This window comes from Sphaerimonospora thailandensis (assembly GCF_016863115.1).
GTDB classification, from domain to species: domain Bacteria; phylum Actinomycetota; class Actinomycetes; order Streptosporangiales; family Streptosporangiaceae; genus Sphaerimonospora; species Sphaerimonospora cavernae.
In genome coordinates this window covers 1-115,343 of sequence record NZ_BOOG01000004.1, presented here as the reverse complement: position 1 = coordinate 115,343, position 115,343 = coordinate 1, and the positions used below count along the sequence as shown (strand labels likewise).

The following is a 115,343-nucleotide window of genomic DNA, read 5'->3' as shown; positions in this document are numbered from 1 at the left end:
GTGCGGCGCGGACCACGGCTTTCGTGCCGTCCTCGTCGAGCCGGGAGCCGAAGCTGTTACAACCGAGGCCGACGACGGAGACGCTGGGGCCGTGTTCGCCCAGCCGCCGATATCTCATGCGTTCTCCCCAAATCCGATACAGGCGCCCATGACGCGGGCGCTGTCGACGAGCGCACCGGGCCGGGGGGTTACGGCACTCCTACCCTGGTCCCGGCGAAAGTCTGCAACCAAGCGCTTGCTTGACTATTTGCCGATGCTATCGAGCCCAAGGGTGCGAAACAAGGGGGGCGCCTCGTCGATCGACGGCTGGACCGTGAACCGGACCTGGCCGGATCCGCAGGCCATCACCCAGCGGCGGGCAGGCGTCCGTCCGACGTCATGGAGATTCGCGGAAGATCAAGGGGAGAGGCCCGTCCTCCGCCGGATGAGGATTTCGGCCGCGGCGGCGGGGACGCTGAGATCCGTGAAGGCGGCGGCCGGCGCGTCGCGTTCGTCGTGCCCCCCGTCGCCTTGGAACGCCTCGGTGAGCCCGCGCAGCATCACCGCCTCGCCGAGCCGGTCTCCGGCGCGGCGGCAGGCCGCCAGGGCGTCACGATGGGTCCGCTCGACGTCGGCCCAGTGTGACCGGAGGGCCGCGGCGTTCAGCATCGAGGCGGCCAGCTCCCAGGCCAGTTCGACCAGGCCGAGTGCGGACGCCTGCAGCACGGCGGCGACCAGGCCGTCCCGCTCGGCGGCGAACCACCCGAGCGGGTCGGCGACCACTCTCGCGCGGACCTCGTCGGGGGGCGGCCAGCGCGGTGCCCTGCCGCGAACCGTGGGGTACGGCTGCGCCGGCAGGTGATCGTCGGCCTCCTGGGCCAGCGCGAGCAGGGCGGCGAGCACACGTTTGATCATGACACGGGTGGCGGCGTCGCTCTCGTGGACGGCGGCCTGCTCGCGCGCGTAGCGGCGGACCAGCTCGTGGAATCGGTAGCGGGGCTGCCCCGCGCCGTCCGGTGTCGCCACCTCCAGCAGACGGGCGTCGGCCAGCGTGTCGGCGAGCTCCTCCGCCGACTCCAGCGACGTCTCCAGCATCATCGCGATCGCCCAGGCCGGGAACGAGGGGAGCTCCAGGAGGCCGAGCACGCGGAAGGCATGCTGCGCCGCGGCGCCGACCCGGTGGTAGCCGGCTGCGACGCTGCTCCTGACATCCAGGTCTCCCAGGGCGAGCTCTTCCAGCCCGCCCTCGGTCAGGCGCGTGGCGAGGCGGGCGAGCGTCCAGTGCGGGCGGCCGGCGAGGCGCGTGCCGGCGACGCGCAGCGCCAGCGGCAGGCCGCCGCACAGTCGGACGAGCTCGGCGGCGGTCTCACGTTCCGCTTCGACGCGCTTACGCCCGAGGATCGCCGTCAGCATGTCGTGCGACTCCTCCGGCCTCAGCGTTCGGAGGTCGAACGACGCGGCCCCCGGCCAGCCGGCCAGCCGGGAGCGGCTGGTCGCCAGGACCGAGCAGGTGGACGTGCCAGGCAGAAGGGGCCTGGCCTGTGCGTGGTCGTCGACGTCGTCGAGCACCACCAGGATCCGGCGGCCCGCCAGCTGACTGCGATACAGGTCCACGCGCTCCTCCAGATCCTGGGGGATCGCCGTGCTGTGGACGCCGAGGGCGCGCAGGAACCGGCCGAGCACCCGCGCCGGGTCCGCCGGCCGCCCGTCGGCGCCGGACAGGTCGGCGTAGAGCTGGCCGTCCGGGAACGTGTCGCTCAGTTGGTGTGCCACATGCACGGCCGTCGTGGTCTTGCCCACCCCGCCCGGGCCGGTGACGAGTGCCACGGGTACGGGGCCGGAGACGCGGCAGGTCAGCGCTCCCCGGATCCGTTCGACCAGCTTCTCCCGTCCGGTGAAGTCGGCGATGTCGGCGGGCAGGAGGCACGGCCGAAGCGGGTCCGGCGCGGATGGCGGCCAGAACAGGGAGGACGGCGTCGCGTCCTGCCGCAGCACGCGCAGGTGCGCCTCCCGCAGTTGCGAGCCGGGATCGATGCCGAGCTCGTCGGCCAGCCTCGCGCGGATCGACTCGTACTCGGCGAGCGCCTCGGCCTGCGCTCCGGCCGAGGCGAGGGCGAGCACGAGCCAGGAGTGCACGACCTCGTTCAGCGGCTCGGCGGAGGCGACGGCCCGCAACTGGGGGAGGACCTCGGCCGACCGGCCGAGGTCAATTCCGATCTTGACGCATTGCAGCAGGACGTTGACGCGTTCCTGGTCGATCGCACGTACCCAGGGGTGTCCCTCGAGCAGGTGGCTCAGATCGGACAGGCAGGGCCCCTGCCACATCTGCAGCGCCCGCAGCAGCAGCCCCAGGGACTCCCGGGGCGCGGCGGCCCTCCTGGCCGCGGCGGTCGTCGCCCGGAAGCGGACGAGGTCCGCGTCGCACCGGTCGAGCCGGATCGCGTAGGCCGACCCAAGCCCGGTGAGCAAGGAGGATCGGGAGCGGGCGACATGTCCCGGGTCGAGGCGGCGGCGCAGCCGTCCCACGTAGGTCTGGACCAGATTGACCACGGAATCGGGCGCTCCGTCGTTCCAGACAGTGTCGATGATCTCCTGCCGGGGTACCGGTGCTCCCGCTTTGAGTAGCAGCAGCGCAAGCACGGCCCTTTGCTTTTCGGAGCCGAGCGTGATTTCGGTCTCCTCGCGCCATATCCGTAATGGACCCAGGAGGCTGAACCGTATCTCGGCCATTTCACTCCGAAGAAGATCAGCGGCATGTCAGAAATATGCATATCACAGGAGTTCGGAGATATGAATGGATGCCGTGTTTCCCCTGGTCATGGTGGCCCCTCCGCTCTTTGACGTCCCGGGCCGCCCACTCTTCCATAAATATTCACATGCTATATAACTCTCCGTAATGACCTGTGGTCCGGTGGGTCGCGAACAGCGGCTCGGCCCGCGGCACGCTCGCTGACATTCCGCTGACAGTCGACTGGACGCTCCCCACGCCGCCGGCGGGTCCGGATCCAGCACGGCGCCGATGCCGGTCCAGTTCCGGCAGTCATGGTGGGGGCAGACATCGCGACAGCGGAGGAGGTGCACGATGAAGAAGATCAAGATCCGTAAGGCCGGCCCGGTCCGTCTGACCGCCGCGGCCTGCTCGATTTACAAGAACGCGAACTAACACCGGGTTCCGTACGGTGCGCCGGGCACGGCACACCCGCGCTCGGCGCTCCGTTCACCCGCCGACTCCAGCCCCCGCCGGCCCCCCTCACACCCGCCGGCTCCAGACCCCCGACCGACCCGCGTCCGAGGCCGCAGGAGGCTTGCCCGTGACCGACGTAGAGGCCGTGGACGACGGGCCCGCGATCCGGTACGACCCGGACCGCCCGCTCCCGCTGCACCCGCTCGTCTACCTCGAGGAAGGCGACGAGGTGACGGTGGGCAGGCCCGACATCGACTCCTACGGCATCTTCCCGCCCGATGGAGCCGAAGTGCTGCGCAGGCTGGAGCAGGGGGTGCCGCCCCGTGAGGCGGCGGTCTGGTACGAGGCCCGCTATCGGGAGAGCCTCGACGTCGACGACCTGGTCGCCGCGCTCGGCGAACTCGGCTTCGTCCGCGAGTCGGACGCTCCGGGCCCGGCGGGCGCCTCCGTGCGCTGGAAGCGGCTCGGCGCCGTGCTCTTCTCCGTTCCCGCATGGATCTGCTACGGCCTGCTCGTCGCCTGGGCGCTGATCTCGATGGCGCGACGACCCGATCTGGTGCCCGTCTACCGCAACGTCTTCTTCACCGACTACTACTCGGTGATCCAGGCGACGCTGTTCGTCGCGGCCATCCCCCAACTGCTGCTGCACGAGGGCTTCCACGCGCTCGCCGGACGGCGTCTGGGCCTGCGCTCACGCCTGCGGATCTCCCGCAGGCTCTACTTCGTGGTGCTGGAGACGTCGCTGGACGGCCTGGTCGCGGTGCCCCGCCGCCAGCGGTACCTGCCGATCATGGCCGGGATGCTGGCGGACGTGGTCGTGATGGCGGTCCTCACGATCGCGGCCGATCTCACCCGGGGTCCGGAGGGCGCGCTCTCGCCCTGGGGCCGGTTCTGCCTGGCGTTCGCCTTCGCCGTCATGCTCCGCATCCTGTGGCAGTTCTCCCTGTACCTGCGCACCGACCTGTACGTCCTCGTCTCCACCGCACTCGGCTGCGTCGACCTGCACACGACGGCCATGCGCATGCTGCGCAACCGGGTGAACCGGCTGCTCGGCCGCCGCCACCGGCTCGTCGACGAGTCGGACTGGCACCCCGTGGACCGGCGCGTCGCTCGCTGGTACTCCTGGCTGATCGTGGCCGGATACACCGTCAGCCTCACCACCTTCGCCGTGGCGATCCTCCCGATCGTCTACCGGATGTTCGCCGGCGTCCTCAGCCGGTTCACCGGCCACGGCGCGCCCTGGCCGGAACTGCTGGACTCGCTCGTCTTCTCCGGCTTCATCCTCGGGCAACTCGTCGTGCTCGCGTGGCTGGCGGTGCGCGAGCGGTACCGCGGCCGGACACGGCGACTCGACCACGTCATCGCCTGAAGGGAGCACCATGGGCAACCATTGTTGGATCCGGGCCGGTCGGCGCCGCGACCGCGAGCTGTTCCGGGAAGGGCTCGACCTCCCGCCGGTCCTGGCCGTACTCGATGCCCACCGGCGGCTGCGCGGACCGTACACGGCCGCGGGCGCACTGATGCGGTCGATCGTCCCGGACGCGCTGAAGCGTCGGCCGGAGCTGGGGCCCGCACACAACATCGAGATCCTTACCAGTGCTCCGGAGCTCGCCCACCTGGTGCCCCCGATGTGGACGTCACTGGAGTGGACCGCGAAGAAGGGGGAGCGCACCCGGTTCTACTCCCGGCTGCACACCCTGAACATCGCCAACGGCCTGGCGGAGTTGCTCCGCGAACAGCTGCGGGCCTCGGGCGGCGAACCCCGGACGCTCGTCTTCGAGAACGTGCATCACGCGGACCCGACCGACCAGGAGTTCGTCGCCGTCCTGCTGCGCCGCGGTGACCTCGGCGGGCTGACCGTCGTGGTCGGCACGGGTCCCGAGCCGATCGCCGACCCCCCGGGCGAGATCGCGATCTCCCTGGCCCGGGTCCTGGAACGGCACGCCGTACGCGTGGACGCCCCCGCCGGCTCCGACTCCGATCCGGACGCGGCGAAGGGCGCGCGGGCGTACGTCGACAGCGACGGGACCGCCGACGACCCCCGGCTGCTCGCGGCGTACCGGCGACTGGACGACGCGGAGCGGGCGCGGCTGCACGACGAGCGGGCGGCGGAGCTGGCGGCCCTGGGCGAGTTCTCCCTGTCGCTGGGCGCGATCCCGTACCACGCCCAGCACGGCGGCGACCCCGCCGGCGCCGGCCTGACCGCGCTGCGGGTGGCGATGGACCACTGCCGGGGCATCGGCCTCTACCAGGCCGCGGCGGACCTCGGGCTGCGTGGCAGGGCGATCGTGGACCGGCACGCCCAGGAAGAGCAGTGGTGGCATTTCACCAACGCGACGAGCACGACACTCGCCTCGCTCGGGCGGGCCGACGAGGCGATGGCCATCTACGACGAGGCACGTGCCGTCAGCGTCGACCCCCTCGTTCACATGGAGCTCGCCTACAGCACCGCGATGCTGTACGCCCGGCACTACCCCGAGCCGCGGCGGGACTACCAGCGGGCGCGAGCCTGGATGAATCTGTCGATCTCCATCGCCTCCCTGGCCGAAGACCCCAAGAAACGCGCCTTTCACACCGTCTTCGGGCACAACGGCCTCGCGCTCGTCGAAGTGCGCCAGGGCGGCGCCGAGGAGGCGCTGCGGATGCTGGAGGACGGCATGGTCCGGCTCGACCGGGAGCTCGACCCGGGGGAGCACGCGCTGCATCGCGCGGTGCTGCGCTACAACCGCGCCCAGGTGCTCGGCATGATGGGCCGGCTGGAGGAGTCGCTCAGCGACTACCAGACCGTCGTCGAGCTCGACCCGGACTTCCCCGAGCACCACTTCAACGTGGGCAACATCCTGCGCAGGCTCGGCCGGGACGAGGAGGCGATCGCCGCCTACGAGCGGGCGCTGCGTCTGTCGCCGCCGTTCCCGGAGGCGTACTACAACCTCGGCGACGCCCGGCTCGAACTCGGCGATGTGGAGGGGGCGCTGGCCGACTTCGGCTACACCCTGGAGTTGGACCCGGCCCATCTGGACGCCCGGATCAACCGGGCCGGACTGCTGTGCGAGCTCGGCCGGTCCGACGACGCCTGGGCGGAGGTCACGGCGGGGCTCGAGCTCGCCCCCGCCAACGCCCACCTGCTGTGCCTGAAAGGCCGGCTGCTCGCCGAGCGCGACGACCACGACGGCGCCCGCGAGGCGGTGTCGGCCGCGATCGACGGTGACGGGCGACTCGCCGAGGCATGGGCGCTGCGGGGCGAGCTCGGGTACGCCGCCGGCGACCTCGCCGCGGCCGCATCCGACCTGGATCGGGCGGTCGAACTGGGCGGCACGCCCGAGATGCGGTTCAACCGGGCCGTCGTCCGTCAGGAGGCCGGCCGCTACGCCGACGCCGCGGCCGACTACGAGATCGTGCTGGCCGCCACCGGCGAGGAGGACTGCCGGGAGCGGCTGGACTTCTGCCTGACCGCGCTGCGCGGCCAGGACCGCGCCGACCTGTCGGCCTGACCACGAGCGGAGCGAGTCGCGATGCCGGATCTGTTCGAGACCGTACGGCTGGGACGCCTGTGCCTGCCCAACCGGCTGGTGATGGCGCCGATGACCCGCAGCCGCGCCGACCGGCGCGGAGTGCCCGGCGCCGAGGCGGCCCGCTACTACGCACAGCGGGCGACCGCGGGACTGATCATCACCGAGGGCGTGCAGCCGAGCCTGGCCGGCCAGGGATATCCGGGAACCCCCGGCCTGCACACGGACGAGCAGGTCGAGGGCTGGCGGGCGGTGACGGAGGCGGTGCACGCGGCGGGCGGGCGGATCTTCGCCCAGCTCATGCACGTGGGCCGGATCGGCCACCCGAGCCTCAACGGGCTGCAGCCGGTGGCGCCGTCGCCGGTGCCGGCCGCCGGGCGGATCTTCACCTCGGCGGGCCACCGCGAGCTCCCGGTTCCCCGCGAGCTCGGCGCCGCCGAGGTGCGGGCGACCATCGGCGACTTCGCCCGCGCCGCCAGGCGGGCCGCGGACGCCGGATTCGATGGGGTGGAACTGCACGGCGGGAACGGCTACCTCATCCACCAGTTCCTGTCCTCGGTGACGAACCGGCGTCGCGACCCGTACGGGCGGGACCGCGGCCGCTTCGTGATCGAACTGTGCGAGGCCGTGGCGGAGGCGATCGGCGGTGACCGGATGGGTCTGCGCGTCACACCGGGCAACCCGTGCAACGACATGACGGAGGACGACGTCGAGGAGACCTACCCGGCGCTCGCCGCCGCCCTCGCCCCGCTCGGCCTCGGCTACGTCCATCTCGCCGGCGTCCCGGCGGGCACGCCGCTCGCCCTGCGAGTCCGCGCGGCCTGGCCCGGCACGCTGGTGGCGGCGCCGAGCACGGGGGGCGCGTTCCCCGCCGACGGCGGCAGGGCCGAGGGCGAGCGATGGCTGCGCCACGGCGCCGATCTCGTCGCCTTCGGCCGGGCCTTCCTCGCCAACCCCGACCTGGCGGAGCGGCTGCGCAGCGGTGCGCCGCTGAACCGTCCCGACCCCGCGACCTACTACGGCGGCGGTGAGCGCGGCTACACCGACTACTCCTCCGTCGCCTCCACGATCGGCGCATGACCATCGGCGCCTGACCTGTGGTCTCGCTGACCGAGAAGACCACCCGGCTGACCGGATGCCGGCGTTAGTTTCCCCGAATGTCACACCAACTGAAGGTCTCGACCGCCTTTCGTGCTCTGCGGCCCGTGGTCGCCGCCGAACTGACCGGGCGGCGACGATGAGTGTCGGCCGCACGATCCTGCCCATGGCGTCGGCGGAGCCCGTGAGTGCTCCCACCGTCGACGTACGCGACCTCGAACGTCCCTACCCGGTACGGCGTGCGGTCCGCGCGCCCGAGGGGGCGCCGAACGTGCTGGTGATCCTCGTGGACGACATGGGCTTCGGCGCGTCGTCCGCCTTCGGGGGGCCGTGCCGGATGCCCGCGGCGGACCGGCTCGCCGCGGGCGGGCTGCGGTACACCCGGTTCCACACCACCGCGATCTGCGCACCGACCCGCACCGCGCTGCTCAGCGGCCGCAACCACCACAGCGTGGGGATGGGCACGGTCCCGGAACTCGCCACCTCCGCGCCCGGGTACAACTGCGTCCGGCCGGACTCGATGGCGACCCTGCCCCGGATCCTGTCCGGCAACGGTTACCACACCGGCGCCTTCGGCAAGATGCACCAGACGCCGATGTGGGAGGTCGGGGAGACCGGCCCGTTCGACCGCTGGCCGACCAACGAGGGGTTCGACCGGTTCTACGGGTTCATCGGCGCGGAGACCAACCAGTACTCCCCGGCGCTGATCGACGGGCTGACCCCCGTCGAGCCGCCCCGGACTCCGGAGGAGGGCTACCACCTCTCCGAGGACATCGTGGACCAGGCGGCCGGCTGGATCACGAACGTGACGGCCCTGGAGCCCGAACGACCCTGGTTCGCCTACGTGAGCTTCGGCGCCTGCCACGACCCCATCCACGTGCCCGAGAGCTGGCGGGGACGGTACCGGGGTGAGTTCGACCACGGCTGGAACGCCCAGCGGGAGCGCACGCTGGCGCGGCAGAAGGAGATGGGCCTGGTGCCCGAGGACGCCGGCCTGCCGGCGTTCGACCCCGACGTGCCGGACTGGGCCGACCTCGACGACGACGAACGCACGGTGTGCGCGCGCCTGATGGAGCTCTACGCGGAGTTCGCCGAGCACATGGACGCCCAGGTGGGCCGGCTCGTCGACACCGTCGAGGGGCTGGGGCAGCTCGACAACACGATCGTGCTGTACGTGCTCGGCGACAACGGCGCGGCGGCCGAGGGGGGCCTGTACGGCTCGGCCAACCTGGTCCGCAACCTCAACCAGGTGCCGTACACCGTGCAGGACACCCTCGCCCAGTTGGACGAGCTGGGCGGGCCGATGACCTACCCGCACTACCCGGTGGGCTGGGCGCTGGCGATGAACACGCCGTACCAGCAGTCGAAGAAGTACGCCTCGCACTACGGCGGCACCCGCAACGGGATGATCGTGCACTGGCCCCGGGGCATCGAGTCCCGGGGAGAGCTGCGCCACCAGTGGCACCACTGCATCGACGTGACGCCCACGATTCTGGAGGCCGCCGCAATCCCGCAGCCGAAGATCGTGGACGGCGTCGTGCAGGCGCCGATCGAGGGCACGTCGTTCCGCTACACCTTCGACGGTGCCGAAGCCCCGGACCGGCACACCACCCAGTACTTCGAGATCCACGGCAGCCGGGGCATCTACGACCGGGGGTGGACCGCGGTCGCCCGGCACAACCAGATGCCGTGGGCCCGGCCCCGGCGCCCGGCGACCCCGTTCGCCGACGACGTCTGGGAGCTCTACGACACCAACGCGGACTGGACCCAGGCCGTGAACGTCGCCGACCTTCACCCGGACAAGCTCCAGGAACTGAAGCAGAAGTTCCTCGTCGAAGCGGCCAGGTTCAACGTCCTGCCGCTCGACGACCGCATGCACGAACGCTTCGACCCCAGGCGGGCGCCCCGCCCGGACCTGCTGGGAGAGCGGCGTTCCATCGTGCTGCGGCCGGGCATGCGGGGCATGCGCGAAGGCACCGCCCCGGACTTCAAGAACACCTCGTTCACCCTCGAGGTGCAACTCGAGGTCCCCGAGACGGGGGCCGACGGCGTGCTGATCGCCCAAGGGGGACGCTTCGCGGGCTGGTCGCTGTACGTCAGGGACGGCCGGCCGGTCTACTGCCACAACCGGTGCGGGGAGCGGACCTACGTCAGAGGAACCGAGCCGCTGACTCCGGGCTCGCACGTCGTCCGGCTCCGCTTCGACTACGACGGCGGCGGGGTGGGACGCGGCGGCGGCGTGATCCTGCGCGTCGACGACCGCGAAGTCGCGACCGGCCGGCTGGAGCGCACGATCGGGCTCCAGTTCTCGATGGACGAGACCCTCGATGTGGGCTGTGACCGGGGGACCCCGGTCACGGAAGAGTACGCGGCCCAGCCGGCCGCCAACGCCTACCGGGGGCTCATCGACCACATCGCCGTACGGCTGGACGAACGCCGCGACGCGCCGACCCAGCGGGAACGGGAACGGGTCGTCATGATCACTCATTGAGTGGGAAGAGAGGCGCCGGGCCGGCCCGGAAGGACCGGCCCAGCGGCTTTCCCAGCGGCTTTCGACGGCCCGCGAGTGCCGGGCGTGCTCAGCAGGTCACTTGACCAGGTACGTGTTCCGGAAGTCGGCGACGCCGCCGTTCACCGAGGCGAAGTCGTCCAGGCCGCGCACCTTGCCGTCGGCGACGTAGCCGCCGATGCCCTGCAACAGGGGTGCGTACAGGGCGTTGTCGGTGGCGTAGGAGATCGCCTCGCCGACCTTGGCGGCCCGCTGCTCATCGGTCAGCGACGGGTCGTCGACGCCCTCGATCAGCTTGACCAGCTCCGGGTCGGCGCCCGTGGGCCGGTAGATCGGGTTGACGAACAGCCGCTGCAGCCACGAGTAGGGATCGATCGAGGGCAGGGTCATGTACATCAGCTGGATGGGGTTCGGCGCCTTGGCCCACCCGGTGACCATGGCGTACACGTCCAAGGAGCGCAGCTGGATCTTGATGCCGACGGCCGCCAGGTCGGCCTGCACCGCCTGGGCGACGGCGGGCAGCGCACCCGTCTGGGCGACCAGCATCTCCCCGCCGTCGAAGCCGTCGGGGTGGCCGGCCTCCGCGAGCAGCTGCTTGGCCTTGTCCGGGTCGTAGGCGTAGGCGCTTTCGCGGGCGGCGTCGAAGCCGGGCAGCTGCTCGGGCCACGGCTGCACCCGCGGCGTGGTCACCGGCTGGAGGGCGTCCACGATCGCCTGCCGGTTGATCGCGTGGTTGATCGCCTGGCGGACCTTGACGTCGTCGTACGGCTTGACCGACGGCTTGATGTTCAGCCCCACCATGTTCAGTGCCTGGGAGAGCGGCTGCGTCTGCAGCCGGCCCGAGTCCAGCTGCGCCTGGTAGGGCTGCTTGTGCCCTTCCCAGGTGACGATGTCGGCCTGGCCGCTCTTGACCGCGTTGTCCATCGCCTCCAGGCTGCTGTAGGCGGTGATGGTGACCTCGGCGGGTTTGCCGGTCTTGGGATCCCAGATGCCGCCCTCGTCGGTGCGCCGCTTGTAGACCACGCTCTGGCCGGGCTTGAACGACTCGATGACGTAGGCGCCGGTGCCCACCGGGTGGGTGGCCAGGTCGGGGTTGTTCAGCGCCTTGGGGGAGATCATGATCCCGCCCAGTGTGCTCGCCAGCGCCGACAGCACCGTGGTGCTGGCCTTCTTCAACTGGAGTTCGACGGTGTCGGCGGAGACCACCTTCACGCCGGCCACGTCGGCCAGGTATGCCTGAACGGCCGTCTTGTCGGCCTTCTGGGAGAACTCCAGGTTCGCCTTGACCGCCTCGGCGTCGAACGGCGCGCCGTCGCTGAAGGTGACGCCCTGGCGCAGGGTCAGCGTGAGCGTCGTGCCGTCGGGGGAGAACTCCCATTTGGTGGCGAGCATCGGCTCGTACTGCGCGTTGGGTCCGACCTGGAGCAGCCGGTCGTAGACCGGCCAGGTCCCGATCGTCAGTTGGGTGGGCTCGGGCGCCTGCCGGGGGTCCAGCGACTGGGGCACCGGCATGCCGATGTCGAGGGTCGCGTTGCCGTCGACCGTGTCACCCCCACTACCGGTCGCGGCGGTGCTGCTGCTGCTCGCTCCGCCGCAGCCGGCCAGCAGCGTCGCGGTGGCCAGTGCCGCGCAGAGCGCGATCGCCCCTCGCCTCCGGCGCAATCTACTGTTCCGCTTCATCGTGTTCCTTTCCTCGTTCGACGGCGCGCCGACGAACAGGACCTCAAAACAGGGGTCACCGAACGGCCGTCCTCGAGTCCGAGTTCACGCCGGTTCGGGCTCGCCATGCCGCGACCGCTCACCGACGCGATGATCACAGTCGCGGTGCCTGTCCCGGCGAGCAGGCTGACGAGTTCGCATGATTCGTGTCACAGACGCTAATTCCAGGTCCGCGGGCGCCCGTCCGGCGTCCCGGTGACCGAGATGGGGCGGCAGTTCGTTCTGATCCGGACGCACACTCACTGCCGGTGAGCTCCAGCGGGGGGCTCAGCGGGAACGGCCCGCGAAGCGCGAATCGACGGAGCGTCATGAACCGGTTCGAAGGTAAGAATGTTCTGATCACGGGCGCGTCCGCCGGCATCGGCCAGGCCACCGCCGTCCGGTTCATCGCCGAGGGCGCCACGGTGTTCGGCCTGGCGCGCAGCGCGGAGGGCCTCAAGGAGACCGAGGGCATGGTCGCCGACCCGGGCCGCTTCCGCTCCCACCACGTCGACATGGCCGACGACGCCTCCATCGTCGCGGCGGTGCGGGCGGCGGCCGAGGATCTCGGCGGCCGCATCGACGTGGTCTGCAACATCGCCGGGGTCACGCTGGCCACCCCGATCGACGACCTGGACATCGACCGGGTCCGCACCATCAACCAGGTGAACTTCGTCGGCCCGCTCCGGCTCATCTCCGAGGCGCTGCCGCACATCCCCGCGGGCGGCTCCAGCGCGATCGTCAACGTCGCCTCCACCTCGGGAACCCAGGCGATGCCCACGATGGCCGCCTACGCCGGCTCCAAGGCGGCGCTGGTCTCGGCCTCCTTCACCCTGGCCGTCGAGCTGGCCCCCAAGAGGATCCGGGTCGTCCCGATCTCCCCGTCCGGTGTGCAGACCAAGATGAAGGGGGATTTCGCGAAGCAGCTGCAGGGCTACCGAGGCGGCGACTGGTATTCGCGACTGACCCTTCTGTGGGGCCGGGAGACGATGGGCCAGGCCGACGACCTGGCAGCGTTCATCGCGTTCGCCGCCTCAGAGGAGGCCAAGTACTGGAACGCGTCCGAACTGCGCGTCGACGGCGGCACCCGCGCCTCGTTCTGAAGGCACGTGCCCGCACGTCCCGCCCGCGTCTCCTCGCGATCCTCCGACCTCGGCGGGCCGGGGCGCCCTTCGGGAGCGGACGATCGCCGCCGCTCTTGCCGGACGCCCCAGCCATTTACGCGGATCGCTACCAGCAGGCGGGCTACCTGCTCAGGACGAATCCCTCGTAGCCGGCCTCGACCTGCTCGTTACACCGTTGGACGTATCGGTCGAAGCCGCCGACGTAGACCATGAACACGCGGGGCTTGCCGGCGATATTGGCTCCCAGATACCAGGAGTCCGCCTTCTTGTAGAGCGTGTAGTCGGCGACCACGTTCACCTCGGCGCTCCAGTTGTCCTCCCATTCGGAGGTCGTGTCGACGCGCTCGTAGCCGTTCTCCTCCATGTGTTCGATGAACTCGACGACCCAGTCGACCTGCGCTTCACCACTGGTGATCATCTGGGCGAGGACCGATGGACTTCCAGGGCCGTGGATCATGAAAAGGTTGGGGAATCCGGCGACGAAGTAGCCGAGATAGCTGGTCGGGCCGTCCCTCCACTTGTCGCGGAGATCCATGCCGTCGACGCCGGTCACGTTCATCCTGGTCATCGCCCCGGTCATCGCGTCGAAACCGGTCGCGAAGATGATGATGTCCAGGTCATAGGCCGCGGCGGTCGTCTTCAGACCGGTTGGAGTGATCTCGGTGATCGGGTCGCTGCGCACGTCGACGAGGGTGACGTTCTCGCGGTTGAACGTCTCGTAATATCCGGTGTCGAGACAGAGCCGCTTGGTGCCGAACGGATACGTCTTCGGGCACAGCAGTTCTGCGACAGTCTGGTCCTTGACCGTCTGCCGGATCTTGTTCCGCACGAACTCGGCGACGATTTCGTTGGCCTCCAGATTCACCATCGTTTCGCGGAAACAGCGGATGAACTCGAAGCCGCCCTTGGACCCCCACGCCTTGTTCAGGATCTGCTCGCGCTCCTCGGGGGTGAATTCGAAGATGGAGCGGTCCGCCGGATTCGCCCAGTAGACCGCGCCGGGGTCCTGGGAGATGGCGGCGCGCCGTTCGGTGTAGTTCTCCTTCCATTCGCGTTCGTACTCGGGTTCGAGCGGCCGGTTCTTCGACGGCAGGCTGAAGTTCGGGGTGCGCTGGAAGACGTGGAGGTGACCGGCCGTCTCGGCGACTACGGGAGCGACCTGGATCCCGGTCGATCCGGTCCCGATGAGCCCCACCCGCTTGCCGGTGAAGTCGACCTCCTCCCTGGGCCAGTTCGCGGTGTGGTACCACTGGCCCTGGAAGGAGTCCAGGCCCGGGAACTGTGGAATGTTCTCGGCGTTCAGGCTGCCGGCGGCGGCTAGGACGTACTTGGCGACGACCTGGTCGCCCCGATCGGTCCGGACGTGCCAGCGGTTCGCCGCCTCGTCGAACCGGAGCCGGTTCACCCGGGCGCCGAACCGAATCCGCTCACGGAGGTCGAACCGATCGGCGACATGGTTGGCGTACGCCTCGAGATCGGGCTGGGGGGAGTAGTGCTCGGGCCACCTCCACTCCTGCTGGAGGTCCTCGTCGAACGAGTACGAGTACTGCATGCTCTCGATGTCGACCCGGGCCCCGGGGTATCGGTTCCAATACCACGTGCCGCCCACTCCGTCGCCCGCTTCGAAGCAGATGACCTTCGCGTTCAGGTCACGAAGCCGGTACAGCGCGTACAGCCCGCTGAAGCCCGCTCCGATGACGACGACGTCGTATTCGGCTCCCGTGATCGGTCTCGCGGATTCCATCGATGCTTCTTCTGCCGTCGACATCGGGATGTTCCTTTCCACTCTGGGTGCTCCGGTTTCGGCCAAGGCGGCCCTACGCCCCGGCGGGGCGGGGCGCCAGTCCCCGGCGGGTGGCGTCGATCAGTTCCGCGCGCATCCGCTGCGAGACCCCGGCCATCGGCAGGGCGCCGCCGGAGCCGTGGAACGTCCCCGGGAACAGGTGCAGCTCGGTGGGCACTCCGTGCTGGACGAGCCGCTGCGCGTACGCGATGCCCTCATCGCGCAGCGGGTCGAACTCGCAGACCGAGACGTACGCCGGGGGGAGCCCGGACAGGTCGGTCGCGCGGGCGGGTGCGGCATAGGGCGAGACCGGGTCGTCCTCCTGCCGCGGGCCGAGGTAGTGCCGCCAGCTGTGGATCGCGTTGGGGAGGTTCCACAGCGGCGTGTCGGTGAACTCCCGCATCGACGGGGTGTCGAGCCGGTCGTCGAGCACGGGGATGTCGAGCAGCTGGAAGCACAGCTCGGGCCCGCCGCGGTCACGCGCGAGCAGGGCCGTCGCGGCCGCGAGGCCGGCGCCGGCGCTGACCCCGCCCACCGCGATCCGAGCCGGGTCGACGCCCAGGGCGGCGGCGTTCTTCGCGGTCCACCGCAGCACCGCGTAGTAGTCCTCGACGGGGGCGGGGAAGGGGTGCTCCGGCGCCAGCCGGTAGTCGACCGAGATGACGACGGCGCCGACCTCGGCGGCGATCTGCGCGGGAAGGGCCTTTTCGCCCTCGGCGTCGCCCAGGACGAACCCTCCGCCGTGGCCGTACACCAAGGCCGGCCGCTCCCCGTTGTGCTCGGTGGGCGCGAACACCAGGATCGGGACGTCGGGAGCCCCGTCCGGGCCGGGCACCGTCCGCCGCTCGAGGGTCAGCCCGGCGGGGAGCTCGAACGGCGGCAACTGCTCGATCATGGCCGCGGTGAAGGCGCGGGCGGCCGCGAGATCGGTGACGTCGAGCGTGGGGAGCATCGAGATCCACGGCTGGATCTCGGGATCGTAGGCGTAGGTCACGGCAGTTCCTCCTGGAGCGACGGGGGAGTCAAAATTTGTAGCGGAATGTGAGCTTTGTCATTAGCCATGGCAACAGCCGGCTTATCTGCCGTTCTCTGGCTTCGCGGGCGCGATGCGGCGCTGGAGCAGGATGAGCGGGTCGTGCTCGTCGCGCCGTCCCGTGGGGCCGTCGCCTTCCTTGGCCACGAACCGGCCCGCCTCCGAGCGGGTCCATTCGCGTACGGCCCAGCGCTCGGAGATCGCCCAGCGGCCGTCCCGACAGGTCATGTGGTCGACATAGCGCGCGCCGCTGGTGAAGTTGACCCGGGGGTCGTCGGCCGGCTCACCCCAGTGGACGAAGGTTCCGTACGTCTCCGCGATCGCCACGTCGCCGTACAGCTCGACGAGGTGGTTCCCCACGATGTGCATGGTGCCGCCGAGACGGGCCCGGAGCTTGGGCTCGACCCAGGCGAGGAACTCCTCGACGGTCCCCTCGAATCCGGTGTGATGGTCGATCGCGCCGGGATGGTAGGCCGAGCGGACCAGGTCGAAGTCGAGCCGGTCGATGCCCCTGCAGTAGCGCAGGACGACATCGTGGATCTCCTGGCGGTCCGACCACTCCGAACGCTGTCGCGCCACGGTCATCCCTCCTCATCTCAGCAGGCAGTGGCGGGCGAGGGCGCCCATTGGGCGTACAGCGGGCTCGCCCCGGGTCCGCAGAGAACTCGTGGCTGCGTCGAGTCTCCGCGGACCCGGGGCACGGCGAGGCGCCGCCTGAGTGGCGTACGGCCTAGAACGAGGCGCGGGCGCCGCCGTCGATGCGCAGTTCGGACGCGTTCCAGTACTTGGCCTCCTCCGAGGCGGCGAACGCGATGAACGCGGCCAGCTCGTGGGCCTGACCCGACTCCTGCTGACCCCACAGGTGGATCATGCGGGAGTACCAGTCGCCCTCGTAGTCCTTCACCTGCTCCCAGATCTCCCACATCATCTTGGTCTGCACGCCGGACGGGGAGATCGGCACGACCCGGATCCGCTTGGGGGCCAGCTCGACGGCCAGGGTGAGGGAGGCGGAGACCAGGGCCGCCTTGGAGCCGGCGTAGGCGGCCATCGTGGGCACCGCCTGGGTCGCCGCGTTGGAGGCGACGTTGACGATCGCGCTGGAGCCGCCCGCGGGGATGTGCGGCAGCGCCTCGGAGATGAGCCGGAGCGGGCCGACGAAGTTCACCTGGTTGATGGTGCGGACCCGGTCGATGTCCAGGTCGTCGATCGGGGTGGCCAGCGTGACCCCGGCGATGTTGCAGACCACGTCGATGCGGCCGCCGAGATCCTCGGCCGCCGCCCGCACCGCCGTGACGATGGAGGCGTCGTCGGCCATGTCGACGTGGTGGGAGCGGAACCGGCTCGGGTCGGCGACCATGCCCTCGGTCTCCTTGAGGCCCTCGGCGTTGCGGCCCAGGCCGAACACCGTGGCGCCCTCGGCGATGAACCGGACCGCGGTGGCCTGGCCGATGCCGGCGGACGCGCCCGTGATCAGAACATTCTTACCTTCGAATCGGTTCATGACGCTCCGTAGTGCTAGTTCAGTGGTTCTGTCGGTGCTGGCTGAGCGGCAGCGCTGTGAGGCGTGTCTCCCTCGGGCTGCGAGTGTGCGTCCCGATACGTGTGATCTCTGCCTTTGTCCCAGTCATTGGGACGGCACACGGGCATCCGCCCGCCCGGAATTAGCGTCTGTGGCACGGACCAGGTTGGACCCGTTAGCCGGCCAGGACAGGCGCCACGACAGCCACCCCGTAATCGTCGTTATCGCGGCCATCGGGCGCTGTGAAGATGCGATGCGGCATATGGACGTCGTGGGCCACGCCCGCCGGGCCTGTGACGAGAGAGGCCGCAGCAGATGACGACCATGCAAATGGAGTATCGCCTGAGCCAGTTGGATCAGCTGGAGGCGGAGTCGATTCACATTTTCCGCGAGGTTGCCGCGGAGTTCGAGAAGCCGGTGCTGATGTGTTCGGGTGGCAAGGACTCGATCGTGATGCTCCGGCTGGCGGAGAAGGCTTTCTACCCGGCGAAACTGCCGTTTCCGATCCTTCAGGTCGACACCGGGTTCGACTTCCCGGAGGTGCTTGAGGCGCGGGACAGATGGGTGGCGCGTCTCGGCGCCCGTCTCGTGGTGGCCTCGGTGGATGAGGCGATCAGGCGGGGGATCGTGGTCGACGACGGCAGGACGAGCCGGAACCGACTGCAGATCGGGACGCTGCTGAACGCGATTGAGGAGAACGGGTTCACCGCGGCGTTCGGCGGTGGCCGCCGCGACGAGGAGAAGGCACGCGCCAAGGAGCGGATCTACTCCCACCGCGACGAGTTCGGCCAGTGGGACCCGAAGAACCAGCGCCCGGAGTTGTGGAACCTCTACAACGGACGGATCCGCCCGGGTGAGCACATGCGGATCTTCCCGCTGTCGAACTGGACCGAGTTGGACGTCTGGCACTACATCGCCCGCGAGCGGATCGACATCCCCACGATCTACTACGCGCACGACCGCAACGTGATCGCCAGGGACGGGATGCTGCTGTCGGCGTCGCACGCCGTGCAGCCGAGGGACGGGGAGAAGATCGAGAGGCGCCGGGTGCGCTTCCGCACGGTCGGCGACATGACGCTGACCGGCTGCGTCGAGTCGGACGCGGACAACGTAGAGAAGATCATCGAGGAGATCTCGGTGGCCCGGGTGACCGAGCGGGGCGCGACCCGCGGCGACGACCGGTTCAGCGAAGCCGCGATGGAGGACCGGAAGAAGGAGGGCTACTTCTGATGACCACCCCGAACACCGCTCCCGAGGCGGTGGGCACCGGAATGGACCTGCTGCGGTTCGCCACCGCCGGGAGCGTGGACGACGGCAAGTCGACGCTGATCGGCCGGCTGCTCTACGACTCCAAGGCGATCTTCGAGGACCAGTTGGAGGCCGTGGAGGCCGTCAGCGAGGGGCGCGGCTACGAGTACACCGACCTCGCCCTGCTGACCGACGGGCTGCGCTCGGAGCGTGAGCAGGGGATCACGATCGACGTGGCGTACCGCTACTTCGCCACGCCGAAGCGGAAGTTCATCATCGCCGACACCCCCGGGCATGTGCAGTACACCCGCAACATGGTCACCGGCGCGTCCACCGCCGACCTCGGCCTGGTGCTGGTCGACGCCCGCAAGGGCCTTTCCGAGCAGTCCCGCCGGCACGCCGTGCTGCTGTCGCTGCTGCGGGTGCCGCACCTCGTGCTGGCCGTCAACAAGATGGACCTGGTCGACTACGACGAGGCCACCTTCACGCGGATCCACGCCGAGTTCACCGCGTTCGCCACCAAGCTGAACATCCCTGATCTGACGATGATCCCGATCTCGGCGCTCAAGGGTGACAACGTGGTGTCGCGCAGCGAGAACATGCCCTGGTACGAGGGCCCCTCGCTGATGCATCACCTCGAGAACGTGCACGTGGCCTCCGACCGCGACCTGGTCTCCGCCCGGCTGCCGGTGCAGTACGTCATCCGCCCCAAGTCCGACGACTTCCACGACTTCCGCGGCTACGCCGGCCAGATCGCCGGCGGCGTGATGAAGCCGGGCGACGAGGTGATAGTCCTCCCGAGCGGGTTCACCTCGAAGATCTCCTCGATCGAGCTGTTCGACCGCGAGATCGCCGAGGCGTTCCCCCCGATGAGCGTGACGGTCCGGTTGACCGACGACATCGACGTGTCCCGCGGGGACATGATCGCCCGGGTCAACAACGCGCCGAAGCCGAGCCAGGACATCGACGCCATGGTCTGCTGGATGACCAACAAGCCGCTGCGGCAGGGTCAGAAGCTCGCCGTCAAGCACACCACCCGGACGGCCCGGGCACTGGTCAAGGACATCCAATATCGTCTCGACATCAACACCCTGCACCGCGACTCCGACGTCGGAGAGCTCGCACTGAACGAGATCGGCCGGGTCCGGCTGCGCACCACCGCGCCCCTGCTCTGCGACCCGTACGCGAGGAACCGGACCACGGGGTCCTTCATCCTCGTCGACGAGGTCACCGGCGTCACGGTCGGCGCAGGCATGATCAACGACGTCGCGTGAGGGCCGCGTGACGGTCGCGTGAGGACAGTGAGGAGAATCGATGGGCAGGCTTGACGGAAAGGTCGCGTTGATCACCGGGGGCGCCCGCGGCATGGGCGCCTCCCACGTGCGCGCCTTCGTGGCGGAAGGCGCCAAGGTGGTCTTCGGGGACATCCTGGAGGACGAGGGCCGGGCGCTGGAGAAGGAGCTCGGCGACGGCTGCCGGTTCGTCCCGCACGACGCCACCTCGGTGGAAGGCTGGGAGGCCGTCGTCGGCGTGGCCACCACCACCTTCGGCGGACTGCACGTGCTGGTCAACAACGCCGGAATCCTGGGCTTCGGGTCGCTCGAGGAGATGACCGTCGAGGACTACCGCCGGATCCTGGACGTCAACCTCGTCTCACAGTGGCTGGGGCTGAAGTACGGCAGCGCGGCGATGAGCGAGGGAGGCTCGATCGTCAACATCTCCTCGGTCAACGGAATCGTCGGCGGGGACCGGCTGACCGGCTACTCCTCCAGCAAGTTCGGGGTGACGGGCCTGACCAAGTCCGCAGCCATCGAGCTGGCGCCGAAGAAGATCCGGGTCAACTCGGTGCACCCGGGGGGCGTGGCGACCCCGATGCTGGGCATGGGCGAAGGCGACGTGCAGGACGTCACGGCCGGCCCGATGGCACGCATCCCGATTCCCCGCTTCGCGCGGGCGTCGGAGGTCAGCAACCTGGTGCTCTTCCTCGCCTGCGACGAGTCGAGCTACTGCACCGGGGCGGAGTTCCTGATCGACGGCGGCATGACCGCGGGCGCGGGCTTCTGAACCCCAGCGACAGGGCCCAGGTCGGTTTCCCGACCTGGGCCCTGCCGTTTGTCAGCCGACGGTCAGCCCGCGCTGTATCTCTTCACGAAGTCCAGGATCCGCGCGGCCAGTTCCGGCCGGCACACCAGCAGGTCGGGAAGGAGCACATCGTCCTGGTTGTAGCGGAGCTCGGAGCCGTCCACCCGGCTCGTGTGCAGACCGGCGGCCCGGGCGACGGCGACGGGGGCCGCCGAGTCCCATTCGTACTGCCCGCCCGCGTGGACGTACGCGTCGGTGACGCCGCGGACGACCGAGATGACCTTCGCGCCCGCCGATCCCATCGGCACCAGGGTGGCGCCGATCTCCTCCGCCAACGCGTTCACGAACTGGGGCGGCCTCGTCCGGCTCACCGCGAGCCGCGGGGGCCCGTCGACCGGCGCCGCGACCACCGGCGGTGTGTCGGCGCCGAACGTCTCGCCGAGCCCCGGCAGCGCGACGGCGCCCGTGACCAGCTCGCCGTCGGCCCACAGCGCCACGTGGACCGCCCAGTCGGTGCGCGGCGGCTCGCTGAACTCCCTCGTCCCGTCGACCGGGTCGACGATCCAGACGCGTTTCGCCGTCAGCCGCGCCTTGTCGTCCCTGCCCTCCTCGCTCAGGATCGCGTCACCGGGGCGGTACTCGCTGATGGCCCGCATCAGGAACTCGTGCGACGCGCGGTCACCCTGCTCCTTGAGCTTGTCGCTCGCCAGGTCCTGCTCGCGCACGCGCAGCAGGAGCTCTCCCGCCTTGGTCGCGACCCAGCGGGCGAACGCCCCGTCGTCGGGGGTCGCCTCCTCGTAGACGGGAAGGGCGTCGTCGGAATTCATGACCGTCCAAACTTGTGATCGTCGTGTCGATTGTCGTGGGCGGAAGCCGGGTCGTACGGCCCGGCTCCCAGTGAACCTCGAATCCTCAGTGAACCTCGAATTCGACGCGGTCCAGGCCGCCCTCGAACGGATACACGTGCGGGTAGTTCCCGACCGGCGATCCCGAGGTCGCGCCGACGTCGAAGGTCTCGTCGATCGAGAAGAAACCACGAGGTGTGCGCGGGGTCCGGTCGCTGCCCAGCTCGGCGCCGTCGAGACGCAGCGTGATCTGTGCCCCCCTGCCGGGGCCACCGCCGTCGTAGGCCAGGTCGACCTCCAGGACGTGGCGGCCGGTGGGGACGGCCGCCGGACCGGCCAGGTGGACCCGACCGGCCTCGAACGCCCGGTAGACGAACTCGGGCCGGCCGTCCTGCGTCAGGTACAGCGCCCAGCCCGCGTTGTCGCCTCCCATGGAGGCCAGCACGCCGCGGGCGCCGCCGCCGGGCACGTCGATGTGCGCGCGCATGGTCCACGACCGGGCGCGCAGCGGCGGCGCGTTGGTCTCCGGGGTGCCCACGGCCCCCCGGTGGTAGGCGAAGCGGGTACGGCCGGTGGCCAGGTTCGGCATCGGCGTACGACGCGCCCGCGCGTCGCGCAGCGGCTGGATGTCCACCCGGGCCGCCTCCTTGGCGAACAGCTCCTGAAGCTCGGCGAGCCGCTCCGGCTCCGAACCCGCCAGATCGCGCGCCTGGCTGAAGTCCCGACGGGTGTCGTACAGCTCCCAGACGTCGGCCTCGAAGGGCGCGTCGACGGGCGGCAGCCCGACCGTCCAGGGCATGCCCGCGCGGTGGAACGCCGACGCGATCCAGCCGTCGTGGTAGATCGAGCGGTGCCCGAACACCTCGAAGTACTGCGTGGTGTGCCGCTCCGGGGCGTCGGCGTCGTCGAAGCTGTAGACCAGGCTGGTGCCGTCCATCGGCGCCTGCTCCACCCCGTCGACCACCGCGGGCGGTTCGATCCCCGCCACGTCGAGGATGGTGGGCACGATGTCGTTGACGTGGGAGAACTGGCTGCGCAGGCCACCGGCGTCCCTGATCCCGGCAGGCCAGGAGACCACCATCGGGTTGCGGGTGCCGCCGAAGTGCGAGGCCACCTGCTTGACCCACTGGAACGGCGCCGTCATCGCCCAGGCCCAGCCCGCCGGGTACTGCGGGTAGGACTTCTTGCCGCCGATCTCGTCGAGCCGTTCGATCTGGACCTCGATCGGCTCCTGCATGCCCTGCAGGGCGCCGAAGTAGTTGATGCTTCCCTTCATCCCGGCCTCGGCGCTGCTGCCGTTGTCGCCGACGACGTAGACGAACAGCGTGTTGTCGAACTGCCCGCTCTCCTTCAGCGCGGCGATCAGCCGGGCGATCTGGACGTCGGTGTGCTCCAGGAAACCCGCGTACACCTCCATCAACCGCTCGGCGACCCGCTTCTCGTCGTCGCGGAGCGTGTCCCAGGCCGGCAGCTCGTCGGGACGGGGGGTCAGCTCGGTGTCCTCGGGTACGACGCCGAGCGCCTTCTGACGGTCCAGGATCTCCTGCCGTACGGCGTCCCAGCCCTGGGCGAACCGCCCGCGGTACTTCTCGCTCCACATACCGGGGACGTGCAGCGGCGCGTGGGTGGCGCCGGGCGCCAGGTAGAGCAGGAACGGGCGGTCGGGAGCCAGCGAGTTCTGCATCCGGATCCACTCGATCGAGCGGTCCACCAGGTCCTCGGTGAGGTGGTAGTCGTCGCCGTCGGGCCGGGCGACCGGCGTGGTGCCCTGGTACAGCGTCGGCTCGTACTGATGGGTCTCACCGCCGAGGAACCCGTAGAACGTGTCGAAGCCGCGGCCGGTGGGCCAGCGATCGAACGGTCCGATCTGCGAGGTCTCCCACGGGGGAGCCAGGTGCCACTTGCCGAAGCAGGCGGTGCTGTACCCGTTCTTCCGCAGCACCGTGGCGATGGTCGCCGTGCTGTCACGCAGGATGCCCTGGTAGCCCGGGTATTTGTTGGCGGAGTTCATGACCGTGCCGACGCCGGCCACGTGCGCGTCCCGCCCGGTCAGCAGCGAGGCCCGGGTGGGCGAACAGATCGCCGTGGTGTGGAAGCGGTTGTAACGCAACCCCTCCCTTGCCAGCTCTTCGATGGCCGGTGTCTCCACCGGCCCCCCGAACGGGGCGGAGGCGCCGAAACCGACGTCGTCGAGGAGCACGAGCACGACGTTGGGGGCCCCCTCCGGGGCATGAGGCATCGACAGGTCTGGGCTGTCGGGCTCCGGGGAGCGATGGGGCATGTGCACTCCTTACACTCTTCGGCTCGATGGCCGCCAGGGCGGCAGCAGGGGGAGGTCACGCTCGGCTGGGTACATACATCGCTCAGTACGCGGCGATGACCTCGTCGGCGAACCGGCGCAGCGAGGCCAGCCTTCCCCCGGGGGTCGGCTTCTCGTCGTACATCCGCCAGGGCACCACCCGGCAGACGGTGACCCCGGCCTCTTCGAGCGCGCGGTAGTCGTCGATGCCGCGGACGTTGGTGGGCGAGACGTCGATCTCGAACGGAACGTCGGCGCGGCCGTACTCGGCGCGCAGCTCGGTGAGCCGCCCGATGGCCTCGCGGAGTTGTTCCGCGGTGGTGTTCACCGAGATCCAGCCGTCGCCGATGCGGGCCGCCCGCCGCAGCCCCGGCTCGCTGTGACCGCCGATGTGGACCGGCACCGGACGGTCCGGAGCCGGGCTGATCATCAGCCGGTCGAAGTCGTAGTGCTTGCCGTGGTATTCCACCCACTCGGGGCCGTTCCCGGCGCAGACCGCCTTGATGATCTCGACCGCCTCGTCGGTGCGCGCGCCGCGGGTGCGCATGTCGGTGCGGGTGAAGGTGAACTCCTCGGGGATCCACGACAGCCCGACCCCGAGCGCCACGCGATCACGTGACAGCACCGCGAGCGTGGCGACCTGCTTGGCCGTCAGCAAGGGGTCACGCAGCGGCAGCTTGAGCACGTTGGTGGAGAAGTGCAGCCGTTCGGTGACCGCCGCCATCGCGGCCATCGCGATGAACGGGTCCGGCATCGGCGTCTCGGCCTTCCACATCCGTTTGCCGTCGGACGTGTAGGGATAGTCCGCCGAGACGTGTTCGGGGAAGAACACCGAGTCCGGCATCCCGATGCTGTGGTAGCCGGCCTCCTCGGCCGCCGGCGCCAGTTCCAGCAGTTCCTCGGCGGGGAGCATCGCCCCCGACAGCGCCCACTTCATGTGTCAGTCAGCTCCAAGGTTCGGGTGGCCTCAACGTAGGCAGTGGGGCGTCCGCCGGGCGCGGGCATCCCGTTGAGCGAGACGGCGGTGACCGGCCTGGCCGGTCTCGGAGGCTGGGATGGTCATCTGCGATCGTGTCCGGCCGCCCTACGCTCGCCCAAACCGCGCGAGAGGTGGAGGTGCCGAGTGGGCACGAACGACGCGAACCACACGTGGGATGAGTTCTGCGACCGGCTGCGGGAGGCCGGCCGGACGCTGATCGACCAGGCCGCCCCGCAGGACCCGTTCAACCAGGCGGAAGGCGTACGCTACCTGATCCGGCTGCTGCGGTACGCCTCGATCAACTCGATCGAGTACTCCGACCCGCTCTACCCCCAGTTCACCAACGCGCTGGACCCGCACATGAAATGCAAGATCGGCGCGGACAACCCCGACAACATCTATATGCGCGCCAACGTGTCCGGAAAGTACCGGTACCGGGTCAGCGGGACGCGGGGTACGGTCCCGTTGCTGACCTTCGGGTCGAAGGCCAACCGCTATCACATCGACGGGACCATGGCCTCGACCGGTGAACTACACGGCGACGACATCCCGGTCGACGCCGACGGCCGCTTCAGCTTCATCGCGAGCAAGGACCGGCCCGAAAGCGGCGCCTGGCTGCCGCTGGCCGACGACACCACCAACATCACCGGACGCCAGTCCTTCCAGGACCGCTCCACAGAGATTCCCGCCGAGGTCACCATCGAGCTCATCGATGAGGAGCCGCGTCCGGCGCCGCTGGATCCCGACCGCTTCGCCCGGCAGTTGGACCTGGTCACCGCGTTCGTGGGGGGTACGGCTCAGACGTTCTCGACCTGGACGAAGATGTTCATGGAGCGGCCCAACGAGCTGCCCGACTGGGGTCAGGACTTCTTCCAGCAGGCCGGCGGCGACCCGACCATCTTCTACATCCACGGCTACTGGGACCTGGCCGAGGACGAGGCGTGGGTGATCGAGACCGAGGTGCCCGACTGCGAGTACTGGAACTTCGTCCTGCAGAACTGGTGGATGGAGTCACTCGACCACGACCGGATGAACACCTACATCAACAACCACACCGGAAAGCTCAACCCCGACGGGACCCTGACGATCGTGGTCTCGGCCAAGGACCCGGGCTTCGGGAACTGGATCTCCACCGGCTTCCACCGGCAGGGCACCGCGCTGCTGCGCTGGGTCAAAGCCGACCACCACCCCCTCCCGACCTGCAAAGTCATCAAGATCTGAGGAAATGGATGAAGCGCAACAGTAGATCGTCTCGGGGGCGAGTGGTAATCGCGGTATGCGCGGCCCTGGCCACCGGGACGCTGCTGGCCGGCTGCGGCGGAGCGAGCAGTAGCAGTAGCAGTAGCAGCAGCAGTGCCGCGACCGGTGGCGGTGACACGGTCGACGGCACCGCGACCCTCGACATCGCCATGCCGGTGGCCCAGTCGCTGGACCCCCGGCAGGCGCCGGAGCCCGGCCAGCTGCTGATCTCGGCCTGGCCGGTCTACGACCGGTTGATCCAGGTCGGGCCGGACGCGCGATATCAGCCGATGCTCGCCACCAAGTGGGAGTTCTCCTCCGACGGCACGACGCTGACGCTGACGCTGCGCCAGGGCGTCACGTTCAGCGACGGCACGCCGTTCGACGCCGAGGCGGTCAAGGCGAACCTGGACGCCTACCAGAAGGCCGACAAGACGGCCGTGCAGGCGAGCCTGGCCGACGTTGCCGGCGTGACGGTGCTCTCCGGCGACACCGTCGAGCTCCAGTTGAAGAAGGCCAGCACCACGGTGCTGTCGGCGCTGTCGAGCACGCTGAGCGGGATCATGGTCTCGCCGAAGGCGCTGAACAGCCCGGACCTGGCCGGCCACCCGGTCGGCACCGGCGCCTATGTGATCGAGTCGTTCAAGCCCGGCCAGAGCGTGGTCTACAAGCGGCGGACCGACGAGGGCGGCATCTGGGATCCCAAGACCGGCAAGCCCGCCGAGGTCGCCATCACCAGCTACAGCAGCTCGGAGGCGATGGAGAACGCGGTCAAGAGCGGCCAGGCCGACGTCATCACCTGGTCGGCCGGAGACAAGAAGCCGTTCCAGTCGCAGCTCGACTCGGGCCAGTTGCAGGCGCACGTGCTCACCCAGTCCACGAACACGGTGGGGCTGAACATCAAGCCGTCGGTCAAGCCGTACGACGACGTCAAGGTCCGCCAGGCGATCAACCACGCGATCAACCGGCAGGCCATCGTGGAGGCGTTGCAGCCGGCCAACAGGCCCCGGGTGCAGCCGTGGCCCGAGCAACTGCCCGGCTTCGACTCCGCCCGCGAAGGCGCCTACCCCTATGACCCGGCCAAGGCCAAGGAACTGCTCGCGCAGGCCGGCCACCCGGACGGCTTCGACGGCGGGGAGATGCTGGTCGCCCAGGTGCCCGGGTTTTCTGCCGTCGCGGAGGCGGTGCAGGCCGACCTCGCGGCGGTCGGCATCAAGATCCAGGTCCGTGTCATGGACATTTACTCCCTGGTGACCGAGTGGGCCAAGGCACCGAACCCGCTCGAGCTGATGTACATGAACACGTCGTCGATCGATGCCTACTCCTGGCTGCAGCGGCTGTTCGTCAACCCTCTGTGGCGGCCGGCGGGCGCCGACCCGGAGCTGGTCAAGCTGACCGAGGGCGTCGACGATCCGGCGCTGACCGATGAGCAGCGGGCCGAGAAGGTCGGCCGGGCGGTCGCCTACGCCACCGACAACGCCCTGTACGCGCCGCTGTGGCAGGGTTCCGGTGGCTACGTGGCCACCGGCAAGGTGCGCGGCCTGGACGATGTGGCCTCGGTGCACGGCGGCGTCGCCGACCTCCGGAACACGTACCTGGCCCAGTGACCCGCTGAGCAGACGTCACGGCGCCGAAGGGTGCCGGGCAGTCGAACCACTGCCCGCCACCCGGAGGCGCTCTCCCACCAGGAGATGCGTGATGGCCTGCTCGGTGAGTCGCTGCGCCGTCTCTCACCGATTGAGAGGGAGCACTATGCGCTTCGGAGTGTCCATTCCAGCGGATGGAAGATTCGCCGATCCCGCCGCGATCCGCGCCGTGGTCGAGGCCGCGGAGGACCTGGGCTACGACTCCGCCTGGTTCAGCGACCATATCGCCGTGCCGGCCTATGCCACCGAGGGCACATCGCCATGTTGGTATGACGCCCTGGCGTGCTGCCTCGTCGGTGCCGGATGGACCAGGCGCCTGCGCTTCGGGACCGACGTTCTCGTACTGCCGTATCGGCATCCGCTCGTCGTGGCGAAACTTGTCGCGACAGCCGACCAACTCAGCGGTGGCAGGCTGACCATCGGCGCCGGCGTGGGTTACATCCGAGGCGAGTTCGAGGCGCTCGGCACACCGGCATACGAGCAACGAGGCGCGGTCACCACCGAGTACCTCGACGTCCTGCGAACCGCATGGGAAAGCTCGGGAAGTTTGTCATTCCAGGGTAATTACCTTCAATTCACGGATGTGCACCTCGAGCCCAATCCACGTCAGCGTCCATTCCCATTATGGGCGGGAGGCAATGGAGCCGCAGCACGTCGACGGGCGGCGCTGCACGCCAACGGATGGCACCCGCTGTTCCCCTCGCCTTCTCGCTACAAGGACGGCCGAGAAGAAATTCTGCGGCTACGGGCGGCCGCCGGGCTCAGTGATACCTTCACGTTCTCATTGAGCACCGCGCTGGCTCGGATCCGGCTGTCAGACCGGGATGGAGAACGCGCCGCATCGGTCAGGCGAGATCTGCCGGACGAGTACGACTACCGGCCTGATGTGCCGACCACGGAGACGGGCCGCCCGTACTTCGTCGGAACACCGGACGAGCTGGCGAGCGATGTCCGGACCTACGCGTCTGCCGGTGTGGACCACGTGGTCTTACGGTTCTGGACGCCCGCACAGCCGATTCCGGTCACCGAGTTCGTCAGTCAGATGGAACGCTGGATGCGACACGTCGCCCCCACGACGAGGGGAACCTGAGTCGTTCCCGCTGGTCGTGACCGGTCCCGGAGGCTGGGACTGTGAGCTTGCGGTCGCGTCCGGCCGTCCTACGCTCGCGCGGGACGGCCTCCACCGGCAGGGGACCGCGCTGCCGCGCTGGGTCAGGGCCGACCGCCACCCGCTCCCGACATGCGAAGTGATCGAATGAGATTCATGGCCTGATCCTTTTCCTTCTCCCTCTTTTCGGATAGGAATTGCGAGATTGGCCGTACCGCCGCCCGCCGCTGATCATTTCTGGGACATCCCGGCTCTGCGGTCGCCGGCGAAGGGTCTCAGATTCCTATCGAAGGCATTTTGCGGGGTAGTAATTCGGCCAAGCGTTTGTTAGGTTGTTCCCCGTCCGCGCCGCCCTTGAAGCACGTGGTCGCGAGGGAGCCGTTATGTCACCGACCTCGGCCGACCCGACCAGCCCAGGGTGTGCGATCCGCGTGATGGCAGGGGCGTCGGACGGTGACCTGTGCGAGCGCTGGCCGGTGCCGGGAGTCCCGGCCTGTCGGCGGTTTCGAGAGGAACGCGGCCGCCGGGCGGAACGAACGCATCGGGAGGACGGGAGGAATCAATGACCATGCTCTCCATCGTGTCGGAATCGGGGCAAAAAGTACCGTCGTCGATGTTGGACCGGATGACCCTGATCATGGAGTGCTTCGCCGGGCACTCGTCCCGGCTCACGCTGGAGGACGTGGTCATGAGGACGCATCTGCCGAGGTCGACGACCCACCGCATCCTGGTGGACCTGGTGCGTCTGGGCTGGCTGCGGCAGTTTCCGAGCCACGGGTACGGCCTGGGCAGCAGGCTGCTGTCCTTCGGCGAGGACGCGGGCCACGGCCGGCTCCGGGAGGCGACCGCGGAGTCGCTGCACAACCTGGCCCTGCGCACCGGAATGGTGGTGCACCTCGCCGTCCTGGTCGACTCCAAGGTCCTCTATCTGGACAAGGTCGGCGGGCCCTTCGCCATGAAGGTGCCGTCCCGGGTGGGTGGCGGCGCCCCCGCCCACTCCACCGCGTTGGGCAAGTCCATGCTCGCCTGGCTCGAGCCGGAGCAGGTCGACGTCCAGGTCGGCGGCGCGATCGAACGGATGACCAGCAGGACGATTCACCGGCTCTCCGCACTGCATCAGGAACTGGGCCGGATCAGGGTGCGCGGGGGGCTGGCCTTCGAGCGCGGTGAGTGTTTCCCGGAAATCGCCTGCGTCGCCTCCGCCATCCGCTCACCCGAGGGGCCGGTGGCCAGCATCTCGCTGTGCGGCGAAGCGGATGCGCCACTCGAACGCGTCGCTCCCCTGGTGGCCCATGCCGCCCAGCGGGCCGCCATGGCGTTGACCCCCGGTGGGGAACTGCCGCGGTCGGGCCGACGGCAGGCGGAGCGGGCCGAACCTCGCGGCCGGGCCGTACTCCCAATCAGTGAGACGGCGTGATGGCGGACACACCCCGCGCCCTACGTTCGGGCTGGGGTCGCCGAGAGGGCGCCGCACGACTGACGAAAGCAGGGACGGGGCGACCCGGTCTCCCGTGGCAATGATGGTGGGAGCTCATGATCCGCTTCATCGGTAAGCGACTGCTGCTGGCAGTGCCGACGGTCGTGCTGGTGACGTTCCTCGTCTTCGTGCTGATGGAACTGTCACCCACCGACCCGGCGGTCGCGCTGGCAGGTGACAATCCGACCCCCGAGCGGCTCGCCGAACTGCGTCACATGCTGGGGCTGGACCGGCCTTTCCTGGAACGTTACTTCGACTGGGGACTGCACGCCCTGCAGGGGGATCTCGGCACCTCGCCGGTCACGCACCAGTCGGTCATCTCCGACCTGATGGCGCGGCTGCCGATCACCGCCTCCCTCGTACTCCTGTCGATGATCTTCACGCTGGTCATCGGAGTCGGCCTGGGCACGATCGCGGCACTCAAGAAGGGCGGGATCGTGGACTGGATCACCAACTCCATCGCGAACCTGCTGATGGCCATCCCGCCGTTCGTCGCCGCCATGCTGCTCGTGCTGTTCCTCGCGATCAGCAACCCGATCTTCCCGGCCACCGGTTACGCGACTCTCGGTGCGGGGCCGGGGCTGTGGCTGCAGTTCATGACGCTGCCGGCGCTCTCCCTGGCCATCATTCCCGCGGCGCTGCTGACACGTCAGGTGCGCGGCGCCCTGATCGACGCGCTGGAGGAGGACTACGTCCGCACCGCGCGAGCCAAGGGCCTGCGGCGCACGATGGTGGTGGGCAAGCACACGGCGAAGAACGCCGCCATTCCGGTGGTCACCGTGCTCGGCCTGGTGGTCACCCAGATGGTCGGCGGCGCGGTGGTCGTGGAGAGCATCTTCGCCATCCCCGGGCTGGGCTCGGTCAGCGTCGACTCCGTGCTCAAGGGCGACCTGGTGACGCTCCAGGGGTTGGTTCTTCTCGTGGCCGTCGCGGTGACGGTCGTCAACCTCCTCGTTGATGCCTCCTACGGCTACTTCAACCCGAGATTGAGGACAAGATGACAGCTCACGAGTCCGTGGGGACGAAGGAACGGCGCCGCCGCCGGAGCCGCGTGCTCAGGCGCCTGCTGCGGAACAGGGCCGCGGTCGTCTCGATGGCGGTGCTGGCGGTGCTCGGACTGGTCGCGATCTTCGCGGATCTGCTCGCGCCCGACGACCCCAACAAGGTCGCCCTCGTGCTGCGGCTGACCCCTCCCTCCGCGGAGCACTGGCTGGGCACCGACGCCCTCGGCCGCGACGTCCTCAGCCGGGTGCTCGTGGCGACCCGGGTCGACCTGCTCGCCTCACTGCAGGCGGTGGGCATCGCGCTGGTGGTCGGGGTGCCGCTGGGGATCGTCGCGGGCTACTGGGGCGGGATCGGCGACAGCCTGCTCAGCCGGGTCATCGACGCCCTGATGATGCTCCCGCCGCTGATCCTCGCCGTGGTCGTGGTCGCCATCCTGGGCCCGGGGCTGAGCAACGCGATGCTCGCCATCGCCATCGTGATCATCCCGAGCTTCTACCGCGTGGTGCGTGCCTCGACGCAGACCGCGTCCAGCGAGCTCTACATCGAAAGCGCCCGGGCGAGCGGATGCACCAGTTGGCGGATCCTGTGGCGGCACATCCTTCCCGCCGTCGCGCCGCCCCTGCTGGTTCAGGCGTCGTTCTCCGCCTCCGTGGTGATCGTCGCCGAGGCGAGCCTGTCCTTCCTGGGGCTCGGCGCCCGTGCGCCTCAGGCGACCTGGGGCCTGATGCTCAAGGAGGCCTCGTCGAACCTCACCACCAGCAGCTATCTGATCTATCCGCCGGCCATCATGGTGGCGATCACGATCCTCGCCCTCTCCCTGCTGGGTGACGGGCTCCGCGACGCCCTCGGGCGCCAGACGACGGACGGGAGGTGACCATGACCGCGCTGATCGCGGACACGGCGGGCACCGACGACGCAGTGATGCGAGCCAGGGACCTGACCGTCGAGGTGAGCACCGAGCACGGCTGGGTGACCATCGTGGACGGAGTGAACCTGACGGTCCGGCGCAACGAGATCGTCGGACTCGTGGGGGAGTCGGGCTCGGGCAAGACCGTCACGTCGTTGTCGGTCATGGGACTGCTGCCGCGCAACGCCCGCATCACCCGCGGGAGCGTCGAGGTGATGGGACGCACCATCTCCACGCTGACCGAGCGTCAGCTCACCGAAGTACGTGGTGTGCAGGCGGCGATGATTTTCCAGGAGCCGCGGCGCTGTCTCAATCCGGCCTTCACGGTCGGCGACCAGGTGGCGGAGTCGCTGCGCAGGCATCGGGGCTGGTCCCGCAAGCGGGCGCTGCAACGCACCGTGGAGCTGTTCGAGCTCGTCGAGATCCCCCAGGCGGCCCGCCGGGTGAAGCAGTATCCGCACGAGTTCAGCGGCGGCATGTGCCAGCGGGTGATGCTGGCGATGGCGCTGGCGTGCGATCCGATGCTGCTGATCGCGGACGAGCCGACCACGGCGCTGGACGTGACCGTGCAGCGCCAGGTCCTGGAACTGATCCGCCGGTTGCAGGCCCAGCTGGGGATCGGCGTGCTGCTGATCACCCACGACCTGGGGGTGGTGGCCGAGATGTGCGACCGCGTGTCGGTGATGTACGCCGGGCAGGTGGTCGAGGAGGCCGACGCGGACACGCTGTTCCACGAGCCGAAGCATCCCTACACCAGCGGGCTGTTGCAGTCGATGCTGGAACCGACCCAGCGTGGCCGGCCGCTCGGCTACATCTCCGGACTGGTGCCGCCGCCCCACCTGTTCCCGGCCACGTGCCGGTTCCAGGAGCGGTGCTCGTACGCGGTGGACTCGGCGTGCCGTACGACGGTCGAACTGCATCAGGTCTCACCGGCCCACTCCAGCCGCTGCGCCCGCATCGACGATCTCAAGCTCCCGGGAGTGACCGATTGAACAGCCGAACGAGCAACGGCCCCACCCCTGAGCCGCGGGAGGCCGCGCCGACCCTGTCGGTCCGGGGACTGACCAAGGTGTACGGGCCCAGGGCGACGATGCTCCGTCGCAACGCGCACCGCCTGACCGCGGTCGACGCGGTCGACCTGGACATCGCACCGGGCACGACCCTCGGGCTGGTGGGGGAGAGCGGCGCCGGGAAGTCGACCGTGGGCCGGCTGGTGCTACGGCTGATCGAGCCCGACGCCGGCAAGATCGACCTGCTCGGCACCGACATCGCCGGCCTCTCCCGCGGAGAGCTGCGCAGGATGCGGGCGAAGGCCACCATGATCTTCCAGGATCCCTACACGTCGCTCGACCCGCGTATGCCGATCAAGGACTCCGTCGTGGAGCCCCTGCTGGTCCACGGCGGCCACTCCCGATCAGAACGGTATGAGAAGGCGCTGGCGATGGTGCGCCGGGTCGGCCTGGGGGACGCCCACATGGAGCGGTTCCCCTACGAGATGTCGGGCGGGCAGCTGCAACGGGTGGCGATCGCCCGTGCTCTGATCACCGACCCGTCGTTCATCGTCTGCGACGAACCGGTGGCGGCGCTCGACGTGTCCACCCAGGCGCAGGTGATCAACCTGCTCAACGACCTGCAGCAGGAGCGGGGGATCTCCTATCTGTTCATCTCCCACGACCTGCGGCTGGTACGGCTCATCGCCGACGAGGTCGCGGTGATGCGTCACGGGAAGCTGCTGGAGAAGGGGGACGCGGTCCGGGTGTTCGAAGAGCCCGAGCACGAGTACACCCGCGAACTGCTCGCCGCGATCCCCGGCCGGAGCCCCAGAAGCCGCCGCTTCGGCGGCCTCGCCGGGTGCGACGGGGAAACCGGCACCGCCGACCTGCGCCAGGAAGTCGCCTGAAACTCGCGTGATGGCCCGGAACCCTGAGGTTCCGGGCCATCCGCTCTTTTCTGGACGTTGTCCGGGTGATTTCCGGGGCGTACGGGCTCAGGAGCGGCCGAACTCGGCGAGATATCCCGCGAAGCGCTCGGCGACCTGTTCATCGGTGAGTCCGTAGTCGGACAGCTGGTAGCGGTGCACGGGGCGTCGCTCGCTGACCTTGCTCTCCGCGTGGCTCGCCTCGATCGCGGCGTGCACCTCGCCGGTCAGCTCGATCCCGAACTTTTCGTAGATCGACTCCACCACGCCGACGGCGTCGGCGACGAAGTCGGCGTAGTGGACGTCGATGAACTGGGCCGGGTCGTAGCGCTTCCTGGCGGCGGCGAAGGCATCCGCGCCGCGTGCCCACAGCTCCAGCATGTCCGCGCCCACCACCTCGCCGCGGAAGACGGTGGAGCTCCCGGCACTGGCCCGCTCGTTGAGGCTGCTGACCGAGGCGATGATCGTACGCGGGTCGCGGTGGGTCTGGATCACCAGCGCGTCCGGGTAGGTCCGCATCAGGTCGTCGAGCCCGAACAGGTGGCCGGGGTTCTTGAGCACCCACCGGCGGTCCCGATCGTTGAGCCCGATCAGCTGCAGCATGCGCCGGTGCATCCGATAGGCCGGTTCCATGCCCTGCTCGGCCAGCCACCGGGAGTACGACGGCAGGTGCGCGGTGTTCTCGAACGCGACCGACCGCATCGACTGCCGTTCCACCCGCCAGCACTCCTCCACCATGTCCGGCGCCATGAAGTGCATCCCCTTGAACCCCGGGTCGGCGGCGTGGCGGGCCTCGATCCACTTCTGCATCCGCCGGTAGCCGGGGTTGTCCGGCCAGGCGGCACGGGGCGGCCGCGGCTGCGGCGTCTCGGTCAGCCAGTGTTCCAGGCCCTGGCCGGCGGGGTCCACGCACAGCAGCCGGTGCAGCGCGGTGGTGCCGGTGCGCGGCAGCCCGGTCACGAAGATCGGACGCCGCACCTCGACGTCGGCGTGCTCGGGATGCCGCTCGCAGGACTCCTGCGCGTACAGCCGCGACTCCAGCACCGTACGCAGCATGGATCGGATCCAGCCGACGCCCTGCTCGGTGAGCTCCGCGTCGGAGGCATAGCTGTCCAGCAGGACCGCCAGGCCGTCCAGATATTCGTCCTCCCCGAAGTCGGTGAGGCCGGTGGCGGAGCCGGCCGCCTCGTGGAGCTGCTCGATCGTCCCGATGGCCGGGCGCGTCGTGCTCATCACGTTCCCTCCTTGCCGGTTCGGCTGCTCAGTGATGGGTCTCGCCGCAGGTCACGTCGAGGCACTGTCCGGTGATCCCGCTGGCCATGTCCGAGGCCAGGAAGACCGCCGCGTCGGCGATCTCGTCGGGCGTGGGCAGCCGGCGCAGGTCCACCTTGGCGGTGATCTCGTCGTAGACCTGCTGTTCGCTCACACCGCGCCGGTCCGCCAGACGCCGGAAGTGACCCCGCACTTTCTCCGCCCAGATGTAACCGGGAGCCACCGAATTGACCCGGACCCCGAGGGGGCCGAGCTCCACCGACAGACTGCGGGCGGCGGCGAGCAGGGCGGCCTTGTTCATCCGGTAGGCGCCGAAGCCGGGGAGCCGGTTGCGGATCACCATCGAGTTGATCAGCACCACCGCCCCGCTCACCTCGGTCAACGCCGGGGCCAGCTTCTGGATCAGCCCCACCGAGGCCAGCACGTTGATGTCGTTCCAGCGGCGGATCGCGTCCAGGTCCGTGTCGAGCAGCCGCTCCTGCGGCGGCTGGACGAACGCGCTGTTGAGCAGGGCGTCCACCCGCCCGAACGTCTCCGTGGCCCGCTCGACCAGGTTGCTCACGGACGACTCGTCGGTGACGTCCGTCGGTACGGCCAGGGCGCTGCGCCCCAGCGCGACGACCTCGTCGGCGACCTCACGCAGACGTGGCTCCGTACGCGCGGCGAGCACGACGTCGGCGCCGGCCTGTGCCGACCGCACGGCCAGCGAGCGCCCCAGACCGGGACCGATCCCGCAGACCAGCACCACCTTGCCCGTGAGCAGACCGGCCGCCGCCGGCCTGCTCGTGCCTCCGATGCCGCTCACTTGACCTCGATCGGCACCGGGTGACGCTCGAGGTACGCCGCGAACGGCTCGCGGACCTCCTCCGGCTCGACCCCGAAGTGGCCGCGCAGGTCGTAGACGACCCTGCCGTCGCGGCCCTGCTTGTTGTTCTCGATGAAGGTGCCGATCTCGGCCCTGGCCTGGTCGGTGAGCTCGATCCCGGCCTTGTCGTAGACCGCCTGGACCGCGGTCCAGTTGTCGGCGACGAGACGGTCGTAGTACACGTCGACGACCTGGTCCTCGATCAGCTTCCGGTCCCGCATGCCGGCGTTGAGCAGCCGCAGGCTCAGGTCCCGCCAGTAGTCCAGGTGGAAGCGGTAGTCGATCTCCTTCTGCCAGGTCCGGGCCATGTACGAGTGCATCGTGGCATTGGAGATGACGGCTCCCACCGGGTCGCGGTGGGTCTCCACCAGGATCGCGTCCGGGAAGACGTTGAGCAGTGCCGGGATGCACTCGACATGCGCGGGATACTTGGTCACCCACCGCTCACGCGGCCGGAACCAGGTCATCACCTGCATGCACAGCTTCTGGAACTCGTAGTGCGGGGTCTGGTCGTGCGCCAGGTAGTAGTCCCGCCACTGGGCGGCGTGCTGACAGAGGTGCTCGGGGTAGTAGCCGGAGAAGTCGGCGGCGTGGATCTCGATGTCCTCCTCGATCCGCCAGGGGTCCATCGGGTGCCAGGCCTTGATGTACGGGTTGGCCGCCTGGGCCATCTCGTAGGCCTCCGCCGTGGCCTTGAACCGCGGGTCGACGCCGTCGGGGCCGGGGCCCTCACCCTGTGCGGGCACCATCTGGTTGAGCTCCCACAGGGGGGCGGCGCGGAAGCGCGAGTCGGCGGCGAGCAGGTTCACCAGGTGCGAGGTGCCGCTGCGCGGCAGCCCCATGACCATCACCGGGGCCTTGATCTCGATGTCGCGGACTTCGGGGTGGCGCTTGACGAAGTCGTAGATCCGCATCCGGTTGGCCAGGAACTTCGCCGAAAGGCCGAACATCGCCATCCGGGCCAGGTCGGTCCGGTTCGGCTCGTTGAGCACGTCGATCCAGACCTGGAGGCGCTCCTGCCAGCCCTCCGGCCCGGGGTCCTCAATGCCGGTCTGGTGCCTCGCAGCGGCCAGCACGTTGTCGACCGTGTAGTCGACCGGGTTGGCGTTCGCAAAGTCCACCATCTGCTGCTGCGCCGGGTTCAGCACGGGGTTCAGCAGGTCGTCGAATCGCAGTTCCTTGGCGGGCACGGTCAGCTCCTTATCTGGCTTTCTCCCTTGTCGAGGAAATTAGGGCCGCTCGTCCCGGATGCGGCTCGACGTCCCGGTGTCCGGGACCTGGAGGCCGACCATCGATGGTCGTCCATCACCCGCCGACGTGGAAAGGCCGATGGGCGCCGGGCAGCGGTCGGGCTGCCCGGCGCCCATCGGCGCGATGACTGTCTGCTCAGCCGGTCACTTGACCAGGTAGGTGTTCCGGAGGTCGGCGACGCCGCCGTTCACCGAGGCGACGTCGTCCAGGCCGCGCACCTTGCCGGTGCCGACGTAGCCGCCGACGCCCTGCCACAGCGGCGCGTACAGGGCGTTGTCGGTGGCGTGGGCGATCGCCTCGCCGACCTTGGCGGCCCGCTGCTCATCGGTCAGCGACGGCTCGTCGACGCCCTCGGCCAGCTTGACCATCTGCGGGTCGGCGCCCGCCGGGGTCCAGACGGGGTTGATGAACAGCCGCTGCAGCCACGAATAGGCATCGATCGAGGGCAGGGTCATGTACATCAGCTCGAGCGGGTTCTTCGCCTTGGCCCACTCGGTGACCAGGGTGAGCACGTCGACGGTACGCAACTGGATCTTGATGCCGACCGCAGCCAGGTCGGCCTGCACCGCCTCGGCGGCAGCGGGCATCGTGCCCGCCCGGGCGACCAGCATCTCCCCGCCGTCGAAGCCGTCGGGGTGACCGGCCTCCGCCAGCAACTGCTTCGCCTTGGCCGGGTCGTAGGCGTAGGCGCCTTCGCGGGCGGCGTCGAAGCCGGGCATCTGCTCGGGCCACGGCTGCACCCTGGGGTGGTTGGCGGGCTGGAAGGCCTCCACGATCGCCTGCCGGTTGATCGCGTGGTTGATCGCCTGGCGGACCTTGACGTCGTCGTATGGCTTGACCGACTGCTTGATATTCACGCCGACCATGTTCAGCACGCCGGGGAGCACGTGTGCCTGCAGTTGGCCCGAGTCCAGCTGCGCCTGGTAGGGCTTCTTGTCTCCGGTCGACCAGGTGATGACGTCGACCTGGCTGCTCTTGATGGCGTTCTCCATCGCCTCCGGGCTGTAGGTGCTGATGGTGACCCCGGCGGGCTTGCCGGTCTTGGGGTCCCAGATGCCGCCCTCGTCGGTGCGCCGCTTGTAGACCACGTTCTGGCCGGGCTTGAACGACTCGATGACGTAGGCGCCGGTGCCCACCGGGTGGGTGGCCAGGTCGGGGTTGTTCAGCGCCTTGGGGGAGATCATGATCCCGCCCAGTGTGCTCGCCAGCGCCGACAGCACCGTGGTGCTGGCCTTCTTCAACTGGAGTTCGACGGTGTCGGCGGAGACCACCGTCACGCCGGCCACGTCGGCCAGGTTCGCCTGGACGCCGGTCTTGTCGGCCTTCTGGTAGGCGTCCAGGTTCGCCTTGACCGCCTCGGCGTCGAATGGCGTGCCGTCGCTGAAGGTGACGCCCTGGCGCAGGGTCAGCGTGAGCTTCTTGCCGTCGGGGGAGAACTCCCACTTGGTGGCGAGCATCGGCAGGTACTGCGCGTTGGGCCCGACCTGGAGCAGCCGGTCGTAGACCGGCCAGGTCGCGATCGTCAGCTGGGCGGGCTCGGGCGCCTGCCGGGGGTCCAGCGACTGGGCCACCGGAATCGCGATGTCGAGGGTCGCGTTGCCGTCGACCGTGTTACCACCACCGGTCGCGGCGCTGGTACTGCTGCTGCTGCTCGCCCCGCCGCAACCGGCCAGCAGGGTCCCGGCGGCCAGGGCAGCGCAGAGCCCGATCGCCGCTCGCCCCAATCTACTGTTGCGCTTCATCGCATTCCCTTTCCCTGGTCGGCTCGGCGGGCCGACGGACACCAGGTCAAGGTAGAAAGCGCCGCGCGGAGCCGAACGGACCGTCCCGGTGACTGAGAGTCGGCCCGCCCAGTCCTCGACCGTGAGCCCCCTGCGGCCGTGCCGGTGGCTACCGGAAGCACCCTTGACATCGCGAGGCCCGCAACGCTTTGCTTCAACCAAGCGATTGCTTGGATATTGGGAGAAGAGAAGTGATCGATAGACGTACCGTGCGATCTTCGGGTCTGAAGGCCTTGCTGGGTTCGATGCTGGCCGTGGGCGCGTTGGTGCTGAGCGCCTGCGGCGGGGGTTCGTCGTCCTCCGAGACCGGGGGGATCGACCTCGACGCCACGCTCCGCACCACCTACGCCGGTGTCCAGACCCTCGACCCGGCGAAGAACACCGGGTCGACGGCGATGATGTCCAACACCTGGCCCGTCTACGATCGGCTGCTGCAGATCTCCGAGGACGGCGAGTACCTGCCCATGCTCGCGACCGAGTGGACGTTCTCTCCCGACGGCAAGACGCTGACGTTGAAGCTGCGCAAAGGGGTGACGTTCTCGGACGGGACGCCCTTCGACGCCGAGACGGTGAAGGTCAATGTCGAGCGCTACAAGAAGGAGCCGATGAGCGCCGACGCCTCCGCCATCATCGACAACGTCGAAGTGGTGGACAACCACACGGTGAAACTGCACCTCACCGAGGCGAGCCAGCAGGTGCTCACCGCCATCTCGTCCGCGGCCCCCGGCATCATGATCAGCCCCAAGGCGCTGGCCTCCGTGGATCTGGGCACGAATGCCGTGGGCACCGGGGCCTGGGTCGTCGAGAGCTTCCGGCCAGGGCAGCAGGTGACGTACAAGCGGCGCACCGATGAGGGGGGCATCTGGGACCCGGACACGGGCAAGGTGGCCCGGATCGAGATCGAGTCCCGCACCACCGACGCCGCCTACGCGGCCGTCAGGAGCGGTCAGATCGACATCGCGTTGTCCAACGGCAACCTCGCACCCCTGCAGCCGCAGATCGACTCAGGTCAGCTCATCGTCCGGGCGTTGAAGAGCGCGACGACGACGGCGGCCGTCTACATGAACCAGACGGTGAAACCGTTCGACGACGTCCGTGTACGTCAGGCCGTGAACTACGCCATCGACCGTGAAGCCATCGTCAAGGCGCTCGTGCCCACGACGTCGGCGCGGGTGCAGCCGATGGCCTCGTCCGTCAACGGCTTCGACGAGTCGCTCGAGAAGATGTACCCGCACGACCCGGCCAAGGCGAAGCAGTTGCTGGCCGAGGCAGGCCATGCCGACGGTCTCGAGGCCGGGACGTTCTACGTGGCGAACTACGCGGCGTTCCCCGACGCCGCCCAAGTCGTCCAGGCGAACCTGGCGGAGGTGGGCATCAAGATCGACCTGGAGCTGTACGACATTCGCCAACTGGTGACCCAGTACAGCAAGAGCAAGAAGCCGGGAAGCTTCCACTTCCTCTCCTTCCCCGGCATCGAGCCGGGTGCGGATCTGGCGTTCTTCCTCGACAACCCGCTCACCCTGCCGGGTGGGGTGCCGGACAAGACGGCCCAGCTCATCGAGCGCATCGACGACCCGACGGTGTCGGCCGAAGAGCGCGCTTCGCGGGCCGCGGAGGTCATCAGGTACGCGACGGAGCAGGCCTACTTCGCGCCGCTGTGGCAGGGCGTCCCGGGGTGGGTCCAGAGCAACAAGGTGCACGGCGTCGAGGAGGGCAAGGCGTTCCTCGGCGTGTTGGGCGGCCAGGACCTCCGGCACGTCTGGATCAGCAAATGACCGCTGATCTGATCATCCGCAACGGCACCGTCATCGACGGCTCCGGCGAACCCTCACGACAGGCTGATGTCGCGATCCGCGACGGCGTCATCGTCGGGGTGGGCGAAGTCACCGGCACCGGCCGCGAGGAGATCGATGCTCGCGGCCGGCTGGTCACTCCAGGCTTCGTCGATGTCCACACCCACTACGACGGTCAGGCCACCTGGGAGAACCGCCTGGTGCCCTCGACCAACCACGGGGTGACGACCGTCGTCATGGGCAACTGCGGCGTGGGGTTCGCCCCTTGCAAGCCCGAGGACCGCGACATCCTGATCAAGCTCATGGAGGGTGTCGAGGACATCCCCAACGTCGTACTCAGTGAGGGCGTGAACTGGCAGTGGACCAGCTACCCCGACTACCTCGACTTCCTGGGCGGGCGCCAGTTCGACGCTGACGTCTGCAGCTACGTCCCGCACGCCGCCCTGCGCACCTACGTGATGGGCGACCGGGCATACTCCCGCGAGCCGGCCACTCCCGACGAGATCCAGCAGATGGCTGCCCTCCTGGAGGAGTCGATCCACGCCGGCGCCTTCGGTTTCGGCACCTCGCAGACGATGTTCCACCGCTCCAGCGACGGCCGGCTCACTCCGACCCTGGCCGCGACCGAGGAGGAGTACGCCGGGCTGGCCGCTGCCCTCGACCGGGCCGGGGCGGGCCTGATCCAGTTCGTCATCGAGTACAACGACGACTGGGAGCAGGTCCTGGACATGGGCCTGCGCCAGGCCACGGCGTTCAACCGGCCCTTCAGCATGTCGCTGGTCCAAAGTCACGGGAAACCCAGGATCTGGCGGAGGATCCTGGACAAGTTCGACGCGGTCAACACCGCCGGCGGCGAGGCCACGCTGCAGGTCCTGCCGCGGCCACTGGGGGTCCTGCTGGGACTGGAGCTGACCCTCAACCCGTTCTACTCGACGCCGACCTACCTGGCGATGGCCGACCTGCCGCTGGCCGACCGGGTCCGCGAGCTGCGCCGACCGGAGACCAAGGAACGCATTCTCGCCGAGGGCAACGACCCCGACCCCACGATGGAGATCGGGATGCGGGTGCGCGACTTCGGGCAGCTCTACGAGATGGACGAGGGCTTCGACTACGAGCCCGCCAGGGACAGCAGCATCGGCGCACAGGCCGAGCGCCTGGGCGTCTCGCCCGAAAGCCTCGTCTACGACAAGCTGCTGGAGAAGGACGGCCGCAACATCCTCTACCTGGCCTTCTCGAACTACGCCGACTTCTCCCTCGAGCCCTGCCGCCAGATGCTGCTCAACGACCACGCCGTCCCGGGCCTGGGCGACGGCGGGGCCCACCTCGGGGTCATCTGCGACGGCAGCATCTACACCCACCTGCTCACGCACTGGGGCCGGGACCGCGTCCAGGGCGAGCGGTTCTCCCTGCCGTACCTGATCCACCTGATGACCAGGCGGTGCGCGGAGATGGTCGGCCTGCGGGACCGTGGCCTGGTAGCACCCGGCTATCGCGCCGACCTGAACGTCATCGACCTGGACAACCTCGGCCTGGAGCTGCCACGCGTCGTCCGCGACCTGCCTGCCGGGGGCCGCCGCCTGATGCAGGACGCGCGCGGCTACACCGCCACCATCGTCGGCGGCACTGTCGTGACCCGCGACGGGCAGCACACCGGCGCCCTGCCGGGCAAGCTGGTCCGGGGCCCGCAGCCCGCGCCGTCCCTTCCCGCCGCCTGACACCTCACCACAGCCCGTTTCCTCGGAGGTTTCTGATGAACGACACACTCACCCCCGTCGGTGGCCGCCCCGCTTGGCTGGGCAGCACCCTGGACTACCGCCAGGACGGTCTGTGGCAGCTGTCACCGGCAGAGCTCGCCGAGATCGACGCGGCGCTCGCCACGCTGAAGGAGCACGGTGAGCTGGACCTGACCGAGATCACCCCGGCCACCTTCCCGCTGCACACCGTCGGGGACTTCCTGTCCCGGCTGCGTGACGAGCTGTGGGCAGGCCGCGGCTTCGTACTGATCCGTGGGCTGTCACGCGAGCGGTACGGCGACGACGACCTGGCGCGGATCTACTGCGGCCTCGGCGCCCACCTGGGTGACATCGTTCCGCAGTCGGGCAACGGCGAGATCTTGGGACATGTGCTGAACGTGGCCGACCTGGTCGACGAGCAGGTCCGCGGTTACCGGTCGGCGCAGTCGATGAACATGCACAGCGACGGCCACGACGTGGTCTCGCTGCTCTGCCTCCGCGGTGCGAAGGCCGGCGGCGCCAGTCGGATCGCCAGCGCGGCGGCCGTCCACGACCGCATGGTCGAGACGAGGCCCGACCTGGCCCGGGTGCTGTACGACGGCATGCCGGTGATGCGTGGGCAGATGGACGCCGAACGCGGCGACGGCAAGATCGTGACGTCGGACAATGTCGCCCTGTTCGCCAAGACCGACGGGGTGTTCAGCTCGTGCGTCCACGTCGCCCAGACCCGGGACGCCGCCCGCGCCGGCCACTTCGAAATCACCCCGGAGCAGGAAGCCGCGCTCGACCTCTTCTGCGAGCTCGCGGCATCGCCGGAGTTCTACCTCGACATGAGCTTCGCGCCCGGAGACATCCAGTTCCTCAACAACCGACTGATCGTCCACGGCCGCACGCCGTACCAGGACCATGAGGATGTCAGCCTGCGCCGCCACCTGATGCGGCTCTGGGTGAACATCCCTTCGTGGCCGCGGCGTCCCGCCAATCAGCAGGACATTTACTCGATGGCCGACCTGCCGCTGTGGGCGCGGTTCCGCACGCCGTTCATGGAGATGCCGGAGCGTTACATCGCCGAGGCCACGATGAAGCAGCACGCGAGGGCCGGCGCCTAGCAGTCAAGGGTGAGCTTGGGCATCAGACAGCCACGGCGGTGGGTGCGCCGAGCAGCACGCCCACCGCCTCCACCAGCGCCGCGACGGTCAGTTCGGCGGCGTCGGGATCGGCCTGACCGGTCTCCAGCCGGTGCTCGAGGTCGGCCAGCGTCCGGATCGTGAGGACCTGCATCATCCGCAGGCGCTCCTCGCGGACCTCGGGGTTCAGGCCCGACATCAGCGCCGACATCTGTCGCACCACCTCGCGTGAGCCGCTTCCGTGCCGGTCGTCGAACGACTCGAAGTCGCGGCCTCGACCCAGGTACCGGTCGAGGAAGCGGGCATAGCATGAGCGCCCGTTCGAGGCGATCACGGATCTCGCCAGGGGAAGGACGTAGGCGCCGGCCAGGTCCGCCATGCCCGGGTGGTCCAGTTCCGCGAGCATCCGGTGCCGCTCGGCGTTCAGCGGGAGGAGGCGCAGGTCGTACAGCGCCTGGATCAGGCCGCTCTTGTCTCGGAAGTGGTACTGCACGGCCGAGTTGTTCTTCTGACCGGCCTGCTCGCCGATCTGCCGGAGGGAGACGTGTTCGACGCCGCGTTCGGCGAAGAGCCGTTCGGCGGCGAGCAGGATCTTCCGGCGGGCCTCATCACTCACTCGCGCAATTATGCCGGGCCGGCCGGATGTGAATCTCCTGAGCTGCGGGTTGACGAGCCGGCGACGGCATTCTAGTCTCTCATTAAGATACATTGTCTTAACGAGGAGATGGCGATGACTCAATCGGCTTTGACGGTGAAGCGGCTGACCTATGCGATCGGAGCGGAAGTCAGCGGCGTCGACCTGTCCCGCCCCCTGGACCCCGAAGTGGTGAAGGAGGTGAAGGACCTGTTCCACGAACACCAGGTCCTCTTCTTCCGGGACCAGCACATCGACGACGCCGCGCAGCGGGACTTCGCCGCGCACTTCGGCCCACTGCAGCGCTTCGCCTTCCTGCCCCCGGTGTCGGAGGACCTGCCCGAGGTGCATGCGATCGAGATCGACCCGTCGAAGCCCAAGACCGCCAACTCCGACATCTGGCACTCCGACGCGACGTTCCTGGCCCGCCCGCCGCTTGGTTCCCTGCTGCGGGCCGTCCAACTCCCCGCCGTGGGCGGGGACACGCTGTGGGCGTCCATGTACGCCGCCTACGAGGCGCTCTCCTCCAAGGTCCAGCGACTGATCGACGACATGACTGCGGTCCACGACTCGTCGAACTCGGCCTCGCACGCGCGCAAGGCCGCCAACGCCGACTTCCAGCCGATCACCCACCCGGTGGTCCGTACGCACCCGGTGACCGGCCGCAAGGCGCTGTTCGTCAACAAGATCTTCACCACGCGCCTGGTGGGCCTCACCGACCGGGAGAACGAGACGCTGCTGCCGATGCTGACCGACCACGTCCGCTCTCCGGACTTCCAGGTGCGCTTCCGGTGGGAGCCGGGCTCGATGGCGTTGTGGGACAACCGGTGCACCCAGCACTACGCGGTGGCGGACTACGCCGAGCGCCGCCGGATGCACCGCGTGGTCATCGACGGCGACGCACCGGCGTGACCATGCCGGTGACGCTGCCGGCCTGACGGGACCCGGGCTCAGATTTTGATGACTTTGCAGGTCGGGAGGAGGTGGTGGTCGGCTTTGACCCAGCGCAGCAGCGCGGTGCCCTGACGGTGGAAGCCGGTGGAGATCCAGTTCCCGAAGCCCGGGTCCTTGGCCGAGACCACGATCGTCAGGGTCCCGTCGGGGTTGAGCTTTCCGGTGTGGTTGTTGATGTAGGTGTTCATCCGGTCGTGGTCGAGTGACTCCATCCACCAGTTCTGCAGGACGAAGTTCCAGTACTCGCAGTCGGGCACCTCGGTCTCGATCACCCACGCCTCGTCCTCGGCCAGGTCCCAGTAGCCGTGGATGTAGAAGATGGTCGGGTCGCCGCCGGCCTGCTGGAAGTAGTCCTGACCCCAGTCGGGCAGCTCGTTGGGCCGCTCCATGAACATCTTCGTCCACTTGGAGAACGTCTGCGCCGTACCCCGCACGAACGCGGTGACCAGGTCCAACTGCCGGGCGAAGCGATCGGAATCCAGCGGCGCCGGACGCGGCTCCTCGCCGATAACCTCGATGGCGACCTCGGCAGGGATCTCACGCGAACGGTCCTGGAACGACTGCCGCCCCACGATGCTCGTGGTGTCGTCGGCCAGCGGCAGCCAGGCGCCGCTTTCGGGCCTGTCCTTGCTCGCGATGAAGCCGAACCTTCCGTCGGCGTCGACCGGGATGTCGTCGCAGTGCAGCTCACCGGTCGAGGCCATGGTCCCGTCGATGTGATAGCGATTGGCCTTCGACCCGAAGGTCAGCAACGGGACCGTGCCCCGCGTCCCGCTGACCCGGTACCGGTACTTCCCGGACACCTTGGTGCTCATATAGATGTTGTCGGGATTGTCCGCACCGATCTTGCATTTCAGGTGCGGGTCCAGCACGTTGATGAACTGGGGATACAGCGGGTCGGAATACTCGATCGTATTGATCGAGGCGGACCGCAGCAGCCGGATCAGATAACGTACGCCTTCCGCCTGGTTGAGCGGGTCCTGCGGAGCCGCCTGGTCGATCAGCGCCCGGCCGGCCTCCCGCAGCCGGTCGCAGAACTCATCCCTCATCTGGTTCGTGCCCACTCGGCACCTCCACGTCTCCCGCCGGATTCGCCGAGCGTAAAACGACCGGGGTACGACCGCAGACGCCGATCCCAGCCTCCAGGACCGCCCGGATACGGCGAAGAGCGCACCATCCGTGCCTGCCTTCGGCCGCCGTGCCGGGCGGACGCCCGCCCCCCGCTGACCGGCTGTGATCGCGGCAGCGCGGCGGCGTCCCGCCACCTTGAGTATGTCGCAGGCGACATATAGTGTTGGGCGGGTGGATGCGCTCTTCGCTATCGAGCTTGAGCCCGAGGTGCGAGACTGGCTGGAGACACTGCCGGCCAAGCACTTCCTCAAGATCGACGAATATGTCGGGCTGCTCGCGGAACAGGCCGCCGCGCTTGGCGAGCCGTACGCCCGCCGAGAGGCGGAGAGATGAGCCACAGTCGCTGGAAGACCCTGCGCGAGCGGAAGCTCGCCGAAGGCTTCACCGAGCCGGAGGACGTGGCCGAGGCCCGTCGCGAGATCCGGCTGTCCATGGCCCTGGCGAAAGCCGTGTACGACCGGCGCACCGAGCTTGGGCTCACTCAGGCTGAACTGGCCGGCCGTGCGGGGCTCACCCAGGCGAAGATCTCCCGGATCGAAGGCTCCGACACCGTCCCCACCCTGCCGCTCCTCGCCAAGCTGGCCACAGCTCTGGACGCGACCCTCAATATCGCCCTCGACAACGACGACACCCAGGTGACTTTCACCGCACACCGCACCGACGCAGCCCAAGGTGACTTCAAAGTAGCGTGATCGCCGGGTCGGTTCGGGCGTTTCCGCTGGTAGTGGATGTGCTGTCGCCGAGGGAACCGAGGAGCGCCGTGTTTTCGAGCGTAGTGACTGCGGCCGGATCACCGTGCTGTCTCACCGTCCCGCCCGGTCGAGGCAGTTGAGGAAGCAGAGGTATACGCCCAGCACTGAATGACCGGGTGGCACCGGGCAGCAGCAGTGCGAGGCTGCCCGGCACCCATCGGCACGTGACGTCTGCTCAGCCGTTACTTGACCAGGTACGTGTTCCGAAAGTCGGCGACGCCGCCGTTCACCGAGGCCACGTCGTCGAGGCCGCGCACCTTGCCGCTGGCCATGTGACCGCCGACGCCCTGCCAGAGGGGCGCGTACAGGGCGTTGTCGGTGGCGTAGGCGATCGCCTCGCCGACCTTCTCGGCCCGCTGCTCATCGGTCAGCGCCGGGTCGTCAACGTCCTCGATCAGCTTGACCATCTGCGGGTCGGCGCCTGCCGGGGTCCAGACGGGGTTGACGAACAGCCGCTGCAGCCACGAATAGGCATCGATCGACGACGTGGACATGTAATACAGATCAAGCGGGTGCTGCGCCTTGGCCCACTCGGTCACGAGGGCGTACATGTCCATGGTGCGGATCTGGATCTTGATGCCGATCGCCGCGAGGTCGGCCTGCACCGCCTGGGCGGCAGCGGGCATCACATTCGCCTGGGCGACCAGCATCTCCCCGCCATCGAAGCCGTTCGGGTAGCCGGCCTGTGCGAGCAGCTCCTTGGCCTTGGCCGGATCATAGGTGTAGGCGCTTTCGCGGGCGGAGTCGAAGCCGGGAAGCTGCTCGGGCCACGGCTGGACCCGGGGCGAGTTGGCGGGCTGGAGGGCCTCCACGATCGCCTGCCGGTTGATCGCGTGGTTGATCGCCTGGCGGACCCGGACGTCGTCGTACGGCTTGACCGACTGCTTGATGTTCACGCCGACCATGTTCAGCACGCCGGGGAGCACGTGTGCCTGCAGCTGGCCCGAGTCCAGTTGAGACTGGTAGGGCGTCTTGTCTCCGGAGGACCAGGTGACGATGTCGGCCTGGCCGCTCTTGACCGCGTTCTCCATCGCTTCCGGGCTGCTATAGGTGCTGATGGTGACCTTGACGGGCTTTCCGGTCTTGGGGTCCCAGATGCTCGCGCTGTCGGTCCGCCGCTTGTAGACCACGTTCTGACCCGGCTTGAACGACTCGATCACGTAGGCGCCGGTGCCCACCGGGTGGCTGGCCAGGTCCGGGCTGTTCAGCGCCTTCGGCGAGATCATGATCCCGCCCAGCATGCTAGACAGCGCCGCCAGCACTGTGGTGCTCGGCTTCTTCAGTTGGAGTTCGACGGTGTCGTCGGTGACCACCGTGACGTCGGCCACATTGGCCAGGTTCGCCTGCACGGCCGTCTTGTCGGCCTTCTGATAAAATTCCACGTTCGCCTTGACCGCACCGGCGTCAAAGGGCGTGCCGTCGCTGAACGTGACGCCCTTGCGCAGCGTCAGCGTCAGCGTCTTGCCGTCGGGGGAGAACTTCCACTGGGTGGCCAGCATCGGCTCATACTGACCATTCGCACCGACCTGGATCAACCGGTCGTAGACCGGCCAGCTCGTGATCAACAGCTGGGTGGCCGGCTCCGGCAACTGCCGGGGGTCCATCGTCTGGGCCACCGGAATCCCGATGTCCAGGGTCGCGTCGGTGTCGACGGTGTTGCCATCACTGGCCGCGGCGCTGGTACTACTACTACTGCTCGCCCCGCCGCAACCGGCGAGCAGCGTCCCGGTGACCAGGGCCGCGCAGAGCGCGATCGCCGCCCGTCCCGATCTACTGTTCCGCTTCATCGCATTCCCTTTCGACCCATAGCTCCGCTATGGGTTCCTCCTCGGCGTTGCAACGCATCCATTCGGCCGGTCCTCGCTATGGCAAAAGATCACGGGTCGCTCCCTAGTCGAAGGTGATGATCACCTTGTCGGCGGCGCCGGGCGTCGAAGCGACCTTGAGCGCCTCGAGCGCGTCGTCGAAGCGGAATCGGTCGCTGATGATGCGGGCGTACAGGTCGCGGTTGGCGATGATGGACTCGGTCACCTCGAAGATCTCGGTGGGATAGCCCATCGCCATCACCAACGTGAGCTCGGTCGAGAGGATCTTCCTGAAGTCGATGGGCACCGGCTTCTTGTGCACCGCGACGATCCCGACCGTCGCGTTGTGCTTGGCCGAGCTCATGACCGCATTGATCACCTCTGGGACGCCCGCGGCGTCGAGGTAGATGTCGGTTCCGGCACGAGGCGCGCCGACGGCGTCGGCACCGGTGCCGTGGAGACCGCGGATCCGCGCCACCACGTCTTCCTCGGCCGAGTTGATCACCGCGTCCGCGCCGACGGCGAGTGCCTTCTCCAGCCGGGACTCGATGACGTCCACCACGATCACATGTTCGACCCCCTTGGTCTTGTAGGCGATCGCGGCGCCGAGGCCGATGGGACCGGCGCCGAAGACCACGACCCTGTCACCGGCCTTCGGGCTGGTCCGGTTGACGCCGTGGTGGGCGACCGCCATCGGCTCGTTGAGGGCGGCCACATCGAAGGGAAGGTCATCGGGGATGATCGCGACGCTCCGCCCGACTTCGGCGTCCTGGACGAGCAGGGCATCGGTGAGCGCCCCCGTCGGGCCGCCGTTGCCGATGACGCCCCGGGGGTCGCTCATCGGGTTGATCACGACACGGTCGCCCACCCTGAGGCCGCGTACCTCGTCCCCGACATCGATCACCTCGCCCGCTGCTTCGTGGCCGAGCGGCATCGCACCCTGGCGCGACGGGAGGCCGCCGGTGGAGATGTAGAGGGCGTCCGAGCCGCAGATGCCGCAGGCCTTCACCTTCACAACGATGTCCTTGGGGCCGCAGGACGGCTCCGGCTCCTCCACCATGGCCGTCTGCCCCGGGCCGGTCACCATTACGGTGCGCATCACTGACCTCCTTCCGGGAGCCTCGCTGCTCCCTGTCACGCCGCCCTCCGCCACGCCGTGCCAGGCAGCACTGACCGGCCGGGCGGCGCCGGCGCATTACTTACCGATCCATGCCTGGTCGAACAGAGTGTTCGAGGAGGCTGATGGTGTGGTCTTTGACGATCAGGAGTCGGGTGGCGTCGCGGTCCATGAAGGCGGCCTCGTCGGCGGCGATGGCCTCCCGGACCTCCGGGTTGGCCGCCGACATGGCGAACATGGCCTCCATCGCCGCCTCATCGGCGAAAACGATCTCAGTGACGACATCGAACTCGGGCGCACGCCTGCCGGGGGCGGGTTGCCCGTCCCCGTGGTCGACGTACGACCGGGTGTAGCCGGCGAACAGGTGCCCGAAGAGGGAGACGGCGAAAGGCGCGTGGTGGTTCTCGTAGTAGTCCCGGAACTCCGCGGGGGTGAGGCCGTCCTTCCTGCGGAACAGCCCGATCAGCTTCGGCATCCGCTCACGCTCCCTTCTCGTCCAGCGCCTGGGTGAAACCGTCGATCTGGTGCTCGAGCCAGCCGGAGAGCCAGAAGTTGGCCCCGTTCTCGGGGTCGTCGAGCAGGTTGCGGTGGGACTCGACGAGCAGGCGCAGCGCGTCCCGGTCGCCGGGGCTGTGGGCCAGCACCGCCTCGCCGAGCGTGGTCGCCTCGGCGAAACGCTTCTGCCGCATCCGCTCGCCGGCCAGCCGCAGCACGTTCCCGGCGCCGGCGATCTCCACCAGGTCGGTGAGGACCCGGGACTGGTCGAGCGGGAGCAGCGCCGAGGTCCGGTCGTGGTGGAACCAGCCGAGGTAGCTCTCCCAGATCGTGCGGACACCCCAGCTGACCTTGCCGTACCCCTGGCCGACCCGCAGCTCGGCGGGCAGGGCGATCTCCCGGACCAGCGTCGCCAGGTCCGCCCCCTCGTTGATGCCGCGGAGCGTCTCCCGGTGCACGAAGTCCACGGCGTCGTGCATCCGCTGCAGGCAGGCATCGATCAGTTCGGCGCCGACGATCGGCTCGCCGCGGCCGGTGACGAGCATCTCGGGCTGCAGCTCGCGAATCCGCCGGATGGTGGCGAGGTAGGGCTCGACGAAGCGGTAGCTGTGCCCGCGGAGCGTGTTCAGGTTGGGGAAGTGGCAGAAGAGCGGGCCGAGCATGTTGCTGATCAGGGCGACGCGGTGCCGCGGCAGCCACACGATGGCGCCGTCCGTGGTCTCGCCGGTGCCGTGCCACAGCTCGAAGTCGACGCCGCCCACGGAGAACGAGAGCCGCTCGTCGAAGGTGAGGTCCGGGGTCGGCGCGTCCTGGCGCATGGGCACGTCGGGCCGCTCCCGCGCGAACGTGGCGATCCGCTCGGTCGGGGCGAGGTCGAACCAGGCCGCCGACCACAGCCGCATCCGGCCGCGGATGCGGGCGTCCTGGTGCTGGGCGAACTGGTTGTTCCGCTGTGCGACGTAGACGGTCTCCGGTGCGCGGAACGCGGCCACGCCGCCGACGTGGTCGGTGTGCCCCTGGGTGGTGATGATGTACGGCGTGGGGCCGGCGCAGACCTGGTCGAACAGGTGGCGGTGGTGGGGCGCCTCGTAGCCCAGCCCGGTGTTGACGATGACCCGGCCGGCGTCGGTGACGATCACGTAGGCGTTCGTATGGCCGCCGGAGCTGTAGACGAAGTCGTTCAGGGCGACCGCGGCGTCGTCGTACGCGGGAGTGAGCAGATCTTTGCCCGGGCGGTCGTCGATGAGCTTGTCGACCTGGTCGGAGAGGGTTTCGCTCATGATCATCCTTGGATGAGGAAGCCGCCGTCGACGGCGATCGTCTGGCCGGTGAGGAACGGCGCGGCGCCGCTGGCGAGGAACATCACCACCGGGGCGATGTCCTCGGGGGTGCCGACGCGGCGCATCGGGGTGCGGGCGATGGTGGGCGCGACCGCGGCGTCGTTGGCCACCATCTTCGCGGTCATGCTGGTCTCGATCAGGCCGGGCGCGACCGCGTTGACCCGGATGCCGTCCTTGGCCCAGGCGGTGGCGAGGGTCTTGGTCAGCTGCACCACGCCGGCCTTCGCGGCGCCGTACCCGGGGACGAGGTCGACGGCCAGGAAGCTGGTCATCGAGCCCAGGTTGATCACCGATCCGCCGCCGGGGGATGCCGCGAGCAGGTCGTGGCACGCGGTGGACAGCCGGAAGGCGCCGGAGAGGTTGATCGTCAGGGCCTCCTCGAACACGTCGGGGTCCCATTCGCCCCGGCCGACGAGGTTCTGGCCGGCGTTGTTGACCAGGACGTCGAGCCGGTCGAGCCCGCTCGCCAGGTCGGAGATCATCGCCCGGTCCGTCATCTCGCACCGCACGTAGCGGAAGCCGGAGAGGTCTTCGTCGTACTGCTCGGCGGACTCGCGTCTGCCGGTGATGGTCACCTGGGCTCCTGCCGTGTGGAAGCCGCGTGCCATGGCCAGTCCGAGGCCGTTCGACCCGCCGGTCACCAGTACGTGCCGGTCGTGGAAGTCGAAGGTCACTGTCATCGGGGTTTCCTGCCTTCGTCTGCTGGAGACTCCGGCGAACGTAACAAAGCCTTGAACGTTGTTCAAGAGGCTCCTTGAACAACGTTCAAGAGGTGCGATAGCTTGCCGACGTGGCAGAACAACACGTCGCAGGCGACACAGCGGACGACCGCAGGAGCGAGATCCTGGCGGCGGCCGCCGCCCTGCTCGCCGAGGGTGGCTACGCGGCGCTGTCCATCCGCTCTCTCGCGGCGCGTGCCAAGATCAGCCTGGGGCTGGTCTACTACTACTTCGCCGACAAGCACGCGGTGTTCGAGGCGCTGATGCGGGATCACCAGCGCCGGATGACCGCCTTCCTCGATGAGTGCCCGCGCACCGGGGGAGTGGCCGCGCTGCTGCGTGCCGCGGTTCCGGTGGCGACGCGGCAGTGGCTGCACGTCGGCCGGATGGTGGCCGTGTGGCGGACTGAGCGTACGGACAACTCGGCCGAGCTTCGTGAGCAGCGTGTGGGCGTCGCCGTGGCCCAGTTCGACGCCCTGCGTCGTGCCCTGGATCAGGCCGCCGCCGCGGAGGGCCGTACGGTGCGCCCCGATCCCGAGATCGTGCCGTTCGTGTGGGCCGGGCTGATGGGCCTGGCCGACCTGCACGCGCAGGGCTGGGTCGGCGAGATCGACTTCGACCGCCTCACCGAGCTCACCGTCACCTCACTCGTGAACCAGATCCTCGACACTCCGTGAGAGGAGTTCCGATGCCCACCCGGGACGATATCCGCCGGTTGTGCGACGCCTACATAGCCGCCGTCTCGGCGCACGATCTCGACGCGGTCATCGCGTTGTTCGCCGAGGACGCCGTCCAGCATGAGCCGGTCGGCAGCCCGCCCAACGTCGGGCGTGCGGCGATCCTCGGCTTCTTCCGCGCGAGCAACGACGTTCCGTTCACCCTGACCCGGTTCGGGCCGGTCACCGTGGTCGGCGACCGGGCCGCCTTCCAGGTCCACGTGGCCATGGACACCCCGAACGGGCCGTTCGCGATGACCACGACCGATGTGATCAGGGTGGACGAGAACTGCCGGATCACCGAGATCCTCGCCTTCCCCGACCGCGAGGCGAGCCCGGACGACGCGCCCGGGGCGAGGCTGGTGTTCGCCAAGTGAACGCCAGTCTCCTGAATGCCAGTGCCGCGAAGCTGCGCATCGAGGACCTCCGCGACCCCGTCCTCACCGACGCCCAGCGGACCGCGCTGGCCCATGCCGAGCGGCATCCCGCGGACCTCACCGTCGACGCGGTGCTCGCGCGGGCGCGGACCATCACGGGGCTCGACGACTTCGGCCCCGACGACTTCGTCGAACGGCTGCGGGTCTGGCTGGACGAGATCCGGCTGGACCCGAACCGTACGGCCCTGGCCGGGCGGATCATGTTCGACCTGTGCGTGAAGTACGCCGCGAACCGGCTGCGGATCACGGGGCTCCTGGCTCGCCGTCCCGAGATCCACGACCAGGAGATCGTCGCGCCGCTGTTCATCACCGGGCTGCCGCGCACCGGCACGACGCACCTGGTGAACCTGCTGGCCGCCGACGCCCGGTTCCGTTCGCTGCCGCTGTGGGAGGCCGACCAGCCGGTGCCCGACCGCGGCGAGGGTCCCGGGGCCGAGGGCGTGGATCCCCGCTACGCGCGCTGCGACAGGGCGTGGCAGCGGATGCGGGCCGGCAACCCGTACCTGGCCGCGTGGCACCCGATGAACCCGGACTCGATCCACGAGGACATCGAGCTGTGGGCCAACGACTTCGCGGGCTACAACATCGAGTGGATCTTCCAGATGGCGCCCCGCTGGCGCGAGCACTACCTGGCCCACGACCAGACCTCCCACTACCGCTATCTGAAGACCGTGCTGAAGGTGCTGCAGTGGTACCGGCCGGGGGAGCGGTGGCTGCTCAAGTGCCCGCAGCACCTGGAGAACCTGGGCCCGCTGATGGAGGTGTTCCCCGACGCGACCGTGGTGATGACCCACCGGGACCCGGTCGGCGCCGTCCAGTCGGCCGCGACCATGCGCGCGTACGGCTCCCGCACGGTCTACCGCAGGTTCGACGTCGCCGAGATCCTCGAATACTGGACCGACCTGATGGAACGGCTGCTGCGCGCCGGCGTCGACGACCGGCACCTGGTGCCCGAAGGCGGGATCCTCGACGTGTACTTCGACCGGTTCATGGCCGACACCATGGGCACGGTCGAGCAGGTCTACCGCCATGCCGGGATGGAGCTGACCGAGCGGGCCCGCGCCGAGATCACCGCGTACGTCGACGCGCACCCGCGCGACAAGCACGGGTCGATGACCTACGACCTGCGCGCCGACTTCGGCATCACCCCGGAACGGCTCCGCGACCGGTTCGCCTTCTACCTACGGCGGCACCCTGTCCCCATCGAGGTCCGCTGAGCCGGGTTCGGTGCACCGAGTCGGTCACGCCTGTGGGCCTTTGTGGCCGGGGCGGGGACTGCACGTCGGTCAGGAGGCGGGTTCGTCGACCAGTTCGATTTCGATGGCCAGGACGCCGAGGGCTTCCTTCTCCGGGCCGTAGATGCGGCGGATGTTGGCGAGCTGCTGGTCACGGGGGCTGGTCGGGTTGACCTTCTCGGGGCCCTCGGCGTCCAGCATCTCCTCAAAGCTGCGGTAGCGGGCGACGCGCTTGACTCTGGTGAGGGCGTCGTCACGGCCGCACACGAACCTGATGTGGTCACCGGCAGCGAGGTTGCGCAGGTTGGGGTATTGGACGCGGACCTCGATGGTCTTGCTGCCGTCGGCAACCAGGTCGAAGTAGCGGCGGTAGAGGTTCATCTCGCGGGCGCGCACGCCCGCCTTCGTTGTCGGGCGGGCGGTCATGATCCTATCGAGTTCGGCGGTGGTGTAGGAGCGGTAGAAGTGCTTGGGATCGGCGAGCATCTTGCCGACCAGCCAGACCATGGCATCGACGTAGGAGTCGATGTCACTGGGCCATTCGGAGACGTCCAGCATCCACGGATGGGTGCCGGGCGGCGGCGGGACCTTCCCTTCGCGGATGAGCGACTTGGACAGCTTGGCACCGGTGTCGGTGAGCACCATCGGGGTGAACACCCGTGGCGGTGGCGGCGGCCCGGGAAGCTGGGCGAATGCCTCGTCGACCAGTTGGCAGCCGTAGGCCCAGTCGCCGCCTTTGACCATCACCGACAGTGTGACGTTGTCGCGGACGGCCAGACGCTCCTTGACCAGGTTCCGGTACAACGTCGCCAGGTCGAGGTAGGCGCTGGTATCGGCAGTGATCGCGACCTCGTAGTCGCCGTGGTCGGTGCAGACCGCGGCGAAGTCCGCGCCGCCGGAGCCAGCGCGCAGCAGCCTTGTCCGCTCGGCACGTTTCTCGGCCCAGCCGCAGGCCGGGCAAGGCAGCCGGATATGGACCTGGCCGTGCGAGGGCGCCAGTGGCCAGCGGATCTGGTCGAGCCGCCCGAGGGTGGCGAGGAACTCGTACCGGAATGCCGGGTCGGCCTGCTGGGCCGAGTAGGTCTCGATCTCGTAGTCGACGCCTGTCGCGTCCGCAAGGGAGTCGAACATGGCCCGGTAGTACTTGCCGATCAGGTCGCCGACCGCTTGCTCGCCCAAGGCGTGGAAGTAGGTCTGCTGGTAGGCGTGGTGGGTCTCGGGGTCGAGTTGGATGTCGTACGGCGCGTTGTCCAAGGCGCCGAACCGCACCACGGCGTCCACATTGAAGGTCCGCTTGGTCGCCTTCGCCAGCAGGAATGCCGCCGTCTGCACCAGGGAGGTGCCCAGGTGCGGGGCGCCGTTGATCTGAGTGCCGACGCAGAAGGCAACTCGGTCCGGGTTGGCTGCCTGCAGCCGGGGCCGGACCATGTCGACGCTGCGCAGCATCGCGTTGGCCAGCACGTTGTTCGGGCTGATGATCTCCATACGGTCACTACGGCCGTTCATCACACCTCTCCGGGGTCAGGTGGTCGGCACGGGAAGCTGGGCGAGCATGAAGTCCACGCGACGGCCCGGCTCGTCCGCGGGGATGAAGATGGGCCGGTAACCGGCGTCGTAGTAGCCCTGGATGATCAGCTCATGAACACGGCGGATCTCGCGTTCCTTCGCCCACACCAGGTCATCCTCGGAATCGAAGTCATCCAGCGGATCGAGCACGAACACCGCGTCGTAGCGATAGACGCGGGCGGCCTCTTCCAACTCGGGGTAGGGGCCCAGGCCGAAGAAAGCGTCCCAGCCATATCCGTCCGGGATGCCGCGGTTGTAGAAGCGCAGCCCGAATTTGTGGTCGCAGTACTCGGCGATGAACGCCTCCAGCACATCACGGGAGTAGGCGCGGCGGTCACCGACCTGCAGGTGTCTGCCGAGCCGGTCGCGGTGCTTGCGGTAGATCTCCCGCGCCGGTTCACCCTCGGTGGCCGGAATGCCGTGCGCGTGCAGCTCGGCAAGCACGGCCTCCTTACCAGCGGACGGGCCACCCGTCACGACGTATCGTCGCGGAGGGGTGGTCGGGTTGAGCAGAACATCGAGGCTCATGGCATGTCACCTTCTTTCTCGGGGCCGCCCTGCTGCTTGGGCGGGCGACTGGACAGTGCCCGGCGCCAGGCGCCGGCGAGCTCGGCACCGTCGGCGGCTGCTCCCAGTCGCGCGGAGAAGTCAGCAAGACCCTCGGCCGGGTCGGCGAGCTCGGCCAGGAGGAGTTCCTGGATCGGGGTGAGCGGCGGCGTCCACCCGGCGTAGGTGGCGATCTCCTGCGGTCCAAGATCTGCCGCCGCGTGCAGTAGAGCGGCGCCGTAGGCGGCACGGTAGCGGGCAGCGGCCTCCAAAACCAGGGCATGACGCCACAGCGCCACCATGGCCGCCTGGTCGACCTCGGACTCGGAGGCCTCCATGCTGATCAGCCGAGCGACCGTCAGCAGTTCGGCCCGCAGTAGGTAGACCGCACCCCACAACGCCGCCATGGCGTGCTGGTGTTCAGCCGCCTCCCACGCGAACACGTCCGCCGGAAGCACCAGCGGGCCCGAGGCAGCATGCAGCTCCGGCGCGGTCGCGTGCCGGGTGGTGAACTCCTCGCTGTCCCGGCGCAGCTGCCAGGCCACGAGGTCCAGCACCTTTGGCTCGATCCGCTTCCGGAAGTGATGCTTCTCATAGCCGCAGACCTGAGCGGCTGCCTCCCGGCGTGTCATCAACGTCGCCCCGGACGTCGTAGTCTCCGCCCCGAACAACAGCCGGGCGGCAGGAGCCAGCTCTGCGTTCTCGAACCGATCAAGCTGCTCCCGCAGCAGCCCGTCCAGCGCTCGAGCCCGGCTCTCAGGATCCCCCGGACGCAGGGCCCGAGCCTTCACCCCACGCAACCCCAGCAGAGTCAGCCCGCACAACTCCGGTCGCACTGGCAGCCCGCTGCGTAAGAGCGCGCGGAGCTCCTTCAACAACGCGTCGGCCGTCGCGTCAGCCCCTCCTTCAACCCGCATGAGGCCAGTGTCGCAGAGAAGCCCACTAAATGCCCAGTATCATGCCCAGGAAATACCCACTAATCCTCGCGCTCAGGTGACTGGGCGCGCCGCCGTGATCACAGTGTGGGCCGCCCGGGCGGCGAGCGTGGCGGCCTCGGTGGTCGGCAGTGCGGCCAGTGTGTCGGACCACACCTCCACGCCGACCGGGGCGTCGACGCCGGCGGTCCGCAGCGCCCGCAGCGTGTCGGCGACTCGGGCGTCGCCGTGCCCGGGCAGCAGCCGGTGGTGCAGCGCCTCGTCGAGCAGGTCGCCACCGGGTACGGCGGGGGCGTCGTTGACCTGGACGCCCATGATGCTGCCGGTGACCTCCGGAACGAGTGTGTCGAGCCCGCCGCCGGCGCGGAAGTGGTGCCAGGTGTCGAAGAGCACGCCTCCGTTGGGGCGGCCGGCGAGCCGGGTGATGGCCGCCGCGGTGGCCAGGTCGGGGATCGCCGACCAGGGCAGCGCCTCCAGGCACACCAGCAGCCCGAGGCCGGCGGCGCGGTCGCACAGCGCGGCGAACCCCTCGGCGAGCATCTCCGGCGGCGCCTCCTCCCTGCCCATCTCCACCACGACGATCGCCCTGGCACCGGCATCGGCGGCGAGCACCCACAGCGCCTCCGTGCCTGCCCGTTCGGCCGAGTGGGGCTCCGGCTCGCCATGGTGGGCCGACCAGTGGGTGACCGCTTCGAGCTCGCCGATCTCCAGACCGTGGTCGTCGAGGATCGTCCGCATCCCGGCCGGGGTCCATCCCTCGGCGCGGGCTCGCAGGCAGTCCCGTCGTTGCAGCCCGATGCCCCGGAAGCCGGCCGCCGCGGCGGCCTCGACCCGCTCCCTGAAGCCACTGCCCTGGACCGTCCCGGCGCACAGCACCAGATCGTCTTGAGCCTTCATGACCTGGCCTGGCGTTCCCGCAGTTTCGGCACCACCTGATCGGTGAGCAGGTGCACGCACTTCCACGCCTCGTCGATCGGCATGCCGCCGACCAGCGGGTGCAGGGTGACCGACGAGGCCGGCCCCCGCGCGATCAGTTCGTCGACGAGCTGGTCCGGGGTGAGCACCCGGTAGCGGCCGGAGGCCCTGACATCCTCGATCGTGGTGACGCCCCTGACGTGCATGACCGACCGCATGTCGGCGGCCGCCCAGGCGCCGTACTCCACGGCCTCCCACATCAGGTGCTCGCCGAGCTCGGCCCAGGCCTTGTCGGGGTCCTCGTGCAGGATCACCATGCCGGGGCGGTGCTCGCCCACCATGTCCACGACCGGCTCGATGCCCTCCTCGCGGCACAGCTCCTCGTAGTAGGCCTTCAGCTCCGGCAGGTACTCGGGGATCTGCAGCGGGAGCCGGAACCGCACCGCGCGGCGGGCGGTGGCCTTCGCCGAACCTCCGACAAGGATCATCGGGTGGGGCCGGGTCAGCGGCCGCGGGGTGATCGCGACGGTGGCGCCGTTGTACTCGAAGGGCTCGCCGGTCCAGGCCTTCAGCAGCGTGTCCAGCAGCTCGTCCATGAGCCGGCCGCGCCGGGTGTAGTCCTTGCCCATCGCGGCGTACTCGATCGGCCGGTAACCCAGGCCGAGGGTGACCGTCATGCGGCCGCCGCTCATCTGGTCGACGACCGCGAGGTCCTCGGCCAGCCGGATCGGGTGCCACAGCGGGCCGAGCGCGGCGGCGACGCCGACCCGGATCCGGCTGGTGGCCGCCAGGATCATGCCGCCCTCGAGGATCGGGTTGCAGCTCCAGCCGAAGCCGCTGGCGTGGTGCTCGTCCAGGCTGACCAGATCGACGCCCTTGTCGTCCCCCCAGCGGGCCATCTCCAGGGCGGCGCGGAAGACCTTGGACTGCCGGGAGGGATCGGGATCGGGAAGGGCGAAGGTGAATCGCAGTCGGATGCTGCTCACGGGGCCTCCTGGGGGTGCCGCTCAGGGGAGAGAACCCATTATTGAACGATGTTCAACCCGCCTCCCGGTGATCCCGGTGGATGGGATGATCCCTGTGGTGTTCGACACGCCGCTCTAGGTTCCGGTCATGAGCGAGTGGACGCACCGGTTCTCCCGGATCAACGGGATCGACGTGCACTACGTGGAGCAGGGCAGCGGGCCGCTCGTGGTGCTGCTGCACGGCTTCCCGCACCTGTGGTTCAGCTGGCGCCACCAGATCGGCCCGATCGCCGACGCCGGGTTCCGGGTGGTCGCCCCGGACATGCGCGGGATGGGACGCACCTCGGCGCCGCGCGACTTCCGGCAGTACGACGTGCCGTCGATCACCGGCGATCTCCTCGGCCTGCTGGACCACCTCGGGGCGGAGAAGGCCATCTTCAGCGGGCTGGACTTCGGCATGTTCTCCGCCTACGACCTGGCCCACCTGCACCCCGAGCGGGTGGCGGCCCTCATCGGCCTGCAGAACCCGTTCATCAACTGGACGGAGAAACCGCCGCTCACGCTGGCCGCCGAGGCGGGACGCGAGCACTTCCACCACATCCACTACTTCAGCGAGCCGGGCGTCGCCGACCGCGACCTGGACGCGGCCCCGCGCCGGTTCCTCACCAAGGTCTTCCACACCCTGTCCGGCGCCGGCGACTACCTTCGCACCTGGGACCATCCGCCCGGCGCGACCTACATCGACGCCATGGAGGAGCCGCCGCCCCTGCCGTGGCCGTGGCTCACCGAGACGGAGCTGGAGTTCTACGTCGAGAACTACAGCGCGAGCGGCTTCACCGGCGGGCTGAACTGGTACCGCGTGGGGGACCTGCGCTGGCGGCAGCGCAAGGCGTTCGAGGGACGGAAGATCACGGTGCCGTACTTCTTCATCGGCAGCGAGAACGACATCGACCTCGCCGTCTTCCACGGCCGCGACCCGCTCGAACGCTTCGGCCAGTTCTACGCCGACATCCGCGGCGTGCGCGTTCTCGAAGGAGTCGGCCACATGATGCAGATGGAACGGCCCGGCGCGGTCAACGAGGTCATGCTGGAGTTCCTCGACACCCTCCGCTGAAGATCCCCCACGCTCGGCGGTGTCCGCCGGTGAACGAAAGGTTCCTACGATGCCCCTGAACCGAGACAAGGTCGTCGAGGTCTGCGACGCCTACATCGCGGCGATGTCCTCCCACGACGCGGACCGGATCGTCGCGTTGTTCTCCCCGACGGCCACCCATGAGGAGCCGATCGACACCCCCGTACGGCACGGCCACGACGAGATCCGCGCCTTCGTGGCGAAGCACACCCATATGGGGTTCACGCTGACCAGGATGGGGCCGGTGACCGTGGTGGGCAACCGGGGCGCCTTCCAGGTGCGTGTCGACATTCCCACCCCGGACGGCACCCGCGCCGTGACCGCCACGGACATGATCACGGTCGGTGACGACGGCCTGATCTCGGGCATCGTGGTGCTCCCCGACGCCCAGGCCGTCCCCGAGTAGATCGCTCAGGCCAGGCCGGTGAGGAAGCCCAGCATGATCTGGTTGACCTGATCGGCCGCCTCCATCTGTACGAAGTGCCCGGCGCCCGGGATGACGTGCACCTCGGCGAGGCCGGGCACCGAGGCCCGCATCTCGTTCATCGAGTCCGCCCCGACGATCTGCCGCACCGGGTCGCGGTCGCCGGTCACGAAGCAGACCGGGAGGGTGACCGGCTCGTCGGGCCGCTGCCGCTTCTCCCGCCAGATGTGGTCGGCGGCGCGGTACCAGTTCAGCCCCCCGGTGAAACCGGTCCGCGTGAACACCTCGACGTAGTGGTCGAACTCCGCCTCCGACAGCCACGGCCAGGGCAGCGGGGGCGCCTCGGGCAGCACGTCGAGATAGCCGTTGCCCTCACTGGGGTGGCGGAAGATGTCCAGGTACCGGTACTCGCCGCTGAGCGCCCAGAACACCCGGCGCAGGAAGCCGGCCGGGTCGGCGTCGAGCTCGGCGTCGGCGACGCCGGGCTGCTGGAAGTAGTGCAGGTGGAAGAAGTGCTTCTCGGCCTGCGCCGCGTTCGCCGTGCTCGGCAACACCGGTGAATCGCCCCTGCGCGGCACGCTGAGCTGGATCAACGCCCGGACCCGGCCCGGCGCCCACTGCGGCAGGTCCCAGACCAGGGCGGCGCCGAAATCGTGCCCGACGAACACCGCGTCCTCGATCTCGAGGGCGTCGAGCAGGCCGACCATGTCGGCGACGGTGGCGCCGCGGGCGTAGTCACGGGGGTCGGCCGGCCGGCCGGTGCCGCCGTACCCGCGCATGTCGGGCGCGACGGCGCGGAAGCCGTTCGCGGCCAGCACCGGCATCTGGTGGCGCCAGCTGTAGGCCAGCCCGGGGAACCCGTGGCACATCACGACGGCGGGACCGGTGCCCTGGTCGAGGACGTGCATCCGCAGGCCGCCGACGTCGACGGTGCGCGAGGCGGCGTTCAACGGGTCCACACGGTCTCCTCGATCAGCTGTCTCGATCGCCAGCCCTGTGGGGTACGGACCAGCTCGTGGTGGTAATAGCCGCCGCACTCGAAGAGCCGTTCGCGGCCGTCCTCGGCGCAGGAGACCATGGGGTTGGTGAAGTACGCCGTGACACGTGCCGTGTCGCCGCCGGGGTCGCCCCGGAGGTCGCCCCCGAGGTCGACGGCGAGCTGGCCGATCACGTGCTGGCGACGGGCGAACCTGGGCAGAACGCTCGCCAGCCACGCCTTGATCTCGGGGAAGGTCCCCTTCTCACCGCCGGCCGACGTGTAGTCGATCCACGCGTCGGGAGTGAAGACCGCGTCGAGACGATCCCACTCGCCGGTGTCGATCGCCCGGGTGTAGGCGGTCACCAGGTCGGCGATCTCGATCCGGTCGGAAATCTGCCGCACGTCCAGCACCGGGCCTCCTTAACTGCCGCCGACGCCGCGTCAGCGGTGCCGGCTGGGCCGATCAGCCTGCTGCCCGGTGACCCGCCTCACAAGACCGGGTCCCGGTGAGCGAGATCACTTCGGGTCACCGAGCCGCAGGCTCGAAATGATGATCTTCGGATTCCGCGTAAGTAGGTCAGGGCAGCACGGCGGTCACGTCGAACTCGACCAGCATCTCGTCGTACGCCAGAGCGGCCACCCCGATCATGGTCGAGGCCGGCGGCCGATCCGGCGAGTAGCCGGGGACCTCGTGCAGCGCCCGGGAGAACTGGCGCAGCGACTCCTGGTTCAGACCGACGACGTAGTAGGTCGCCTTCACCACATCGGCGAAGGTCGCTCCGGCCGCCTCCAACGCCGTGACCACGTTGGCGAACGCCTGGGTGCACTGGGCGTAGTAGTCCCCCGGGCCCACCAGCCTGTTCTCCGCGTTGTAGGCCCCCTGCCCCGACAGGTGGAGGGTGCTGCCCCCGGTGGTGCGCACCACGTGGGTGACGCCCCGAGTCGGTTGCAGCCCCGGCGGGTTGAACCGTTCGATCCTCATGGGTGCTCCTTGGTGTCGTCAGATGGAAATCACCGGGTGACCCGACGCCGGTCAGCACAGCCGGGTGACCCGACGCCGGTCAGCACAGCCGGGTGACCCGGCGCCGGGTCAGCACAGTTCGACGGGGTCCCCCTCGGAGATCTCTCCGGGCTCGATGACGCGCAGGTAGACGCCGAAGTTCATGTCGGTGTGCTTCACCAGCGACCTGAGGATCGGCCGGTCATGGGGTAGGTCCGCCTGTGGAAGCACCACCATGACGCAGCGCGAGATCGGCATCACCACCTCGACGAGCACCGTCCCGATGCGCAACCGGCGACCGACCCAGTCGAACTCGGGGAACCCGGCCAGGGCGGGGGCACCCTCGACGATGATGTTCTTGCGGAAGCGCCGCGAGTCGATCACCGCGTCCGGGGTCATCTCACCCAGGCTGCCCATGGACGTCGTGGTCAGCAGCGAGAGCGGCAGCGCGTCGAAGTAGGTGCCCCGCGGCGTGGCGTATCCGCGCAGCTGCGACATCACGCTCGCCGGGAGCTTCGAGTAGTCCGGGATCGGCTCGTCGGGGTCCAGGCCGAGCTGCTCCCGCAACTCCTGCTCATTGAGGCGGGACGCCCGGCGGTAGTGGTCGTGGTCGTCGGCGGGCCGTCTGGGCCACAGGCTCACCTGACGGCCGAGCGCTTCCGACAGCGCCTCGTCGATCCTCTCGTCGTCGCTGGTCATGGTGGTGCCGTCCGGGAACGTGATCTCCACGGGTGGCGTCGAGGCGCCCGCGGGCTCGGTGAGGTAGCGGGCGTGGAACCGCAGCAGCGAGGTGATCTTCTTGGCGCCCCGGATCTCGCCGGCCTTCTCATCCCGGAGTGCCCAGCCACGGTCGCCGGGCACGCCGAAGCCCTCGGTGACCGCCACCTGAGGCAACCGGTCGCCTCGCATGGACTTGACCGGATGTCTCCACAGTTCGGCCACGTGTCCCAGAAACACAGCGCCACCTCCTCAGGTCACGGAGTGAAGTGCTTGCGTCGAGCCGGTCCATTCCGGGGATCAGCGCCCGGCTGCCATGTCCAGGGCGGCGAGGTGGCTGAACACCATGCAGGACCCGATCGGGTTGCCGCCGCCGGGGTAGACGGTGCCGCTGGCCGCGGCCATCGAGTTGCCCGCGGCGTACAGGCCCTTGATCACCTGGCCCGAGGCGTCCAGCACCCGGGCCCGGGTGTCGGTGCGCAGCCCGCCCTTGGTGCCCAGGTCGGAGATCCCGAACGCGACCGCGTGGAAGGGGGCGTTCTCGATCGGGACCAGCGGCGAGCCGCCCTCGGCGAACGCCCGGTCGTACGGCTCGTCGCCGCGCTGGAAGTCGTCGTCCTTGTCGCGCTTGGCGAAGTCGTTGAACCTGGCCACGGTCCGCTCCAGGTTCTCGGCCGGGACGCCGATCTTCTCGGCCAGCTCGGCGAGCGTCGGCGCGCTCACCCACAGCCCGGCCTCCTGGTAGTCGCGGGTCTCGCCGAGGGGGACGCTGGTCGACCGCACCGGCGGCCGCTCGCCGGCGCGGTCGTCGTAGATCATCCAGAACGGGAGGGTCACCCGGCCCTCCTCGATCTTCTCGATGACCACCCGGCCGAGCCGGTCGTAGGCCCACGACTCGTTGACGAAGCGCTCGCCGGAGTCGTCGACGAAGATGCCGCCGGTGAACCACAGGGAGAAGGTGGAGGTGCCGTCCGGGTGGGTGATGCCCGGCGACCACCAGGCCTCCGACATCAGGTCGACGTCGGCGCCGACGTCGATGCCCGCCTGGATGGCCTTGCCGAGGTTGCCGGCCGGCCCCATCGCGTCGCGGGCATCGCCGGGAACGCCGTACTTCGCGCGCATCTCCTGGTTGCGCTCGAAGCCGCCCGAGGCGATCAGCACGCCACGCCGGGCCCGGATGCGGCGCCGCACGCCGTCCTGGGTGACCACCGCCCCGACCACCGCCCCGACCACCGCGCCGTCCACCGCGCCGTCCACCGCGCCGTCCACCGTGTCGCCGTCGCGGACGAGTTCGTCGCAGACCGTGTTGAGCCGTAGGTCGGCCCTGTCCTGCTTCGACAGCGCCAGCAGGAGCCGGCCGATCAGCGCCTGCCCGCCGACGATCAGGTCGGGCAGCGGCTGGCCGCCCCGGTCGGCGGGCAGCGGGGGACGCAGGGTGTCACGCAGCGAGCCGAGCTGTTCCGGCCGCAGCGGCATCATCATGATGTGCCGGCCGGTGGCCTTGGCCTTGGGCGCCGAGCCGAAGTAGTCCGGCCACGGGTAGACCATGAACTCGAAGTCGTCGTCGGACTCCAGGTAGTCGACGAGGGGCGCCCCGTTGTCGAGGAAGGCGTCCTGCAGCTCCCGCGGGGTGCGGTCGCCCACCACCGAGTAGTAGTAGGTCTTGGCGTCATCGAGGGTGTCGTCGTCGCCGGCCTTCCTGAGTGCGGCGTTGCACGGGAACCACATGCCGCCGCCGGAGTAGGCGGTGGTGCCGCCGAACTTGTCGGTCGCCTCCACGAGGATCACCGAGAGACCCTCGCGGGCCGCGGTGTAGGCACCGGTCAGCGCGCCGCCGCCGGAGCCGACCACCAGCACGTCGCACTCGTCGTCCCAGATCTGTTCCGCACTCATTCGAAGGTCGTTCCGATCTCTCGTAGTTTCGCCAGGGTCTCCGGTCCGGCGCCGGGGGCGTGCTCACCGGGGGTCCAGGTCACCGCGTGCAGGGTTCCGACGTACGGGAACGTCCCCTCGGCGTCGAACCGCTGCCACGACACCGGCGATCCGCGGTCGATGCCGATGTCGATGCCCTGGAACATCGCCTGTCCCATGGGCATCGGCAGGCCGTCGAGCCGGCCACGCTCCTCGCCGTCGACCTCGACCCGAACGTCGACATGGAGCCCGCCCCGCAGCGCGGTCGCCTCCAGCACGATCTGCCGCGGCCCGGGTTTGAGCGCGCCACAGGCGAGCTCGCTCATCTCGCCGGAATGGTTGTGGAAGTAGGTCAGCTGGTCGTCGTCGACCGACATCGAGTAGCCGCCGCTCTTGCACCCGTGGGCGAACAGCACGCCGCGGTCTCCGGGGGCGAAGTCGAGTTCGACCAGCACCCGGAACGATCGCCGGTAGACCAGCATCAGCGAGCGGTACCGCTCCAGGGTGGGGGTTCCCGGGACCAGCCGCACCGGCCGGGCGTAGGCGTCCTCCCGTTCGGGCCGCTGCGTCCGCAGCAGCCCGGATCCTTCGTTGAGCGGGAACACCTGGTTCTCCCAGGCGGCCCGCTCCCACCGCGAGGCCAGGTCGGCGACGATCTCCGGATGGTCCGCGGCAAGGTCACGGGTCTGGGTCGGGTCGGTCCGCAGGTCGTAGAGCTGCCATTCGCCGTCGTCGAAACGGGTCCGCGGCGCGTGCCGGGTCACGATCTCCCAGCCGTCGCGGTAGTAGCCGCGGTGGCCCACCATCTCGAAGTACTGCTCCCGGTGGGCCTCGGGCGCCTCGGCGTCGGTCAGCGAACCCAGGAAGCTGTGCCCGGCCAGCGGCTTGAGCGGCACTCCGTGGCGGTGGTCCGCGTCGGCCGCCTCCGTGATCTCGAGGATCGTCGGGTAGAGGTCGGTGGCGTGGACGTACTGGCGCCGGATCTGCCCGGCGACGCCGGTCAGCCCGCGCGGCCAGGAGACGACCGCCGGTACGGTGTGACCGCCGGCATGCGTGTTGATCTTGTAGAGGCGGAACGGCGTGTTCGAGGCCATCGCCCATCCGCGCGGGTAGTGCGGCAGCGAGCGCGGGCCGCCGATCTGGTCGAACGCCGCCAGGTCCCGGTCGAAGGCCCCGTCGAGATCGCCGCCGCCGTGGTAGTGCCGCAGCACGTCGAAGTACTGGCTGGTGCCCTGCGACTCGCCTTCCCGGGAGGCGCCGTTGTCGGAGGTGAACAGCACGAAGGTGTTGTCCCACTCGCCGAGCTCCTCGAGGGTTTCGCGCAGCCGGCCCAGGGAGGTGTCCACGGTCTGCACCATGGCCGCGTAGACCTCCATGTAGCGGGCGAAGACCTTCTTCTGGTCGTCGGTCAGCTCGTCCCAGGCGGGCACGTCGTCGCCGGGCTCGCTGTTGCGCGGGGCGAGCACGGTGCCGGGAGCCACGATGCCGAGCCGCTGCTGCCGCTCGAGACGCTCCTCGCGGATCCGGTCCCACCCCTTCTCGTAGGCGCCGCGGTGCCGTTCGATGTCCTCGGCCGGCGCGTTCAGCGGGGCGTGTACGGCGCCGTGCGCGAAGTAGAGGAAGAACGGCTTGGCGGGGTCGGACGCCTTGGCCGACCGGACCATCCCGATCGCGCGGTCGGTGATGTCGTCGGTGAAGTAGTAGTCCTCGGGGAAGGCGTCCGGGGTGATCCTGGTGTTGTCGCAGTACAGGGCATGCGGGTGGAACATGTCCGTCATCCCGTCCATGATCCCGTAGAAGCGGTCGAACCCGCGCTGCAACGGCCAGGACTTCCGGGAGCCGGTGTCGGTGATGTCGGCGTCCTTGCACAGGTGCCACTTGCCGACCATGAAGGTGGCGTAGCCGTTGTCGCGCAGCACCTCGGCGACCGTGGTGACGTCGTCGGCGAGCTCCATCGCCAGCCCGGGGAATCCCGGGTCGGCGTGGGCGACGTAGCCGATCCCCGCGGCGTGCGAGTTCCGCCCGGTGAGCAGGGCGGCCCGGGTGGGCGAGCACATCGGGGTGACGTGGAAGTTGGTGTAGCGGACGCCCTCGGCCGCGAGCCTGTCGATGTTCGGGGTGGCGATCTCCGACCCGAAGCAGCCGATGTCGGAATATCCCATGTCGTCGCAGAGGATCACCACGACGTTCGGAGCGCCCTCCGCCGCCTGACCTCGCGGGGGCCACCACGGCTGGGAGCCGGCCATGGTCCGGCTGATCCGGCCCTGGAAACCGGCGTACGCCCGTGACGAGGCGGGGAGTTCTTCGGGGATACCGCGAGCATCGAGTGCCATGGGCCCATGTTCGCGGCAACCCGGCCGGCGATCCGATCCGGTCTCACTGTCCAGGATGCGACGACCGCCGGCGGTCCCACTGAGTGACGCGGGCGATCGCATGGCCGGATGGTCCTGTCATGCTGGCCGGACCTGCCGCATTTCATATCGGGGGCTTGTGACATGACAACACAGAGCAGCGCCGGCCTGTCCGAGACGGCCGGTGCCGAGCGACGTACGGTGACGTCCGAGCGACGTACGGCGATGCAGTACTGCCCCTCGGCACGGGTGTTGGACGACCTGGAGTTGCTGAGCAACGGCGCGCTCGCGCCCGGCTTCGAGGGCCCGGAGGGTCTGGTCACGCTGCGGGTGCCCCCGGAGGTCGCCGCCGACGGGATCGCGGCGGGTGAGTTGGAGCTGGTCGACCCCGAGGGCCTGCCCCTGGCGCGTCTCACGGTGCGGTCCACCTACCCGGCCGGGGAACTGACCGGGATCGAAGGAGAGGTGTCCCCGCTCAGCGAGCGCGCATACGGCCCGTTCCGCCGGTTCCATCTCTCGCCCGGGCAGGTCAGGGACCGGTACGGCGAACGCGCGGTCACCGTGCCGGTCGCCGGGCCGCTCACCGTCGGGGACATCGAGCACATAACGGACGTTGCCCGCGGCCGTCCCGTCGTTCTGCTCGCACTCGCGGGCCACGGGACTCCCCGGGGGCTCTCCGCGGTCGGCCTGATCCGGGCCACGTCGGCGGCGGCCGGGGCGATCCCCGACGCGCACGTGGTCGCCGTTCCCCTGGCGTCCCGTGGTGACCCGGCACTCGACCGGGCCCTCCGCGAGCGCGTCGTTGCGGCGTACGCCCCCGGCGAGACCGCGTCCCTCGCCGGAGGGAGCGACGCCTACCCCGATGAGGTCGCCCGCGTCATCGAGTTCGAACGCGCGGGCGGCCTGGTCGTCTTCTTCACCGGGCTGTCGGGGAGCGGCAAGTCCACCTTGGCCCGTGCCCTGCACGACCTGATCCTCGAACGAGGCGAACGCACCGTCACCAGCCTGGACGGCGACGTCGTCCGGCGGAACCTCTCGGCCGGGTTGACGTTCTCCCGGGCCGACCGCGAGACCAACATCCTCAGGATCGGCTGGGTGGCCGCGGAGGTGAGCCGCCACGGCGGCGTCGCGATCTGCAGCCCGATCGCCCCGTTCGAGTCGACCCGGCGGCAGGTCCGCGCCACGGTCGAGCAGGCCGGAGGCACCTTCTTCCTGGTGCACGTCGCCACCCCGCTGGAGGAATGCGAGCGCCGCGACCGCAAGGGACTGTACGCCAAGGCCCGTCGCGGGCAGATCCCCGACTTCACCGGGATCTCCTCCCCGTACGAAGAGCCCGCGGATCCCGACGTACGGGTGGACACCACCGGGCGCAGCGTCGGCGGCGCCCTCGACGACGTGCTCGCGGTGCTTCACGACCGTGGTCTCCTGCGGCGGTGAGACGATGCACGGAGTGGAACGCCGTGACTGAGGCGCCGCACGACGCGACGGGAGTAAGGACGCCGCTCCGAACCGAGCGTTCTGGGCGTTCTGGGCGATGGCATGAGCGGGCGGTGCTCGCGGCGTTGATCATGCTGGCGTCCTCGACCGCGGTCGTGGCAAGCCTGGGCGCGCCTCTCGTGCCCCGCATCGCCGAGGCCGAGGGCGTCTCCCTCGGAAGCGCCCAGTGGGTCCTCACGGTCACCTTCCTGGCCGGCGCGGTCACCGCGCCGCTGATCGGCCGGGCCGGCTCGGGACGGCACCGCCGCCCGGTGATCCTGGCGGGGCTGGCCGTGGTCGTGCTCGGCTCCGTCCTGGCGGCGCTCCCGCTCGGCTTCGGGATCATGCTGCTGGGGCGGGTGATGCAGGGCCTGGGCCTGAGCCTGACCCCGCTCGCGATCGCCATCGCCAGAGACATCCTCCCGGCCGGTCGGCGGGAGGCCGCCATCGCCACGCTCTCGCTGACCACCGTGACGGGCGCCGGACTGGGCTACCCGATCGCCTCCCTGATCGTCAGCCACTTCGGCGTGGCCGCGGCCTACTGGTGCGGAGCGCTGCTGAGCGCGCTCACGCTGCTCGCGTGCGCCCTCATGATCCCGCGTCACGACGAGCGTGAGGACGGCCGGCTGGACCTGCTCGGCGCCGCGCTGCTCGGCGGCGGCGCCGGCACGCTGCTGCTCGTCATCAGCCAGGTGCACGACTGGGGCGTGCGGAGCGCGCTCACGCCGGCCATGACCGCGGCAGCCGTACTGCTGCTGGGCGTCTGGGCCTGGTGGACCCTGAGAGTCGTCGGCCGGCCGCTGGTCGACCTGCGTCTCGCGCTGCGGCCCGGCGTCCTCGGCGCGAACGTCACCGCGCTGCTGGCGGGCTGCGGCATGTACATGATGGTGACCATCGCGGTGCTGCTCGTGCAGGCGCCGACCGGCACCGGGTACGGCCTCGGCTACTCGGTGGTCATGGCCGGCATGATGCTGGTTCCGTACTCCATCGCGAGCGTGCTCGGGTCCAAGGCGAGCCCCTGGCTGTTGCGGTTCATCAGCCCGGACCAGCTGCTGCCCCTCGGGTGCCTGTGGTTCATGCTCGGAGCCCTGTCCATGGCCTGCTTCCGTACACAGCTGTGGCAGCTGCTGCTGAGCATGCTGATCTCCGGGTTCGGCAGCGGATGCTCCTTCGCGGCGATGCCGGGGCTGATCGTCCGCTTCGTACCGCCGAAGGAGACCGGCAGCGCGATGAGCTTCAACATGATCCTGCGCTACCTGGGCTTCTCCACGGGAAGCACGCTGGTGCTGACGATCCTCGAGCTGTTCTCAGCCCCGTCCGGGGCGCTCACCGACGGCGGGTTCACCGCCGCCGCCCTGTCCGCCGCCGGCGTGTCGGGCCTCGCGGCGGTGGTGGCGTTCTGGCTCGGCCGAGCCGTACCGGCGGTGTCTAACGGGTGATCCACTCGACGGAGGTCGTGACCTCGTCCAGGATGTCCGGGACCGGGTCCACGCCGATGCCGGGACCGGTGGGCACGTCCAGGTGGCCGTCGTTCAGCTCGAACGGCGGGGTGATGTCGGTCGCGAAGTAGCGGCGCGAGGCGGAGGTGTCGCCCGGCAGGGTGAAGCCGGGCAGGGCGGCCAGGGCGACGTTGGCGGCGCGGCCGATGCCCGTCTCCAGCATGCCGCCGCACCACAGGGCGACGCCGTGGGCGCGGGCCAGGTCGTGGATGCGGCGGGCCTCCAGGTAGCCGCCGACGCGGCCCGGCTTGACGTTGATGATCGAGCACGCGCCCAGGGTGATGGCGGCGGCCGCGTGCTCGGCCGACTCGATCGACTCGTCCAGGCAGATCGGGGTGGTGATCCGGCGGGCGAGGGCGGCGTGCTGGACGATGTCGTCGTCGGCCAGGGGCTGCTCGATGAGCAGCAGGTCGAAGGCGTCGAGCCTGGCCAGGTGAGGGGCGTCGGCCAGGGTGTAGGCGGCGTTGGCGTCGACCTGGAGCGGCAACTCGGGTCCGAACCGCTCGCGAACGGCGCGGACGGGCGCCACGTCCCAGCCGGGCTGGATCTTCAGTTTGATCCGGATGTAACCCTGGGCCAGGTAGCCCTCGACGGTGTCGAGCAGTTCGGGAATTGAGCCCATGATGCCGATCGACACCCCGCAGGGGACGCGGTCGGCGACGGCGCCGAGATACGCGGCGAGGGACTCGCCGCGGGCACGCAACTGGGCATCCAGGACCGCCGTCTCCAGCGCGGCCTTGGCCATCCGGTGGCCCTTGAACGGCGCCAGCGCGCGGCCGGCGGCCTGGGCGTCGGCCTGGTCGGGCAGCGCCGGGATGAGGAAACGGCGCATGGCCTCGGCGGCGCCGTCGACGTATTCGGGGGAGTAGAGGGGCTCCGACATGGCCACGCACTCGCCCCACCCCTCGGCCTCCGGCGTGACCACCCGTACGAGCAGCACGTCACGCGCGGTCTCGGTGCCGAACGAGGTGCGGAACGGTGCGACCAGCGGCATCGCGATCCGCCGCAGCTCGATTCCAGTGATCTTCATGGTCGTGTGCGGCGCCTCGCCGCTACTCCTTCCGGTAGGACCGCCGCCGCGCGCCGTGGCCGTCCGCCGTGGCCGCGCCCGGGTCGGTGCGGTCCGACAATTCTGCCAACCGCCGAGGAGGCCGCGGCCGCGCGTTCGACGACGCCCACCGGTTCGTGACGTCGGTCGCGACGTTCCTGCGGCGTTGACGCGCTCCCGAACCGGCAACTTTCTGGAGATTTCCGGCATCTCATGAAACATGAGATTCCGTACGACTCTCGCGACGCTCCTCCTGACGCCCCTGATCCTGGCTGGACAGCCTGCGGCCGCCGCCACGCCGGTCACGATCGCGTACGCGCAGCGAACCCAGACCTGGGAACTGGTGCTGACCAACGGAGACGTGGTGGAGGTGCCCGAGGCGCTCACCAAGGCACCCGCCGATGCGGCCAACGCCGGTGCGCAGGCGCCGTTCCTGGTCAGCGGGGACGGACGGCATTTCTTTTATTACCGGAAATCGGATGGGCTGTTCGTCGAGCGGACCCTGAACAGTACGGAAAGGGTGGTGTCACGGCGGATCACGGCGTTCGCGATCAACGAGGAGTGGCCGTTGGTGTCGGACGACGGCAGTTACATCGTCGTGTCGACCTCGGCGCCGGGGCTGGGGGTCTTCGTGGACCTGCGGAAAGGCAAGACGCTGCCGCTTCCGGGAAAGACGGACGCGTGGGGCTTCAACGGATTCAGCCCGGACGGCAAGCGGCTGCTGCTGTCAGGGGATCGACTGACCGTGTTCGATCGAGGGCTGCGCGCCCGGACGCGGCTGAAGACGGGGCTGTATCCGACGGCGCTGGCGAATGACTACCACACGGCCGCCGTGCCTGTCGGAAAGTGGGAGAAGTATCGCAAGCTGCGCCTGCTCAACGTGCGTACCGGCCATGCGAGCCGCACGGTGACCGTACGGCTGCCGCGCGGGCAGTACATCGACGACCTCGACTTCGACCAGACAGGACGCCTGATCGTCCGGTCGAAGACCCGGACCGGCGTGGCGATCTACCGGGTCTCGAAGGCGAGCGGCAAGGTGACGCCGCTCCGGACGATCGCCAGGCCCGATGTGAAGGTCTGGGTCCTCCCGGGAGACAGTTCGTACGAGAAGTGGACCGAAAAGTAAAACCAGGCGCACGCACCCGGCTCCGGGATCTCACGAAGGTTCCCGCTCGGTGCAGATGAACCAGACGGTCTTGCCTTCCGGTGCGGGGTCGACGCCCCACCGGTCGGTGTAGGCCGCGACGATCGCCAGCCCGCGGCCGTGCTCTTCATCGGGGTCAGCCTGGAGAGGAGCGGGCCATACGGTGCTGTGGTCGGTCACCTCGCCCCGTACGCTCCGGCCGTACCGGAACAGGGAGAGGGGTCACCGGCGACTTCGCGTGGACGACCGCGTTGGTCCAGGTGCTTCCGGACGCAGTCGGTACGCACACCTCGATGACCGGTGAGTTCATGATCTCTTCCGCGGCGGCGATCACGGGCGGCCGCGCGATCATCGCCTCCTGGCGGGCGATCGTCACCATCGATCATGACGTTGTTGCTGGAAAAACGCGGAATTCGCAGCAACAACGTCATGATCGATGGCCGAACACGAGCTTGATGCCGATCGAGTTGGCGAGGTGGGTCAGGTCCTCGGGGTTGCTGGTGACCACTGCGGCCTGGTGCTGGACCGCGGTGGCGACGACGATCGCGTCCACGGCGTCGGCCGCCGCCGGGCCAGGCTTGGGTCAAGACAGCTACAGGGACGATCGGGCGGATGCGGGCGGCGGTCAGTTCGTCGTGCAGTGCGAGGAAGTCCGGGTTGTGCCGCTCCGCGGCCAGCGCGGGGCGCCGGTGTCGTAGACGATCACGCGCGCTACCCGGTTACCCGTCACGGCTCGTCGTCGAGCAGCCCGGCCTCCACCAGGAACTCCCGGGCGCGCTGCCGGGACTCCTGGGGCAGCTTGCCGTGCCCGCTCTCATACTCCGCCATCAGCTCCCGAGCGGCGGCGCGGCCCGCAGCCTGAAGCGCGGCGACATGGGCTTTCTCGATGGCGGCCTCGGCCGGCAACGCGGAGACCGGCCTGCCCTCTTCCGTAGCCGCCGCCTTGATCGTCCTCTCGACCTCCGGAGGCACCGAGATCGACAGCTTCCGTGCGGTCATGGCGCCACCGTAGTAGGAAAGTGTTCCTACCGTTTTCGCCATCTCGGAGGTTTCCTCGCCGAGCCCGCCCACCTGTCCTTGACGGTGATTCAGCTGGTCCGGGTGTTCATTCGGGAGATGGTCGCCGAGGTAGCCGACCCAGATCGTGCGCTCGGCGCCGTACAAGTGTCACCCGCCTGGCTCGCCCAGCACCCACGCCAGGCGGCGTCGTAATGCCGAGGCAGACGATTGGCCCGCCATTCGAGCCAGGGGCTTTCGGCTCGCGGTCAGTCGATCAGGTCGCAGAGGCCGGGGCCGAGGTCGTCGTCCACCATCCGGAGCGCGGTCTCGGCTCGGGAGGCGAGGGCGAGGGGTGGCACGCCGGCGACCAGGTGCGCGTGTGCGATACGGTCCAGGGCCGCGCCGACCAGTGGGGCGGTGACGCGGAGCGTGGCGGGAAGGGCGACACCGCCGGTGGAGCCGCCGTGCAGCACGATGTTGCGGCACCGGTACAGCCGTCGCAGCGAAATCTCCAGGTAGCCTCGCACGCGCTCAAGCACCCGTCTGCGGTCCGAGAGCAGCTCACGCATTCGGAAGACCGAGGCGACATCGTTGGCGGTGCGCCAGGATCGGATAAGTGGAAGCCCACCTTGATGTTCGAGTTCGGTGGCGATGAGTGTGGAACGTTCCCGGTTCGAGCCGCAGGCGGCGAGCTTCTCGGTGAGGGAGCCGCCGGGCACTTGACGGATGCGGTAGGACAGGGCGGTGAGCTCGGCGCGTGGCCAGGAGCAGGCCACCAGAGCGGCGGCGCGCGTGGCGGCCACCACCTTCTCCCGCTCGTCGGGGTCGCGGGCCTCGGTGAGCAGGGACTCCAGTGCCGTCCAGCCTCCCGCGATGGCGGGGGCGAGCGGTCCCTGATTGAGCGCTGAGGCGATCTCCAGCGCCTCGTCCACCGTGCTCCTGGTCTGCTCGCCGAAGCGCTGCAGCTCCTGGCCGATCGCGTAGAGCTGGCGCTCTGCGGCGAGTGAGAGGACCTGGGCGCCGCGGGCGGGGACATGCAGGGGGAAGGCCCGCCCTTCGGTCGGGATGTAGGCGTCGCCCAGCGGGGCCACCGCGCCGGAGGCGACGAACCGGGCGCGTGCCTGCAGGCGCTCAACCAGGTCGGACGCGATCTCTACGGCACGTTCGGCGTCTCTTGCCTCGACGTGATATCGCAGTCCGCCCACGAGTTGGCGGTGTGGTTTGACCTCCGCGTTCACGAGCAGGGACCTGATCTGGTCTGCGGGCAACCAGTTAGGGAGGGAGCCGGCCAGTTCCTCGTGCTTGCTCAAGGCGTGGAAGGGAACGACGACCTCCCACTGGCGAGGGGCTTGGGTGAGCAGGGCGGCGGCTTCGCTGATCAGGTCGGTGGCCGCGAGGTTCAGCCGCCCCTCGCGTAGCCACCGTTGCAGCCCGGCGGGGCTGTGCCCGCTGTCGAGCAGGTGCGCGGCGACGGCGCGCGCCACCCGTTCGGGTCGGGGCGGATCTTCGACGGCGACGCAGGAGGCCCATCGGTCCAGGTAGCCGGGGTGGGCGATGTCGATGAGATGCCGAAGCTTGCGGCGGCCGTCGCTGGCCAAGGTCAACGTGGTCTTCAGCACCTCACGCAGCTCCCGCCGGTAGGCAGAGGTGCCCAGTGCGGGGTCGTCGCCCAGCAGGCGCTCCAGGGCGTGGCGCTGCCAGTCCACTGCGGGCTGTGACAGGACCCTGCGGTCGACCCATGTGCCCGCCTCGTGCAGTTCCTCCAAGGCCAGGAAGGAACCGACGTCCCACAGTCGTCGCGGCCACGGAGTGGCGGTGCTGGTGAAGTCGAGCAGACGGGTGGTGATGTGCCGGGAGTAGGGCGACCGGGGGACACGGCCGGCCGGGATAGCACGCATGCTGACGCAACCTCAGAGGTTTGGGGGTGTGAACGAAACTGAGGAAAGGAAGAGGGCGCGGTCCGTGGACCGCGCCCTCGGGGGCTATTGCCCCGGGCTAGCTTGTGTCGCTTGCGCGATGACCTAAGGATACCCAGATCAGCGGCCGCCGCACCGGGATTTCGCGAAGCTGAAGTCGGGGAAACTCGGAGATCGCGGCGGTTCGCGGGCCGTGGGCGGGGCAAACTGTGCTCAATCGGTCGCGAGCTGGAACCAGACCACGCGGCCGATGCCGGTGTCGTGCCAGCCCCAGGTGGTGGCCAGTTCCCGCACCAGCCACAGCCCGCGCCCTCCGTCGCCCGTCTGGTCGACGTCGATGCTCATGCCGATGTCGTCGCCGGGATGGATCTCGGGTTTGTTGACGGCTGAGCCGGCGTCGATGACATCGATGTGGAGCGTTCCATCACGGAGTGCGGCGGCGATGGTGACCCGGCCGCCGGGCCTGGCGGAGTCGGTATGCCTCACGGCGTTGGCGACCAGTTCGGTGGTGAGCAGCAGGGCGTCGTCACAGTGGGGGTGCCCGGTGCCGGCCAGCAGGACGCGCAGGTAGTGCCGCGCCTTGGGCACGGAGGCGGTCTCGCCGGGCAGGTCGATCTGTCCCAGTAGTCCCAGGGCCTTCATCGGGCCCTCCAGAAGACCCGGGCGCCCGGTACGGCCTGAGTGGCGTGGGCGATCTGCACGTCACCGGCGTCCGACAGGGGCTTTGCCGCCCTCGCGACCTGCGCGGCCTCGGTGGTGACGGCGCGCTGGGTGGCGTGAGCGGTCCGGGTGGCGTGGACGGCGGCGGCGATCAGCCGGGCGGCGTCGGGTGTCGTGGCCGGGACGCGCCTGCGGCGGCCGCGGCCCCAGGTGAACATCCAGGTACGGCGTCGCCGCGTGGCCGTGATCCGCATCCGTTCCGTGGCCGGCCCGGTTGCCGTGTCGTCGGCGAGGGGGATCTCCATGCTCGGCTCGTGGTGCGGTGGAAGCCGTACGACCGAGTCCAGCCCGAGATCATGCAACTCCCCGGCCAGCCGGATCAGATGGCCGGCCTCCGCTCCAACGTCACGCATGCGCATCTCCCCTCACCACCTCGCTTCGCCGTGGCCCGGTTCCTTGGGCTCACAGGCAAGCGATGTCACTTTGAATAACTGATCGGTTGCTCCTTGTGCTCAGTGTGTGTGATCGATGGGCCTGTTGCAACAAGAATCGAAATGAACATCGTGCATGTTGATGTGTGGAGATCGCTGCGGCAGACTGGCGCCACCGGATACGCAGAGGAGTGACATGAGCGCGCAGCGCAGCCCGTCGGTTCGTCGACGCCGCCTGGCGGCAGAACTGCAACGCCTGCGCAAGAGCGCTGGACTGACCCGGGATCAGGTGGCCGAGCATGCCGGCTGTTCGCCGGTCACCGTCACGCGCATCGAAGCCGCCACGACCGCCCCTGCGGTCGCCCTGGTGGCCATGATGCTCGACCTGTACGGGATCACCCCCGAACGCCGCGAGGCATTACTCCAGCTCGCACGAGATGCGCGTAAGCGGGGGTGGTGGTACAAGCAGTCCGAGGCGATCCCGGAGTGGTTCCAAAGCTACGTCGGGCTGGAAGAAGAGGCGGCGACCTTCCGGGAGTACCAGCCGGAGTTCGTGCCCGGAGTGCTCCAGACCGAAGGCTACGCACGAGCCGTCCTGACCTCCGCACCGGTGCCCCACGCGGAGGAGGAACTGGAGCGGCGGCTTGCGATCCGCATGGAGCGCCAAGAACGGGTGCTGGCACGGCAGGACCCGCCACGGATGCACTTCGTCCTGAACGAAGCGGTCATCCGACGCCCCGCCGGAGGTCCCGCGCCTATGCGCGAGCAACTGCGCAGGTTGGTCGAGCTGTCGGAGACTGAGCACGTCACACTACAGGTGCTGCCCTTCGCCGCCGGGCTGCATCCGGCGATGGACGGAGGGTTCACCCTCCTGAGATTCCCGAAACCTTCCGATCCCGAGACCGTTTACGTCGAATATTGGCAGGGAAGCGTGTATCTGGAAGATCAATCCGAAGTCGACGCATACGTCCTGCTGTTCGACAGCCTCCAAGCGCGAGCCCTGGGGCCGGACGAGACCCGGAGCTTGATCGCTCAGGTAGCGCGGGAAATGTGAGCGGATGGAGAGGCCTGCCATGCTGGACCTGTCGCAGATGCGCTGGCGCAAGGCCAGCCGGAGTAACGCGCAAGGCGGCCAATGCGTCGAGGTCGGTGTCTGGAGCAAGAGCACCCGTAGCGGCGGAAACGGCGGCAGCTGCGTGGAGGTCACGACCGTTGATGCCGGTCAGGCGGGGATCGGACACAAGGCGGACGCTGAGCGGCTCTTCCTGGTGCGCGACTCCAAGGACCTCGACGGCCCGGTGCTCGCCTTCACCCCTGCTGAGTGGGACGCCTTCATCGGCGGAGTCAAAGACGGGGAGTTCGACGACCTCGGCTGAGCGCCATGCCGTATGGCACCGGTAGACGGAAGTGAGCGAGCAGGCCACGCGTCTATGGCCGCGCCTTGGGGTTCTTCATGAGGCCAATGGCAGCACGGCCAGCGGTCGCTCGCGGTCAGGAGCAGTCGGGTGCTGAGAGGCATGTTCTCTCGTTGGTTGTAATGCCCGAGCCTCCCGACGGCTGGGTGAAGGCGAGGGTCTGCCCGGCCAGACCGGTCACGTGTTCGTCGTCGAAGGCTGCATGCGGCCGCTACCTTCCTTCACGCCGGCTACTCGACTGACGGCGTTTCAGTTGGTCCGGGTGTTGGGGAGGTGGTCGCCGAGGTAGCCGATCCAGATCTTGCCCGTGGCGCCGCCCGCGTCGTCGTGGAAGTACATCCGGGGTGCCGGATAACCCACGGGGCGCAACTTCACGTGCGCCTCCATGAGGAGTCTGCCGCTGGGGTCCACCGTCGTCGGCACGTCGAAAGTCCGTGGATCGCTGAACTTGGGCCGGTTGGTCACGGACTGTGACTCGCGCATGGAGAGCATTCCGACGGGGATGACGTGCCTTCCGGGGGAGCCGTTCGCGCACCATTCGTAGAAGCCCCCGGCGAAACGGCCCGCCGATCGGGCCCCGGCGAAGTCGTCGAGAGCGCGAAGCGCGTCCCAGGCCTTGACGGCCCAGGTGCGGGCCAGCGCCGGATGATGCACATCGAGCCGGGTGGCGGCGGCGTCGGTGTCCAGGATGACGAGGTGGGTCAGCCGCTGCCTGGCCTCGATCAGCGTCTCCGCGAGGCTGGCGGGTTCGAAGCGGTCGTCTTCCACCGCCACGCCGTACATCGGCCGCCCGGCCTCGGCGAGCTTGCGTTCCAGGTGGCGGACGCGTTCCGTGAGCCGGTGCACGTCGATGACCGCCTCCGCGTATTCCTCGAGGAGGAGGTGGTGTTCGTCGCGCAGTGTCTCCATGTCATGGGCGAGGCGGTCGGCGTCGTCCTCGGCCTGGTCGAGTAGTTCGTCGTCGCCGTGCCGCTCGATCACCAGGTCGCGCAGCCCGGCGACGTGGGCGGCGAGCGTGCGGATCTCGCGGGACAGGCCGCGCGACTCCTCACCCGAGTTGCCTGAGGTGAGGGCGAGCGACAGCGCCGACTCCAGTTCCGTGCGCAGCTCCTTGACGACCGTGTCCGCCACGCTCTGCGCGAGCCCCGCAGGGTCGAAGACCATAGAGGGCGCCGAACCCGGCGACGGGCTCGGCAACGGGCTCAGCGGCGGCTGGTCGCTCGGCTTCGAGGTTTCCGTACCTTCGGGCGGGGCGCCGTTCTTGGTCGCCTGTTCCTTCGCCGCGGTCGGAGGCGCGGGCCGCACCGTCTTGGCCATCATCCGGCGGAAAAGCTCGTCCTTGGCCGGATCGCCGGCCGGCCCGCGGGCCGTGACCGCTTCCGCGATCTCGCGCAGCTCCGCCCGGCCGGCCAGCACCCGATTCACCACGCGTAACGTCTTCTGCACGTCCTCCGGAGGGGTGCGCCGTGCGGTCTCGCCGATGATCCCGTCGATCGCCCGGTCCAGCGCCCGCTCACCCTCGCCGCGGATCAGCGCCCCACCCATCGGCAGATGGCGGTACGGATACCGCTCCTCGGCTGGATCGAACGGCGCGACATAGGTGCGGATGCCTCCGCCGAACACACCGAGACCGGCGCCCATGGCCTGGTTGAACCGGTCCTGCGCCCGCAGGTCGGCGAGCAGCGCCACGACCGCGGCGCCCGCCGTCGCCGTGGACAGATAACGCGCACGGGAACGGGCGGCGTCGGTGTCTTTGGCGTCGACCGACACCACCACGACGGGCACCCGCCGCCGGTGCTCGGTCAGCGCGTGTACGAGGCGCTGGACCTCGTGCTCGTCGACCACGGCGGGGCTGTCCTCCAGGTGCACCCCGCCGTCGGTGATCCTCGAGGTCCGCAGGTAGGCCGGTACGAACCCCGGGGCGAAGCCCTGTTCTGGTCCCTGTTCGGATCCCTGGGTCGATCCCTGCGCAGCCCCGTTCATCGTGTTGTCGCCGCCGTGCTGGTCGACGGTGACCAGGACCCAGCCGGTCATGCCCGGCACCGACTCGGTGTAGGTGACCCTGGTGCGGAGCGTGCCGCCGTCGCACGGCTCGTCCAGCACGTACCGCCCGCAGTCGACGCGCCGCTCCATCCGAAGGCGGGCGCCGTTCGCCTCGTGCTCCACCAGAGCGCTTCCGGGGTTGGCGGGCGGAAACCCTTTGCCGACCGTCCACTCGGAGAACGCGCGGCGCAGCCGGATCGAGATCGGGGCGCGTACGTCGCGCAGGACGGCCTGATAGAGCCTGGTCGCATCGGAGGGCATGGCAGAGGTCACTTTCACCTATCGTCACTGGGGCGTCGGTTGGTACGTCCGGGCACGGCGGGCGTCTCGTGCTGGGAGTTAACCGGACGGGGTGCCGTCGCGCGACTTGGTGCAGGGACCCCAATTAGATCAAATTGTGAAGCCGGTGCACAAGTTAAGTTGAAACTGTGGACAGCGTACGGCAAAGTGCCGTAGATTCCAGCGCACAAACTTTGGGGACCGTTCCCGAGCAGCCTGATCTGGATCGGGCCCTTGGCGAGGAGCTGAATGGTGACGAGCGTGACGTCGGAGAAGCCGACCATCGGGGCGCTGGTCGCCGTCCGTGGTCAGCGGTGGGTGGTCAGCGAGGTCGAGGCCGGCGAGAGCAGCAGCCTGGTGAGCCTGCAGAGCGTCGAGGACGGACGTTACGGCCACACTCTCGAGGTCATCTGGGAGGCCGAGCCCGGCAGGCGCATCCTGCCGAGCGGCTCGCTGCCGGAAGTGACGGACTTCGACCCGCCTGCGCGTCTCGCGGCCTTTCTTGACGCGATCCGCTGGTCGGCGGTCACCTCGGCGGACGTCAGGACGCTGCAGGCGCCGTTCCGCTCCGGCGTCGCCATCGAGGACTACCAGCTTGAGCCGGTCGCCCGGGCGGTCGACGCGCCTCGGGTGAACCTCCTGCTCGCCGACGACGTCGGCCTGGGAAAGACCATCGAAGCGGGCCTGGTCGCCCAGGAGCTGCTGCTCAGGCACCGGGCCAGACGCATCATGATCGTGTGTCCGGCGGGGCTCACGCTCAAGTGGAAGGACGAGATGGCCGAGAAGTTCGGCCTCGACTTCACGATCATCGACGCCGAACGCTGCGCGGTCGTCCGCCGCAGCCACGGAAGCGCGGCCAATCCCTTCGAGGTCTACCCGCTGACCATCGTCAGCCTGCCCTGGTTGCGGGGGCAGAAGGCGCAGCGGCTCCTCGACGAGGTGCTCGACCCGTCCGGAGACAGGCGCGAGTTCGACCTGCTCATCCTCGATGAGGCGCACCATGTCGCCCCGGCCGCGCCCAAGCAGGTCTACGCGGTCGACTCCCAGCAGACCAAGCTCATCCGTCGGCTCGCACCGCACTTCACCCACCGGCTCTTCCTGTCGGCCACGCCGCACAACGGCTACCAGGCGTCGTTCACGGCACTGCTGGAGACGCTCGACGACCAGCGGTTCGCCCGGGGTGTCGACCCCGACGCGGCCGCGGTGACGGACACCGTCGTCCGGCGGCTCAAGCGTGACATCGTCAACGGCGACGGCTCCAAGCGGTTCAAGGAACGCGGCGCACGGGCCATCCCGGTGCTCTATCCCCAGGACGAGCGGGAGATCCACGAACTGCTCAAGCAGTTCGCCGCGGCCCGCAAGAAGCGCCTCACCAGGACCAAGGGACGCAGGGCCGCCGACCTCGTCACCCTGCTGCTGAAGAAGCGGCTCTTCTCCAGCCCGGCGGCCTTCCTCCACACCGTCGGCGTCTACCTCGACACGGTCAGCGCCAAAGCGGCGGCCGTGTCCGCCGTGGCCGCCATGGCCGACGAATCAGACGAGGTTCCCGAGTGGGTCGAGGAGTTCGCCGACTACACCGCCACCCTCGACGACGAGTCCCTCGCGGAGGCCGAGGACGACGCGGTCAACCGGGCGCATCCCCTCCAGGAGGGCGCCACGGAGCAGGAGATCGAGCTGCTGGAGAAGATGCGGCGCTGGGCGCAGAAGCACGCCGTGCGGCCGGACGCCAAGGCCCAGGAGCTCATCAACTACCTGAAGGCCGTCTGCCGGCCCGACCGGCACTGGACCAACGAGCGCGTCGTGGTCTTCACCGAATATCGCGACACCCAGACCTGGCTGGCCGACCTCCTCCATCAGGAGGGCCTCGGCGGCGACCGCCTCGCCCTCCTCCACGGGGGCATGGCCGCCGATGATCGCGAGCACGTACGGCAGGCCTTCCAGAAGGACCCCACAGAGTACGAGGTGCGGATCCTGCTCGCCACCGACGCGGCCGGCGAAGGCATCGACCTGCAGAACCACTGCCACCGGCTGATCAACTACGACATCCCGTTCAACCCCAACAAACTTGAGCAGCGCATCGGCCGGGTCGACCGGTACGGCCAGCAGCACACCCCGGACATCCGGCACTTCGTCGGCACCGGCTGGGACACGGCCGTCGACTCCTACGAGGCCGACCTGGAGTTCCTCGCCCGGATCGCCGAGAAGGTCGCCCAGCAGCAGAAGGACCTGGGCCCGGTCAACGTCGTCATCTCCGAGCGCGTCCAGCGCCGGATGCTCGGCGAGGACGTCGGCATCGACGACATCGACCGGGTCGCGCCCAAGGAGGACGTCCCGGTCGAGGCCAACGTCGGTGAGCAGGTCAGGAAGCTGCGGGCCAACCTCGACGAGACGATCAGCGAGCTGAGGATCACCCCGCGGAGCGTCAAGCGGGTCGTGGACACCGCGCTGGATCTCGCCCGCCAGCAGCCGCTGAAGCCGCACCTGGATGAGAGGCACCTCACCGAGGGGCTCTTCGAGGTCCCTCCGCTGACCGGCTCGTGGGAACGGGCGGCCGCCGGGCTCCTCGAGAAGATCTCCAAGGTCGGCGAGCCGCCCCGGCAGCGTCCGATCACGTTCGACCCCGCGGTGGTCGGGGAGCTGCGCGACGACGTCGTGCTGGCCCATCTCAACCACCCGCTGGTCGCCATGTCGACCCGGCTGCTGCGCGCCGCCGTGTCGAACCCGGACATCGGCCTGCACCGGGTGACCGCCGTGGTCAGCGACGACCCCGCACTGGAGACGACGCTCATCGGCGCCTACGCGCGGTACGTCCTCGTCGGCGGCGACGGCGTCCGGCTGCACGAGGAGGTGCTTTACGCCGGGGGCTGGGCGCAGCAGAGCGGCCGGTTCCGCAGGCTCGACACCCTGGGCACGCTCCGCGGCATCCTCGACCGGGCCCTCACCCAGGGGCTGCCCGCCTCCCCGCACCTCCACCGGCACTTGGCCGACAGCTGGCAGAGGATGCGGCCCGGCCTCATCGACGCCATCGACGCCCGGGTGAAGACCCGCCGCGAGTCGCTGGAGAACCTGCTCGCCAAGCGGCAGGAGGCCGAGCAGAGCCGCATCGCCGCCAACCTCGACCGGTTCGCGGCCACGCTGCGCGCCAAGCTCGCCGAGAACGCAGAAGACGACGCGCTGTTCAGCCGCATCGAGGCCACCAAGGACGAGCAGGAGCTCAAGCAGTACCGGCGCGACCGTGAATCCTGGCGGGCGCGCCTCGACCGGCTGTCCGAGGAGCGCCGGCGGGAGCAGGAGGCCATCGCGGCCCGCTACCGCGACCCCCAGGAGCACATCTTCCCCGTAGCCGTGATCTTCGTCGTCCCCAGGCAGGAGGCCTCCCGATGAGCAGCCAGGCGACCGGCCGGCGCAAGCAGCCCGACGCGAACCGCGTGCACCAGGACTGGCTGAGTCTCGTCGAGGTGTCCGGGCCGTTCCTGTCGCTCCCGGTCCTGCGCCGCACCTGGCCGTCGCTCGATCCGCTCGACAGGGAGGCCCGCGAGCGGCTGCGCCTCGAACACGGGACGTGGCAGGCCGGGGGCCTCGTCGACGACTGGATCCTGTACGGCCTGCGCGACCTGCTCGGCTGGCAGGACGCGCTGCACATCCGCGGCCTCGACGCGCTGGCCGTCGACGTGCCGCAGCACGACACCCAGCTCGTCCCCGACTTCGCCCTGGTCGACCCCAGCGAGTCGGGTGAAGAGATCAAGCCGGACAGCGTACGGCTGATCGGCATGATCTGCGAAGGCCGGCCGACGGCCCGGATCAAGGGGGACGCCTGGGCCGCCACCCCGGCCGACCGGCTGGCCCAGCTCTGCCGGCACCACGGCGTCGAGCTCGGCCTGGTCACCGACGGCCGTTGGTGGACCCTCATCTGGGCACCCCGGGGCGGCGTCACCACGACCGCCGTCTTCGACGCCATCTCGTGGCCGGAGGCGGCCGAGCGCGACGTGGTCCGGGCGTTCGTCTCGCTGCTCAAGCGCGCCCGCTTCTTCTCCGTGCCCGAAGAGGAGACGCCGCCCGCGCTGCTGCGGGCCAGCCTGGACAGCCAGGAGGACATCACCGAGGCGCTGGGCGTCCAGGTGCGTCAGGCCGTCGAGCTGCTCGTCGCCGCCATCGGCCGCGCCGACGCCCGTGACCGCGCGGCCGGCGGTGCGGGCATCGGCGACGTCGCCGCGCACGAGGTCTACCGCGGCGCGGTCACCGTCATGATGCGGATCGTGTTCCTGCTCTTCGCCGAGGAACGCGGTCTGCTGCCTGCCGACAACGAGCTCTACGCCGCCGCCTACTCCGCCGGGGGCCTGTGCGCCGAGCTGGAGCAGATGGTCATCGAAGGCAGCGAGAACGACCTGGAGCAGACCCAGGCCGCCTGGCACCGGCTGCTCGCGCTCTTCAACGTGGTCTACGCGGGCGTCGACCACCCCCGCCTGAGGATGCACGCCCACGACGGCTCGATGTTCGACCCCGACGTCCACGCCTGGCTGCCGCTCTCCATCGACGACCGGACCGTGCTGCACATGCTCAAGGCCGTGCAGTACGTCCAGATCGGCTCGGGCAGGGCCCGCGAGCGGCGCAGGCTGAGCTTCCGCGCCCTGGACGTCGAGCAGATCGGGTACGTCTACGAGGGCCTGCTCTCCTTCGACGGACACCGGGCGACCGACACCGTGGTCGGCCTCGTCGGCAAGCCCGGCCTGGAGGAGGAGGTCGAGCTCACCCACCTGGAACGGCTCGCCGCCTCGGCCGGGGCCTCAGCGGGGGCCTCAGCGGGGAACGGCCTCGCGGCGAAGCTGGCCGAGCTGTACAAGCCCTCCGGCATCGGTACGGCCGCCGCCATCGCGAAGCGGCTCGCCCCGATGGCTGAGGCGGGCAGGGCCGAGGCGGACAGCGACGCGGCGCTCCGGAAGCTGCTGGCCGTGACCGGCGGCGACCGCGACCTGGCCGAGCGGCTGCTGCCGTTCTACGGGATCATCCGCTTCGACCTGCGCGAGCTGCCCATGGTCATCCTGCCCGGCGCGCTGTACGTCACGGAGTCGGCGCTGCGCAAGAACACCGGCACCCACTACACCCCGCGGTTCCTCGCCGAGCAGGTCGTGGAGGGAGCGCTGGAGCCGCTGGTCTACCGGGTCGGGCCGCTCCAGACGGCGGACCGCTCCCAGTGGCAGCCGAAGTCGAGCGCGGAGATCCTGCGGCTCAAGGTCGCCGACATCGCCATGGGCTCGGCCGCCTTCCTGGTCGCCGCAGCTCGGTATCTCGCCCGCCATCTCGTCGAGGCCTGGTCACGCGAAGGCGACGAGCGGGCGGCGGCCTACCTGGCCGGCGACGCGGCCGCGGCCCGTACGGCCGACACCGACCAGGACCCGGTGGTCGTCGAGGCGACCCGGCAGATCATCGAGCGCTGTCTCTATGGCGCGGACATCAACCCGATGGCGGTCGAGATGGCCAAGCTGTCGCTCTGGCTCGTCTCGATGGACAACGAACGCCCGTTCACGTTCCTTGACGACCGGCTCGTCTGCGGTGATTCGCTGCTCGGCATCACCTCGCTCGACCAGTTCGAAGTGATGCACATGAACCCCAAGCGGGGCCGCGAGATCCACGAGAAGCGTGCCCTGCGGAACTTCGCCGTGGGCGCCCGTGACCTGGTGCGCGAGGTCGCCACCCAACGCCGTGCGCTCGCCGACATCAAGCTCGGCAAGGACCCGATGGCCGCCCTGGCGGAGAAGCGCAGCGTGCTGGCCGACGCCGAACTGAAGACGTCCCAGGCTCGGCTGTTCGCCGACCTCGCCGTGGGCGCGGCTCTTGCGTGCGCGGGCAGGGGAGACACCGGCCTGCGCGACGGCTCGATCGCCGCCGCCGACTACGTCCGCCGCATCACCGAGGGATTGGCCGGCGCCGAGGTCGAGGCCCGCGAGCAGCGCAAGGAGTGGCTGAACAAAGACCACGTGCCCGGCTCCTTCGACCGCCAGCCCATCCACTGGCCGCTCGTCTTCCCCGAGGTCTTCGAAGACGACAAGCAGAAGCGCCCCCACGGCCCCGGCTTCGACGCGGTTATCGGCAACCCACCCTTTCTTGGCGGGCAGAAGCTCACCGGCACGATGGGCGTGGCCTACCGCGAGTACCTGGTCGAGGCGATCGGGAGAGGGGCACGCGGCAGTGCCGACCTGGTGGCGTACTTCGTGTTGCGCGCGCACAACCTGCTCAATCCAGCGGGTCAGACTGGTCTGATCGCCACCAACACCCTCGCTCAGGGTGACACCCGCGAAGTAGGCCTTGACCAGCTCGTGGCAAGTGGTGTGACGATTCGCCAAGCGGTGAAGAGCAAGCCGTGGCCCTCGAAGAGCGCAGTCTTGGAGTACTGCGCCGTCTGGTCCAGCCGATCCGTGGTCAGTGAAAAGGCCGAGAGAATTGCGGACGGAGTCGCGGTTACAGCCATCACCCCGTCTCTGGATCCGGCGTCTAGGGTTGCCGGTAATCCTTACCGATTAATGGCTAACGGAGGGCGGTCGTTCCAGGGCTCGAACATCCTCGGTCTAGGTTTCACGATGAATCCCGAGGTTGCGAAGGCGATGATCGCGAGCGAATCGCGGAACGAAGAAGTGCTCTATCCATACCTGAACGGACAGGATCTGAACTCCCGGCCGGATTACTCAGGAAGTCGCTGGGTCATCAACTTTTACGATATGGAGGAGTGGCAGGCCAAGACCTATACAGAGCCGTACGATCAGGTACTGCGTCTAGTGAAGCCCGAGCGAGACAGCAACAACCGCAAGGTTCGCCGCGAACGCTGGTGGCAGTTTGCGGAACGAGCGCCGAAGCTCTACGAGGCCATCGCAGGGCTGGAGCGGGTCGTTGTGATCACGCTTGTCAGCAAGGTCGTGATGCCGGTCATGGTGCCGACCGGTCAGGTCTTCTCACACGCGCTTGGAGTGTTCGCGACGGATGACACGGCGGTGCTGGCGCTGCTGTCGAGTGCGCCGCATTACTGGTGGGCGCGTGCGCGGGCGTCTTCGATGAAGGCCGATCTTCGGTACACGCCCTCGGATGTGTTCGAGACGCTTTCGCTGCCGGAGCTGACGCAGGGGATGCGGGAGCTGGGGGAGCGGCTGGACAGGTTCCGGCGGGAGCTCATGCTGTCGCGGGAGGCGGGGCTCACCGCGACCTACAACATGGTCAACGATCCGGCGAACACCGACGAGGACATCGTCACGCTACGCGCGATCCACAAGGCGATCGATGAGGCGGTCTGCCGGGCCTATGGCTGGGACGATCTGATCGACGAACTCGACCACGGCCATCATCCCGTCGGGCGCGAGATCCGCTACACGGTCGGCCCTGCCGTGCAACGCGAGCTTGTCGACCGGCTCCTTGAGCTCAACCACGAGCGCTACGCCGAAGAGGTCGCGAAGGGCCTCCACGACAAGCCCGGCAAGAAGGCCGGCCGTGGGAAGCCGAAGGCCGGCGACGAGAAAGGCACCCTGTGGTGATGAGGCGCCATCCCGACTACTCGCTTCCACGCTTCGGAACTGGGCTCACAGACGCTGGGCCGACCCGGCAACGCTTGCTCCCGGCACTGGCCGGCCGGGCGTCAGCAGCGGATTGGCGTAGGTGAGCGGTGTGCCGGTGCGAAGATCGGGGGGAGGGAGGTGTGGTCGTGGAGAAACGGCTGATCAAGCTTGAGGTGGAGAACTTCCGTAGCCTGCGGAAGATCTCCCTGCCGTTGGGTCCGGTGAACGTGCTCGTCGGGCCCAACGGCGCCGGCAAGACCAACGTGCTCGAGGTCTTCCGCTTCCTCGCGGACATGGTCCAGACCGACCTTGTGCCGGCGTTGGAAGAGCGGGGCGGGCTCGACGAGATTCTGTTCAGAGGCGGAGACAGGACCCCTGGCTATTTCCGGATCGGACTGGTGGCGGCATGGACCGAGGCAAGCTCTCTCGACACACCTGATGAATATTCCCTGAAGGTCAGTTTGGAGAGCGCTAACGGACAGCCCTTCCTGGTCCGGGATGAGCGATTTCGATTTCCGAACCCGCCAGGTTGGCAGCAGATCGTCGTCAGCAACAACATGGTGGAGATATTCACGGCCACCTCGCCTGATCTGATCCCGCCGAACACCGGTGTGCGTGCGACCGGGATCAGCAGTGTCAGCAGCGGGTTGTCCACCCTTCCCCGTCTTTCGGATGAGGCCGGCGCGCGGGAGGTGCGTGCGCTGGCCGAACAGCTCAGCGCATTCAGGGTCTTCGATGTGAGCGTCGACGCCGCCCGTCGTCCGTCGAAGGTTCCCCGGAACGGCCGCGAGGTCCTCAACGACAATGCCGCGAACCTGGCGGCGTTCCTGCTGGCCCTCCACCGCAGCGACGAGAAATCGTGGCAGCGGCTGGAAGCAGACGCCAAGGCCGCCCTGCCCCAGCTCGACGCCATCGAATTCGACTATCCCTCCGGGCCGGCCCGTGAGGTGGTCGTTGCGCTGCGCGAGCGCGGGCTGCGCCGGACAACCCAGTTGGCCGACGCCTCCTATGGCACGATCCGGCTCCTCGGCCTGCTCGCGCTGCTCTACGATCCCCACCCGCCAGCGCTCACCTGTGTCGAGGAGATCGATCACGGTCTCCATCCGCAAGCTCTCGAACTGCTCGTAGCGCGGATCCGCGAGGCGAGCGAGCGCACGCAGTTCCTCATCGCCACGCATTCCCCGACTCTGGCCGACCGGTTGAGGCCAGAAGAACTGATCGTCTGCGAACGACAAGATGATGGTTCGTCGAGCATCCGTAAGTATTCAGGCCGAGCGCATTGTGGCGTCGAGTAACCACCATGTGTCATCTCCGCCCCAGCCCCGCTGATCCGCTCAGCGGGCTCCTTCAGAAGATCAAATGCATCGACAATCAATCGATCATGACGTTGTTGCTGCGAAACCCGCGTTTTTCCAGCAATAACGTCATGATCGATGGCGGAGTCGCACTCCTGAGGGTGCAACGCCTCCGGCAAAACGCACAAACCGGAACGATCTGCAGCGGGTCCACTGATCGGGGACACCCGCGCGCGATCACACATGGTAAGCATTCGACGCCGGAATGTGCTTGGGTTGAATACTTACGAGCATTCCTGTCGGCGGGATTGACCGATCGTGGACTCAACTCTGTGACGATGCCGAGCTTTGCTGCTCCGAGCATATTTCGACGTGAACGAGGTGGAGCGTAACAATGAATGAGCAGGAGGATCTGTTTCCCGAGTTGGGGGACAGGCAGCAGGCTCTGGACCTGACCGGCTCGGGGTCCGCGAAGCCGGCGGAGGCCGTACCGGCCGTGCTGGAAAAGGCCGTCCCCCCGTTGGACGCGCCGCAGGTGTTCGGGGAGGCGTCGTCGCATGAGGTGCGGGACGAGTTCCAGGAGTTCGTCTGCCGTGACCTGCTCGGGCCGTGGGACGGTGACCTGGAGGAGTTCCCGCCGCGGGCGATGGGACCGCGCGAGCGTTACCTCGTGGGCATGCTCGGCCCGAAGCATTCGCCGACCTCCTCCCGGGATCAGGCCGACGAGGTGCCCGACACCGAGACCGGTGTCCACGGCGACGCCGCCGAGGCCGATCCGGCCGACGTGCTCACGTCGCAGAACCTCGGGCGGTTATGGGCCTCCTCGATGGGGTTGTCCTTCGCCGTGCCCGCCGACGTCGACGTGATCGCCGTCACCGCCGCGTGGGGCCGGTACGGCAAGAGCGAGATCGAGCGTGAGGACGGCAGGACGGTCCGGACCTGGTCACGGGAGCCGGTGGCGTACGCCAGGGAGGTCCGGCTCGACCGGGAGTCGAACTACCGGATCCCGCTCACCGGCACCGCAATTGATGCCCCCGGCGTGCTGCTCGCGGTGGCCGTACGGCCCCGGGACGGACACCGGGTGGTGGAGCTGTCGCTGATCAACACGCAGCGGGAGCCGGAGAGCAACAAGGACACGGCGTGGCTCTTCCAGACCGAGCTGCTGGTCAGGGCGCTTGACGGGCACGCGGCGATCTTCCTGCCGATCGACGATCCCCTCGACGGCGACGGGGGAGCGGGATACGACGACGAGGACGCCCACCTGCGGCTCCTCTACCGGAACGAGCGGCGGTACGCCTCCGGGCGCAACGTCGCGGTGCACGCCGTCATCCGTGACAACGAACGGCGTGCCCACGAGCTGCGAACGACCTGGCTGCCGGTCTACGACGTGCCCGCGACCATCGCGCCCACTACCGGGCTCGGCGACATGGAGCTGTCGATGGACGCCCTGGCGGAGGCCGCCGAGGCCGACGCCGAGAGGCTGCGTGCCGGGCTGGCGCCGCTGGCCGACGGCTACTCGGCCTGGCTGGACAAGCGCGCGGCCGAGATCCCGACGCTGCCGGCGGCGCTGCGTGCCACGGCCGAGAGCGCCGTGTTCAAGGCACGCCGCGCGGCCGATCGCATCCGTGCCGGGATCGACCTGCTGCTCTCCGACGGGGACGCGCTCAAGGCGTTCCGGTTCGCCAACGAGGCGATGGCGCTGCAGCGGCGGCACACCGCGATCGCCAAACTCCGGCAGGAGCGGGGCCTCACCTTCGAGGCCGCGTCCGAGGTCGTCGCGCAGGAGGGGGCGAAAGCCGCGTCCTGGCGTCCGTTCCAGTTGGCGTTCGTGCTGCTCAACCTGCCGTCGCTGACCGATCCCGCACACCCCGAACGGGCGGCCGACCACACCGCCACCACCGACCTGCTGTTCTTCCCGACCGGTGGCGGCAAGACCGAGGCATATCTCGGGCTGACCGCGTACACCTTCGCGATCAGGCGACTGCAGAAGGTGGTGGGCACGGCCGAGCAGGCGCGCAGCGGCCTGGACGGCGTGGCCGTTCTCATGCGCTACACCCTGCGGCTGCTCACCGCCCAGCAGTTCCAGCGGGCCGCGGCCCTGGTGTGCGCCGCCGAGATGCTCCGTCGGCGTGACGAGGAGACCTGGGGCGGCACGCCGTTCCGCATCGGGCTCTGGGTCGGCAGTGCCGTCTCCCCGAACTGGTTCGAGGGCGCGGCCAAGGAGGTGAGCGACGCGCGGGCGGCCCCCGAGGGCAAGCGGCCGAACGTCCTGCAGACCCTGTCCTGCCCGTGGTGCGGGCAGACGCTGCGCGGGCACGAGGACCTGCAGATCGACGACGACCGCCGCCGCGTCGTGCTCTACTGCGCCAACGGTGAGGGGCTGAACGCCTGCCCGTTCTCCCGCAGGATGTCCCCCGGCGAGGGGCTGCCGATCCTCACCGTGGACGAGGAGATCTACCGCCTCACCCCGAGCCTGGTCATCGCGACCGTCGACAAGCTGGCCCAGCTTCCGTGGCGCGGGTTCGCCGGCCATCTGTTCGGCCGGGTCCGCGAATGGTGCCCACGGCACGGCTACCGGCACGAGGACCTGAACGCCAAGACCGGATGCACGTCCAGGCACAACGCGAAGGGCGCGCTGCCGGCCGTCCAGAGCCAGCCGGTCACCCGGCTGCGCCCGCCGGACCTGATCATCCAGGACGAGCTGCACCTCATCTCCGGCGCGCTCGGCACCACCGTCGGCCTTTTCGAGGCGGCCGTGGACGAGCTGTGCACCTGGGGAGACGGATTCGGCCCGAAGATCGTCGCCTCGACGGCGACGACCAAGCGGGCCGACGCGCAGGTGCTCGGCGTCTTCGCGCGTGAGCTGGCCATCTTCCCGCCGCAGGTCATCGACGTGGCCGACACCTTCTTCTCACGTCAGGTGCCGATCACGCCGGACAACCCCGGGCGGCGCTATCTGGGCGTCTGCGCGCACGGTGTCCGTCTCAAGTCCGCCGAGATCCGGCTCGCGGAGATCCTGCTCATCGCCGGGCAGACCGTCTTCGACAGGTACGGCAAGGCCGCCGATCCGTACATGACGCTCGTCGGCTACTTCAACGCCACCCGCGAGCTGGCCGGCATGCGCCGCTACGTCGACGACGACGTGACGACCCGCATCCGCACCCATGGGAAGCGCAAGGGCCTGTCCAACCGGCTGGCGACCCGGCTGGAGATGCTCACGGTCCAGGAGCTCACCTCGCGGATCTCCTCCACCGACATCAGCGAGGTGCTCAGGAACCTGGAGGTCGGCTTCGATCCCGAGTTCGACACCTCGAAGCGGAAGTACGACCTCAGCGCCGAACGGGCCTTCGCCTACCGGGACAAACGCCCCGAGCATCCGCTGGTCGACCAGTGGCTGGCGCGGCAGCGGCTGCCGGTCGACGTCGTCCTGGCGACCTCGATGCTCCAGGTCGGCGTCGACGTGTCCAGGTTCGGCCTCATGGTGGTGACCGGGCAGCCGAAGAACACGGCCGAGTACATCCAGGCCTCCTCCCGCGTCGGCCGTGATGCCGAACGGCCGGGGCTGGTGGTCACGCTGTACAACTGGTCCCGCCCGCGTGACCTCGCGCATTTCGAGGACTTCGAGCACTACCACGCCACCTTCTACCGTCAGGTGGAGGCGCTGTCGGTCACCCCGTACACCCGGCGGGCACTGGACCGGGGCGTCACGGCGGCCTTCGTCGCCGCGCTGCGCAACGCGGAGGAGACCTTCTCCCGCAACGCCGACGCCCACACGGTGGAGCTGGACGGCCCGGTCGCCGCACGGATCCGGGAGCGCTTCCTGGCCAGGGCCGAGGCCGTCGCGGGCGAACGCGGCCGCGACTACCTGGGCGAACGCCTCGACGTGGTGACCGACACGTGGCTCAGGATGCGCACCGGGGAGATCAGGCTGGGCTACCAGGGGAGCTCCTCCACCAAGCAGCCGCTGGCACCGCTGCTGCGGTCGGCGGGGGAGGGCGCCTGGGACACGATGACCGTCGGCCAGTCCATGCGGGAGACCGAGAACGAGATCAACCTCCTGGTTCCCCGCCTGGAGGAGATGTTCGCTCCGGCGTACGGCGCGCCCGACTGGGCCTTCACCGCCACCGATGCCGACGACGACGATGCCGACACCCCCGAAGGGGACGAGCTCGGTGAGAGCACGCTGATGACCGGAAAGGGCAAGTGATGGCGACCCGCAAGCCCGAAGGGCACCGTCGCAGGGTCGGCGCGGTCCGTCCCAGCCACCTGATGTTCACCGGCGGCGTCGGTGCGCTGGTGGACCTGCCGAACTTCTCCGTGCTGGTCAGAGGGCTGGACGACTGGGATTACCGGCCGATTCCCGACTGGGAGCCGCTGGCCGAGCCGCGGCTCCTGGCCGCCGTGCAGACCCTGCTCGGCAAGCAGGTCGAGCGGCTGCGTCCCGCTCCCTGGATGCCGGACAACGACCAGAGCGGCATGGCCGCGCGCGTGGGCGTGCCCACCATCCCCTTTCCCGCCTGGATGAGATGCACGGCCTGCAACACGCTCGCGCCCATCGAGTCGCAGGTCGTCTTCGGCTTCGAGAACCCGAAGCAGCACGCCCCGCACGAGGCCCGGTTCTTCCACAAGAACTGCCCGCGCAAGAAGTCCGGCCCGCGTCCCCTGGCGGTGGCCGCCCGTTTCGTTCTCGCGTGCCCGCAGGGCCATATGGACGACTTTCCGTACGTGCGGTTCGTGCATCGAGGGGGCGCCTGCGAGGTGGACTTCCCGCCCCTGAGCATGGACGACCGGGGCGGGAACATGGGCGCCAACGTCGAGATCAAATGTGACCGGTGCGGGATGCGGCGCAACATCACCGAGGCCATGGGCCGGCGTGGCGAACGCAGCCTCCCGGCCTGCCGTGGCCGCCATCCGCACCTGTCCACGTTCGATTCGTGCCCGCGCCCCGTGCGCGTTCTCGTCGTCGGCGCCTCCAACCAGTGGTTCGCGCAGACGCTGTCCTCGCTGTGGGTGCCGGAGATGGGGGCCGGCGTGCTGGACGCCAAGGTCGCCCAGCACTGGAACTCGCTGTACGGCATTCCCGGCCCGAACATGCTGCCCTACCTGCGCGGAGCCATACCCGCGCTCAGAGAGTTCGACAAGTGGGACGACCAGGCGGTGTGGGACGCGGTCGAGCGGCACCGCGCCAAGCTCGACGGGGTGGAGGCAGCGGCGGCCGAGGGCTATCCCGACCTGCGGACCGCCGAGTGGGAGGTGCTGTCCGCGCCCGAGCTGCCCGAGCCCGACGAGGACTTCGCGCTGCGCCGCGACCCCGAGGGAGTCCCCGAGCCGCTGCGCGGGGTCTTCGCCGACGTGGTCCAGGCCGAACGCCTCCGGGAGGTCCGCGCGCTGATCGGCTTCACCCGTTTGGACGCGCCGGACCCCGAGGACCCGGAGCTGGTGACCCGAGCCCCGCTGGCCAGAGACCGGGCGACGTGGGTGCCGGCCAGCGAGGTGCGGGGAGAGGGCATCTTCCTCAGACTGCCCGAAGATCTGCTCGCCAACTGGGAGAAGCGGGTCGAGAACACGCTCGCGTTGCGTGAACACAAGGAGGCGTACGGACGTTTCCGGACGCACCGCTACAGCGACCGCGTCCGCGGCCAGTTCGACAAGATGCAGCACTGGCCGGGAGCTCGCTTCTACGCCCTGCACACCCTGTCTCACCTGCTCATCCGCACCATCTCGCTGGAATGCGGATACAGCTCCGCCAGCCTCTCCGAACGCGTCTACGCCGGCGGCGACGACGATCCGCGCAGCGGCATCCTCATCTACACGGCGGTGCCCGACGCCGAAGGAACCCTCGGCGGCCTGGTCTCGCTGGCCGAGCCCGCGAACCTGGTACGGCTGACACGCCGGGCACTGCATGACGCGATGCACTGCTCGTCCGATCCGTTGTGCTCGGAACGCCTCCCGCAGGCGCCCGCCGACTTCCTGCACGGCGCCGCCTGCCACGTGTGCCTCTTCGTCTCGGAGACGACCTGCGAGCGGGGCAACCGGTTCCTCGACCGCCGGTTCGTGGTGCCCATCGACGACCCCGACCTCGCGCTCTATCCCGAGCTGCCATGACGTCGCGGCAGCGCTTCGAACGGGCGGCGTTAGAACGGGCGGCGTTAGAACAGACGGCGTTCGAACGGACGGCGTTCGAACGGGCGGTGGCGCAGGCCGCCGCCCAGCTCGGGCCTTCCCGGGTCCGCGCCCTCGCCCAGCGGATCGGCGACGGGTGGCCGCGGAGCGCGATCCCGGGGGCGGTGCCGGTGCCGGGTTTCGCCGAGGCGGCCCACGCGGTGCTAGAGGCGCAGGACGCGGAGAGGGTGCCCGACGCCGAGGCGGTCGCATACCTTCGCGGCGTGGCCGACGGGCACGCCCAGCACGCGCGTGAGGTCCGGGTCGAATCCGTGTGGAGCGGGCCGAGCACCCATGCCGTGCCCGTACGAACGACCGGCCAGGTGCTGGTGGATCTCGTGTCGGAGGCGGCCCATGAGCTCGTGCTGATGACCTATTCGGCCAGGCCGTACGGCCCGCTGCTGGAGGCGCTCGGCGCGGCCGTCGAGCGCGGCGTCGCGGCGATGGCGGTTGTCGAGACCCTCCAGGGCGCGGGTTCCGCCCTGGCCGGCGCCGAGCCCGCGGCGGCGTTCACGTCGGTCTCCGGTCTCGAGTTGTGGCACTGGCCGATCGGCAAACGGACGGAACAGCACGCGAAGATGCACGCGAAGCTCGCCGTGGCGGACCGGCGGGTGCTCCTGGTGTCCAGCGCCAACCTGACCCAGTCGGGCGTGGCCGGCAACATCGAGGCCGGGTTGCTCATCCACGGCGGAACGGCTCCGCAACGGGCAGCCGAGCACATCGCCGAGCTGCGCGCGAAGGGCCTGCTCGAACGCCTGCGCTAGATCTTGAAACTGTGCTGGATCTTGAAACTCTGGGGAATGGGAGAGGGCAGTTGACGCACGACGACGCCAGGGTGGCGGCGGGCGACATCGCACGCCTGGCCGGAGTGGGCCGGGCGGCCGTCAGCAACTGGCGCCGAAGGTTTCAGGACTTCCCGGAACCGGTCGCGGGCACCTCGTCGAACCCGCTGTTCTCGCTGGCCGAGGTCGAAGCGTGGCTGCGCGACCAGGGGAAGCTGGAGGAGTTGCCGGAAGACGAGCGAGTGTGGCAGCAGCTCCGCAACGCCGCGGATGATCTGCAGCTCGCTCCGCTGGTGAGCGCCATGGCGGCGTTCCTCGTCCGACCCGACCGGGACCGCGCGCTGAAGCGACCGGACGGCGCAGGGGCGGACGTGCCCGCGGCCCTGCTGGAAGCCCTGACAGGACTGGCCGCCGCACGCGGCACCGGTGACACGGTGGAGTTCCTGTTCCGCCGCTACATCGAGACCCACTCACGCCGGGTCCAGCTCGTTTCCGACGACGTCGCCGCCCTGATGGCCAGGCTGCTCGGGCCGTGTGACGCGGTGCTCGATCCCCTCTGCGGTTTCGGGACCCTGCTGCTGGCCGCCCAGCCGTACGCGAAGCGTCTCCTCGGCCAGGAACGGGACGCCGCGACGGCTCGGCTCGCCGCGGCACGCCTGGCGGTACGGGAAACCGACGCCGAAACTCGCTGCGGTGACGCGCTGCTCGCCGACGCCTTTCCCGACTGCGAGGCGGACGGCGCGTTGTGCGTTCCGCCGTTCAACGAACGGGGCTGGGGGTACGAGGAGCTGACCACCGACCCGCGCTGGCAGTACGGACTGCCGCCACGGGGCGAATCGGAGCTGGCCTGGGTGCAGCACTGCCTCGCCCGGGTGCGGCCGGGCGGCCGGGTGGTGGTGCTGATGCCTCCGGCCGCGGCCAACCGCCGTTCGGGACGTCGGATCCGGTCGCAGCTCCTGCGGACGGGGACGCTGCAGGCGGTGATCGGGCTGCCCGCCGGCTCAGCCCCGCAGTCGTCGTTGCCGCCTCACCTGTGGTTGCTGCGGCGGCCGGGGTTGCCGCGGCGCCCTGAAGACAGGGACGTCGTGCCCACGCATGTGCTGATGGCCGATGGCCCGGTCGAGGCGTTCCGCGAGGGCGTGGAGGCGGTCGGCCGCGCCGTACCGATCATGGAGCTGCTGGACGACGAGGTGGACCTCACGCCGTCGCGCCACCTGCCGAAGGCGACGGCCGTACGGGTGGAAGACCTGGACAAGGCCCGTGACGACCTCCACGAGGTGGCTTCGGCGCTGACCGGGCTGCTGCCCGCCGTGCGCCGGCAGACCAGGGACCTGACGATGACGACGCTCGGTGAGCTGGCCCGGGCGGGCGCCGTCCAGCTGGAGCAGACCCCGATGCGGATGGCGACGGAGTCGGGGGACGTGCCGCTGCTCACCGCGAAGGACGTCGTGCTGGGCCGCGGACCGACAGGTCGCGGACGGGTAGGGCAGGAGACCGTGACCGCCGGGCCCGGCGACATCGTGATCCCGGCGGTCACCCACGACGTGATGGCCCGAGTCATGACAGAAGAGGTGGTGCTCGGCCCGCACCTTTTCGTCATCCGGGTGGACCAGGAGGTGCTCGACCCGCTCTTCGTGGCCGGCTTCCTGCGTCTGTCCGCCGAGCGGGCCGCGGTCACGTCGTCGGGCACCTATCGGGTCGACGTGCGGCGCGCGAAACTGCCCCGCCTGCCGATCACGGAACAGCGACGGTACGGCGAGGCGTTTCGCCGGTTGGACGCTTTCGAAAGCGCTGTGCGCCAGACCGCCCAGATGGGTGGCCTGCTCGCGAGACAGGTCCTGCAAGGGCTCACCGACGGCGAGCTCGAACCCGCCGGTTAGCGGGCGATGACCGTGCGACGGCCTGGCGACGGCCTGGCGATGGCTGCCATGAGCTGCGCCAGTCACCTGCGCACTCATCGCCGATCGGGTAATTTCTCCGATGAACAGGGTGGCTTCGCGGAAGGCAGCCGGGTTGAGCAGGCGGATTATCGACGATCGCTACGAGCTGGATCCCCTGTCGCGACGCGGCGGTGGCATGGGCGAGGTCTGGTTCGGCTACGACAAGCGTCTGGACCGGCGGATAGCGATCAAGTTCATCCGTGTCGATCGGCTGCCGGACGGCAAACCGGACAGGGAGCTCACGCAGCGCTTCGTCCGCGAGTCACGGATCACGGCACGTCTGGAACACCCGGGCGTCCCCGCCGTCTACGACTGCGGCACCCACGGGGAAGAGCTCTACCTGGTCATGCAGCTGATCAACGGCTGCCCGATCGCCACACTGCTCGACGAGACCGAGATCCCGGTCGCCTGGGCCGCGGCGATCGCCGCGCAGGTGTGCTCGGTGCTCACTGTGGCCCATGACAACTCCCTGGTCCACCGGGACCTGAAGCCGAGCAACCTCATGCTGAGTCCCGATGGCACGGTCAAGGTGCTGGACTTCGGAATCGCCGCCGCGCTCTCGCCCACCGCGACCAGGCTCACCCAGACCGGTGTCATGGTCGGCACCCCCGAGTACGTGGCACCTGAGCAGGCGATGGCCGGTTCGACGAGTCCACAGAGCGATCTGTACGCCCTCGGCGTGGTGCTGGACGAAATGCTGTCGGGGGAGAACCAGTTCTGTGGCGCGACGCCCCTGGCGTCCGTGCAGAACCATGTGGCCCGAGCGCCGCGGCCGTTGCGCCGACGGCGGCGCGACGTGCCCGAAGGCCTGGAACGGCTGGTCCTGTGGCTGCTGGAGAAGTCGCCGGACAACAGGCCCGCGTCGGCCACCGTGGTCTACGAGCGCCTCCTGGATTTCTGCCGTGACCTGCCCTCGTTCCCCGGCTACGTGGACGCCGTCGCACGTCATCCGGTCCGGATGTACGCAGGCGTCGTGGGCCGGATCGGCGCCTCGCCGAAGGCGGAAACGGGCAGGGCCGAGCCCGTGCGCGCCACGTCCGATCTGCCTGCTGCCGCACCCGATGTGCCTGCCGCCGCGACCGAACCCCTCAGGCCGAGCGACCCCGAGCGCTTCAGACCGAGCGATATCGAGATGGCGCGAATGGACGCGCGCGAGCTCAAGGCCGAGACGCGTTTCACGCAGGCCGCGGAGCTGCTCGCCAGGGTCGTGGAGCCCGCGGCACATGAGCTCGGCGCGGACAACCCCGACGTGATCTCGTTGCGCCTCGAGTTGGCGGACATGCTGTTCCTGGCCGGCGACTATCGCCGGGCGGTCCCAGAGTTCGCCGGACTCGTCGCCCAGCTGACGCGGCGGGACGGGCCTGACGACGATCTCGTTCTGCGCCTGCGCTTGATGGAGGCGAACTGCCATGCCGCCGTGGGCGAGGTCACCATCGCACTCGCGCAGCTCAATCGTTTGCTTGAGGACGAAAAGCGGTTCGGGGTCGACGAGGACCGGGTGCTGGAGTTGCGACGCCAAATCGGGCTGCTCGAACTCGGCGCGGGTGATCAGATCCGGGCGAGGAGGACTCTGACGGATCTGCTGCCTGATCTCAAGCGTGAATACGGCGGCAGCCACCCCAACGTGCTGAAAATCGTTGAGGTCCTGGGCAGCTTGGACGGTGAACGCTGAGATGTCGAAGCTCGGAATCGGCAAGAGGTTCCTACGTGGCTTCGGGAACTGGAACCACCGATGGGCTTCGACTCGCTGGTCAACCGTGGTGACTACTTCTCGGCACACTATCTGGCCGAGGTGCTGCCCAAGGACCTGAAGAAGAAGGACGGCCTGTTCGCCCGCTGGAACGAGCAGGAGAAGGCCGGTCGCCTCACCCCGCGCAAGGGGCTGCGCGCTCTCGCCAAGCCGTACTTCGCCGACCGGCCCTACTTCGCGGACCTGCCGCACCAGGCGAGCACGGCCGAGCGGCTGAGCGACGGCGCCGAACATTCCGTGCAGGACCAACCGCGACTGGTCCACCTGGGACCTGACAGCCCTCCCCGAAGACGCCGTTCCCGTGACGAACTACGGGCGGGCCTGCGACGAGGAGACCTACCTCGCCGCCCAGGACCGGTGGGTGGGCGGAGACGGCGTGGTCCGCCGGCACACCGAGTCCTATCGGCTGGCCTGGCGGAAAATGATTCCCTTCGATACCGAGCGGGCTATCCGGTCCTGTGCGACTATGAGGCGCGGATCTGGTTCGACGCCGACGGCCGGAAGATCGCGGGTAACCACAACACCTATGGGTACGGTCAGACCAGGCAGCACTTCGAGCAGCTCACGGCCCACCTCGACCCTGAGACCAACGGCCCCGTCCCGAGGGGTACGCCGCGCCGTTCCACAAGGCCGACCGGGAGGCCGAGTACCGCCACGCCCACGCCGCCTTCTCCCAGCGCCTCCGCCACTCCGACCGCCAGTCGCTGGCCGCACGAGCCGAAGAAGAGGACCGGTGAGGCCGACGATGGCGGCCGAGGAGTTGAGGCAGAGCCTCTGACGCAGCACCTCACGACCACGTTCACGCTGGCCGACCAGGCCGTCCGTGAGGCGCTGAAGCGGTTCCTCAACCATTCGGCAGGACCGAGCCGACGCTGATCCCTGTACAACGACGGTGATCGCGAAACTGGGGTGCCGATTTCGGCATCATGATCGCTGTTTGTGATTCGAGTAATCGGGACATGGAGACAGGGAGCGGATGATCGAATCGAGTTTATTTCTGTCGACTGCTCCGTGCGCGCGAATTGTGTTGGTGCCCTGTCCGCATTCGTTGGGCAGCACCCACATGTATCCAGAGTAGTCTTTCCTCCCAGCGCAGCTGACGATGAACTTGCGATATTGGGCGTCATCGCCTCCGACTCGGCGTAATTCGCGCTCGACGAGCGATGCGCCTGCATCCTCCTTGTAGCAGCCGAACATCGCGGGGTCGGGGAGTTCGAGGGTCACGAGATTGTCGTAATCTTGCAGGTCTCCAGTGATGCGGCCTCCGTAGGTTATCTCCACGCCCTCATCGCAGGACTTCGACCCCTTCGGGCGAATGCATGTCGAACCACCGCTTGCGCCCATGTCGACTATCGATTCCCAGCCTGCGGGAATAAGGTATGAGTAGGAGCCGTCGGGTGTCGTCCGCCGGATCTCGATAGGCCTTTTGGAAGGAGAAGGTCTGCTCGCCGGCGGCGCTGCGCTCTTAGGAGTATGGTTTGCTTTCTTCTCGGCGGAGATCGGAGTCTGAGATGCATCACCAGAAATGGTTGGTGGTCTGGATTCGGCGGATCGCATCGTAAGAGTAGTGGCGAAGAGCGCTCCAACCAAAGTGGCTGCGACAGACGCGGCGACCCAAAACCGAGCGTTGAATCGTTTGGGGGCCGCCGCAGGCTCAGATGAGCTCCAGTTCGGCTCGGTAGTCGGTTCTACGGCCCATGTCCGATCCAAAAATTTGGTGACCTCCTCGGCCGGAGCGGCAGAGCACAATCCTGATTGCCGGCAGATTTCCGCCATGGCCTTGAGGAGGTGATCGGCATGGGGCCTCTTCCCGGGATCCTTGGAAAGTGCTTGCCGAACCAGTGCTTGAAGGTCCTCGGGCAGTGCGTCGGTTTCCGGATCGCTGGTCATGATCCGTGTGGCTATTACTTCAGGTCGACCCGTTCCGAATGGCTGGCGGCCGGTTGACGCGAAGACCAGAAGCAACGCCCAGCCATAAATATCTGAAGGGAGACCCACATCGTCGCCACTGTATTCTTCTGGACTTATCCAGCCAGGGGAGCCGACGAGCACTCCGGTGCGAGTCACACTCGTTTCGTCCAGTGCCCGAGCGATGCCCATGTCGATCACGCGCGGACCTTTCGGCGACAAGATGACGTTGGAAGGCTTCAGGTCCCTGTGCACGATGTTCGCCGCATGCAGGGCGTGCAGTGCCTCGCAGAGGCCGGCGGCGAGGCCTACGATTCCTTGGCCGTAGAGTGGGCCGTCGAGTCCTATTCGTTCAGCGAGCGTTGGGCCGGGAACGTATTCGGTCGCCAGCCACGGTTGTGCGGTCTCCACATCGAAAGCCAAGACGCGAGTTGTATATTTACCGTGTACACGGTTGAGTAGCTCGACCTCTCGCGAAAAGCGTAGACGGAACTCTGGGTCGCGAGCCAATTCGCGATGGATTACTTTGATCGCGACTCGTTCGCTATTCGAGTCGATCCCTGCGTAAACGGTTCCCATGCCACCGGCGCCCAGTTTGCCAACCAGACGATAGGGGCCGATGTGGTCTGGGTCTTTGTTCGTCAGCGCGAAACCATCTTTGTCATTTCTCATCGCAAATCAACGTGGAGGCTTGTTGGGAAATTTGAAAGACCGAAGGATCTGCTCCACTTGAGCCCGTTCCTTCTTGGGCATCATATCAATGCTGACGGTGAGATGTGTGAGTGGCAGAACGAGGACTTCGGTCTCCGCTATCGATCCATCCTTGCAGTAGCTGCGCGCTTTCCGGTAATAAGCTCGGCGATCCCCAATCTTATGTAGACCACTCTTTATAATTCTTCCCTTGCGTAGAAGTCCGGTGTCCGTTTCGCAGGGCCACCCCGAGCCCTTATAGGTGATCTCGTCAGGATCGTCAAGCGATTTCAGGTCACTGTCGTCGTATGTGTCGTCTTCCTTTCGCGCCCAGGGGTAGATGCTCATTCCATATTGGTCGCAGTAGAAGTATTCTGCGTTCTTCTTACTCTTGGGGCGCAGGCACATAATATCCGGGTTGTTGGTCAGGTTGGGGAAGTACATCCAGTCCGGAGGAAGGACGAAGGAGATTCCCGCCATCATCTTCACTCTGCGACCAGATGGCTTCGCGGACTTCGGTGATGTCGTGGCCTTCGGTGTAGGACTCGGAGCCGCAGAGGCCGATACGCCAACAGGAAAAGCTGAAGAAGTGGAAGAAGGTGCTGGTGTCCTCGGCGGCGAAGCTTGTGATCGAATCTTTGGTTCCCCGTCTGCAAAGAGGAGGATGAGTGCGACCAGAGCGGCGATTCCGACTGTGGCTATCGTGATCGTCACGCCGTACCTGCGTCCAAGCTGCTCATTTGATGGTTCTGGAGCGCTCCACTCCCATTCGTGGCCAAGGGGCATGACCCACGTTCGGTTCAGGAACTGTGTGACGTCTTCCGTCTCCGCCGAACGCTCGCCGTGGTTCTCCCCCCAGAGGTGGGCTATTTGGGCCAGTATCTTCTCGGCGGAGGGCCGCGTGTCGGGGTCCTTGGCCAAGGCTTTGCCGATCGCGGGGGCCAGCGAGTCGGGGACTCCGTCCACCGAGGGCGTCTCAGCGAGCACGCGCATCGCAAGCACCTCCGGACGCCCTGTTCCAAAGGGCGGTCGGCCGGTGGCGGCGAAGAGCACGAGCAGGGCCCAGCCGTACACGTCCGCGGCCGGTCCCACATCATCGCCGCGGTATTCTTCCGGACTGATCCAGCCTGGAGAGCCCACCACGACACCCGTTCTGGTGACGCTGGTTTCGTCAAGGGCGCGGGCGATGCCCATGTCGACCAGGCGCGGCCCGGTAGGCGACAGGATGACGTTGGAGGGCTTCAGGTCTCGGTGGACCACTCCGGCGGCGTGCAAGGACCGAAGTGCCTCGGCCAGACCCGCTGCCAAGCCGATGATCTCCTCCTCGGAGAGCGGGCCACTCTCATCGACGCGCTGAGCCAGCGTGGGGCCGGCCACATACTCCGTCGCCAGCCACGGCTGTGCCGCATCGAGATCGAACGCCAGAACACGCACCGTGCACGCTCCGGTTACCCGCTGGAGAAGTGCCACCTCGCGCTTGAATCGGGTGCGAAACTCCGGGTCCCGGGACAGTTCCGGGTGAATGACCTTAACGGCGGCGCGGCGGCCGCTGCCGTCCATGCCCGCGTAGACGATTCCCATCCCGCCGGCTCCGATACGTCCCGCGAGCCGGTACGGGCCGATCGCGGTGGGGTCGAACCGGTCCAACGCAGTCAGTCCGTGTGCGTTGTGCTGCTTGGCGGGCGGTACCGGATCCTGCTGCTGCGCTGCCGTCGCTCCGGTTCCTTCAGACAACAGGCCCCTCCGCTAGCGATCTAGTCGTGGGCGACGTTACCGATAATCTGTCACGGAACAGCATCTATGCGATGAAAAGATGAAGTTTGACCTCTATCTTCCGATCTAGCGTTCATCAAGGTAGATGTCCAGATCTCCTGGTGGAGGATCGAAGGTAGATGGAGAGCCCGGCGGCTACGTGTGCCGGGCGGTGCAGGGTGATGGGCCGTCTGTGGCGATGTGGAAGCGCAGGGTGCCGATTTCCAGCAGCCGCAGGGAGTCGTGCCAGCGAAGTTTGGCGCTGCCGCGGCAGTGCTCCCGCAGACGCTGCGGGGTGTGGTTCCAGCCGGTGACGGTCCGCGCGTTCTCACCGGACACGGCGAAGGAGACGGTCCCCTCGTCGGTCACCACCAGGTCGGTGACCTTCTCGCTCTCCCGACCCGGCAGTCCGCGGCGGACGCGGTTCCAGCGATCCCATCCCAGACCGAACAGTGGGCCTTTCGGCACATGGCCCGGGTGGTCGCGATCGCAGTGCAGCACGCTCTCCGCACACGTCGGGAAGTCGACGGCGACGCTCGGCGAGTCGGCCGGCTCGGCGACGCTCTCGTCCAGCATCAGCTGGGCGAGCCGCCTTACCATCCGGCCGGCCGCGTCCGGTGAGGGGGCCGAGCACAGCAGCCGGGTCGAGGCGAAGAACCTGTTGCGCAGCCCGTTGACCCACGCGCCCGGGCCATGCCGCGTCAGGTTGAGCTTGGCCAGCGTCGCGTAGCTGAGCGGGGGAGTCCCGGTCGGGAGACGCAACCGCTGCCCGTGAGCGCTGTCCAGCTGAAGGAGCAGGCCCCAGCCGATGCCGTGGCGCTGCTGCCGGACCACCCACAGCCGGCAGCCCTGCGGGCCCACGAAGGATATGCCGTCGGCCGTGTCCATATCCTCGGCCCCGGGCTCCCGCGCCAGGAGGGCCAGCACCTGGTCCACGTGGTCGGAGCTCTCGCCCATCGTCCGCCGCTCGGCCGTCAGTCGGGGGATCTGGGTGGCTGTCGCCGTACCTTCACCGATCCACGGGTAGATCCTGATGCACTGGTCCGTGATCGGCAGCCGGCTCCGCGTCTCCGACACCATCGAGGCGACGACCTCGGTCAGGGAGGCCGCCGAGAACTCGCCGGGCAGGTCGGCGACCACGGCGACGACTCCGGAGACAGAGTCGTACACCCATCGGCCGACTGTGGTGTCGCGGCTCGCCTGCCCCACCAGGCGGTAAGTCGGCGCACCCGGCTCGAGGCCGTACGCGACCGGGATCTCCACCCGTAGCGTCGCGTCCCGGTCCTCCATCCGCAGGCCGAGCCCGCCGACGGCAAGGGTCAGGCCCGCCTCCGACTCGATGGTGTACGTCCGCGAAACGCCCAGGGAATCGGCGATCCAGGGCAGCGGGCTGCTCATGCCGGTTCCTCACTTCGGTCGTACGCGGGAGCCGGTTTCGGTGCTTCGGGCCTGGGCGGCCATTCGCCCGCGTCGATGCGGGCGACGAGATCGGGGTCGGGGTCCCAGTACAGGCGGACCAGTCCCGGGCATTCGCGGATCTCGCAACCGAGGACCCGCAGTTCGGCGAGGATCCGCTCCCTGTCTTCAGCGGGCAGATAGTCGGTCGGGTCGTAGTCGATGCCCCACGCGCCGTCCACCCGCTTGAACCGGCTCCACAGCACGGGAACCTTGCTCTCGGCGAACCATGCCGAGCTTTCCTCGGCGCTGGGGATCCAGTCCCGCCAGCCTTCGACACCGAAGACCGCATCGGTGTCGAAGCGCGCGTCCTCCGCCACGCGCCGCGCGAAAAGCTCGCGCGCGTCCACACCCCCCTCGGCCTCGTCACCCTCCTCGGGCTCGTCGTCCTCCAGGCGTCGTTCCAGGGCGGCTACCACGGTCTCCACCGCGTCGTCGTCCACCAGCACGTCACGATAGGTGCGGGCGTGGCACAGCGTGGCGTAGCCGCGCAGCTCACCTCGCGCCCACGACTCGGGGATGACATAGAGCCTGTCGTCGTCGACGTCGCTCACCTCGACCAGGACCACGGTGCCGGCCAGCGAACCGGGCTTGTCCACCGGCCGGTCCCGGTACAGCTCGTAGGCGGTGAGCCGATTCGGGTGCTCCGGAATGTCGGCGGCGTCGAAGGGGCACGCGTCCTGTCCGGCCGTGTCCTGTCCGGCCGTGTCGTCACCGGGCCAGCTCGTCGCGACGAGCAGCGGTCCCGACCTCGCCGACGTCGGCGGCAGCGCACGTACGGCCACGGCCTCGGCCAGCGCGATCACCGCTTCGACGGCGTGAGCGCCGCCGGTGTCCAGCACCGCGGCGGACAGGAAGAGCCGATAGGTCACGCCGTTCTGGTCGAAGGCCCATCTGCCCGGTGCGAACGTCGCGAACTGCTCGTCGAGGCGGTTGAGCCGGGTGACGAATCCGTCTCCCGTCGAGATGTTCCCCCAGCCGCCCGTCTCCTTGGGCCGCCAAACGGCGTCGCCGGGTGCCGCCGCGAGCCGCACCCCCCAGCCCAGGCGGGGATGACGGTCCAGCCTGATCGCGCAGGTGTGTTCGCCGGGGCGGGCGCGAAGGGCGGTCCTGGCCTCATCGAGCACGGTCTCCACCGTCGTGCGTCCGCTCTTCGCGACGCGCAGGTGGGTGGCGATGCGGTGCGGCCTGTCCCGCAGGCGCCCGTTGATCGCGGTCAGCGCGGTGGCCGCGCCGAGCTCCAGTTCGGGGACCCCGATGGCGGCCATCGCCTCGGCCTCGTAGACCAACTCCGCGACACAACGGGCGAGCGTCGGCACGCAGGAGGCGCCCCCGGTGATCGGGAGCTCCGCCACCAGTGCCAGCACACCCGTGTCCGGGTCGTGCACCCAACGTCCGAGGAGGACCTCCTGCCGCTGCCGCTCCCGGACGAAGTCCCACAGCGGGGCGGCGTCGGCGACGCCTCGCGCGAGCCGTACCTCGACCCGGAGCACCGGACCGACGGCCGTCTCGCGTACACCCAGCCACGTGCCGAGCCGACCGGCGGCGAAGCCCAACCCGCCGTGCAGTTCGACGGTCCAGGCCCGGCCGACTCGCAGCCGGGCGACGATCTTCTGGGGGATCACATCCGACGTGTGTGATCCGCTCCTGCTGTCATCTCGCACAACCGACAAACTAGGACAATCAGGTGTCACCGTCAAGCGTGTATCAAGTTCACAGCGAGCATCTTCGTCATGTGGATTTCCTGGCGCCGTAGTGCCAGGCGAGGAGCCACCGTTCGGCTCTCACGAACGCGGCGTTGAGCACGAAACCCAGGACCCCGATCAGCACGATGGCCGTCCACATCGCGGGAATGTCGAGCGCGTCCTGCAGCATCCGGTACCCGATCCCCTCGGTGCTGCCGACCAGCTCGGAGATGATCATCATGACCAGTGCCAGGGACACGCTCAGCCGTAACCCGGCGAAGACCTTCGGCGCCGCGGCCGGCAAAATGATCCGCCACAGCCGCTGGCCGCGGGACAGGCGGAACACGTCAGCGGTCTCCAGATACTGCCGGTCCACGTCCCGTGCCCCGTCCACGCTGTTCAGCAGCACCGGCCACAACACTCCGAACACGATCGCGGCCAGCTGGGTCGGGGTGCCCACCCCGAACAACACCAAAAAGATCGGCAGCAGGGTCGGCGGCGGGATCGACCGGCCGAAATGAATCAGCGGGTTGACGTACTCGGCCAGCCGCCGCGACCTGCCCACCGCGATGCCCACCAGCACACCGGCCAGGCAGGCGCCGGCCCAGCCGACCACCAGCCGCCACAGGCTCGGCAGCAGATGCCGCACCGCCTCGTCGCTGAGGAACAACCGTGCGGCCGGCCCGCTGAACCACAGCTCATGCGACCGGGCCGCGATCGTCGACGGCGGAGGAAAATAGGGAGCCTGCGCCAGGCGGGTGAGCACCTCCCACGCCGCCAACGCCACCGGCACGACCCACAGCCGGGCCAGACCTCTCAGGAGCCTCATGCCGCCTCCTGCCCGGTACGGGCGTGATGCCGGCGAAACAGCCGGCGCTCGGCGGCCACCAGCGCGACGTTGACCAGCAACCCGATCATTCCGGTCCATGCCACCGCCGCCAGCATCACATCACGCCGGTTCACCCCGGCGGTGCCCTGATCGGTCAGGAACGTGCCGATCCCGCTGTCGCCGCCCGCGACCAGCTCCACGCTCACCGCCACGATCAACGTGACCGAGGCGGCGATCCGCACTCCGGTGAGGATGAACGGCGCGGCGCTGGGCAGCAGCACCCGCGCCACGATCGCCGCCGGGCCGAAACCGAAGCTGCGCATGGTCTCCTTGGCCAGCGGGTCCACATCCCGCACGCCGTACCAGGTGTTGATCAGCAGGGGCCAGGACGAGGTGAACACGATCAGCGCGATCTCCGCCTGGGCGCCGCCGGTGAACACGAACAACGCCAGCGGGATCAGGGCCACCGAGGGGATGGGCCGCAGAAACTCCACCAGCGGCCGCACCGCCGTCTCCACCCTCGGCAGCGTGCCCAGGACCACTCCGGCGGGTACGGCGATCGCGATGGCCAGCAGCAGCCCGATGACCGCAGCCGACAGCGTGTCGCCGACCTTGGCGAGGAACGCGGCGTCCCCCGCCAGGACGACCGTCTTGGCCAGCACGTCCGACGCCAGCGGCACCGTGTAGGGATCGATCACCCCGGTCCTGCCGAGGGCCTCCATGACGAGAACAAACCCCGCGACGCCGATGGCGCCGCGGAGGATCGTCCGTGCCCTCATTGCGGCGGGGCCGCCACGAGCTGGTTGGCGTCGATCTTGGTCTTCGTGATGCCGAACTCCGCCATCAGGTCGGCCACACGCTGGGTCCGGGTGGCGTCGAGCGAGGTGGAGAAGGTGCCCATCGACATGGTGGAGGCCACCTCGGCCGGGATCTGAGTGAAGGTCGGGATCACCTGGTTGAGCGCCTCGCGGTCGGACGCGGCGATCTGCTGGGCCTTGCCGATCGCTCGCTGGAACGCGGCGGCGGTCTTCGGGTACTTCTCGACCCAGTCGGCGGTGGCGCCCCAGCCGTCCAGCGGCAGGTCGGCCGTCGGGCCGCTCAGGGTGTCGACCAGCTGGACCGCCCCGAGGTCCTTCCGCGCCGCCGAGATGTAGGGCTCGCTGAGCCAGGCGGCGTCGACCTGTCCCGACTTCAGCGCGGCGAGCTGCTGGTCGAAGGGGATGGGCACGAACTTCACATCGGTCGGAGCCAGTCCGGCGACTTTCAGGTGAGCGCTGACGGTGACCTCGCCGAGGGCCTTGAGCACGTTCACCGCGACCGTCTTGCCCTTGAGGTCCTGAAGCGACTTCACCGGGGAGTCTTCGGTGACGTAGAGGCCGTTTATGCCAGGAGCTCCCTGCTGGGACTCGACGAGCATCTTCAACTTGGCGGCGCCGGAGTCCTGGATGGAGATCAGCGAGACATAGGTGGTGAGGAAGGCGTCCATGCTGCCATTCAGAATCTTGGGCATGACCGCCTGCGGAGCCTGGATGGTCTCCGTCTTGATGGTCAGGCCCTCTTCCTCGAAGAATCCTCTCTCCAACGCCAGGAACAGCGGCGCCGCCGAGGGGACGGGCACGACACCGAGGTTGAGCGTGGTTTTCTCGAGGCCACCGGCACTGTCGCCGGCACTCGCTTCATCTGTTCCAGAACCGCCGCACGCGGCAAGCGTGACGACCGCGGCGAGCCCGGCGAGGGACGTACGGATGACGGTCCCGATTCTCATAACGTCTCCTTGTCCTGGGAAAACCGCATCTCAATGAGGGAAGAAATAGCGGTAACCCGCCCCGATCGGAGGCTGCGGCACAACATGAGCGGCAGCTTACCGGAGGAAGATCGAGGTCCATCGGCAAGATGGGCGCTTTGTCGGATAAAGGACCTATTTCAGCGTGTAATTCTGATTATGACTGATGGTTATGCGTGCTGTGACTCGTCACGGAATGTAATTGATGTTTCCGGTGGCTACCGGATGGTGTATTCGAATCCGGCTCGCCGCCTGATGTCGGCATATCGCAGGTCCGGATCATGTAGAACGTACGTACTCGAAACTTGACAAGATGCCGCCGCCGATGGCCGGGCCTTGAGCCCACCGGTGATGCGACAATCACCTGCGAAGGACAAACCAGAACGTCCGGTACCATCAAGTCAAGTGTGTATGCGCATCACGACTGAATCGATGACGGACATCATTTGGGGAGTCGTGTCCGGCTTAACGACGGTCCCCCGACTCCGCCGGTAAGACTTGACAAATTCTCCTTACTGATTTCTTATACGATCAGTCATCGGGGCGTACATTCGTGCGCAATCGCCCAACAGGCCCAGAACGGTCACGGGTGGATGCCCCGGCGGCTCACCCCGTTCTATTGTCGGTTCACCAAGGAAACCATATGAAGACGGAGAAACGGCAACGCACCCTCGCCGTGATCGTGTCACTCCTCATGGCCGTGACCACGGTCGCCGCGGCGGCGCCGACGGCCGTGGCATCCCCCTCCACCGCCGCGCGTACGGCCGTCGCGTGCGCGCCCGGCACGACGATCCAGACCGACAAGGGCCCGGTCTGCGGCCTGTCGGCCGACGGCGTCAAGACATGGCTCGCGGTCCCCTACGCCGAGCCGCCCACGGGTGAGCTGCGCTGGGCGCCGCCCAGGCCGCACGCCCCGTGGACGACGCTCCTCCAGGCGACGGCGACAGGCACCCCCTGCCCGCAACCGGAGTTCCTCACCCCCGAGTCGACCGACGAGGACTGCCTGAAGCTGAACATCGCCGCGCCGGCGGACACCGGCCGCAAGGCGCTGCCGGTCATGGTGGAGTTCCACGGCGGCGGCTTCCGGCTCGGCGCGTCCTCCGACGGCGCGCACCTCGCCCGTACGGGGAACATCGTGCATGTCAGCGTCGACTACCGGCTCGGCATCCTCGGGTTTCTCGCGCACCGGTCGTTGGGCGCGCGCTCGGGGAACTACGCCCTGCGCGACCAGCAGGAGGCGCTGCGCTGGGTGCGCGGCAACATCTCCCGGTTCGGCGGAGACCCCGGGAACGTGACCATCTACGGCGCGTCCGCCGGCGGGTCCAGCGTGTGCGCCCAGACCACCTCACCGGCCGCCAAGGGACTGTTCCAGAAGGGGATCGCCCAGAGCGGCGAGTACAACTCGCTGCTGGGCAAGGACAGTATGTGGCAGCCGCAGGACTGCAAGTCGGACCTGCCGACCCTGAAGGAGGCGGAGGCGACGGGCGACCGCTTCGCCGCGGCGGTCGGCTGCGGCGGCGCCGCCGACGTGGCCGCCTGCCTGCGCGCGGTGCCCGTCAAGACGCTGCTGGAGAAGGCCGGCGACGGCATCGGCCCCGACAAGGGCACGCTGGCCCCGATCGTCGACGGCGAGATCCTGCCGATGTCGCCCGGAGAGGCGTTCGCCAGGGGGCGTGTCAACAACGTCGCCCTCATGCACGGCGTCGACCGCGACGAGGTGCAACTCCAGGTCGCGAACACTCCGGAGGAGTACGAGGCCCTGGTCAGGGAGCAGTACGGCCGCCTCGCCCCCGAGGTGTTCAGGCGCTACCCCCTGAACCGGTTCCCCGAGCCGGCGGCGTTCATCGCCTCCCGCACCATCGTGGCCGACTCCAACTCGGTCTGTCCCGCCCTGCTCAACCACGAACGGCTGGCCCGCCGCATCCCCGTCTACGCCTTCCAGGTCGACAACGCCGACGCGCCGCCGATGTTCTTCCTGGACGCGACCAAGCCGAACGGCTCGTACCACGTCAACGAGGTGCCGTTCCTGCTCGCGCCGCCCGGCGCCGACGTGAGCGCCAACCAGCGGGTCTTCGCCACGCAACTGGTCACCCAGTGGACCGGGTTCGCCCGCACCGGCGACCCGACGGTCGACGGCGCGCCGTACTGGCCCAGGTTCACCCGCCACCACCCCACCGTCATGTCGCTGGCGCCGGCGGGTGACAGCCAGTTGACGGAGGAGATCTCCAAGCAGCACAACTGCGGTTTCTGGAACAAGCACGCCCCGTTCACCCGCTGAACGGCCGTCCCTCACAGGCCCGGCCTCCCGTACGCGGGGGTCCGGGCCTCCCCCCCAACGATGAGAAGAGACGGGAATGCATCGGAAACAGCGAACGAAGTCGCTGAGAGCCCTCGCGGTGGTGGCCGCCTCGTGCCTGGCCGTACTGCTGGGCACGCCGGGCGCGTCCGCCGAGCCCGGCGACGGGAGCACCGCCACGGCCGACACCAGCGTGGCCGACACGGCCGGGCTCTTCCCGGGCCGGCTGCCGGGAGGCGACTGGCCCAGCTGGCAGAAGGACCTGAGCGGCTCGCGCTTCAACGCCTTCGAACATCGGATCACTCCGGGCAACGTGCGCCGGCTGAAGCTGAAGTGGGCGTTCGCCTACCCCGAGAACGCGGGCACGCCGCACAGTCAGCCCGCCGTCGTCGGTGACACCGTCTACTTCGGCGCCCCCGACGGCCACTTCTACGCCCGTAACGCGCGGACCGGCGCCGCGAAATGGGACTTCGACCTGAGCACGGTCGGCCCGCCCGGCCGGGGCGCCGTGGTGCAGGACGGGCCCGCGGTCGCGCGGGGCAAGGTGTACTTCGGCGACGGCCGGGGCTCCTTCTACGCACTGAGCCAGCGCACCGGCAAGCTGGTCTGGTGGAAGCAGCTGGACGACCAGGTGGCCGCCGGCCTGACCAGCTCGCCGATCGTCTACGGGAACCGCGTCTACGTCGGCGTCTCCAGCGGCCAGAACATCATCGGCAAGGACTTCCCCTGCTGCACCTTCCGGGGCCATGTCGACGCCCTGGACGCCGAGACCGGCGACCTGGTCTGGCGCTACTACACGGTGCCCGAGCCCGAGCAGAACGGCACCTGGCCGAACGGCCGGCCCAGGTACGAACCGTCCGGTGCGGGCGTGTGGAGCACCCCGGCCATCGACCCGTTCACCCGGACCCTGTACGTCGGGACCGGGCAGAACTACACCGGAAGCGGGGGCGACTACGACTCGGTGCTGGCGCTGGACATCACCACCGGCAAAGCCCGCTGGACCCGCAAGATGACCGACGTCGACACCTGGCGGATGGAATGCTCGATCCCCACCCCTGAGGACCGGCAATATTGCCCGAACCTGCCGGACGGCACCGCGCTCGACTTCGATCTGGGCGCCGCTCCCAACATCTTCAGCGCGGGTGGCAGACGCCTGATCGGCATCGGGCAGAAGTCCGGCGTCTTCCACGTGCTCGACGCCAGGACCGGGGAGATCGTCTGGCAGCGCCAGCTGTCCGAGCCGATGCCCGGCGGTGGCCTGTCCGGCATCCAGTGGGGCACCAGCTTCGACGGCAGACGGCTGTACGTCTCGACGTACATGGGCAGGCCGGGCACGCTGTTCGCCCTCGACCCGGCCAACGGCCACGTCATCTGGAAGACCCCCAATCCGGAGGACGGCTGCACCACCGGCGGCGCGGCGCAGTACCCCGCTGTCTGCCAGCTCGGCCACGGGCCCGCGGTGACCACGACGCCCGGTCTGGTCTGGCTGGGCAGCATGGACGGCAAGATGCGGGCCTACTCCGCGCGCACCGGCAAGGTGCTGTGGACCTACGACACGATGACACCGGTCGACGGCGTCAACGGCCTGCCGGGACGCGGCGGTGCGGTGTCCGGCGCGGGCGGGGCGGTCGTCTCGCACGGCATGCTCTTCGTGCAGTCCGGCTACATGTTCACCCCGTACCCCAACCCCGGCCGCGGCTCAGTCCTGCTGGCCTTCGGCCTCTGACGCGATCCCTTCTCCGGCACGCGGTGCCGCTCTCCCCGTGGGGGGGGGGGGGGGG

The 115,343-nt window shown here is 68.9% G+C and carries 90 protein-coding genes (1 of these 90 running past the window's edge); 44 read left to right on the top strand and 46 right to left on the bottom strand.

What is annotated here, in order from left to right; translation table 11 throughout:
• Nucleotides 1–118: the start of an aldo/keto reductase gene (locus Mth01_RS01695; RefSeq protein ID WP_204010112.1), read on the bottom strand. 848 nt of this gene lie to the left of the window's left edge; 118 of the gene's 966 nt are visible here — the first part of the coding sequence; the start codon lies at nt 116–118; its stop codon lies beyond the left edge, outside the window.
• 278 nt (nt 119–396) lie between these two features.
• Complete coding sequence (locus tag Mth01_RS01690; protein ID WP_275408870.1) at nt 397–2,709, bottom strand: AfsR/SARP family transcriptional regulator; 2,313 nt, start codon at nt 2,707–2,709, stop codon at nt 397–399.
• Between the two features lie 581 nt (nt 2,710–3,290).
• Here Mth01_RS01690 and Mth01_RS01685 point away from each other — a divergent pair.
• From Mth01_RS01685 to Mth01_RS01670, 4 genes are all read left to right on the top strand, one after another.
• A complete protein-coding gene (locus Mth01_RS01685) occupies nt 3,291–4,532 on the top strand; it encodes a hypothetical protein (protein WP_239089070.1) in 1,242 nt (413 codons plus the stop codon).
• A 10-nt stretch (nt 4,533–4,542) separates the two neighbouring features.
• Entirely contained in the window at nt 4,543–6,654 is a 2,112-nt protein-coding gene (locus tag Mth01_RS01680; protein WP_204010108.1) for a tetratricopeptide repeat protein, read from the top strand.
• A gap of 21 nt (nt 6,655–6,675) precedes the next feature.
• Complete coding sequence (locus Mth01_RS01675) at nt 6,676–7,752, top strand: alkene reductase (RefSeq protein WP_204010106.1); 1,077 nt, start codon at nt 6,676–6,678, stop codon at nt 7,750–7,752.
• Between the two features lie 184 nt (nt 7,753–7,936).
• Nucleotides 7,937–10,261: an arylsulfatase gene (locus Mth01_RS01670; protein ID WP_204010104.1), complete on the top strand. Its 2,325-nt coding sequence runs from the start codon at nt 7,937–7,939 to the stop codon at nt 10,259–10,261.
• A 96-nt stretch (nt 10,262–10,357) separates the two neighbouring features.
• Here the strand turns inward: Mth01_RS01670 and Mth01_RS01665 are convergent, their stop codons facing one another.
• Nucleotides 10,358–11,959 (bottom strand): ABC transporter substrate-binding protein, encoded by a 1,602-nt coding sequence (locus Mth01_RS01665; RefSeq protein ID WP_204010101.1) that lies wholly within the window; start codon nt 11,957–11,959, stop codon nt 10,358–10,360.
• 347 nt (nt 11,960–12,306) lie between these two features.
• On the opposite strand from Mth01_RS01665, the gene Mth01_RS01660 reads away from it, so the two are divergent.
• Nucleotides 12,307–13,080, top strand: coding sequence for an SDR family NAD(P)-dependent oxidoreductase (locus Mth01_RS01660; protein ID WP_204010097.1), 774 nt, complete (start codon nt 12,307–12,309; stop codon nt 13,078–13,080).
• A gap of 142 nt (nt 13,081–13,222) precedes the next feature.
• Here Mth01_RS01660 and Mth01_RS01655 read toward each other — a convergent pair whose 3' ends face one another.
• From Mth01_RS01655 to Mth01_RS01640, 4 genes are all read right to left on the bottom strand, one after another.
• On the bottom strand, nt 13,223–14,845 hold the full coding sequence (locus Mth01_RS01655) for a flavin-containing monooxygenase (protein ID WP_204010093.1): 1,623 nt from the start codon (nt 14,843–14,845) through the stop codon (nt 13,223–13,225).
• A 73-nt stretch (nt 14,846–14,918) separates the two neighbouring features.
• Nucleotides 14,919–15,878: an alpha/beta hydrolase gene (locus Mth01_RS01650; RefSeq protein WP_239089068.1), complete on the bottom strand. Its 960-nt coding sequence runs from the start codon at nt 15,876–15,878 to the stop codon at nt 14,919–14,921.
• 81 nt (nt 15,879–15,959) lie between these two features.
• Entirely contained in the window at nt 15,960–16,502 is a 543-nt protein-coding gene (locus tag Mth01_RS01645; protein ID WP_204010090.1) for a nuclear transport factor 2 family protein, read from the bottom strand.
• 145 nt (nt 16,503–16,647) lie between these two features.
• Nucleotides 16,648–17,418, bottom strand: a complete 771-nt coding sequence (locus Mth01_RS01640) for an SDR family NAD(P)-dependent oxidoreductase (protein WP_204010087.1) — start codon at nt 17,416–17,418, stop codon at nt 16,648–16,650.
• 333 nt (nt 17,419–17,751) lie between these two features.
• Here Mth01_RS01640 and cysD point away from each other — a divergent pair, with 333 nt between their 5' ends.
• From cysD to Mth01_RS01625, 3 genes are read left to right on the top strand one after another with little or no spacing between them, the layout of a single operon-like run.
• Nucleotides 17,752–18,666: a sulfate adenylyltransferase subunit CysD gene (gene cysD, locus Mth01_RS01635; protein ID WP_204010084.1), complete on the top strand. Its 915-nt coding sequence runs from the start codon at nt 17,752–17,754 to the stop codon at nt 18,664–18,666.
• A gap of 41 nt (nt 18,667–18,707) precedes the next feature.
• Nucleotides 18,708–19,958 carry a sulfate adenylyltransferase subunit CysN gene (cysN, locus tag Mth01_RS01630; RefSeq protein ID WP_204010144.1) on the top strand — a complete coding sequence of 417 codons (1,251 nt, stop codon included), beginning with the start codon at nt 18,708–18,710 and terminating at the stop codon, nt 19,956–19,958.
• Nucleotides 19,959–19,998: 40 nt separating this feature from the next.
• Nucleotides 19,999–20,748: an SDR family oxidoreductase gene (locus Mth01_RS01625; RefSeq protein ID WP_204010081.1), complete on the top strand. Its 750-nt coding sequence runs from the start codon at nt 19,999–20,001 to the stop codon at nt 20,746–20,748.
• A 62-nt stretch (nt 20,749–20,810) separates the two neighbouring features.
• Here Mth01_RS01625 and Mth01_RS01620 read toward each other — a convergent pair whose 3' ends face one another.
• From Mth01_RS01620 to Mth01_RS01610, 3 genes are all read right to left on the bottom strand, one after another.
• Nucleotides 20,811–21,593: a 3'(2'),5'-bisphosphate nucleotidase CysQ gene (locus tag Mth01_RS01620; protein ID WP_204010078.1), complete on the bottom strand. Its 783-nt coding sequence runs from the start codon at nt 21,591–21,593 to the stop codon at nt 20,811–20,813.
• 85 nt (nt 21,594–21,678) lie between these two features.
• Entirely contained in the window at nt 21,679–23,892 is a 2,214-nt protein-coding gene (locus Mth01_RS01615) for a sulfatase-like hydrolase/transferase (RefSeq protein ID WP_204010075.1), read from the bottom strand.
• A gap of 82 nt (nt 23,893–23,974) precedes the next feature.
• Nucleotides 23,975–24,847: a TIGR03619 family F420-dependent LLM class oxidoreductase gene (locus Mth01_RS01610; RefSeq protein WP_204010071.1), complete on the bottom strand. Its 873-nt coding sequence runs from the start codon at nt 24,845–24,847 to the stop codon at nt 23,975–23,977.
• A 186-nt stretch (nt 24,848–25,033) separates the two neighbouring features.
• Here Mth01_RS01610 and Mth01_RS01605 point away from each other — a divergent pair, with 186 nt between their 5' ends.
• The 8 genes from Mth01_RS01605 to Mth01_RS01570 all read left to right on the top strand — a co-directional run bounded on the left by Mth01_RS01605 (nt 25,034) and on the right by Mth01_RS01570 (nt 34,171).
• Nucleotides 25,034–26,110, top strand: a complete 1,077-nt coding sequence (locus Mth01_RS01605; protein WP_204010068.1) for a DUF1214 domain-containing protein — start codon at nt 25,034–25,036, stop codon at nt 26,108–26,110.
• 41 nt (nt 26,111–26,151) lie between these two features.
• The gene (locus Mth01_RS01600; protein WP_204010065.1) at nt 26,152–27,735 is read left to right on the top strand and encodes an ABC transporter substrate-binding protein; all 1,584 of its coding nucleotides are present in this window, start codon (nt 26,152–26,154) and stop codon (nt 27,733–27,735) included.
• Nucleotides 27,677–28,864 carry a TIGR03619 family F420-dependent LLM class oxidoreductase gene (locus tag Mth01_RS01595; protein ID WP_308440763.1) on the top strand — a complete coding sequence of 396 codons (1,188 nt, stop codon included), beginning with the start codon at nt 27,677–27,679 and terminating at the stop codon, nt 28,862–28,864. The genes Mth01_RS01600 and Mth01_RS01595 overlap by 59 nt, the downstream gene beginning before the upstream one ends.
• Nucleotides 28,865–29,507: 643 nt before the next feature.
• Nucleotides 29,508–30,299: an IclR family transcriptional regulator gene (locus Mth01_RS01590; protein ID WP_239089056.1), complete on the top strand. Its 792-nt coding sequence runs from the start codon at nt 29,508–29,510 to the stop codon at nt 30,297–30,299.
• A 116-nt stretch (nt 30,300–30,415) separates the two neighbouring features.
• Complete coding sequence (locus tag Mth01_RS01585; RefSeq protein ID WP_204010056.1) at nt 30,416–31,360, top strand: ABC transporter permease; 945 nt, start codon at nt 30,416–30,418, stop codon at nt 31,358–31,360.
• A complete protein-coding gene (locus Mth01_RS01580; RefSeq protein WP_204010054.1) occupies nt 31,357–32,238 on the top strand; it encodes an ABC transporter permease in 882 nt (293 codons plus the stop codon). Before Mth01_RS01585 ends, Mth01_RS01580 begins: the two co-directional genes overlap by 4 nt.
• Before the next feature lie 2 nt (nt 32,239–32,240).
• Nucleotides 32,241–33,263 (top strand): ABC transporter ATP-binding protein, encoded by a 1,023-nt coding sequence (locus Mth01_RS01575; RefSeq protein WP_239089054.1) that lies wholly within the window; start codon nt 32,241–32,243, stop codon nt 33,261–33,263.
• Nucleotides 33,260–34,171, top strand: a complete 912-nt coding sequence (locus Mth01_RS01570) for an ATP-binding cassette domain-containing protein (RefSeq protein WP_204010052.1) — start codon at nt 33,260–33,262, stop codon at nt 34,169–34,171. The genes Mth01_RS01575 and Mth01_RS01570 overlap by 4 nt, the downstream gene beginning before the upstream one ends.
• Nucleotides 34,172–34,258: 87 nt before the next feature.
• On the opposite strand, the gene Mth01_RS01565 is transcribed toward Mth01_RS01570, so the two are convergent.
• The 4 genes from Mth01_RS01565 to Mth01_RS01550 all read right to left on the bottom strand — a co-directional run bounded on the left by Mth01_RS01565 (nt 34,259) and on the right by Mth01_RS01550 (nt 39,319).
• A complete protein-coding gene (locus tag Mth01_RS01565; RefSeq protein ID WP_204010050.1) occupies nt 34,259–35,422 on the bottom strand; it encodes a sulfotransferase family protein in 1,164 nt (387 codons plus the stop codon).
• 28 nt (nt 35,423–35,450) lie between these two features.
• Nucleotides 35,451–36,266 (bottom strand): SDR family oxidoreductase, encoded by an 816-nt coding sequence (locus tag Mth01_RS01560; protein WP_239089052.1) that lies wholly within the window; start codon nt 36,264–36,266, stop codon nt 35,451–35,453.
• A complete protein-coding gene (locus Mth01_RS01555) occupies nt 36,263–37,516 on the bottom strand; it encodes a sulfotransferase family protein (protein WP_204010047.1) in 1,254 nt (417 codons plus the stop codon). Before Mth01_RS01555 ends, Mth01_RS01560 begins: the two co-directional genes overlap by 4 nt.
• A gap of 204 nt (nt 37,517–37,720) precedes the next feature.
• Entirely contained in the window at nt 37,721–39,319 is a 1,599-nt protein-coding gene (locus Mth01_RS01550; RefSeq protein ID WP_204010045.1) for an ABC transporter substrate-binding protein, read from the bottom strand.
• 230 nt (nt 39,320–39,549) lie between these two features.
• Here Mth01_RS01550 and Mth01_RS01545 point away from each other — a divergent pair, with 230 nt between their 5' ends.
• The 3 genes from Mth01_RS01545 to Mth01_RS01535 are packed head-to-tail and all read left to right on the top strand — an operon-like array spanning nt 39,550 to nt 43,993.
• On the top strand, nt 39,550–41,133 hold the full coding sequence (locus Mth01_RS01545; protein ID WP_204010042.1) for an ABC transporter substrate-binding protein: 1,584 nt from the start codon (nt 39,550–39,552) through the stop codon (nt 41,131–41,133).
• Nucleotides 41,130–42,866 (top strand): N-acyl-D-amino-acid deacylase family protein, encoded by a 1,737-nt coding sequence (locus Mth01_RS01540; RefSeq protein WP_204010039.1) that lies wholly within the window; start codon nt 41,130–41,132, stop codon nt 42,864–42,866. Before Mth01_RS01545 ends, Mth01_RS01540 begins: the two co-directional genes overlap by 4 nt.
• A gap of 35 nt (nt 42,867–42,901) precedes the next feature.
• A complete protein-coding gene (locus tag Mth01_RS01535) occupies nt 42,902–43,993 on the top strand; it encodes a TauD/TfdA family dioxygenase (protein WP_204010036.1) in 1,092 nt (363 codons plus the stop codon).
• A gap of 22 nt (nt 43,994–44,015) precedes the next feature.
• On the opposite strand, the gene Mth01_RS01530 is transcribed toward Mth01_RS01535, so the two are convergent.
• A complete protein-coding gene (locus Mth01_RS01530) occupies nt 44,016–44,627 on the bottom strand; it encodes a TetR/AcrR family transcriptional regulator (RefSeq protein ID WP_204010033.1) in 612 nt (203 codons plus the stop codon).
• A gap of 114 nt (nt 44,628–44,741) precedes the next feature.
• Between Mth01_RS01530 and Mth01_RS01525 the strand changes: the two genes are divergently transcribed.
• On the top strand, nt 44,742–45,557 hold the full coding sequence (locus tag Mth01_RS01525) for a TauD/TfdA dioxygenase family protein (RefSeq protein ID WP_204010030.1): 816 nt from the start codon (nt 44,742–44,744) through the stop codon (nt 45,555–45,557).
• A gap of 38 nt (nt 45,558–45,595) precedes the next feature.
• Here the strand turns inward: Mth01_RS01525 and Mth01_RS01520 are convergent, their stop codons facing one another.
• A complete protein-coding gene (locus tag Mth01_RS01520; protein WP_204010028.1) occupies nt 45,596–46,663 on the bottom strand; it encodes a DUF1214 domain-containing protein in 1,068 nt (355 codons plus the stop codon).
• Nucleotides 46,664–46,901: 238 nt separating this feature from the next.
• Between Mth01_RS01520 and Mth01_RS01515 the strand changes: the two genes are divergently transcribed.
• Nucleotides 46,902–47,063 (top strand): hypothetical protein, encoded by a 162-nt coding sequence (locus Mth01_RS01515; protein ID WP_204010026.1) that lies wholly within the window; start codon nt 46,902–46,904, stop codon nt 47,061–47,063.
• Nucleotides 47,060–47,422 carry a helix-turn-helix domain-containing protein gene (locus Mth01_RS01510; RefSeq protein WP_204010024.1) on the top strand — a complete coding sequence of 121 codons (363 nt, stop codon included), beginning with the start codon at nt 47,060–47,062 and terminating at the stop codon, nt 47,420–47,422. The genes Mth01_RS01515 and Mth01_RS01510 overlap by 4 nt, the downstream gene beginning before the upstream one ends.
• 242 nt (nt 47,423–47,664) lie before the next feature.
• On the opposite strand, the gene Mth01_RS01505 is transcribed toward Mth01_RS01510, so the two are convergent.
• The 5 genes from Mth01_RS01505 to Mth01_RS01485 form a co-directional block, all read right to left on the bottom strand.
• The gene (locus tag Mth01_RS01505) at nt 47,665–49,269 is read right to left on the bottom strand and encodes an ABC transporter substrate-binding protein (RefSeq protein WP_204010022.1); all 1,605 of its coding nucleotides are present in this window, start codon (nt 49,267–49,269) and stop codon (nt 47,665–47,667) included.
• A 103-nt stretch (nt 49,270–49,372) separates the two neighbouring features.
• Nucleotides 49,373–50,386, bottom strand: coding sequence for a zinc-dependent alcohol dehydrogenase (locus Mth01_RS01500; RefSeq protein ID WP_204010020.1), 1,014 nt, complete (start codon nt 50,384–50,386; stop codon nt 49,373–49,375).
• Between the two features lie 100 nt (nt 50,387–50,486).
• Nucleotides 50,487–50,879 (bottom strand): EthD domain-containing protein, encoded by a 393-nt coding sequence (locus tag Mth01_RS01495; RefSeq protein WP_204010018.1) that lies wholly within the window; start codon nt 50,877–50,879, stop codon nt 50,487–50,489.
• A gap of 4 nt (nt 50,880–50,883) precedes the next feature.
• The gene (locus Mth01_RS01490) at nt 50,884–52,179 is read right to left on the bottom strand and encodes an alkyl sulfatase dimerization domain-containing protein (protein ID WP_204010016.1); all 1,296 of its coding nucleotides are present in this window, start codon (nt 52,177–52,179) and stop codon (nt 50,884–50,886) included.
• Between the two features lie 2 nt (nt 52,180–52,181).
• Nucleotides 52,182–52,919 carry an SDR family NAD(P)-dependent oxidoreductase gene (locus tag Mth01_RS01485; RefSeq protein WP_204010014.1) on the bottom strand — a complete coding sequence of 246 codons (738 nt, stop codon included), beginning with the start codon at nt 52,917–52,919 and terminating at the stop codon, nt 52,182–52,184.
• A gap of 110 nt (nt 52,920–53,029) precedes the next feature.
• Between Mth01_RS01485 and Mth01_RS01480 the strand changes: the two genes are divergently transcribed.
• The 3 genes from Mth01_RS01480 to Mth01_RS01470 are packed head-to-tail and all read left to right on the top strand — an operon-like array spanning nt 53,030 to nt 55,328.
• Complete coding sequence (locus Mth01_RS01480; RefSeq protein ID WP_204010011.1) at nt 53,030–53,635, top strand: TetR/AcrR family transcriptional regulator; 606 nt, start codon at nt 53,030–53,032, stop codon at nt 53,633–53,635.
• A gap of 11 nt (nt 53,636–53,646) precedes the next feature.
• The gene (locus Mth01_RS01475; protein ID WP_204010008.1) at nt 53,647–54,051 is read left to right on the top strand and encodes a nuclear transport factor 2 family protein; all 405 of its coding nucleotides are present in this window, start codon (nt 53,647–53,649) and stop codon (nt 54,049–54,051) included.
• Nucleotides 54,048–55,328: a sulfotransferase family protein gene (locus Mth01_RS01470; protein ID WP_204010006.1), complete on the top strand. Its 1,281-nt coding sequence runs from the start codon at nt 54,048–54,050 to the stop codon at nt 55,326–55,328. The genes Mth01_RS01475 and Mth01_RS01470 overlap by 4 nt, the downstream gene beginning before the upstream one ends.
• Nucleotides 55,329–55,397: 69 nt before the next feature.
• Here the strand turns inward: Mth01_RS01470 and Mth01_RS29490 are convergent, their stop codons facing one another.
• From Mth01_RS29490 to Mth01_RS01445, 5 genes are all read right to left on the bottom strand, one after another.
• Nucleotides 55,398–56,852: an ASCH domain-containing protein gene (locus tag Mth01_RS29490; protein ID WP_239089049.1), complete on the bottom strand. Its 1,455-nt coding sequence runs from the start codon at nt 56,850–56,852 to the stop codon at nt 55,398–55,400.
• A gap of 15 nt (nt 56,853–56,867) precedes the next feature.
• Complete coding sequence (locus Mth01_RS01460) at nt 56,868–57,440, bottom strand: AAA family ATPase (RefSeq protein WP_204010004.1); 573 nt, start codon at nt 57,438–57,440, stop codon at nt 56,868–56,870.
• Complete coding sequence (locus Mth01_RS01455; protein WP_204010002.1) at nt 57,437–58,375, bottom strand: hypothetical protein; 939 nt, start codon at nt 58,373–58,375, stop codon at nt 57,437–57,439. Before Mth01_RS01455 ends, Mth01_RS01460 begins: the two co-directional genes overlap by 4 nt.
• A 72-nt stretch (nt 58,376–58,447) precedes the next feature.
• The gene (locus Mth01_RS01450; protein WP_204010001.1) at nt 58,448–59,290 is read right to left on the bottom strand and encodes a sugar phosphate isomerase/epimerase family protein; all 843 of its coding nucleotides are present in this window, start codon (nt 59,288–59,290) and stop codon (nt 58,448–58,450) included.
• A complete protein-coding gene (locus Mth01_RS01445; RefSeq protein ID WP_204010000.1) occupies nt 59,287–60,294 on the bottom strand; it encodes an LLM class flavin-dependent oxidoreductase in 1,008 nt (335 codons plus the stop codon). The genes Mth01_RS01450 and Mth01_RS01445 overlap by 4 nt, the downstream gene beginning before the upstream one ends.
• 127 nt (nt 60,295–60,421) lie before the next feature.
• Between Mth01_RS01445 and Mth01_RS01440 the strand changes: the two genes are divergently transcribed.
• Together Mth01_RS01440 and Mth01_RS01435 are read left to right on the top strand one after the other, a co-directional pair.
• Entirely contained in the window at nt 60,422–61,387 is a 966-nt protein-coding gene (locus tag Mth01_RS01440) for an alpha/beta fold hydrolase (RefSeq protein ID WP_204009999.1), read from the top strand.
• 49 nt (nt 61,388–61,436) lie between these two features.
• Nucleotides 61,437–61,811: a nuclear transport factor 2 family protein gene (locus Mth01_RS01435; protein WP_204009997.1), complete on the top strand. Its 375-nt coding sequence runs from the start codon at nt 61,437–61,439 to the stop codon at nt 61,809–61,811.
• Nucleotides 61,812–61,816: 5 nt separating this feature from the next.
• Here the strand turns inward: Mth01_RS01435 and Mth01_RS01430 are convergent, their stop codons facing one another.
• The 6 genes from Mth01_RS01430 to Mth01_RS01405 form a co-directional block, all read right to left on the bottom strand.
• Nucleotides 61,817–62,788: an alpha/beta fold hydrolase gene (locus tag Mth01_RS01430; protein ID WP_204009995.1), complete on the bottom strand. Its 972-nt coding sequence runs from the start codon at nt 62,786–62,788 to the stop codon at nt 61,817–61,819.
• Nucleotides 62,776–63,219 carry a nuclear transport factor 2 family protein gene (locus tag Mth01_RS01425; RefSeq protein ID WP_204009992.1) on the bottom strand — a complete coding sequence of 148 codons (444 nt, stop codon included), beginning with the start codon at nt 63,217–63,219 and terminating at the stop codon, nt 62,776–62,778. Before Mth01_RS01425 ends, Mth01_RS01430 begins: the two co-directional genes overlap by 13 nt.
• A gap of 166 nt (nt 63,220–63,385) precedes the next feature.
• Nucleotides 63,386–63,790, bottom strand: a complete 405-nt coding sequence (locus Mth01_RS01420) for a RidA family protein (protein WP_204009989.1) — start codon at nt 63,788–63,790, stop codon at nt 63,386–63,388.
• A gap of 108 nt (nt 63,791–63,898) precedes the next feature.
• A complete protein-coding gene (locus tag Mth01_RS01415; protein WP_204009986.1) occupies nt 63,899–64,765 on the bottom strand; it encodes an MOSC domain-containing protein in 867 nt (288 codons plus the stop codon).
• A gap of 60 nt (nt 64,766–64,825) precedes the next feature.
• The gene (locus tag Mth01_RS01410) at nt 64,826–66,418 is read right to left on the bottom strand and encodes an FAD-binding protein (protein ID WP_204009983.1); all 1,593 of its coding nucleotides are present in this window, start codon (nt 66,416–66,418) and stop codon (nt 64,826–64,828) included.
• Nucleotides 66,415–68,769: an arylsulfatase gene (locus tag Mth01_RS01405; protein ID WP_204009980.1), complete on the bottom strand. Its 2,355-nt coding sequence runs from the start codon at nt 68,767–68,769 to the stop codon at nt 66,415–66,417. Before Mth01_RS01405 ends, Mth01_RS01410 begins: the two co-directional genes overlap by 4 nt.
• Before the next feature lie 162 nt (nt 68,770–68,931).
• Here Mth01_RS01405 and cysC point away from each other — a divergent pair, with 162 nt between their 5' ends.
• A complete protein-coding gene (gene cysC, locus Mth01_RS01400) occupies nt 68,932–70,224 on the top strand; it encodes an adenylyl-sulfate kinase (protein WP_239089047.1) in 1,293 nt (430 codons plus the stop codon).
• 113 nt (nt 70,225–70,337) lie between these two features.
• A complete protein-coding gene (locus tag Mth01_RS01395; RefSeq protein WP_204009978.1) occupies nt 70,338–71,702 on the top strand; it encodes an MFS transporter in 1,365 nt (454 codons plus the stop codon).
• Here the strand turns inward: Mth01_RS01395 and menC are convergent.
• Complete coding sequence (menC, locus tag Mth01_RS01390) at nt 71,692–72,792, bottom strand: o-succinylbenzoate synthase (protein WP_204009976.1); 1,101 nt, start codon at nt 72,790–72,792, stop codon at nt 71,692–71,694. The genes Mth01_RS01395 and menC overlap by 11 nt on opposite strands.
• A gap of 238 nt (nt 72,793–73,030) precedes the next feature.
• Here menC and Mth01_RS01385 point away from each other — a divergent pair, with 238 nt between their 5' ends.
• Nucleotides 73,031–73,936: a TolB-like translocation protein gene (locus Mth01_RS01385; protein WP_204009974.1), complete on the top strand. Its 906-nt coding sequence runs from the start codon at nt 73,031–73,033 to the stop codon at nt 73,934–73,936.
• Between the two features lie 30 nt (nt 73,937–73,966).
• Here the strand turns inward: Mth01_RS01385 and Mth01_RS01380 are convergent, their stop codons facing one another.
• On the bottom strand, nt 73,967–74,134 hold the full coding sequence (locus tag Mth01_RS01380; RefSeq protein WP_204009973.1) for an ATP-binding protein: 168 nt from the start codon (nt 74,132–74,134) through the stop codon (nt 73,967–73,969).
• A 113-nt stretch (nt 74,135–74,247) separates the two neighbouring features.
• On the opposite strand from Mth01_RS01380, the gene Mth01_RS01375 reads away from it, so the two are divergent.
• The gene (locus Mth01_RS01375) at nt 74,248–74,652 is read left to right on the top strand and encodes a hypothetical protein (protein WP_204009972.1); all 405 of its coding nucleotides are present in this window, start codon (nt 74,248–74,250) and stop codon (nt 74,650–74,652) included.
• A 28-nt stretch (nt 74,653–74,680) separates the two neighbouring features.
• Here the strand turns inward: Mth01_RS01375 and Mth01_RS01370 are convergent, their stop codons facing one another.
• The 4 genes from Mth01_RS01370 to Mth01_RS01355 all read right to left on the bottom strand — a co-directional run bounded on the left by Mth01_RS01370 (nt 74,681) and on the right by Mth01_RS01355 (nt 77,942).
• Entirely contained in the window at nt 74,681–74,953 is a 273-nt protein-coding gene (locus tag Mth01_RS01370; protein WP_204009971.1) for a hypothetical protein, read from the bottom strand.
• Nucleotides 74,954–75,219: 266 nt separating this feature from the next.
• Nucleotides 75,220–76,851 (bottom strand): hypothetical protein, encoded by a 1,632-nt coding sequence (locus Mth01_RS01365; RefSeq protein ID WP_204009970.1) that lies wholly within the window; start codon nt 76,849–76,851, stop codon nt 75,220–75,222.
• A gap of 231 nt (nt 76,852–77,082) precedes the next feature.
• A complete protein-coding gene (locus tag Mth01_RS01360; protein WP_204009969.1) occupies nt 77,083–77,511 on the bottom strand; it encodes an ATP-binding protein in 429 nt (142 codons plus the stop codon).
• Nucleotides 77,508–77,942, bottom strand: coding sequence for a hypothetical protein (locus Mth01_RS01355; protein WP_204009967.1), 435 nt, complete (start codon nt 77,940–77,942; stop codon nt 77,508–77,510). The genes Mth01_RS01360 and Mth01_RS01355 overlap by 4 nt, the downstream gene beginning before the upstream one ends.
• A 214-nt stretch (nt 77,943–78,156) precedes the next feature.
• Here Mth01_RS01355 and Mth01_RS01350 point away from each other — a divergent pair, with 214 nt between their 5' ends.
• Together Mth01_RS01350 and Mth01_RS01345 are read left to right on the top strand one after the other, a co-directional pair.
• Complete coding sequence (locus Mth01_RS01350; RefSeq protein WP_204009965.1) at nt 78,157–79,014, top strand: helix-turn-helix domain-containing protein; 858 nt, start codon at nt 78,157–78,159, stop codon at nt 79,012–79,014.
• Nucleotides 79,015–79,033: 19 nt separating this feature from the next.
• On the top strand, nt 79,034–79,336 hold the full coding sequence (locus tag Mth01_RS01345; protein ID WP_204009962.1) for a DUF397 domain-containing protein: 303 nt from the start codon (nt 79,034–79,036) through the stop codon (nt 79,334–79,336).
• A 288-nt stretch (nt 79,337–79,624) separates the two neighbouring features.
• Here Mth01_RS01345 and Mth01_RS01340 read toward each other — a convergent pair whose 3' ends face one another.
• The gene (locus Mth01_RS01340; RefSeq protein ID WP_204009960.1) at nt 79,625–81,697 is read right to left on the bottom strand and encodes a hypothetical protein; all 2,073 of its coding nucleotides are present in this window, start codon (nt 81,695–81,697) and stop codon (nt 79,625–79,627) included.
• A gap of 249 nt (nt 81,698–81,946) precedes the next feature.
• Here Mth01_RS01340 and drmD point away from each other — a divergent pair, with 249 nt between their 5' ends.
• The 9 genes from drmD (at nt 81,947) to Mth01_RS01295 (ending at nt 102,040) form a co-directional block, all read left to right on the top strand.
• Complete coding sequence (gene drmD / locus Mth01_RS01335; protein ID WP_204009958.1) at nt 81,947–85,081, top strand: DISARM system SNF2-like helicase DrmD; 3,135 nt, start codon at nt 81,947–81,949, stop codon at nt 85,079–85,081.
• Nucleotides 85,078–89,214 carry an Eco57I restriction-modification methylase domain-containing protein gene (locus tag Mth01_RS01330; RefSeq protein ID WP_204009956.1) on the top strand — a complete coding sequence of 1,379 codons (4,137 nt, stop codon included), beginning with the start codon at nt 85,078–85,080 and terminating at the stop codon, nt 89,212–89,214. Before drmD ends, Mth01_RS01330 begins: the two co-directional genes overlap by 4 nt.
• A 167-nt stretch (nt 89,215–89,381) precedes the next feature.
• Entirely contained in the window at nt 89,382–90,530 is a 1,149-nt protein-coding gene (locus Mth01_RS01325; protein ID WP_204009953.1) for an AAA family ATPase, read from the top strand.
• 394 nt (nt 90,531–90,924) lie between these two features.
• The gene (drmA, locus tag Mth01_RS01320; protein ID WP_204009951.1) at nt 90,925–94,737 is read left to right on the top strand and encodes a DISARM system helicase DrmA; all 3,813 of its coding nucleotides are present in this window, start codon (nt 90,925–90,927) and stop codon (nt 94,735–94,737) included.
• Nucleotides 94,737–96,635 (top strand): DUF1998 domain-containing protein, encoded by a 1,899-nt coding sequence (gene drmB, locus Mth01_RS01315; RefSeq protein WP_204009949.1) that lies wholly within the window; start codon nt 94,737–94,739, stop codon nt 96,633–96,635. The genes drmA and drmB overlap by 1 nt, the downstream gene beginning before the upstream one ends.
• Nucleotides 96,632–97,456, top strand: coding sequence for a DISARM system phospholipase D-like protein DrmC (drmC, locus tag Mth01_RS01310; RefSeq protein ID WP_204009946.1), 825 nt, complete (start codon nt 96,632–96,634; stop codon nt 97,454–97,456). Before drmB ends, drmC begins: the two co-directional genes overlap by 4 nt.
• 50 nt (nt 97,457–97,506) lie before the next feature.
• Nucleotides 97,507–99,354, top strand: coding sequence for an N-6 DNA methylase (locus Mth01_RS01305; protein WP_239089037.1), 1,848 nt, complete (start codon nt 97,507–97,509; stop codon nt 99,352–99,354).
• A gap of 109 nt (nt 99,355–99,463) precedes the next feature.
• A complete protein-coding gene (locus tag Mth01_RS01300) occupies nt 99,464–101,086 on the top strand; it encodes a serine/threonine-protein kinase (protein ID WP_204009943.1) in 1,623 nt (540 codons plus the stop codon).
• A gap of 60 nt (nt 101,087–101,146) precedes the next feature.
• Nucleotides 101,147–102,040: a hypothetical protein gene (locus Mth01_RS01295; RefSeq protein WP_204009941.1), complete on the top strand. Its 894-nt coding sequence runs from the start codon at nt 101,147–101,149 to the stop codon at nt 102,038–102,040.
• A gap of 48 nt (nt 102,041–102,088) precedes the next feature.
• Here the strand turns inward: Mth01_RS01295 and Mth01_RS01290 are convergent, their stop codons facing one another.
• From Mth01_RS01290 to Mth01_RS01260, 7 genes are all read right to left on the bottom strand, one after another.
• The gene (locus tag Mth01_RS01290) at nt 102,089–103,744 is read right to left on the bottom strand and encodes a serine/threonine protein kinase (protein WP_204009939.1); all 1,656 of its coding nucleotides are present in this window, start codon (nt 103,742–103,744) and stop codon (nt 102,089–102,091) included.
• 6 nt (nt 103,745–103,750) lie between these two features.
• Entirely contained in the window at nt 103,751–105,496 is a 1,746-nt protein-coding gene (locus Mth01_RS01285; RefSeq protein ID WP_204009937.1) for a serine/threonine protein kinase, read from the bottom strand.
• Nucleotides 105,497–105,670: 174 nt separating this feature from the next.
• On the bottom strand, nt 105,671–106,912 hold the full coding sequence (locus Mth01_RS01280) for a hypothetical protein (protein WP_204009935.1): 1,242 nt from the start codon (nt 106,910–106,912) through the stop codon (nt 105,671–105,673).
• Nucleotides 106,909–108,594 (bottom strand): hypothetical protein, encoded by a 1,686-nt coding sequence (locus Mth01_RS01275; RefSeq protein ID WP_204009933.1) that lies wholly within the window; start codon nt 108,592–108,594, stop codon nt 106,909–106,911. The genes Mth01_RS01280 and Mth01_RS01275 overlap by 4 nt, the downstream gene beginning before the upstream one ends.
• Nucleotides 108,595–108,700: 106 nt before the next feature.
• Nucleotides 108,701–109,483, bottom strand: a complete 783-nt coding sequence (locus Mth01_RS01270; RefSeq protein WP_239089016.1) for an ABC transporter permease — start codon at nt 109,481–109,483, stop codon at nt 108,701–108,703.
• On the bottom strand, nt 109,480–110,262 hold the full coding sequence (locus Mth01_RS01265; RefSeq protein ID WP_204009931.1) for an ABC transporter permease: 783 nt from the start codon (nt 110,260–110,262) through the stop codon (nt 109,480–109,482). The genes Mth01_RS01270 and Mth01_RS01265 overlap by 4 nt, the downstream gene beginning before the upstream one ends.
• On the bottom strand, nt 110,259–111,248 hold the full coding sequence (locus tag Mth01_RS01260) for an ABC transporter substrate-binding protein (protein ID WP_204009928.1): 990 nt from the start codon (nt 111,246–111,248) through the stop codon (nt 110,259–110,261). Before Mth01_RS01260 ends, Mth01_RS01265 begins: the two co-directional genes overlap by 4 nt.
• Before the next feature lie 661 nt (nt 111,249–111,909).
• Here Mth01_RS01260 and Mth01_RS01255 point away from each other — a divergent pair.
• Together Mth01_RS01255 and Mth01_RS01250 are read left to right on the top strand one after the other, a co-directional pair.
• Nucleotides 111,910–113,544 (top strand): carboxylesterase/lipase family protein, encoded by a 1,635-nt coding sequence (locus tag Mth01_RS01255; protein WP_204009926.1) that lies wholly within the window; start codon nt 111,910–111,912, stop codon nt 113,542–113,544.
• 76 nt (nt 113,545–113,620) lie between these two features.
• A complete protein-coding gene (locus tag Mth01_RS01250) occupies nt 113,621–115,288 on the top strand; it encodes an outer membrane protein assembly factor BamB family protein (protein WP_204009925.1) in 1,668 nt (555 codons plus the stop codon).
• Nucleotides 115,289–115,343: the final 55 nt, after the last annotated feature.

Excerpts from the sequence above, each read along its gene's own strand:
- Mth01_RS01690 (WP_275408870.1), bottom strand. The coding sequence starts at position 2,709 with ATGGCCGAGATACGGTTCAGCCTCCTGGGTCCATTACGGATATGGCGC.
- Mth01_RS01680 (WP_204010108.1), top strand. The coding sequence starts at position 4,543 with ATGGGCAACCATTGTTGGATCCGGGCCGGTCGGCGCCGCGACCGCGAG.
- Mth01_RS01675 (WP_204010106.1), top strand. The coding sequence starts at position 6,676 with ATGCCGGATCTGTTCGAGACCGTACGGCTGGGACGCCTGTGCCTGCCC.
- Mth01_RS01670 (WP_204010104.1), top strand. The coding sequence starts at position 7,937 with ATGGCGTCGGCGGAGCCCGTGAGTGCTCCCACCGTCGACGTACGCGAC.
- Mth01_RS01665 (WP_204010101.1), bottom strand. The coding sequence starts at position 11,959 with ATGAAGCGGAACAGTAGATTGCGCCGGAGGCGAGGGGCGATCGCGCTC.
- Mth01_RS01660 (WP_204010097.1), top strand. The coding sequence starts at position 12,307 with ATGAACCGGTTCGAAGGTAAGAATGTTCTGATCACGGGCGCGTCCGCC.
- Mth01_RS01655 (WP_204010093.1), bottom strand. The coding sequence starts at position 14,845 with ATGGAATCCGCGAGACCGATCACGGGAGCCGAATACGACGTCGTCGTC.
- Mth01_RS01645 (WP_204010090.1), bottom strand. The coding sequence starts at position 16,502 with ATGACCGTGGCGCGACAGCGTTCGGAGTGGTCGGACCGCCAGGAGATC.
- Mth01_RS01640 (WP_204010087.1), bottom strand. The coding sequence starts at position 17,418 with ATGAACCGATTCGAAGGTAAGAATGTTCTGATCACGGGCGCGTCCGCC.
- cysD (WP_204010084.1), top strand. The coding sequence starts at position 17,752 with ATGACGACCATGCAAATGGAGTATCGCCTGAGCCAGTTGGATCAGCTG.
- cysN (WP_204010144.1), top strand. The coding sequence starts at position 18,708 with ATGGACCTGCTGCGGTTCGCCACCGCCGGGAGCGTGGACGACGGCAAG.
- Mth01_RS01625 (WP_204010081.1), top strand. The coding sequence starts at position 19,999 with ATGGGCAGGCTTGACGGAAAGGTCGCGTTGATCACCGGGGGCGCCCGC.
- Mth01_RS01620 (WP_204010078.1), bottom strand. The coding sequence starts at position 21,593 with ATGAATTCCGACGACGCCCTTCCCGTCTACGAGGAGGCGACCCCCGAC.
- Mth01_RS01615 (WP_204010075.1), bottom strand. The coding sequence starts at position 23,892 with ATGCCCCATCGCTCCCCGGAGCCCGACAGCCCAGACCTGTCGATGCCT.
- Mth01_RS01610 (WP_204010071.1), bottom strand. The coding sequence starts at position 24,847 with ATGAAGTGGGCGCTGTCGGGGGCGATGCTCCCCGCCGAGGAACTGCTG.
- Mth01_RS01595 (WP_308440763.1), top strand. The coding sequence starts at position 27,677 with ATGTGGCCTCGGTGCACGGCGGCGTCGCCGACCTCCGGAACACGTACC.
- Mth01_RS01590 (WP_239089056.1), top strand. The coding sequence starts at position 29,508 with ATGACCCTGATCATGGAGTGCTTCGCCGGGCACTCGTCCCGGCTCACG.
- Mth01_RS01585 (WP_204010056.1), top strand. The coding sequence starts at position 30,416 with ATGATCCGCTTCATCGGTAAGCGACTGCTGCTGGCAGTGCCGACGGTC.
- Mth01_RS01580 (WP_204010054.1), top strand. The coding sequence starts at position 31,357 with ATGACAGCTCACGAGTCCGTGGGGACGAAGGAACGGCGCCGCCGCCGG.
- Mth01_RS01575 (WP_239089054.1), top strand. The coding sequence starts at position 32,241 with ATGACCGCGCTGATCGCGGACACGGCGGGCACCGACGACGCAGTGATG.
- Mth01_RS01565 (WP_204010050.1), bottom strand. The coding sequence starts at position 35,422 with ATGAGCACGACGCGCCCGGCCATCGGGACGATCGAGCAGCTCCACGAG.
- Mth01_RS01550 (WP_204010045.1), bottom strand. The coding sequence starts at position 39,319 with ATGAAGCGCAACAGTAGATTGGGGCGAGCGGCGATCGGGCTCTGCGCT.
- Mth01_RS01540 (WP_204010039.1), top strand. The coding sequence starts at position 41,130 with ATGACCGCTGATCTGATCATCCGCAACGGCACCGTCATCGACGGCTCC.
- Mth01_RS01535 (WP_204010036.1), top strand. The coding sequence starts at position 42,902 with ATGAACGACACACTCACCCCCGTCGGTGGCCGCCCCGCTTGGCTGGGC.
- Mth01_RS01525 (WP_204010030.1), top strand. The coding sequence starts at position 44,742 with ATGACTCAATCGGCTTTGACGGTGAAGCGGCTGACCTATGCGATCGGA.
- Mth01_RS01510 (WP_204010024.1), top strand. The coding sequence starts at position 47,060 with ATGAGCCACAGTCGCTGGAAGACCCTGCGCGAGCGGAAGCTCGCCGAA.
- Mth01_RS01505 (WP_204010022.1), bottom strand. The coding sequence starts at position 49,269 with ATGAAGCGGAACAGTAGATCGGGACGGGCGGCGATCGCGCTCTGCGCG.
- Mth01_RS01500 (WP_204010020.1), bottom strand. The coding sequence starts at position 50,386 with ATGCGCACCGTAATGGTGACCGGCCCGGGGCAGACGGCCATGGTGGAG.
- Mth01_RS01495 (WP_204010018.1), bottom strand. The coding sequence starts at position 50,879 with ATGCCGAAGCTGATCGGGCTGTTCCGCAGGAAGGACGGCCTCACCCCC.
- Mth01_RS01490 (WP_204010016.1), bottom strand. The coding sequence starts at position 52,179 with ATGAGCGAAACCCTCTCCGACCAGGTCGACAAGCTCATCGACGACCGC.
- Mth01_RS01485 (WP_204010014.1), bottom strand. The coding sequence starts at position 52,919 with ATGACAGTGACCTTCGACTTCCACGACCGGCACGTACTGGTGACCGGC.
- Mth01_RS01475 (WP_204010008.1), top strand. The coding sequence starts at position 53,647 with ATGCCCACCCGGGACGATATCCGCCGGTTGTGCGACGCCTACATAGCC.
- Mth01_RS29490 (WP_239089049.1), bottom strand. The coding sequence starts at position 56,852 with ATGAACGGCCGTAGTGACCGTATGGAGATCATCAGCCCGAACAACGTG.
- Mth01_RS01460 (WP_204010004.1), bottom strand. The coding sequence starts at position 57,440 with ATGAGCCTCGATGTTCTGCTCAACCCGACCACCCCTCCGCGACGATAC.
- Mth01_RS01455 (WP_204010002.1), bottom strand. The coding sequence starts at position 58,375 with ATGCGGGTTGAAGGAGGGGCTGACGCGACGGCCGACGCGTTGTTGAAG.
- Mth01_RS01450 (WP_204010001.1), bottom strand. The coding sequence starts at position 59,290 with ATGAAGGCTCAAGACGATCTGGTGCTGTGCGCCGGGACGGTCCAGGGC.
- Mth01_RS01440 (WP_204009999.1), top strand. The coding sequence starts at position 60,422 with ATGAGCGAGTGGACGCACCGGTTCTCCCGGATCAACGGGATCGACGTG.
- Mth01_RS01435 (WP_204009997.1), top strand. The coding sequence starts at position 61,437 with ATGCCCCTGAACCGAGACAAGGTCGTCGAGGTCTGCGACGCCTACATC.
- Mth01_RS01420 (WP_204009989.1), bottom strand. The coding sequence starts at position 63,790 with ATGAGGATCGAACGGTTCAACCCGCCGGGGCTGCAACCGACTCGGGGC.
- Mth01_RS01410 (WP_204009983.1), bottom strand. The coding sequence starts at position 66,418 with ATGAGTGCGGAACAGATCTGGGACGACGAGTGCGACGTGCTGGTGGTC.
- Mth01_RS01405 (WP_204009980.1), bottom strand. The coding sequence starts at position 68,769 with ATGGCACTCGATGCTCGCGGTATCCCCGAAGAACTCCCCGCCTCGTCA.
- cysC (WP_239089047.1), top strand. The coding sequence starts at position 68,932 with ATGACAACACAGAGCAGCGCCGGCCTGTCCGAGACGGCCGGTGCCGAG.
- menC (WP_204009976.1), bottom strand. The coding sequence starts at position 72,792 with ATGAAGATCACTGGAATCGAGCTGCGGCGGATCGCGATGCCGCTGGTC.
- Mth01_RS01385 (WP_204009974.1), top strand. The coding sequence starts at position 73,031 with ATGAGATTCCGTACGACTCTCGCGACGCTCCTCCTGACGCCCCTGATC.
- Mth01_RS01375 (WP_204009972.1), top strand. The coding sequence starts at position 74,248 with ATGACCGGTGAGTTCATGATCTCTTCCGCGGCGGCGATCACGGGCGGC.
- Mth01_RS01370 (WP_204009971.1), bottom strand. The coding sequence starts at position 74,953 with ATGACCGCACGGAAGCTGTCGATCTCGGTGCCTCCGGAGGTCGAGAGG.
- Mth01_RS01365 (WP_204009970.1), bottom strand. The coding sequence starts at position 76,851 with ATGCGTGCTATCCCGGCCGGCCGTGTCCCCCGGTCGCCCTACTCCCGG.
- Mth01_RS01360 (WP_204009969.1), bottom strand. The coding sequence starts at position 77,511 with ATGAAGGCCCTGGGACTACTGGGACAGATCGACCTGCCCGGCGAGACC.
- Mth01_RS01355 (WP_204009967.1), bottom strand. The coding sequence starts at position 77,942 with ATGCGTGACGTTGGAGCGGAGGCCGGCCATCTGATCCGGCTGGCCGGG.
- Mth01_RS01350 (WP_204009965.1), top strand. The coding sequence starts at position 78,157 with ATGAGCGCGCAGCGCAGCCCGTCGGTTCGTCGACGCCGCCTGGCGGCA.
- Mth01_RS01345 (WP_204009962.1), top strand. The coding sequence starts at position 79,034 with ATGCTGGACCTGTCGCAGATGCGCTGGCGCAAGGCCAGCCGGAGTAAC.
- drmD (WP_204009958.1), top strand. The coding sequence starts at position 81,947 with ATGGTGACGAGCGTGACGTCGGAGAAGCCGACCATCGGGGCGCTGGTC.
- Mth01_RS01330 (WP_204009956.1), top strand. The coding sequence starts at position 85,078 with ATGAGCAGCCAGGCGACCGGCCGGCGCAAGCAGCCCGACGCGAACCGC.
- drmA (WP_204009951.1), top strand. The coding sequence starts at position 90,925 with ATGAATGAGCAGGAGGATCTGTTTCCCGAGTTGGGGGACAGGCAGCAG.
- drmB (WP_204009949.1), top strand. The coding sequence starts at position 94,737 with ATGGCGACCCGCAAGCCCGAAGGGCACCGTCGCAGGGTCGGCGCGGTC.
- drmC (WP_204009946.1), top strand. The coding sequence starts at position 96,632 with ATGACGTCGCGGCAGCGCTTCGAACGGGCGGCGTTAGAACGGGCGGCG.
- Mth01_RS01295 (WP_204009941.1), top strand. The coding sequence starts at position 101,147 with ATGGGCTTCGACTCGCTGGTCAACCGTGGTGACTACTTCTCGGCACAC.
- Mth01_RS01290 (WP_204009939.1), bottom strand. The coding sequence starts at position 103,744 with ATGAGAAATGACAAAGATGGTTTCGCGCTGACGAACAAAGACCCAGAC.
- Mth01_RS01280 (WP_204009935.1), bottom strand. The coding sequence starts at position 106,912 with ATGAGCAGCCCGCTGCCCTGGATCGCCGATTCCCTGGGCGTTTCGCGG.
- Mth01_RS01270 (WP_239089016.1), bottom strand. The coding sequence starts at position 109,483 with ATGAGGCTCCTGAGAGGTCTGGCCCGGCTGTGGGTCGTGCCGGTGGCG.
- Mth01_RS01265 (WP_204009931.1), bottom strand. The coding sequence starts at position 110,262 with ATGAGGGCACGGACGATCCTCCGCGGCGCCATCGGCGTCGCGGGGTTT.
- Mth01_RS01260 (WP_204009928.1), bottom strand. The coding sequence starts at position 111,248 with ATGAGAATCGGGACCGTCATCCGTACGTCCCTCGCCGGGCTCGCCGCG.
- Mth01_RS01255 (WP_204009926.1), top strand. The coding sequence starts at position 111,910 with ATGAAGACGGAGAAACGGCAACGCACCCTCGCCGTGATCGTGTCACTC.
- Mth01_RS01250 (WP_204009925.1), top strand. The coding sequence starts at position 113,621 with ATGCATCGGAAACAGCGAACGAAGTCGCTGAGAGCCCTCGCGGTGGTG.